Origin of the sequence: Sphingomonas rubra, assembly GCF_900115745.1 — a bacterium.
Classification (GTDB): Bacteria; Pseudomonadota; Alphaproteobacteria; order Sphingomonadales; family Sphingomonadaceae; genus Sphingomonas; species Sphingomonas rubra.
The window spans coordinates 55271-166645 of sequence record NZ_FOXP01000002.1 but is presented as its reverse complement, the minus strand read 5'-3'; the positions used below and the strand labels follow the sequence as shown (position 1 = coordinate 166645).

Genomic DNA, 111375 nt, shown 5'->3' with positions numbered 1-111375 from the left:
GTGCTGGAGGCGTCGACCCGCGCCTGCCCGCATTGCGAGGGCACAGGCCTGGTCCGCACTGCCTCGTCTGCCGGGCTGTCGGCGCTGCGCATGCTGGAGGAGGAGGCCGCACGCGGTCGCGGTTCGCTCCTCACGCTGCGCGCCAGCCAGGAAGCGACGATCTACGTCCTCAACCGCAAGCGCGCCGACATCGCCGAGGTCGAGGACCGTTACGGTGTGACGATCGAGGTGATCCCCGATCGCGAAGAGGAGGGCGCGCGCATGTCGGTGGAGGCGTCCGGCCCGCCGCCCGCCTACGCGCCAAAGATCGACGAGCTGGTGATCGACGAGGAAGAAGACGACTATATCGAGGAGGCCGAGCTCGACGAGGAGGTCGAGGAGGAGGCGGTCCCCGCCGCTCGTGCCCCGCGCGAGGAAGGTGACGGCGAGGGTCGCGGCAAGCGCCGCCGCCGTCGCCGCGGCCGCGGCCGTCGCGGCGAGAACGAGACGTCCGAGGGCGAGACGGGCGAGGCCGAGACGCCAGAGGCCGAGACGGCGGCTGCCGGCGACGAGCCGGGCGACGCCGAGGAGCCGTCCGACGAGGTCGAGTTCGTCGGCGAACCCGCCGCCACCGATAGCGACGAGGGCGGCGCGCGTCGCCGGCGGGGTCGGCGTGGTCGGCGTGGTGGTCGCCGCGGCGAGTCGGCGACCGATGCACCATCCGCCGAGCTCGACCGTGAGACAGCTGGCTCCGATGACGCGGAGCGCGAGGAAGCGGCGGATGCCGGCGACTCGGGCCCGGTGATCGATCCGATCGCCCTCCCTACCCCCGCGCCGGTCGAGCCGGCGGTGCAGCCCGACGAGGAAGCGCCGGCGCCCAAGACGCGCCGTCGTCCGCGAGCCCGTGCCGCCGCGCCGGAGGCGGCGGAAACGCCGGCCGCGACCGAGACGCCGGTTGAGCCCGCGCCCGCCGCGGCGGCCGCCGCCGAGGAGGAGCCCGCGCCGGCCAAGCCACGTCGCACGCGCCGCAAGGCCGCCGACGCCGTGGTCGAGGCGGCTCCCGCGGAGGAGGCCCCCAAGCCACGCCGCACGCGCCGCAAGGCACCGGCCGCCGACGCCGCGCCGGTCGAGGCCGAGCCGGCGATCGCCGCGATCGCGCCGGAGGCACCCGCCGACGTCGCGGTTGAGGAAGCGGCGCTGGGCGTGACGCAGGACGGCGCCGCCACCGCGGTGACCGACGATGCCGCCGAGCCGGCCGAGGGCGATGCCCCCCGCCGCGGCTGGTGGCAGCGCACCTTCGGCGCCTGATGCCGACGGGGCGGCTTCAGCGACGGTTCACCCGTACCGCCGCAGGAGCCGCCCTTTCTTCCGAGGATCGATCGACGCCCATGATCGAAGCCGCCGTTCCTACCCATTTGAACACCGGTTCGTTGCTGCGTTCGCGCGTCGGCGAAGGCGCGTCGGCGCTACGCTGTCATGCCGGGCTTGTCCCGGCGTCCGGAGCCATCGACGATGGCGTTGCTTGTCCTGTCACCCCGGATCAAGTCTGGAGTGACGCAGGTTTCCTGAGGATGAGGCGGCAGGCGGGCAACGGTCTGTCTTGCGACTGCGCGAGCGCTTCCAATCGGCCCTGCCTGGCAGACGCCGCATGAAACGCCTCCTCTCTTCCCTTCTCGCCATCAGCATGATTTGGGCTCCCGTCGCTCACGCGCAGGGTGGCCCCTCGATCCTGCGCGATGCCGAGACCGAGGCGATGTTCGCCGACATGTCCGCGGGCATCGTCAAGGCAGCCGGGCTCAATCCGCGCGACGTGCGCATCGTCCTCATCAACGATCCGTCGATCAACGCCTTCGTCGTCGCGGGGCAGGCGGTGTACATCCATTCCGGCCTGATTCAGGCGGCGGACAACGCCAACGAGGTGCAAGGCGTTATCGCGCACGAGGTCGGCCATATCGCCGACGGCCACGTCATCTCCGGCGAAGCGGCGATGAAGCCCGCCATGAAGATGACGCTGCTGTCGATGGTGCTGGGCCTGGCCGCCGTGGCGGCCGGCGCCGGCGCGGCCGGCATGGGCATCATGGGACTCGGTCAGTCGGCGGCGATGGGCAATTACCTCGCCTTCAACCGGGTGCAGGAATCGACCGCCGACGCCTCGGGGATGCGCTATCTCACCACCGCCGGCATATCGGGGCGTGGCATGCTCAGCTTCTTCAAGAAGCTCCAGCAGCAGGAATATCGCTATCGCGGCGAGATCGACCCGTTCATGCAGACCCACCCGTTGTCGGGCGAGCGCATTGCCAACCTGACCGCCGACATCCAGGCCGCCCCCTCTTTCGCCAACAAGTCCGACCCGGCGCTGGAGGAGCGGTTCAAGCGGGTCAAGGCGAAGCTCGCCGGCTACGTCCTGGCGCCCGAGGATACGCTGAAGCTCTATCCGGCGAGCGACCAGTCGATCTACGCGCATTACGCGCGCGCCTACGCCTATCACAAGGGGGGCTATCCCGACAAAGCCGATGCCGAGGCGGCGGCACTGGTCGTCGCCGACCCGCGCGATCCGTATTTCCAGGAGATCGTCGGCCAGATTCTACTGGAGGCGGGCAAGCCGCAGGCCGCGATCGGGCCGCTACGGGCGGCGACCAACGGCAGCCGCACCAACCCGCTGATCGCCACCACACTGGGCCACGCGCTGATCGCGACCGAGAACAAGGCCAATCTGCCCGAGGCGATCCGCGTGCTGCGCGTCGCCACGCAGCGCGACGACGACAATGTCTGGGCGTGGATGCAGCTCGGCACCGCCTATGAGCAGTCGGGCGACGAGGCACGTGCCGCGCTCGCCACCGCGGAACGAGCGAGCATGATGGGCGATCAGCGCACCGCCGTCGCCTCCGCACGTTACGCGCTCGCCAACATTCCCGCCAACACGCCCGACTGGATCCGCGCGCAGGACATCGCGATGACCTCCGGCGACGCGGTGGCGGACGCCAAGAAGAAGAAACGATGAAGAATTGGATATTGGCGGCCGTGGCGCTGGGCGGCGGCCTGACCGGCGCGGGCGCGATCTGGGCGGTGCGACCGCATGGTAACGGCGAGAACGTGCGCGCCTATCTGCTCGCCCATCCCGAGGTGATCCCGGAGGCGATGGCCCGGTTGCAGGAGCGCGAGGCGGGCCGGTCGGTTACGGCGAATCGCGCCGCGATTGAGACGCCGTTCGGCAACGCGGTTGCCGGCAACCCGCGCGGCGACGTCACGCTGGTCGAATATTACGACTATAATTGCGGTTTCTGCCGCGCCAGCCTGCCGATCATCCGTCGGCTGGTCGCGGACGACCCCAAGCTGCGCGTCGTCTTCCGCGAACTGCCGGTGCTGGCGCCGACCAGCCGCGATGCGGCGCGGATGAGTCTGCTCGCCGCGGCGCAGGGCAAGTTCGCGCGCTTCCATGAGGCGCTCTACGACAATGGTCGGGTGACGCCCGCCAGCATCGCCGCCGCCGCGCGCACGGCGGGCGTGGACACCAGCCGCCTGGCTGCCCTCACCCCGCGGATCGACGCGGAGATCGCGCGCAACCTGGAGGTGGCGGGCAAGCTGGGCATGAGCGGCACGCCGAGCTGGGTGGTCGGCGACCAGCTATTGTCCGGCGCGCTGCCGATCGAGGAGCTGAAACGCGCGATTGCCACGGCACGGTCGCGCTGATGAGCGACGATCTGCTCCGCATCGAGGGCGTGTCCAAGACGTACAAGGGCGGCGTGGTCGCGCTGCACCCCGTCGACCTAGCGATCCGCCGCGGTGAGATCTTCGCGCTGCTCGGCCCCAACGGTGCAGGCAAGACGACGCTGATCTCGATCGTCTGCGGCATCGTCGTGCCCTCGGCGGGTCGCATCCTGGTCGACGGCGAGGATGCGGTGGTGAACTACCGTCAGGTTCGCCGCCGCGTCGGGCTGGTGCCGCAGGAACTGTCGACCGACGCGTTCGAGAGCGTGCTCGCCACCGTCACCTTCTCGCGCCGGCTGTTCGGCCGATCGGGCCATTCCGCCTATATCGAGGAACTGCTCCGAGACCTGTCACTGTGGGACAAGCGCGACGCCAAGATCAAGGACCTGTCGGGCGGCATGAAGCGCCGCGTGCTGATCGCCAAGGCGCTGGCGCACGAACCCGACCTGCTGTTCCTCGACGAGCCCTCCGCCGGCGTCGACGTGTCACTGCGCCGCGACATGTGGAAGCTGGTCCATCGCCTGCGCGAGCGCGGCGTGACGATCATCCTGACCACGCATTATATCGAGGAAGCCGAGGAGATGGCCGACCGCGTGGGCGTGATCTCCCGCGGCAAGCTGCTGCTGGTCGACGACAAGGCGGCACTGATGAAGAAGCTCGGCAAGCGCGAGCTCGACCTGACGTTGGTCGAGCCGCTCGCGGCGGTGCCGACCGAACTCGCCGAGTGGCATCCCACGATCGAGAATGGCGGACATACCCTGCGCTACGTCTTCGACGCGACCGAAGAACGGACCGGCATTCCCTCGTTCCTGCGGCGGCTGGGCGAACTCGGCATCGCGTTCAAGGACCTGGAGACGTCGAAGTCGAGCCTGGAGGACATCTTCGTCGATCTGGTGGGAGACGCCAAATGAACCTGCATGGTATTTGGGCGATCTACCGCTTCGAGATGGCGCGGTTCGGGCGGACGATCTGGACCAGCCTGATGGTGCCCGTCATCACCACCTCGCTCTACTTCATCGTCTTCGGCTCGGCGATCGGCAGCCAGATGCAGCAGGTGTCGGATGTACCCTATGGCGCGTTCATCGTGCCGGGGCTGATGCTGCTGGCGATCTTCTCCGAATCGATCCTCAACGCCTCGCTCGGCATCTACATGCCCAAGTTCACCGGTACGATCTACGAGCTGTTGTCGGCGCCGTTGACGCCGCTGGAGACAGTGCTGGGCTATGTCGGCGCGGCGGCGACCAAGTCGGTGGCCATCGGATTGGTCATCCTCGCCACTGCCTATCTGTTCGTCGATCTGCCGATCGCCCATCCGCTCGCGATGATCGGTTATCTCGTGCTGGTGGCGGTCGCCTTCTGCCTGTTCGGCTTCGCGATCGGCATCTGGGCCAACGGGTTCGAGCAGTTGCAGGTTATCCCGCTTTTGGTGGTCACCCCCCTCACCTTCCTCGGCGGCGCCTTTTACTCGGTGCAGATCCTGCCCGAACCGTGGCGTACGGTGACGCTTTTCAATCCGGTCGTGTACCTCATCAACGGCTTTCGCTGGACCTTTTTCGGCACCGCCGATGTGGGCCTGGGCATCAGCCTGATCGTGACGATGGGCTTCACCGCGGCATGCCTGGCCTGGATCGGCTGGATCTTCAGCACCGGTTGGCGCCTGAAAAGCTGAGGGAGAACCGGACAGCAAAAAGGGCGCCACCCGAAGGTAGCACCCTTTCCCGAAAACCGCGTGAGCGGCGTTCGACTTAGTTGCTGTCGGCGTCGTCGTCGTTGTCGGCAACGATGATGATGCCCACGACCACGGCCGCAGCGGCCAGCGCCGCGACGATGAAGCCGCCGCCGCCGGCGAGGTTGTCGCCCTGCTTGGTCGACGCGGAAGCGCGGACGCTCTTGGCGACCGAGAGGCTGCTCGCGTCAGCGGCGTGCGCCGCGACGGGAACGATGGAAAGCGAAGCAACTGCAGCGCTCGTCATGATCTTCTTGAAAACGTTCATAACCGAACTCCCTTTCATAACCCGGGTTACGCGGGCGCCTCATCGCACAGCACAACAAAGACCGCAACCCTGCCACTTCCTTCCACCGATCGCGTGTTATTAGAGCAACAGCACGACCGGCGATGAGGCATCGCCACAATAGCCCGCCATCCGGAAGGTTCCCCTTCTTAGTCGCTGACGGCGGCGAGCGGAACCCCGCCGATCACGGCTGGTGGCGAGTTGCTGCCACTTTGGCGGCAATCGCGGTGACGCGGGCACGCCAACCGCGGTGCGTGCCGTCGCCGATCAGCTGCGACGAGGCCGGGCCGAATCGATTCCAGAACCGGATCGCGCCAGCCGGATCGTAACCGGCCGCGGCCATCAGCTCGACGCCGGTCAGGTCGGCCTCGTCCTCCGTCTCGCGCAGGCGGCGACCATTGGCACCGAAGCCGGCGAACAGCCCCTTGGATACGCGGTCGCGGCGGAGCGCGGCACGGTGGCCGAGGATGTTATGCGCGAGTTCGTGCGCGATGGGTGCCGCGAGTTCGTCGTCGTCGCGGGCGTACTCGGCGACGGCAGAGGAGATCGTCACGGTGCGCCCGTCCGCTTCCGCGTCGCGCTTGGCGGAAGGGACGAGCTGGACGAAGGAGGGACAGCCGAGATCGGCCGGCAGTTCGACGGGCACGCGACGCCCGGCACGCTCGACCACCAGCTGCGCGGGCGGCGAGGCGAGCGCCGCGGCGAGTCGGTCGTGGATCGCCTGGACACCGGCGAAGGTCGCCTTCCCGCCGGTCGCGGCGGGCAACGGGACGCCGTCGATCGTGACCAGCACGTCACCCGCGCGCAGGCCGACGCGCGCCGCGGCGCTGCCCGGCGTCACGGCGGCGATGGCGGGGCCACGGTCGAGATGGAACAGGCGACCGGCGATCGGTCGAAAGTCGCCGGCATATTGATCGGCGGCGTAGACGACGAGACCGGTCTGCGGGACCTGGACCGCGCAACGGGCGCGATTCGCGGTGAGGATACGCCAGGCGACGGTGGCGACCCGCGCGTCCCAGTCGCGCAGGAGGAGCAGTTGCGCGTCGGTATCGTCCCTGGCCGGCGTGGCGGACGGCGCGGCGCCCGCGAGCGCCGCGGCCGCTGCCAGCGCGGCGGCGGTGCGGAAAAGCCTCAGCGGGCGCCGCCGGGAGGAACGGCACCGGGGGGCATCGCGCCCGGGGGCATACCGGGCATGCCGCCCATCATCTGCTGGCGCTGCTGCATCTGCTGAACCACCGCCTCGGGCAGGAAGTCGAGCAGCTCGACGTCGAAGACCAGCGTGGAATTGGCGGGGATCGGGCCCTTCGCCTCGGCGCCGTAGCCGAGTTCGGGCTTCAGCCAGAAACGGTACTTCGCGCCCTTGGGCATCAGCTGGAGCGCTTCGGAGAAGCCCGGCACGACCGCCGAGACCGGCATCGGCACCGGCTGCTGCGACTTGTCGAAGGTGGTGCCGTTGAGCAGCTTGCCCTCGTAATTGACGAGCGCGACATCGCTGGTGGTCGGCTTGGGGCCGTTCGCCTGGCCGGGGGTCAGCACCTTGTACTGGAGCCCCGACGCGGTGGTGACGACGCCCTTGGCGCGGGCGTTGCGCGCCAGGAAGTCGTCGCCCTGGCGAGCGAGCGCGAAGGCGCTGACCAGCGCCAGCGCGATGCCGACCCAGAGATAGACGAGGTAGCTGCGCTTGACGGGACGCAGCGGCACGGCGGTGACGGTGGACATGATGGGCACTCGCTTGATCGGCGCCGGCCCGGCCGTCGCCACCGGTGGAACTATACCAACGTCGCCCATAGGGCGACGCGGGTGTTTACCGGGCGCCGTCGCGCTCGGCGCGCTTGCGGTCCATCTTGCGGGCGCGGCGGACGGCGGCAGCACGCTCGCGCGCACGCTTCTCCGACGGCTTCTCGTAGTGGCGGCGCAGCTTCATCTCGCGGTACACGCCCTCGCGCTGCAGCTTCTTCTTGAGCGCGCGGAGGGCCTGGTCGACGTTGTTCTCGCGGACGATGATCTGCATAAAATCCGGCTAAGCTCCAAAATACCGATGGCGGCCGGAGACACCCGTCTCGACCGTGCGTGGGCGCCCTTTACCAGCAGGCGGGTGCCATGGCAAGCGACGACGCCGCCGCTCACGGCGTTGCGCGACGGCAACACCGGCCATGGGAAAGGCGCTTTGTTGCGGCGGTGCAATGCAGACGATACCTGTCGTCATCACCATCGCCGCATGTCACCGCTGCCCGATAATCTGGACCCGGACATTTTGGAGCCGACCCGCCTCCTCATCGTCGACGACGATCCCGGCATTCGCGAGCTGACGGCCGCGTTCCTGGAAGGCCATGGCTATCACGTCGACGCGGTGGCGGACGGCACGGCGATGCGCGCGGCGCTGGCGCAGGAACTATACGCGCTGATCGTGCTGGACGTAATGATGCCGGGCGAGGACGGCCTGTCGATCCTGCGCTCGCTGGACCGGGCGACCGCACCCGCCGTCATCATCATGTCGGTGATCGGCGAGGAGGTCGACCGGATCGTGGGGCTGGAGATGGGCGCCGACGATTACGTCGCCAAGCCGGCCTCCCCGCGCGAGCTGCTGGCGCGGATCCGGTCGGTGTTGCGCCGGCAGGGCGAGCGGCCCGCCGCCACCTCCCCCCTTGCCCCGGCGATGCCGCCCGGCCGCCGCTTCCAGCGATTCGCCGGCTGGCGACTCGACCCGGCAGCGCGGCAGCTGTTCGATCCGGAGGAGGTGGTCATCAACCTGTCCGACGGCGAGTTCCGGCTGCTGATGACCTTTGTCGACCATCCCCGCCGGGTGCTGACGCGCGATTTCCTGCTGGACCATTCGCGAGGAAGCAATGCCGAGCATTTCGACCGCGCCATCGACGTGCAGGTCAGCCGGCTGCGGCGCAAGCTGGCGCGCGGTGACGGGCGCGGTGAGGGGCGGGCCGACGAGCTGATCCGCACCGTCCGCAACGAAGGCTATATGTTCACGGCCGATGTCGATCATCGCTGACCGGCGCGGCCGGGCGCCGTCGATCGCCTGGCCGATCTTCGCGCTGGTCGTCGCCTCCGTCATGGTCGCGGCGGCAACGATCTTCGCCGTCACCTTCAACGGGCCGCCGCCGCGCCGCACCGCGCAGTCGCCCGCGGTGGTGAGCGAGGCGCTGCGCACCGGTATGCCGCCGCGGACGCCCGGCCCCGAGCTGGCGGTGCGGACGACCGAGACGCCGCCGCGCCCCGATCGCGGTTTCCGCGCCGACCAGGCCGCGCGGCGCACGCTGGCGACGATGCTGGGCGTGCGCGAGGCCGACGTGGTCGCCTACACGATGCGGCCGATGCCGGAGGAGGAGGGCGCGTTCGGGCGCGACTTCGTGCTCGGCTGGCGGACCGGGGGGCAGTGGCGGATCGCACAAACGCCGCGGCCGTGGCTGGCGCCGTGGCACCTGACGACGTTGCTCGCCATGCTGATCGCGGTGGTGGCGCTGGCCGTGCCCGCCTGGTTCATCGCGCAGGCGATCTCGCGCCCGGTCCGCGCGGTGGCGCGCGCGGCGGAGCGGGCGCGGGCGGGTGCGGAGCTGCCGGCGCTGCCGACCGGCGGCGCGCGCGAGGTGCGGGCGCTGTCGACGGCGGTGGCGGCGATGCATGCGCGGCTGGCGGCGCACGCGGAGGGGCGCACGACGATGCTGGCGGCGATCGCGCACGACTTGGGCACCCCCCTCTCCCGACTGGCCTTCCGCGTCGAACAATTGCCCGAGCCCGCGCGCGAGCGCGCTGCCGCCGATATCACCGAGATGCGCGGCCTGATCGCCGCGGCGCTCTCCTTCGCGCGCGACGAGGCGGTGGGCGCGATGAGCCGGCTGGACCTCGGCAGCCTGTTGGAGAGCCTGGGCGACGACATGGCGGAGGCGGGCGCGGCGGTGACGGTGGCGCCGGGTGCGCGGGCGATCGTCCGCGGCGACCCGGTGGCGCTGCGCCGGCTGTTCGCCAACCTGCTCGGCAACGCCGTCCGCTACGGCGACCGCGCCGAGGTGAGCTGGCGCGTGGCGGGGGACCGGGTGACGGTGGTGATCGACGATCACGGGCCGGGCGTCGACCCGGCGGGGGTGGAGCGGTTGTTCGAGCCGTTCGTGCGCGGCGACCCGTCGCGCAACCGCGCGACCGGGGGCACAGGGCTGGGGCTCGCCATCGTCCGCTCGGTCGCGGCGCGGCACGACGGCGAGGCGGTGCTGGAGAACGGGCCGAGTGGCGGCCAGGCACGCGTGGTGCTGCCGATCGTGGGGTGAGCGGGTCGGTCGCTGCGGGAGATCCGCGCGATGCTTTGGTCCTGCTCTCTTTCATCTTCCCCGGCGACGGCCGGAGTCCAGTTGGGTGACGGTTCGAAATACCCGCGGAGGCTTCCCCCACTGGGCCCCGGCCTCCGCCGGGGAAGTGAATGGAGGTTCGCTAGGAGCTCCCTTGCAGAAGTGGATGGGCGCTCCGCCAGGGCGAGATGACGGGCGTCTTCTCCCCCGACACATGCGGTAACAATGAAACGGCGGATCGACACACGCCGGTGACCCGCGGGAAGCAGAAGCGGCTCCAGCCAGACAGGGAGCACGCCATGCACGACCAACACGATCACGGCCACGGGATGGCGGAGGACCTGCCGCTGCTCAGGGCGATGCTGGCCCGGCGACGGGCGTTGAAATGGTTCGCGGGCGCGGGCACCGCCGCGCTGGTCGCGGGCTGCGGCGGCGGCGAGAGCGAGGCGAGCAGTTCGGGCGTCACCACGGTGAGCGGCGCCACGCCGACGCCGACCGCCACGCCGACGCCCACCGCGACGCCGACGCCGACGCCGACCACCACCGGCGCCTGCATCGTCGATCCGACCGAGACGGCCGGCCCCTATCCGGGCGACGGCACCAACGCGGCGAGCGGATCGACCTCCAACGTGCTGACCGTGAGCGGCGTGGTCCGCTCCGACATCCGGTCGAGCTTCGTCTCGTCCACCACGGTGGCGGGCGGGGTCAAGGTCGTGCTGACGCTGACGCTGGTCGACGTCAACGCGACCTGCGCGCCGCTGGCCGGCTACGCCATCTACCTGTGGCATTGCGACCGGCAGGGACGCTACTCGCTCTACACCGCGGCGGCCGAGAGCTACCTGCGCGGCGTGCAGGTGACCGACGCCAATGGGCAGGTGACCTTCACCACGGTCTTCCCGGCCTGCTACGACGGACGCTGGCCGCACATGCATTTCGAAGTGTTCTCCAGCCTGTCGAACGCGCTGTCCGGCCGCTACTCGATCCTGACTTCGCAGCTGGCCATGCCCGCGGCGGCGTGCTTGGCGGTGTACGCGGACACGACCATCTACCCGTCGAGCGCCGGCCTGTTCTCGCGCGTGTCGCTGACGGCGGACGGCGTGTTCGGCGACAACACGGCAGCGCAGATCGCGCAGCAGACGCCCGCGCTCACCGGCTCGCCCGCGGCGGGCTACACCGCCACGGCCCTGATCGGCATCGCCCGCTGAGGCGATGCCCCCGAGACGGCGCGGCGCTTTCCCCCTGTCGCCGCGCCTGCCCCGCCGGTACTTCCCGGCCGGCAGGGCCCCTTTCCCAGCGCGGGACGGCGCGGCTAAGGGACGCGGCATGACCCCGCTCGTCCTCTACAACAGCCTGTCCCGATCGCTCGAGACGTTCGCGCCGATCGATCCCGCGGACGTGCGCGTCTACTCGTGCGGGCCGACCGTCTATCACTACGCGCATATCGGCAACCTGCGCGCCTATGTCTTCACCGATACGCTGGCGCGCGTGCTGACCTGGAAAGGCTGGCCGCTGACGCACGTCATCAACATCACCGACGTCGGCCACCTCACCTCCGACGCGGACGCCGGCGAGGACAAGATGGAGGCGCAGGCTCGCGCAACGGGGCAGGATATCTGGGCGATCGCCGCGCATTACACGGCCGAGTTCAAGCGCAACCTGACCGATCTGGGCATCCGGGCGCCCAGCCGTTTCCCGCTCGCCACCGATCACGTCCCCGGCATGATCGCCTGGGGCGAGGCGATCGAGGCGAAGCACTGCTACCGACTGGACGACGGGCTGTATTTCGACACGGCCAGCGTGCCCGATTACGGCCGGCTGGCGCGGTCGGCACAGGACGCCGAGGGAGGGCGCGAGGCGCGGATCGACGAGGTCGCGGGCAAGCGCCAGCCGGAGGATTTCGCGATCTGGCGCACCTCCGCGCCGGCCGAGAACCGGCAGATGGAATGGGACAGCCCGTGGGGTCGCGGGGCACCCGGCTGGCACCTGGAATGTTCGGTGATGAGCCGGCAATATCTGGGCGAGCGGTTCGACATCCATACCGGGGGCATCGACCACCGCGAGATCCATCATCCCAACGAGATCGCGCAGAACCAGGCGATGAGCGGCACGGCGGACACCGGCGCGACCTTCTGGATGCACAACAACTTCGTGGTGCAGCGGCATGAGAAGATGTCGAAATCGTCGGGCGAGTTCCTGCGGCTACAAAGGCTGGTCGACCGCGGCTTCCACCCCCTCGCCTATCGGCTGATGTGCCTGCAGGCGCATTACCGGTCGGAGATGGAGTTCTCCTGGGAAGGATTGGCGGCGGCGACGACGCGGCTGAAGCGGCTGGTGCAGACGGTGGAGGCATTGCGCGCGCGGCCCCCCGCGCCCTCGGCGGCGAGCGCGGCGGCGTATCTGGAGCGGCTCGACGCGGCGGTGTCGGACGACCTGGCGACCCCCCGCGCGTTGCCGGTGCTGGACGAGCTGCTGGCCGACAAGAAGGTGTCGGCCGGCGACCGGCTGGCGGCGCTGGCCGCGTTCGACGCGGTGCTGGGGCTCGGCCTGGCGACGCTGACGCGCGCCGACCTGCGGGTGCGACCGGAGGGGGCGGCGGTGACGGAGGAGGAGATCGCCGGCCGGCTGGCGGCGCGGCGGGAGGCCCGCGCGGCGAAGGACTTCGCCCGCTCCGACGCGATCCGCGACGAGCTGGCGGCGGCGGGGGTGGAGGTGATGGACGGCGATCCGCTTGCGTGGGACTGGCGCGTTACGACCTGACCCCCGTCATGCCGGGCTCGTCCCGGCATCCAGAGCCAAGCAGCGTCTCGCCCGTGATCCTGGATGCCGGGACGAGGCTCTCCTGAGCTTCGCCGAAGGGCCCGGCATGACGGCTCTTCTCACCCATGCCGCACCAGCGGCCGGCGCGAGCGGCGGCGGCCGTTCCAGACGAGCTGGCTTGCCGCGCCGAAGTTGAACACCGCGCTCATCAGCGCGCCGGCGATCCCCGCGAGCGGCCAGCTGCCCGATCCGACCAGCACCAGGTCGGCGACGCCGATATTGGCGAGGCCGCCGATCGAGCAGATCAGGCAGAACACCGCGTAGCCGACGACGAAACGGGCACCGCGCAGCCGCTGCGCGCGGTAGGTGACGGCATTGTTGATCGCGAAGTTCAGCGTCATCGCCGCGAACGCCGACGCGGTCTGTGCCGGGATGAACGCCGCCCCGCCCGCCGACAGGAGGCCGAGCACGAGGAGGTGCGCGGCCAGGCCGACGCCGCCGACCGCGCAGAACAGCACGAAGCGCGGCGGCACGAAGCCGCGGCTGAGCTTCTCGATCAGGAGGAACAGCAACTCGGCGGCGACCATGACGTCGAGCTTGCTCTCGCCGTGCTGCCGGCTGCGGAACACGTAGGGGAGTTCCACCACCACCAGCCGGCGCGGCGAGGAGGTAAGCACGTCGAGCAGGATCTTGTAGCCCTGCTGGGACAGGTCGTAGACGCAGGCGTGAAAGGCGTCGCGCTTGATCGCGAAGAAGCCGCTCATCGGATCGCTGACGCCGGCGCCGATCACCAGCGTCGCGCAGCGGGTGGCGACGCGGCTGATCCGTGCGCGGCCCGCGTCCCAGTCGCCGATGCCGCCCTCCCCCAAGTAGCGGCTGCCGATCACCAGGTCGGCCTCGTCCGCCTCCATCAACGCGAGCATGCGCGGCAGCAGCCGCTCGTCGTGCTGCATGTCGGCGTCGATCACCGCGACATGGTCCGCCTCCGCGGCGAGCGCGCCCTCGACCACGGCGGAGGCGAGGCCGCGGCGGCCGACGCGGCGGATGACGCGCACGGGCCAGCCCTCCGCCCGGAGCGCCGTCACCTCGGCGGCGGTGCCATCCGGGCTGTCGTCGTCGACCACGATCAGCTCCCACGCGACGTCGCCCACGCGGCGGCGACGGCGTGCGCGAGCGGACGGATGTTGGCCCGCTCGTTGTAGCTGGGGGCGACGATCGACAGTCGCGGCAACGGGCGCGACGGAGCGGGGGACGGGACCATGGCGCTAGCATCCCGATTGTCGCGGCCCCTGCCAAGCCGTCGCGTGGCGGGACGGCCGCGCACGCGCGGCTCGGTTGCCCGCCGGGGTGTTCGCGGGTATCCGCGCCGATGCCCGGACCAGGCCGGCGATGAAGGAAGAAGCATGCGCATTACGATGATCGGCTCGGGCTATGTGGGCCTCGTCTCGGGCGCGTGCTTCGCCGATTTCGGCCATGACGTGTGCTGCGTCGACAAGATGCAGGCCAAGATCGACGCGCTGCACGCCGGAAGGATGCCGATCTACGAGCCGGGGCTCGACAGCCTGGTCGCCGCCAACGTCGCGGCCGGGCGGCTGACCTTCACCACCGATCTGGCCCAGGGCGTCGCGGGGGCGGACGTGGTGTTCATCGCGGTCGGCACGCCGTCCCGGCGCGGCGACGGGCACGCCGACCTGAGCTACGTCTTCGCCGCCGCGCGCGAGATCGCCGAGGCGGCGACGGGGCCGCTGGTGGTGGTCACCAAGTCCACGGTGCCGGTCGGCACCGGCGACGAGGTGGAGCGGATCATGCGCGAGGCGCGGCCGGACCTGACGATCGCGGTCGTCTCCAACCCCGAATTCCTGCGCGAGGGCGCCGCGATCGGCGACTTCAAGCGCCCCGACCGGATCGTCATCGGGTCCGAGAACAGCAACGACGGCGCCCGCGCCCGCGCAGTGATGCGCGACGTGTACCGGCCGCTCTACCTGAACGAGTCGCCGATCCTGTTCACCGGCCGCCGCACCAGCGAGCTGACCAAATACGCCGCCAACGCGTTCCTGGCGACCAAGATCACCTTCATCAACGAGATCGCCGACCTGTGCGAGGCGGTGGGCGCCGACGTGAAGGACGTCAGCCGCGGCATCGGCCTGGACAACCGGATCGGCCGCAAGTTCCTCCATGCCGGGCCGGGCTATGGCGGCTCCTGCTTCCCCAAGGACACGCTGGCGCTGCTCAAGACCGCCGAGGATTTCGACTCGCCGATCCAGATCGTCGACGCGGTGGTGAAGGTGAACGAGGCGAGGAAGCGCAAGATGGGCCGCAAGGTGCTCGGCGCGCTGGGCGACGCCCCGCGCGGCAAGACGGTGGCGCTGCTCGGCCTCACCTTCAAGCCCAACACCGACGACATGCGCGACGCGCCGAGCCTGGCGGTGGCGCAGAGCCTCGCCGACGCGGGCGTGACGGTGCGCGCGCACGATCCCGAAGGGATGGAGGCGGCGCGCGGCCTGCTGCCCGACGCGGTCTTCACCGGCGACGCGTACGAGGCGGCAACCGGCGCCGACGCGGTGGCGATCGTGACCGAGTGGGACGCGTTCCGCGCGCTCGACCTCCAGCGGCTGAAGCAGGTGATGGCGGCGCCCGTGCTGGTCGACCTGCGCAACGTGTACGACCGCGCCGCGGTCGAGGCGGCCGGCTTCACCTACCACGCGGTCGGACGGTGACCCGGGCCGTCCTACCCGCCGTCGCGCGGCCGCTGCTGGAGGGCAGGCTGCCCGCGGGGCTGGAGGTCACCTGGTTCTCGACCCCGACGGAAGCGAAGGAGGGGATCGCCGAGGCGGACATCGCCTGGGTCGATATGCAGCCCACGCACTTGGTCGCCGAGGCGATCTGCGCGAGCGGGCCGCGGCTGACATGGGTGTCGACGCTCTATGCCGGGCTGGATGCCTTTCCGCTCGACCTGCTGCGATCGCGCGGCGTGACCGTGACCAACGGCGCCGGGATCAACGCGGTGGCGGTCGCCGAGTACGCGGTGATGGGCGTGCTCGCCGCGGCCAAGCGGTTCGACCAGGTGGTGCGCGCCTATGACCGGGCCGAGTGGCCCAAGGATGCGCCGGGCAAGACGGAGCTGGACGGCACCGCCGCGCTGATCGTCGGCCACGGCACGATCGGGCGGCTGATCGGCGAGCGGCTGGCGGCGTTCGGGGTGGCGGTGACCGCCGTTACGCGGTCTGGGCGCGACGGCACGCTGACGCCGGACGCATGGCGCGCGCGGCTGGACGCGTTCGACTGGGTGATCCTGGCCGCGCCCTCCACCGATGACACCAGGGCGCTGATCGGTGCGGCCGAGTTGGCGGCGATGAAGCCGTCCGCCTGGCTGATCAACATCGCGCGCGGCGACATGATTGACCAGGACGCGCTGGTCGCGGCACTGGAGACGGGCGGGATCGCGGGCGCGTTCCTGGACCCGACCGATCCCGAGCCGCTGCCCGCCGACCATCCCCTGTGGCGGACGCCGAACACGATGGTGACCATGCACCTGTCGGGGCGCAGCCAGACGAAGATGTTCCCGCGCGCGGCGGCCCTGTTCCTGGAGAATCTGGCTGCGTGGCAGGCCGGAGAGCCGATGCGCAACGTCGTCGATCTCGACGCGGGGTATTGAGGACCATGACATTGCCCTGACCCGTTCGTGCTGAGCGAAGTCGAAGCACAAGCTATAAGCGGCTCACTCGTTGCCTGCCCTTCGACTTCGCTCAGAGCGAACGGTGGTGGGACAATGTCATAGCACCCCACATCCTCGTGCCTTCCGAAACGCGGGAAGCTCCAGCTTTGCCGCCGCGAAGCAGGCGCGGGGTAGCGTCCGTCGCCGCTTTATCGCATGGAACGGCCGGAAAGGACCGATCATGGCCACGACCTGGGCACCCGACAGCTGGACCGCCGCCGAAGCGCGGCAGATGCCCGCCTACGACGACGCCGCCGAGCTGGCACGCACCACCGACACGCTGTCGCACTATCCGCCGCTGGTCTTCGCGGGCGAGGCGCGCAACCTGACGGCGGCGCTCGCCGAGGTGGCGGAGGGCCGCGCCTTCCTGCTCCAGGGCGGCGACTGTGCGGAAAGCTTCGCCGAGTTCCACCCGGACAACATCCGCGACACGTTCCGCGTCATCCTGCAGATGGCGGTGGTGCTGACCTACGCGTCGAAGCTGCCGGTGGTGAAGCTGGGGCGGATGGCGGGGCAGTTCGCCAAGCCACGCTCGACCCCGACCGAGACGGTGGAAGGCGTGGAGCTGCCGAGCTACCGCGGCGACAACGTCAACGACATCGCCTTCACGCCGGAGGCCAGGCGCCCCGATCCGCAGCGGCTGATCCGCGCCTATGCGCAGTCGGCGGCGACGCTCAACCTGCTGCGCGCCTTCGCGCAAGGCGGCTACGCCAATCTGCACCAGGTGCATCGCTGGACGCTCGACTCGCTCGGGCAGAGCTACTGGGCCAAGAAGTACCGCGAGACCGCCGACCGGATCGGCGAGGCGCTCGACTTCATGGCGGCGTGCGGGATCGATCCGGAGACGGTGCCGCAGCTCGCGCAGACGCATTTCTACACCAGCCACGAGGCGCTGCTGCTCCCTTACGAGCAGGCGATGACGCGGCGCGATTCGCTGACCGGCGGCTGGTACGACACGTCGGCGCATTTCCTGTGGATCGGCGATCGGACGCGCTTCGAGGGATCGGCGCACGTCGAGTTCCTGCGCGGGATCGGCAACCCGATCGGCGTGAAGTGCGGTCCGAGCCTGGAACCCGACGCGCTGCTGCGCATGCTCGACACGCTTAATCCCGGCCGCGTCGCCGGGCGGATGACGCTCATCACCCGTTACGGCTACGACAAGATTGAGGCGCATCTGCCCCGCCTGGTCCGCGCCGTCACCCGCGCCGGCCATCCGGTGGTGTGGAGCTGCGACCCGATGCACGGTAACACGATCAAGGCGGCGACCGGTTACAAGACGCGGCCGTTCGAGCGCATCCTGGCGGAGGTGCGCGGTTTCTTCGCGGTGCACCGCGCGGAAGGCACGCACGCCGGCGGCATCCACGCCGAGATGACCGGCCGCAACGTCACCGAATGCACCGGGGGCGCGGTCGACGTGACCGAGCAGAGCCTGGCCGATCGCTATCACACACACTGCGACCCGCGGCTCAACGCCGGGCAGAGCCTGGAACTGGCATTCCTGCTGGCCGAGATGCTCAACGAGGAAATGGCGGAGCGTCGGCGCGTCGCGGCGTGACGACCAGCGGGCGCGGCGAGTATTTCGCCGCGCCCGCTTGACGGGCCGGCGCTCCCCGGATAGACGCGCGCCTCCACCGGACGGCCCCTTCGTCTAGCGGTTAGGACGTCGCCCTCTCACGGCGAAAACACGAGTTCGATTCTCGTAGGGGTCACCAGATCGGAACCGGCCGCGGGATCGCCGCCGTTCGGGTGTTCCGCACCGGTCTGCTCGCCGCCCGCACCTGCCGACACATTGTGACGATCCCGCGCGTCGTTTCGGGCGGGCGCACCTCCGCTCGTCATTCCTTGTTCCCCATCGGTAACGGTTCACCCGACCATCGGCCGGCGACGATCGGCGCGGCAAGAAATTGATGCCGATCGGCACATCGTCGCGCCTGCACGCTCGCCCGGCATGACGTATGCGCGGTGCATGAGCGCCTCCCCTCCCCCACCCGTCGTGCCGACGTCCAGCGGCGACCTTCGCGGCCGGCGCCTCGCGGCCGTGCAGCATTTCGCCAGCGTTCCCTACGCGGCCCCTCCCGTCGGCGCGCGCCGCTTCGCCCCGCCGGAACCGGCACCGGCGTGGCAGGGGGTGCGCGACGCCACAGACTCGGGGCCGACCGCGCCGCAGCGCCTGCGTCCGGTGCCCGGCCTCGATATCGCGCCGCTGGTCGGCACCGGCTGGACACGCGGCGACGATTACCTGACGCTCGACGTGTGGCGCCCCGACGACGACCGCACCGGCCTGCCGGTCATGGTCTTCGTCCACGGCGGTGCCTTCGTGATCGGCAGCAAGGACGCGTCCGTGCAGGACGGCGCGACCTTCGCGCGCGACGGCGTGGTCTGCGTGTCGATCAACTATCGCCTGGGCATCGACGGTTTTCTACCGATTCCCGGCGTGCCGACCAATCTGGGCCTGCGCGACATCGTCGCCGCGCTGCAATGGGTCCGCGCCGAGATCGCGGCGTTCGGCGGCGACCCGGCCAACGTCACCGTGTTCGGCGAATCGGCCGGCGCGATGGCGATCGCCGATCTCGTCGTGTCGCCGCTCGCCGCCGGGCTGTTCCGGCGCGCGATCATCCAGAGCGGCCACGGCGCGATGACGCGCTCCGTCCCGATCGCGCGCCGGCTGGTCACCAAGCTCGCGAAGCTGCTCAAGATCGCGCCGAGCCGCGACGGCTTCGCCGCCGTGCCGACCGAGACGCTGCTCGACGCGGTGGAGAAGGTGTCGCTCCCCACCACCCGCATCGACCTGCGCGGCGAGGACGGGCGAGAGCCGGTGTTCGGCATCAGCCGCTTCGTCCCCGTCCACGGCGACGACGTGCTGCCGCTGCCGCCGCTGGACGCGCTCAAGTCGGGTGCGGGCAAGGACGTGGACGTGCTGATCGGCACCAACGCGGAGGAGATGAACCTCTACCTCGTTCCCTCCGGCGTCCGCGACAAGATCGGCCGCCTGCTCTCCTGGTTCGTGCTGCGCAAGTCGCAGCCGCGCGCCTGGGCGGTCCTGAAGGCGTACGGCGCGGGCCGCCGCCCGGCGGGCCACGCGCTGACCGACGCGCTGACCGACCTCGTCTTCCGCTGGCCCGCACGCCGCTTCGCCGAGGAGCATCAGGGCCGCACCCAGGTCTACGAGTTCGAGTGGCGCTCCCCCGCCTTCGCTGGCGAACTGGGCGCGGCGCACGCAGTGGAGAACGCGTTCGTGTTCGACACGCTCGCCACCGTCACCGGCCCGGAAGGATTGCTCGGCGAATCGCCGCCGCAGCAACTCGCCAGCCGCACGCACCGCCTGTGGATCGACTTCGCGCGCGACGGCTCCTTCCCGTCCAAACCGTTCGACCGCGACAGCCGGCAAGTCTATCGCATCGAGGCGGGCGAGGCCGCCTACGAAGCGCCGATGCCCGCTGCCCCCTTCCTTCCCTGAGGAACCGCCGATGTACGCGAACCGCCTGCGCCTCGACGGCCGCACCGCCTTCGTCACGGGCGGCGTCCAGGGGATCGGCTGGGCCTGCGCCGACGCGCTCGCCGAGTTCGGGGCTGCCGTCACGATCGCCGACCGCGACGAGGCGCTGCTCACGCGCGGCCTCGACGCGCTGCGCGCCAAGGGCCACGCGATCGACGGCCTCGTTCTCGACGTCACCGATCCCACCGCTGTCACCCAAGCCGCCGACGCGCGCGGCGGCGCCGACATCCTCGTCAACAACGCCGGCATCGCGCGCAGCGACACCCCGGCCGAGGAGGTCGCCGACGAGCATTGGCGGAACGTCCTCGACGTCAACCTGAACGGCACCTTCTGGTGCGCCCGCGCCTTCGGCCGCCACATGCTCGCCCGCGGCAAGGGAAGCATCGTCAATATCGGCTCCATGTCCGGCTTCATCGTCAACCGACCGCAGCCGCAGAGCTACTACAACGCCTCCAAGGCCGCCGTGCACCAGCTGACCCGCAGCCTCGCCGCCGAGTGGGCCGACCGCGGCGTGCGGGTGAACGCCGTCGCGCCGACCTATATCGCCACGCCGCTCAACGCCTTCGCCGACCAGGAAAGCGAGATGTACCGCCGCTGGATCGACGGCACGCCGCAGGCGCGACTCGGCGAGCCGGAGGAGGTCGCGTCGGTCGTCGCCTTCCTCGCGTCCGACGCGGCGAGCCTGATGACCGGCAGCATCGTGCTGGCCGATGGCGGCTATTCGTGCTGGTAGGTCAACGTCGAGAGCCGATCGGCAAAGTCGAGCAACCTTTCGGATAGGTCAGATCGGGCGCATACCTATCCGAAAGGTGGACGACACGATCCGCCGGCTATCGGAAGAGGATCACCATGCGTCGACCGCTGCTCGCCCTGACCACCGCCATCACGCTCATCGCCCCCGCCTATGCCGGTGCGCAGACGCTGCCCACGCAAGGCGCGCACACCTCCAACCAAGGTACGCCGGCGGACCCGCAGACCGATACGGCGGCCGAGAACGACCCCGCCGCCTCCGACATCGTCGTGACGGCCCGCCGCCGCGAGGAGCGGCTGCAGGACGTGCCGATTGCCGTCACCGCCATCTCCGGCGACGCGATCAAGCAGCAGCAGCTCGTCCTCGTCCGCGATGTCGCCGCCTACACGCCCGGCCTCAACATCAACTCCGACTCGGTCGGCCGCGCGTTCGTCTCGATCCGCGGCATCGGCACCACGCTGATCGACACGGTGCAGCCGGGCGTCGGCATCTTCATCGACGGCATCTACCAGCCCAACACCACTTTCCTCAATTCGCCGCTGGTCGACGTCGCCCGCGTCGAGGTGCTACGCGGCCCGCAGGGCACGCTGTTCGGCAACAACACGCTGGGCGGCGCGATCAACGTCGTCACCCGCCAGCCCTCGAACGAGTGGGAGGGCCGGATCGACGGCGCGCTCGCCAGCGGCGACAATTATCGCTCGCTGTCGGGCAGCGTATCGGGCCCGATCGTGGAGGACGTGCTCCAGTTCCGCGTCGGCGGCGCCTATCACAAGGAAGACGGGTTCCAGCGCAACCTGCTGGCCGGCGGCGACCAGAACCCGCTGGAGACCAAGAGCGTCAACGGCACGCTCCGCTTCCTGCCGACCAGCTGGGCCCGCTTCACGCTCAACGGCGGTTACGACCGCGTGGCCGGCGGCGCGACGCCCTATTTCAACGTCCGCGGCCCGCGCGACTACACGCTCGACGGCAGCACCAACCAGCGCAGCCTCGCGACGATCGATTACTACGCCGCCAATCTGAAGGGCGAGTTCGACGTCGACAGCCTGAACACCACGATCACCGCGATCGGCGCCTACAACCAGTCCGACACGCGCAGTGAGGGCGACGGCGACTACAGCCAGCTCGACTTCTTACGCGTCACATCGGAGCGCACGCTCAAGACCCGCACCGGCGAGGTTCGTTTCGACACCAAATGGAGCGACAATTTCTCCACGCTGATTGGCGGCTTCTACGCCCGATCGACCACCGATACGTCGGGCACGAACACGATCGTCCCCGCCAATCTGACCGTGCCGCTCGCTGCCACCGCGGAGAACGAGAACGTCGCCGCCTTCGCGACCGGCTTCCTCAACTTCGGCGACGGCCTCGATCTGGCGGTCGGCATCCGCTACGACCATCAGAAGCTCGACGCCTCCACCGCCGGGCTCGACGCCGCCTACAAGGCGAACGAGTGGCAGCCGCGCGCCACGCTGACCAAGCGCTGGACGCCCGAGTTCATGACCTATGCCTCGGTCGCACGCGGCGTGCGCGGCGGCGGCCAGAACGGCCCCGGCGCGCCCAACCTCACCTATCGCGGCGACAGCGTCTGGACCTACGAGGTCGGCTCCAAGGCGAGCGCGCTGAACGGGCGCCTCACCGCCAACGTCGCCGCCTTCTACAACGACTACAAGAACTTCATCGGCGCCAACGCGCTCGCCCCGTCCACCATCCGCAATCCCGCCACCGGTCAGCCGGTCGGCTTCGTCGCGATCAACCTCAACTCGGGCGACGTCGAGAGCTACGGCGCCGAGGCGGAACTGTCGTTCAACATCAACAAGCTGTGGCGCGTCTACGCGAACGCCACGCTGCTCCACGCGCGCGTCACCGATCCCAGCCAGTTCCAGGCGATCACCGGCTACGCCTATCCGGGCAACCGCATCCTGTTCGTGCCCGACGCCAATTACGCGGTCGGCACCAACGTCCGCCTGCCCTTCCACCAGGACCAGGCGTTCGTGTTCGACGCCAACCTGATCGGCAAGGGCGACCGCACCGGCGGCTCGCTCGACGCGGCCTCGGTGCCGGTCCTCGAAGCCTATCACCTCGTCAACGCCTCGCTGACGTGGCAGGGCGGCCCGCTCGAAGTAGGCGCGTTCGCGACCAACCTGTTCAACGAGAAATATATCGAGACCTATCTCGACCTCTCGCTGCTCCGCCGCGCCGGCCTGCCCGCACCGCTCGTCTCCAACCTCGCGATCCAGACGCCGCGCCGCCGCGTCGGCATCCGCGGCACCGTGCGGTTCTGACATGATGCACGTGACGCCGCCCACCCGGCCGCCGCTCGACGAAGGCTTCGTCGCGTCGCTCCGCCAGCGTTTCGGCGACGCGCTGGCGCTGGGCGAGGGCATCCGCCGCCAGCACGGCACCAGCGAGGCGCATTTCGCCGAGGCGCTGCCCGACGCGGTCGTCTTCGCCGCCTCGACCGAGGAAGTGGCCGACTGCGTCCGCCTCTGCGTCGCGGCGGGCGTCGCCATCGTCCCCTTCGGCGCGGGCACCTCGATCGAGGGCAACGCGCTGCCGGTCAATGGCGGCGTCAGCATCAACCTGGCCCGCATGGACGCGATCCTCGCCGTCAACGCCGAGGATTTCGACTGCACGGTGCAGGCCGGCTGCCGCCGCGAGGAACTGAACGCGCATCTGCGCGACACCGGCCTGTTCTTCCCGATCGATCCCGGCGCCAACGCCACGATCGGCGGCATGGCCTCGACCCGCGCCAGCGGCACCAACGCCGTCCGCTACGGCACGATGCGCGAGGCGGTGCTGTCGCTGACCGTGGTCACCGCCGACGGCAAGGTCATCCGCACCGCCACCCGCGCGCGCAAATCGGCCGCCGGCTACGACCTCACCCGCCTGTTCGTCGGGTCGGAGGGCACGCTGGGCATCATCACCGAAGTGACGTTGCGGCTCCACCCGATCCCCGAGCAGATCATGTCGGCGGTCTGCGGCTTCGACAGCTTGCAGGGCGCGGTCGACACCGTCGTCCAGTCGATCCAGTGCGGCGTGCCGCTCGCCCGCGTCGAGATCCTCGACGACCGCCAGATGGCGGCGGTCAACGCCTGGTCGAAGCTCACCTACCCCGAGGTGACGACGCTGTTCTTCGAGTTCCACGGCTCCCCCGCCGGCGTCGCCGAGCAGGTCGAAACGGTGGCGGCGCTCGCCGAGGCTAACGGCGGCGGCGAGTTCGCCTGGTCCAACCAGCCCGAGGAGCGCGCCAAGCTCTGGAAGGCGCGGCACGAAGCCTATTACGCCGCGGTCAACGTCCGCCCCGGCGCGGTCGGCTGGACCACGGACGTGTGCGTGCCGATCAGCCGCCTGCCCGAGTGCATCCTCCAGACCCGCGCCGACATCGACGCAGGGTCGGTCCCCGCCTCGATCCTGGGCCACGTCGGCGACGGCAATTTCCACGTCATCTTCTCGATCGATCCCGCCCGGCCGCACGAATTCGAGGAGGTCGAGGCGATCAACCGCCGCCTGGTCGAGCGCGCGATCGCGATGGACGGCACCTGCACCGGCGAACACGGCATCGGCATCGGCAAGCAGGACTGGCTGGTCGCCGAGCTCGGTGACGCGGTCGACACGATGCGCGTGCTGAAACGCGCGCTCGACCCGCAGAACCTGATGAATCCGGGCAAGATCTTCAGTCTGTGACGCATTCGGCCTGCGTCCCGCCGCCCCCGTCACCTCAGGCTTGTCCCGGGGTCCAGGACCAAGCAGCGCTGTCGCTTGCGGCTCTGGATGCCGGGACGAGCCCGGCATGACGAAGGACTGCTGCAAAACCCCCGCCGTCGCCAAGTAGCATCCACCGCACCGGGAGGTCGATCATGACCCGCCACACCACCACGCCCCGCACCCTCCCCTCGCTCCTCGCGCTCACGCTGGCGATGGCGATCGGCTTCACGATGATGGCGTCATTCGGCACCGTGCAGGAGGGCGCCAAGGCCGAACTGGGCCTCAGCGACGCGGTGCTCGGCGTCATCCAGGGGGTCAGTGCCGCGCTGGCGCTGGTCGTCTTCTCGATCCCCGTCGGCCTGCTCGTCGACCGGTTTAAACGTACCCGCCTGCTCGTCGCGCTGGCGCTGGTCTGGACGCTGGGCACGGCGATGACCGCGGTGGCGACCGGCCCCGTGATGCTGTTCGTCGCGCGGGTGCTGGCCGCCACCGGCACCACCGGCGCGCTCACCGCCGCGCTGTCGCTCACCGCCGACCTGTGCCCGCCGGAGCGGCGCGGGCGGGCGATGCTGCTCGTCAACCTCGGCAAGATGGCGGGCCTCGGTGCGGCCTTCGGGATCGGCGGCTGGCTGTACGGCCAGATCGCCGCCGGCGGGATGCCCGTGGTCGGCGGCATGGCGCCGTGGCGCGGCACGCACGCGGTGCTCGCCGCCATCGGTGCGGTCGCCATCCTGCCGCTGTTCCTGCTGCGCGAACCCGCCCGGCAGGAGGTCGCCGCGACCACCCACGCGCCGTTTCGCGTGCTCGCCGCCGAACTCTGGTCGCGCCGCGCGTTCCTCGCGCCGCTCTTCGTGGGCCAGGTCGCGGTGGTGATGGCGGACAATGCCGCGCTCGTCTGGGCCGCGCCCGTCCTGTCCCGCCACTACGGCCTCCAGCCCGGCGATTTCGCCGGCTGGATGGGCACGCTCGTCTTCGGGAGCGGCCTGATCGGCACGTTGCTCGGCGGATTCACTGCCGATTGGGGGCAGAAGAGCCATATCCGCGGCGGCCTGCTGCTCGGCGCGGTCGTCGCCGCCACGGTCGGCGTTCCCGCCGCGCTGTTCCCGATCGCGCCCAGCGTCACCTGGTTCGCGGTCGCCTTCGGCACATTGTCGCTCTGCGGCGCGATTACCGGGCTCGTCACCTCCGTCGCGCTCACCGTCCTCATCCCCAACGAGCTGCGCGGCCTGTGCATCGGCGCGTTCATCGCCTTTGCCGGGCTGATCGGCTTCGGCATCGCCCCCTCGCTCGTCACCGCGATCAGCAGCCTGCTCGGCGGTGAGGGGCATCTCGGCCCTGCGCTGGCGATGGTCGGCGTGGTCACCGGCACGCTGTCGGTCGGCGGCTTCCTGCTCGCGATGCGCCGCGCGCCCTTGTCGGCCATTGACGAACCTATCTGAAAGGTTCATCAAGTCGCCAAGAGGAGAGGATCGATGACGTCCAAGCAACGGATCGACGTGTCGCCCGAAATGCTGTCCTTCGTCGGCCCCGGCCCGATCGTCTGCGACGATGCGCCCGCCGACACGGTCAATCTCCGCTTCGACCTCGACGCCGGCGCACCGACGCTGGGGCTGGGCGGCACGCTCGCCGACGCGACCGACGCGACGATCGTCCTTGCGGTGAAGGCCGATGCGTGCCGCCGCATCTTCGGCTTCGTGCCGGCGTCGCCCGGTTGCTGGCACCTCCCCGCCGACCTCGCCCACCTCGCCGTCGCGATCCGCGACTGTCCCCTGCCCGGACCCGCCTGCGCCACGCTCCGCCTCGCCAAGAGCATCGAACTGCTCTGCGCGACCTTCGAGACGCTGGCGCGGGAGACGCTGATCTCCGCGGACCGCGCCGGCGCCCTGTCGGAGCGCGACGCCGCCCGCCTCGCCGCCGCCCGCCGCCTCGTCGACGAGCGCTGGCAGGAGAAGCTGACGCTCGACGGCATCGCCCGCGCCTGCGGCCTCAACCGCGCCAAGCTGACCCGCGGCTTCCGCCAGGCGTTCGGCTCGACGGTCGCCGACGCGATCGCCCAGCGCCGGCTGCAGGGCGCGCACAGCCTGCTGCTCGCCACCGACCTGCCGGTCTCGTCGATCGGATACCAGTGCGGCTACAGCAACAACGCCAGCTTCACCCGCGCCTTCTCCCGCCGCTACGGCGTCGCGCCGACCCGGCTGCGCGCGGGCGGAGCCGCCGCGTGAAGAGCGCCGCCCGGATCGACGACGGCGGCTCGCTCGTCGACCTCGCGGTACGCCGCGTGCGCGATCACATCCGTGACTGCGACCTCAAGGTGGGCGACACGCTGCCCGGCGAAGGCCAGTTCGCGACGGAACTGGGCGTCAGCCGCGCCGTGATGCGCGAGGCGTTCGGCGCGCTCGCCGCACTGCGCCTGATCGACGTCGCCAATGGTCGCCGCGCGCGGGTGGGGGCGATCGACGGATCGGTGATGGGCACGTCGCTCGACCACGCGGTCGCCACCGCGCAGGTCTCGGTCGCCGAGGTGTGGGAAGTGCGCCGCACGCTGGAACTGCGCACGGCCGAGCTCGCCGCCCGCCATCGCAGCGACGACGACGCCGCCGCGATCACCGCCGCCGCCGCCGCGATGGCGAACGCCGCGGACATCGGCGAGGTCACCCACCACGACATCGTCTTCCACCAGGCCATCGCGCGGGCGAGCGGCAACATGCTCTTCCTCCAGATCGTCCGCTCGTTCGAGCCGTTGATGACGGTTGCCGTTCCTCTGGCATGGCGGACCCGCGCGGCCGAGATAGCCCGATCGGAAGTGCTGCAACGTCACCACGACATCGCCACATCGATCGCCGATCGCGACGCCGACGGCGCAGCGGCATTGATGGTGGCGCATTTCGACGAGTCGATCGGCAGCGTTCTCTAGGACGGATCGACGTTCAACGCTTCGCCTCATCATTCACCCGGGCGAAGGCCGGGGTCCAGCTGGCAGACGCGAACGGTCGGTCGTTGCGCCACTTCCACGACCTTCCTGACTGGACCCCGGCCTTCGCCCGGGTGGGATGATGGAGCGAAAAACTCTTCTACGCTCCATGGTGCCCCGCCGAAAGACGCGACACCCACCCAAGTATATCATTGCAGGCTTGCCGATTATCCCAAATACCGACCTCATGCCTACACTTAAGCAATTATCTTACCTTCCTGTTAACCACGAAAGAGTGACGCGCCTACTGCATTAACCTTCAACCGTCATTGATTTGCCACCTTGGCGACAGCATTTCGTCGCCGACACATCGAGGACGGGCAATGCGGAAACTTTTTCGGATCGGTCTGGCGGTCACGACCATGGCGGCGGCACTTCCCGCGCAGGCGGCTACGTTCGTGTTCAATACAGTGAATTCGGGCAGGTCTTCGGGCTCCGACATCGGCAATTCCTTCACCTACGCGACGAGGGCGAACGACGGCAGCGTCGTCAACATGAAGGTGACCGGCTGGTCGGTGGCCACCGACTATTCGGTCATGCCGGGCACGGTTCACTCGTGGAACGCCGACGGGCTCGGCATCTATCAGCAGGGTGAGAAGGACGCGGGCAATCTTCACCAGATCGACAACGTCAACGGGTGGGAGTTCGCCCTTCTCCAGTTCGATCGGGCGGTGACGCTCACCTCCGGCGTGCTCAACCCGTTCAAGCTGACCGATCTCGGCTATTCGGACAGCGACGCCTTCATCAGCAACGCGACGCTGTCGGGCGCGTGGGACCAGAACCTGACCGGCAGGACCTTCGGCAGCCTGCTGCCGACGTTTCGCGACAACGGCGTCAACACCGACAACACGACGTTCAAGAGCAATCTCCAGACCTTCAACATGCCGGCGGGGGCGGCGGGCAACGTCTGGATCGTCGGCGGCTCCTATTTCGGGCCAGACGACCGCAACGACGCCTTCAAGCTGGCCCAAATCAGCGGCAGCACGCCGGGTGCGGTGCCGGAGCCTGCCAGCTGGATGATGATGATCGTCGGCTTCGGCGCGATCGGCGCCGCGATACGCCGGCGCCGGAGCAAGGTCGCGACCACCCCCGATCTCGCCTGATCGCCCGCGCAGCAAGGTGAACCGCGTTCGAAGGCCATCGTCCGGGCGGCCCGTCGCCGCCGCCTCCGACGTGGTCGGCATGACCCCCGTGGAGGTGCTCGCGGCGAGCGGCCGGCGACGGCCGTGATGGCGGCCGCGCCAACGACCGCCATCATCGATTGCGAAGGGATGATCGGTGAGCAGTGAGCGATGGGGATATGCTCTGGCTCGGGGTGAGGGGTAGCGTCGCCTCGGCGACGCGATCCGGCCGATTGCCTTTGCTTCTTCACGCCGGCCTCGTGCCTCAATTGTACAGTGCCGACGGCAAGGGCATCTCGTTGGCGCTGGCGGCGACGCGATCCTGTCGTCAGAGGTGGGCCAGCGTCCGGGCCAAGTCGCTCTGCCGGAACGGTTTGGCGAGGCGCGGCAGGCTGGCCGAGATGCCCTTGCCGTCGGCATAGCCCGACACGACCAGCACGCGCGTCTGCGGGTTGCGCGCGCGGATCGTGGTCGCCAGCTCGGTTCCGGTCATGCCGGGCATCAGATGGTCGGTGACGAGCACGTCGATCGGCTCGCCATCGGCGAACAGGCGCAGCGCCTCCTCGCCCGACCGCGCCTCGATCACACGGTAACCCAGCTCGCCCATCATGTGGGCGGTGCTCTGGCGGACCAGATCCTCGTCGTCGACCACCATCGCGGTGCCGCGACCGACCGCGTCGATCTCCAGCGGCGCCTCCGCCGCTTCAGGCCTGGCGGCGGTGACGGGCAGCCACAGGTGCATTGCGGTCCCCTCGCCCACGATGCTGTCGATCCGGAGCGCCCCGCCCAACTGCGCGGCGAGCCCGTGCACCATCGACAGGCCGAGGCCCGTGCCCTGGCCGATCCCCTTGGTGGTGAAGAACGGTTCGATCGCCTTGGCGATCGTCTCCGCGCTCATGCCGGTGCCGGTATCGACGACGCTGAGGTCCACGTACGCGCCCGCACGCAGGCCGGCGACGTCATCGTCGCCGATGTCGCGGCGATGCACGCCGATGGTCAGCTCGCCACCCTCCGCCATCGCGTCACGCGCGTTCACCGTCAGGTTGAGCAGCGCCATCTCGACCTGGTTGGCGTCGGCCTTGGCGAAGGGCAGGTCGTCGCCGATGTCCAGGCGCACGCCGATCCGCGGTCCGCAGGTGCTGACGATCAGGTCGGAGAGGTCGGTGACCAGCGCGCCGATGTCGACCGCCGTCGCTTGCAGCGGCTGCCGGCGGGCAAAGGCGAGCAGGCGCTGCACCAGTGTCCGTGCACGCTCCGCCGATTGCGCCGCGCCCTCGATCAGGCGCCGGTCGCGATCGCTCCCCAGCCCGCGGCGCTGGAGCAGGTCGAGGCTGCCGACGATCGGGGTCAGCAGGTTGTTGAAGTCGTGCGCGACGCCGCCGGTCAGCTGGCCCATCGCCTCCAGCTTCTGCGACTGGCGTAGCGCCTCCTGCGCGGTCTCCAGCGCTTCCGTGCGCTCGGCGACGCGCTGCTCCAGCGTCTCGTTCAGGCCGCGCAGCCGCTCCTCGCTGCGCCGCAGCGACTGTTCCATCCGGCGCCGCTCGGACACGTCGTTGAACAGCACCGCGACGTGGTCGCTGCCCGCCTGGCCGACCTTGAACGCGTAGACCTCGTACCAGATGTCGCCGAGCGCCTCGGCATGTTCCTCGAAGCGGACATGCTCGCCGCTGCGGGCGACCTTGCCGTAAATCTCGAACCATCGCTGCTCGTGCTCGGGCACCAGCGACCGCATCGATCGGCCCACCGCGTCGATCAACCCGGTTTGGCGCTCGAAGGCGGGGTTCGCCTCGACGAACACGTAATCGACCGGCGCGCCGTTCGCGTCGAATACCATCTCGATGATGCAGAAGCCCGAATCGATCGACTCGAACAGCGATCGGTACTTGTCGGCACCGCGGTGCAGCTCCTCCAGCCGCGCCCGCGCCTCGTACTGGCGCCGCCGCCCGCGCAACGCCGATCGGGCCAGGCTGATGAGCGTCGTCGGGTGGAAGGGGCGTTCCAGGAAGGTGACGTTGCCCAGAATATCCAGGAAACGCTTGGCGGCCGGATTGCGCTCGATGCCGCCGCCCTTGCGGGTCAGCAGCACGAAGGGGAAGTCGGACCATTCGGGCTGCGCCTCCAGCCACTGCACCAGCGGCTGAAGGTTGTCCGCGTGCATTCCCTCCTCGGTCAGCAGCGCGAAGCCGGCCCCTTGCGCCAGTTCGCCGACCAGCTCGGGCAGCGAGCCGCACACCGTCGCGCGCAGCCCTGCCTCCGTCAGCATCGCCGCCGCGATCGCCGCATCGCGGCCGTGCGGCGCCAGGATGATCGCGCGCTCGGAGAGGTGGGGGATCACGCCCCCTCGTCGTCCGGCAACAGGCCGGACCGCTCCGCCCTGCCCGACAGCGTGGGCACGCCGCGCAGCACGCCCTGGAAGCCGGCCAGCGGCTCGCCCAGCCGGATGCCTTTGCCGCCGATGCGGTACTCGCGGATCGTGTCCTCATGCGCGCCGGTGCGCTTCTTGATGATCGAGATCGCGCGGCGGACCCGGCCCGACGCCTCGAAATAGCGCAGCAGCACCACCGTGTCGGCCAGGTAGGTGACGTCGACCGGCGCCTTCATGTCGCCGACCAGCCCGTGCTGCGCCACGGTCAGGAAGGTCGTTGCCCCCTGCCGGTTTAGATACTGGAGCAGCTCGTGCATGTGCAGGATCAGCGCGTTCTCTTCCGGCATCGCCGCCTGATACCCATTCAGGCTGTCGATGATGATGGTGCGCACGCCGTGCCGCTCGACGCAGGTCCGCACCCGCTGCGAGAACTCGCCGGGCGACAGTTCGGCCGCGTCGACCTGCTCGACGATCAGGTTGCCGCCGTCGACCATCGCCTGCATGTCGATGTCTACGCCCCGCGCGCGGTTGAACAGGAGGCCGATCTCCTCGTCGAACACGAACATCGCGGCCCGCTCGCCCCGCGCCACCGCGGCGGCGGCGAAGGTCAGCGTCAGCAGCGACTTGCCGGTGCCCGCGGGGCCGAGCACGAGCACGCTCGACCCGCGCTCGATCCCACCACCGAGCAGCGCGTCGAGCTGGGCCGATTCGCTCCTGACGATGTCGCGGGCGTAGTCGGTGCGATGCTCGGCGGATACCAGCCGCGGGAAGACGCGAACGCCGCCGGTATCGATCACGAAATCGTGGAAGCCGCCGCGGAACCGCCGCCCCCGATACTTGATGATCCGGAGCCGCCGCCGCTCCGGCCCGTATTCGGGCGACAGCTCCTCCAACCGGATGACGCCGTGGGCAACGCTGTGCACCGTCTTGTCGAGCGTGTCGGCGGTGAGGTCGTCGAGCATCAGGACGGTCGCCTTCTGCGTCGAGAAATAATGCTTCAGCGCCAGAATCTGCCGGCGATAGCGCAGCGACGATTGCGCCAGCAGCCGGATCTCCGACAGGCTGTCGAGCACGACGCGATCGGGCTTCACCCGCTCGAACGCCGCAAAGATGCGCCGCGTCGTCTCGCCCAGCTCCAGGTCGGAGGAGTAGAGCAGGCTCTGCTGCTGCTCCTCGTCGAGCAGGCTCTCCGGCGGCACCAGCTCGAAAACGTCGATGCCGGCGAGGTCCCAGCCATGCGACGCGGCGCCCTCGCGCATCTCCTCCTCCGTCTCGGACAGGGTGACGTAGAGGCACGTCTCTCCCTGCGCGATCCCTTCCATCAGGAACTGGGTGGCGATCGTCGTCTTGCCGGTGCCGGGACTGCCCTCGAGCAGAAAGGCGCGCCCGCGCGTCAGGCCGCCGGCGAGGATATCGTTCAGGCCGGAAACACCGGTCAGCGCCAGTTCTGTTCGGGTGGTGGTCACGCGACGTCCTCGCCTCGAAAGATCGCGGAAGTCCCGCCCGCTGCACGCGTACTTCGCCCACCCGCTCCCGCGCAAGCGGTCGTGTCTTGCCAGATCAGCCCCGCCGGCTCCTCGATCGCGACGCGGTTGGATCGAGCTCGTCGCGAGCCCGTATCGAGAGAAGCGCTCCACCTCGATCGGGCGTAGTCGGGGAAGGGTGAGGGTGACCGGGCCGGTTCACGAGACCAGCCTGTGCGATCGTGACATCTCCTCACCACGCCGTAACGCGGCCGGAACAACCCCGCCGATGGCCCGTTCGCCCATGATGCAGTCGCTTTCCCTGCCCCGGACCACCTGCACGCCCGCGACCCGCCCCCGCGTCGAACCCCATCAATGCGGGGATTGAGGTCGGCGCGCGTTCGCGTGCTGCTGCGCCGCCACGGACCCACCGCCCCTATCTGGCGGCGGCGGACCGCGATTCTCGGCGGCGCGGTGTTGATCGGGCTCGTCGCCCTCGCCTTCGCCGCCGCCGCGGATCGCGCCGGGGAGGCGTTCGCGGAACTGGCGGCACGCTGGTGGTGGGCGCCGCTGCTGCTGACGCCGCTCGGCTTCGCGGCCATCGCGGCGATCACCGCGCGCGTCGCGCCGATGGCACGGGGCTCCGGCATTCCGCAGGTGATGGCCGCGACGCGCGATCCCGATCACGCAATGGGCGGACTGGTGTCGGCACGCACCGTGCTGGTCAAGCTCGGCCTGACCGTCGGCACGCTGCTGGTCGGCGCGTCGACGGGGCGCGAAGGACCGACGGTGCAGGTCGCCGCCTCGATCATGGGCTACGCGCATCGGCTGCTGTCCATTCCCGTACGCGCCTCGGTATTCGTGGCCGGCGGTGCCGCCGGCGTCGCCGCCGCGTTCAACACGCCGCTCGCCGGCGTGGCGTTCGCGATCGAGGAACTGGCCGCCGCCTACGAGCAGCGGATGACCCTGCTGGTGATGACGGCGGTGCTGATCGCCGGCATGGTCAGCCTCGGCCTGTCGGGCGACTACGTCTATTTCGGTGTCATGGGCCAGACGCTGAGCGTCGGCGAGACGCTGATCGCCGCACCCGTCGCGGGCGTGGTCGGCGGCCTGGCCGGTGCGGGCTTCTCGCGCGCGGTGATCGGCGTCGGCCGCGCCTCGTGGCGGCCGCTGGCGCGGGTGCGCGCGCGGCCGGCGCTGTTCGCAGGATTGCTGGGGCTGATCGTCGCCACGGTCGGCGTCGCCACCGGCCTCACCTGGGGCACCGGATACGACGCGGCGCGCGGCATCATCACCGGTGGCGACGTGCCCGTGTGGTTCGGCGCGGCCAAGTTCGCGACGACGCTGGCGACTGCCGTGTCGGGGATGCCGGGCGGCATCTTCGCGCCGTCGCTGTCGGTCGGCGCGGGGCTGGGCGCGATGCTGCGCGACGTGTTTCCGGGCTACCCGCCCGGCGCGGTGGTGCTGCTCGGCATGGTCGCCTATTTCACCGGCGTGGTGCGCGCGCCGCTCACCGCCGTCATCATCATCGCCGAGACCACCGCCAGCCGCGGGCTGATGATGCCCCTGCTCGCCGCCGCACTGATCGCCGACATGGTGGCGCAGGCCGCATGCAAGGAACGCCTGTACCACACGTTGTCGCGCGGCTTCCTGCCCGATCGCGCCGCCGGAACCGTGGAGCCGGCGAAGGGCTGATCGACGCGCGCATCGAGTTGCGCCGGCCCCGCGACACTGGCAAGGCGCCCGGCACGATGGGGGACGCAAGCACGACTGGCGAACGCGCGCGGCTGGACGCGCTGCACGCGCTGGAGATCCTGGACACGCCGGCTGATCCGGCGTTCGACGATCTGGTCGGGCTTGCCGCGCAGCTCTGCGACGCGCCGACCGCGCTCGTCAGCCTGGTCGACGCCGACCGGCAATGGTTCAAGGCGCGTGTCGGCTTTCCCCTGCCGGAAACCGGTCTCGACCGCTCCGTCTGCTGTTTGGTGGTCGACGCCGGCGAGCTGCTCGTCATCCCCGATCTCGCCGCCGATCCGCGCACCGCGGCCAACCCGCTGGTCACCGGCGAGCCCGGCATCCGCTTCTACGCCGGCGCGCCGCTGATCGGACCGGCGGGACACGTGCTCGGCGCGCTGTGCGTGATCGACGGCGTCGCGCGTCCGGGCGGCCTCGATCCCGCGCAGCGCGGCGCCCTCGCTTCGCTGGCGCGTCTCGCCGCCGAGTTGATCGAGGTGCGCTGGCGCGCGAGCGCCCACACCCGCTCGGCCGAGGCGAGTTCGGCCGCGGATGCGCAGTGGCACGAGCTGTTCCAACAGCTGCACGAAGGCTTCATCATCGCCACCGCGCTGCGCGACGGGAACGGCGACGTGTTCGACTGGCGCTACGATCAGGTCAACAAGGCCTGGTCCGAGCTGGTCGGCATCGACGGCGAGGCCGTGATCGGCCGCACCATCCGAGAGATCCTGCCGGGGATCGAGAGCGACTGGATCGCCCTGGCACGGGTGGTGGACACGCGCGACACCGCGCGCTTCACCCGGCAGGTCGGCACGCTGCGCCGCTGGTACGACGGCAAGGCGCACGCGATCGGCGCCGACCGATTCGCCATCATCTTCGTGGAGGTGACGGAGCGCGTCGAGGCGGAGGAGCGGCAGCGCGCGCTGCTGGAGGTGGGCGACGTGCTGCGCGACTGCACCTCCGTGTCCGACATGACGCGCCAGGCCGCGGAGATCGTCGGCAGGGCGCTGCACGCGTCGCGCGCCGCCTACGGCATCGTCGACGCGGACGGCGGGTTGATCGACATCGAGCCCGACTGGACGGCCACCGAAATCCCCTCCATCGCCGGTCGGCACCGGTTCGACGATTACGGCTTGCTGCGCGGCGACCTGCCCGAGGGCGAGCCGCTGGTCATCGACGACGTCGACGCCGACCCGCGCACCGCGGCGCGCGCGGCGATGCTGCACGACATCGCCGTCCGCGCGATCGTCAACATGACCGTGCGCGACCGCGATCGGCTGGTGGGCATGTTCATCGTCCACGACGCCGCGCCGCGCCGCTGGACCAAGGACGAACTCGCCTTCATCCGCAACGTCGCCGACCGGCTGGAGGTGGGCATCGCGCGGCTGCGCGGGCAGGAGCAGCAGGCCCTGCTCAACGCGGAGATCTCGCACCGGCTGAAGAACTCGCTGGCGATGGTGCAGGCGATCGCCAACCGCACGCTGAAGGGGGTGACCGATCCCGACCGGCTGGACTCCTTCCAGGGGCGCCTGCGCGCGCTCGGCACCGCGCACGACGTGCTGCTCGGCCGCAGCCTGCGCTCCGCCGAGATCGCGGAGGTGATCGATCGCGCGATGGACGGCGCGGGCGCGGCCGGGCGCTACGCGATCAGCGGTCCCGCGACCCGGTTCGGCGCGCGGGCGACGCTCTCCACCTCGCTGCTGATCCACGAACTCGCCACCAACGCGATGAAATACGGGTCACTGTCGACCACCGGCTTGGTCGAGATCGTCTGGCACTACCGTGACGGGGGTGACGGTACGCTGACGCTGGACTGGATCGAGCGCGGCGGCCCGCCCGTCGTCGCACCCACCCGCACGGGCTTCGGTTCGCGCCTGGTTTCGCTGGGACTGGTCGGAACGGGCGGCGCCGACCTCCGTTATTCACCGGAGGGGTTCAGCGCGCGCTTCACCGCGACCAAGGAGCTTCTCGAACAATCGTGACCGATACGTCTCCCCCTCCGCCCTCGGCGGTCGTCCTCATCGTCGAGGACGAGCCGCTGCAACGGCTCGACATGCTCGACATGGTCGCGGAGGCCGGCTTCGCGGCGGTGGAGGCGTGCGATGCCGACCATGCCGTCGCCATCCTAGAGAAGCGTGCCGACATCCGCATCGTGTTCACCGACATCGACATGCCAGGATCGATGGACGGCCTCCGCCTCGCCGCCTGCGTGCGTGATCGCTGGCCACCGATCGAGATCATCATCACCAGTTCGGGGCGAAAGCCAAAGCTGTCGGACATCCCCGCCCGCGCAGTGTTCCTGCCCAAGCCGATCGACTTCAAGCGGGCGATCGACACCATGCACGTCTTGTTCGACGAGGCGGCCCGCGACGTGCGCTGACGGCCAGGGCGTCGGACCACGCCGATCGTCAGCGGTCGAGGATCACCGTCTTGGCGACGACGGCCCGCAGCGGCGTTCCTTCCGGGATCACCGCGCTCTTGCCGGTGAACAGCGGTGCTACCAGCAGCATGCCGAGGATCGCGCCCGGTTGCACGCCGCCATGCTCCCCCTCGGCCCCTGCCAGCCGCACGGTGCGCCCGTCCAGCGTCAGGTACAGCGGACGTATCTCCAGCCGTCCCGCCATCCCCATCGCACCCTTGGCTCGCGCCTCGGCGACCTGGCCGGTGGCGGCCGTTCCCTTGGGCACCGCAACGACGTCGCCGACCCGCACGTCCTCCGCCGTGCGGAGCGCGACCAGATCACCCTTCACCTGCGTCTTGCTGGACAAAGGCTGCGCCGTGACGAGGCGCACGGACGTGCCCGCCGGGATCGTCACCGGCGAGGCCGCCGCGGCGGTGCTCACGACGAGCGACGCCACCGCGCCGAGCGCGACGAACCGCCGCATCACGGAGCGCCGACCGCCGCGGCCGTCACCCGCCGCGGCCGTCCGCTCGCGAGGTTCAGCACTACGTCCTCGCCGACGAAGCCCGCCACGATCTCCCCCGCCTTGATCTTGGCGTTGTTGCCGCGGTGGAACAGGCCGGCCAGGCCGGCGAACAGGACCGCCACACCGGCCGAGCCCGCGCCCGTGCCCTTGGCGGACATCGCGCCTTCCAGCGGAATGTCGACGTCGCCGAGCTGCACCCGCACCAGCTTCGCCGTCATCCGGCCCGACTTGCCGAGGCCACCCGCGTCGGTCGCCGAGACGACCTGCCCGAAGGCGGGCGTGCCGACCGGCACCACCGTCCGGCCGTCCACCTGGATCGCGCGGTTGACGCGGAACCTGATCGGATCGCCGGGCTTCGCCTTGTCGGTGTTGACCTCGGCGATCGCCATCAGCTCGACCGGCGTGTCCTGCGCCAAGGTGACCTGCCCGCCCGGCATCACCGGCGGCGAGCCCGATTGCGCGACGGCGAGCGCCAGCGCGACCCAGTGAAACGGCATCCTTCATCCCTCCCCGTCCGCGCGAGACTGCCCAGCCCCGATCGCCGACGCAAGCCTGTTGCGAAGACACGTATGCTGCGGCACTCTCGCCCTGCCGGCGACACGACCGGCATACAGGGAGGAAAACATGATCCGTTCGGCCGTATCGGTCGCGCTCGCCCTGGCGGTGGCGGCGACGCCCGCGCTCGCCAAGGACAAGCCGGCCAAGACCTACGCGATGGTCAACCCGGACGTCGGCGTGCCGGTGTTCCCGCACGACATCACCGACCGCCCCTATACCGTGATCGGCGAGATCAAGGCGGGCGTGCGCAAGGCCACCGTATTCAGCAAGGAAGCCTCGCAGAAGAAGATCTACGGCGAGCTGTGGGAACGCGCCGAGAAGATGAACGCCGACGCCGTCATCAACGCCAAATACGGCGACAGCCACGTGTCGGCTCTGAGCTGGGGCAAGACCAACGCCACGGGCACCGCGATCCGCTTCAACGACCGGGCAGCGATGCCCACGCCTGCCAATTGACGCGCGAGCGGCCCGTGGCGCGGCCCGCGTCACGGGCCGTTCCCCGGCGAGAGGAACGGCGAGCCTGTATCTACCCCTCGCTGCGCGCGACCTGGAAGCCGGCGAACGACTGGCTGACCGGCATGATCTCCAGCCGGTTGACGTTGAGGTGCGGCGGCAGCGTCGCGATCCACAGCACGGTATCGGCGATGTCCTGCGCCGTCATCGGCTGCGCCCCGCCGTAGAGCTTGTCCGACGCGGCCGCATCGCCGCCGGTGCGGACCAGCGTGAACTCGGTTTCCACCATGCCGGGGTCGATCGCGCTGACGCGCACGCCCGTGCCGTGCAGGTCGGAGCGGAGGTTGAGCGTGAACTGCTGCACGAACGCCTTGGTGGCGCCGTACACGTTGCCGCCCGGATAGGGATAGGTCCCCGCCACCGACGCCATGTTGACGATCGCGCCCCGGCGCTCGATCAAGCCCGGCAGCAGCGCGTGGGTGATCGCGACGAGCGCGGTGACGTTGGTGTCGATCATCGTGCGCCACTGGTCGAGATCGGCGGACTGCGCCGGCCCGGTGCCGAGCGCCAGCCCGGCATTGTTGACCAGCAGGTCGATGCGGCGGAACCGGTCCGGCAACGCGTCCAGCGCGGCGCGCGTCGCGCCTACGTCGCGCACGTCGAACGCCGCCGCGTGCACCCCCTGCCCCAGCTCACCCGCCAGCGCCGCCAGCCGGTCGGCGCGGCGGCCGGTCGCGATCACCTGCCAGCCCGCCCCGGCCAGCGCGCGCACCGTCGCCTCGCCGATGCCAGAGGTCGCCCCCGTCACGATCGCCGTCTTCATCGCCTTCTCCTTTGATGTCCGAGCCGCAACACCGGAAGGTCGATCGCGGTTGCCCCGATCGCGCGCTCGTCCGTTGACGCTCCATGGCATTGTTCTTCACCGCCGACACCCATTTCGGCGACCATCGCACCATCAACATCCAGGGCCGCGCCTTTGCCGGCACCGCCGAGATGGACGCGGTCCTGATCGAACGCTGGAATGCCGTCGTCGGCCCCGACGACGAGGTCTGGCACCTGGGCGACGTGGCGCGTCGGCCGGGCGACGTCGCCGGCCTGCTGTCGCGGCTGCACGGCACCAAGCACCTGCTGCGCGGCAACAACGATCCTGACGCCACCGCCGCCGCCCCCGGCTGGGCGAGCGTCGGCCACTATGCGGAACTCGCGGTGGACGGTCGCAGCCTCGTCCTGTGCCACTATCCGTTCCGCAGCTGGAACGGGCAGCACCGCGGCGCCATCGACCTGCACGGCCACAGCCACGGCCGGCTGAAGCCGATGCCGCGACAGTACGACGTCGGCGTCGACGTCCACGGCTACGCGCCCGTGACGCTTGCCCAGTTACTCGCCGGGGGAAAGTAACGAACTGCTTTCACCCGGTTGAGGACATTGGACGGTTGCGGCAGCGCTGCTAAAAAGCAGTCGTAGCAGGAGAGCCCGTATGAACTCGGCAAAGATACTGATTGCAGCCATCGTTGTACTGGCAATGGCCAATCGGGCGAACGCGGCTCCAAGCTGCGAACGGGTTAGTGGAACCGTGCATTCTGAAATTCAATCGCGACTTAGTATGCGCGCAATCGACATCTTAATGTTAGCGAAATCACCGAAATGGGCCAGTAGTCGAGAGTTGGCACGGCTGGTTGATAGGTCTGTATCCGTCAATAGCGGGGTAGGTCATGTTGGTATCCCACTACCGCCCGGCCTGTCGTCGCTGCATTTCCTTGCCCAAAGCATTGATGCCTCAGACTATAGGTACGAAGGCTGGAAATACATGGACGGCCCTTTTGATGCCTGCGCGCGACAAATCGTCTCTGTGGAGTTTTTTGACAAACGATCAGGGCGAAGCTGGCCGTTAAGTTTTGAGTTTGAGAATGGCCGAGTAGAAGCGGTAAAAACTTGGGAACGGGCTATAATTTCAGGTCCGCTTCCAAGCGTTGCGAGCTTGGACCAGAAGGGCAACTAACTACCACTCTCGACCTTTCGGTAGCGGGCTGAAAGCGGACGCGCTCAAAGCACCGCTTCGCGGCAATCATCGGCGGTAAGTTCGTTCGCCGACCACCGCCGGTTCCCTCTCTGTCGAGAGCCGTCGCGGCGTTGCCACTCCGCCGCGCGTGCTCTAGCCTCGCCTGCATGACCGACAGCGCCGTGCCGCCCGCCAGTTTCACCGATCCCGCCGCACCGCGCCGCTCCCGCACCGGGTGGCGGATCGTCCGCGCGGCGTGGCGGTTGCTGGTGGGGGTGAAGGATGCGCTGGTGTTGCTTGCGCTGTTGCTGTTCTTCGGCGTGCTGTTCGCGGCGCTGAACAGCCGGCCGGGCGTCCGTCCGCTCGGCGAGGGCGCGCTGCTGCTCGATCTGGACGGCACGCTGGTCGAACAGCCGGCGGAGCCCGCCGCCTTCGCCGCGCTGTCGGGCCAGCCCGTGGCGCGCGAGTTCCGCCTGCGCGACGTGGTCCGCGCGATCAACGACGCGCGGACCGACGCGCGCGTCAAGGCGATCGTGCTCGACCTGGACAAGTTCGGCGGCGGCTACCCGGCCGCGATCGGCGAGGTCGCGGACGCGCTCTACGCCGTCCGGCGCAGCGGCAAGCCCGTGCTCGCCTACGCCACCGCCTATACCGATTCCGGCTACCGCCTCGCCGCGGCGGCGAGCGAGGTGTGGATCGACCCGCTCGGCGGCGCGCTGTTCACCGGCCCCGGCGGCACCCAGCTCTACTACAAGGGGCTGATCGACCGGCTCGGCGTCAACGCGCACGTCTATCGCGTCGGCCGCTACAAGTCGTTTGTGGAGCCGTTCACCCGTACCGACCAGAGCCCGGACGCGCGCGCCGCCGCCGCCGCGCTCTCCGGCCAGCTGCTCGACCAGTGGCAGGGCGGCGTCGCGCGGATGCGGCCCAAGGCGCAGGTCGCCCGCTACCTGGCCGCGCCGCAGACGGCGGTGCTCGCCGCCGGCGGCGACGTGGCGCGCGCCAATCTCGCGACCGGCCTGGTCGACCGGCTGGGCGACCGCATCGCCTTCGGCAAGCGCGTCGCGCAGCTGGCGGGCGCGGAGCCGGGCAAGCCCGCCGGCAGCTTCCGCACCATCCGCTACAACGCCTGGCTGCGCGCGCACCCGCTGCCGACGGCAGGCCATATCGGCGTGCTCACCGTCGCGGGCGACATCGTCGACGGCGAGGCGGGCCCTGGCACCGCCGCGGGGGACACGGTCGCCAAGGCGATGCTCGACGGCCTCGCCACCCGCAACCTGAAGGCGGTGGTGGTGCGCGTCGATTCGCCCGGCGGATCGGTGCTCGCGTCCGAGCGCATCCGCCAGTCGGTGCTGGAGGCCAAGCGCCGCGGCCTGCCCGTAGTGGTGTCGATGGGCGGCGTCGCCGCGTCGGGCGGCTACTGGGTCTCCACCCCCGGCGACGTGATCTTCGCGGAACCGGCGACGATCACCGGATCGATCGGCATCTTCGGCATCCTGCCGACGTTCGAGAACACGCTGGCCAAGATCGGCGTCACCAGCGACGGGGTTCGTACCACGCCCTTGTCCGGCCAGCCGGACGTGTTCGCCGGCACCACGCCGGTGCTCGACGCGATCCTGCAGGCGGGGATCGAGAACGGCTATCGCCAGTTCATCGCCCGCGTTGCGCAGGCGCGCCGCATGACGCCCGCGCGCGTCGACCAGATCGGCCAGGGTCGCGTCTGGGACGGGGGCACCGCGCGCCAGCTCGGCCTGGTCGACCGGTTCGGCTCACTGTCCGACGCGGTGGCGGAGGCCGCGCGCCTCGCCAAGATCGATCCGAAAACCGCGGTGCCGGTGTATCTGGAAAAGGAGCCCGGCTGGGCAGCGCAGCTCGCCGCCTCCTTTGCCGAGCAGAACGACGACGATGCTCGTGGCGGCGACGCCTTCGCGCGCGTCGCGGCCGATCGCCGGGCGCTGCTCGGCCGCGCGCTGGGCGACGTCCGGCGGCTCGCCATGGGCGGATCGGTCCAGGCGCGCTGCCTGGAATGCGCGGGCCTCGGCCCCGTCGCGGCGAGGGGCGGCGACGGGCGCCTGCTCGACCTGCTGCTCGCGCGGATCGGCTGGTAGGGGTTTAGAGAGTGTCTGGAAATTGGCGAAAGAGCCAATTCCATGCGGCACCGGCCCTCTCCCCCGCCCGGCCACCGATCAGGATACCGTGTGGGTGGCCAGGCGGGGGAGACCGAAATGCGCGTTCAGCGCACTTCCAAACGAACTCTCAGTCCTCTGCCGGATAGGCGGGCAGCGCCAGCTTCCACCGCATCGCGGCGGCACGCAAGCAGAAGCCGGCGGCCGCCGCGATCAGTGCTGCCGGCAACGCGGCGACGCCCAGCGCCGTCATCACGACGTAGCTGCCCGAGGCGAGCGCGGCGGCGGTGACGTACAGCTCCGGCCGCATCAGGATCGACGGCTCGCCTGCCAGCACGTCGCGGACGATGCCGCCGACGCAGGCGGTGACCACGCCCATCAGCGCCGCGGGCACCGGCGGCACGCCGTAGCGCAGCGCCTTGGCCGCGCCGTAGACGGCGTAGGCGGCGAGACCGACCGCGTCGAACCAGTCGAGGGCCGCACCCCGCCACCAGCGCGCCGGGCTGGCCCAGATGATCGCCGCCATGCCCAGGCACAGCGCCGCGACGTGGGGATCGCGGACCCAGAATACCGGCGCGCCGATCAGCAGGTCGCGCACCGTGCCGCCGCCGACGCCGGTCACCAGCGCGAAGAAGGCGAGCGTCACCGGCGTCTGCCCGCGCCGCGCCGCCGCCAGCGCGCCCGATGCCGCGAACACGCTCAACCCCGCATAATCCAGCCACGGCGCAGCGATGGGCAACATGGCGACGGGTAACGACATCGGCCGTCCGTAGCGGCCGGACGCGCACGGGTGAACAGCTGAACAGGAGATAACGGCACGTTGTTCTGGGTTCATGCAACTGCCTCCAAGGCGGCACGTTACGCTTCCGGTACTTTATGAGGGAGTGAAGTAATGCGTAAGATGATGCTCGCGCTGGGTTGTGCCGCGATGGTCGCGCCGTCGCTGATGGTCACCGTGACGCCCGCCGACGCGCAGCGCCGGTACAAGTATCGCGAGTGGCGCGACGATCGCGGCCGCCTGCGCTGCCGCAAGCCGAACGGCACCACCGGCCTGATCGTCGGCGGCGTCGGCGGCGCCTTGCTCGGCCGCACCATCGACACGCGCGGCGACCGGACGCTCGGCACGCTGGGCGGTGCTGCCGCGGGTGCCCTGCTCGGCCGCGAAGTCGATCGCGGCACCAGCCAGCGCCGCTGCCGCTGATTGCGTAATCGATGACGAAATGGGCGTCGCGAGGTCTGCTCGCGGCGCCCTTTTTCTTGGGAGCGGCAAGTGTCCGGGCGATGAACGGGATGTAGTTTCCGGTTCACGCAACTTGATCGCCGGCCAGGTTGTTGGATCGTTACTTCATCGGGAGAGCAATGATGCGTACCGCTATTCTATCCGCCGCGATGTTCGCGACGCTCGCCGCCGCCGCACCGGCCGCCGCGCAGGACACGCGCCGCGAGGCCAATCGGGAATATCGTGACGACGTCCGCGACGCCCGCCGCGATTATCGGCGCGACGTTCGCGACGCCGACGACCGGGGCGACGTGCGCGATGCCCGCCGCGATTACCGACAGGACGTCCGCGATGCGCGGCGCGAGCGTCGCGACGACCTGCGCGACATCCGCGGCGACCGGGACTGGCGCCGTTATCGCGACTATGACTACAACCGGTTCGAGCCGGGGCAGCGCACCTATTACGCCGATCGCTACTACCGTGACGGTCGCTATTATCAGCAGCGCAGCCTGGGCCGCGACGACCGCATCTATCGCGGCGGCAACGGCCGCTATTACTGCCGCCGCAACGACGGCACCACCGGCCTGGTGGTCGGCGGCCTCGCCGGCGGTGCACTCGGCAGCGTCATCGCCAACGGGCGTTCCAGCCTACTCGGTGCGCTGATCGGTGCCGGTGGCGGTGCGCTGCTCGGCCGGTCGATCGATCGCGGCAACGTGCGCTGCCGCTGAAGTGACGCGGGCCGGCGGGGATCGCCGCCGGCCCGCTCGGCTCAGATGATGCCGCCGCCGAGCATCAGCCGCAGCGCGAAGATCACGATCAGCACGAGGTTCAGGTTGCGCCCGCCATTGGTGGACGACATCGCCCCCACCGCCGCGCCGACGATGCCGATCGGGATGACCAGCCAGTTCAGCCAGCCGAGCAGCGGAAAAAAGGCGACCAGGCCTAAGGCGAGGGTGACCAGACCGATGACGATCGAGATGATATTGAGCATGGCCCCAACATGGCGACCGATCTGGGTCACGGCAACCGGCCCGGCGCTCGCCTAGGGCGGATCGACATTCAACGCTTCACCTCATCATCCACCCCGGCGAAGGCCGGGGTCCAGCGGGGAGACGCGAACGATCGGTCGTCGCACCTCTTCCACGACCTTCCCGACTGGACCCCGGCCTTCGCCGGGGTGGAAAAATGCCGGATGTCGATCCGTCCTAGCCGCTCGCGAGCGCCGTTTGCGGCCGTGCGTGCGAACGGCTACGGCGACGGTCATGAACCTTCTCCTCGTGATGACGGGCGGCGCGCTCGGCGCGGGCGCGCGGCACCTCAGCGGCCGCGCGACGCTCGCGCTGTTCGGCCCCGGCCTGCCCGTCGGCACGCTCGCGGTGAATCTCGTCGGCGGGCTGCTGATGGGCGTGCTCGCCGGCCTGCTCGCGCGATCGGTGACGGGCGAGCCGTGGCGGCTGTTCCTGGGCGTCGGCGTGCTCGGCGGGTTCACCACCTTCTCCGCCTTCTCGCTCGACACGGTGATGCTTGCCGAGCGGGGGCAGCCGCTGCTCGCGCTCGGCTACGTCCTGGTCTCCGTCGCCGGATCGATCGCGGCGCTGGTCGCGGGCCTGTCGCTAGCGAGGGCCGCGGCATGAGCGCGCCCACCCCCTCGAGCGACGTCCGCCAGTTCCAGGTCGGCTACGACGACGACGGCATCCGGCTGGACCGCTGGTTCAAGCGCCACCTGCCGGAGACGAGCTTCACCACCGTTGCCAAATGGGCGCGCACCGGCCAGCTGCGCGTCGACGGCGCGCGCGCGACCCCCGGCGACCGCATCGCCGCCGGCCAGACGCTGCGCGTGCCTCCTGCCGAGCCCGCCCCGGCCGAGACCGCGCGCCCGGCGAAGCAGCGCACGCCACTGACCGACGACGAGCGCGCCTTCGCGCGCGAGATGGTGATCCACCGCGATCCCCAGGCCTTTGTGCTCAACAAGCCCCCCGGCCTCGCCACGCAAGGGGGCACCAAGACGACGGCGCACGTCGACGGCCTGCTGGACGGGCTGGTCGACGATGAGGAAGGGCGGCCCAAGCTGGTCCACCGGCTGGACAAGGACACGTCGGGCGCGCTGCTGGTCGCGCGCACGGCGCGGTCGGCCGCGTTCTTCGCCAAGGCATTCTCCGGCCGCACCGCGCGCAAAGTCTACTGGGCGCTGGTCGTCGGCGTTCCCTCGATCGACGATGGCACGATCGACCTGCCGATCGGCAAGCAGCCGGGCACCGGTGGCGAGAAGATGCACGTTGACGAGGAGAATGGCAGCCCCGCGCGCAGCCGATACCGCGTGATCGAGCGCGCCGGCAACCGCGCCGCCTGGGTGGAGCTGCAGCCCTTCACCGGCCGCACCCACCAGTTGCGCGTCCACATGGCGGCGATCGGCCACCCGATCGTCGGCGACGGCAAATATGGCGGCCCCGCCGCGTTCCTGACCGGCGGGATCAGCCGCAAGATGCACCTGCACGCGCGCCGCATCCGCGTCGACCATCCCGATGGCGGCCGCATCGACGTGACCGCCGAACTGCCGACGCACATCGCCGAGAGCCTGGCGAGCCTCGGCTTCGACCAGGCGGCGGGCGACGCGCTGGAACTGCCCGAGGAGAAGGGCCCGCCGCCCAAGTCCGTGCTGAAGCAGCGCGCCAAGGCGCACGCCAAGTCGGTCAGGAAGGAGCGCAAGGGCGAGCGGCGCAGTCGCGGCGGCGACAAGCCGCCTCGCCGCTGATGCATCCCGATCCCGCGTTTCGCCAGGATGCCGCCGACGCGCTCGACCGGGCGGCGGCGATCGGCTTCGCGCACGTGATGGCCGCCACGCCCGCCGGTCCGATGGTGGTGCACGCCCCGGTGACGCGCCACACCGCGGCGCTGCGTTTCCACGTGTCGCGCGCCAATCGCCTGGCACCGCATCTCGCCGACGCGGCGGTGCTGGTCAGCGTCGCGGGCGCGGACGGCTATATCAGCCCCAACTGGTACGAGCGGCCGGGCGATCAGGTCCCGACCTGGAACTACGTGGCGATCGAGATCGACGGCATCGCTCGCCATTGCGACGAGGCGGCGCTGGTCGAGCAGCTCGATGCCCTGGCTGCGATGCACGAGCCGCGCGTCAACCCGTCGCGCCCGTGGACGCGCGCCAAGATGGACGACGCGCTGTTCCGGCGCATGCTGGGCGGCATCGTCGGGTTCGAGGTGGAGGTCACCGCGGTCCGGTCCACCGCCAAGCTCAGCCAGAACAAGACGGCCGCCGACCGGGCGGGGGTGGTCGCCGGGCTGCGCGCCGCCGGCATGCCGGCGCTCGCCGCGGCGATGGAGATCGGCGCATGAGGCTCGCCATGTTCGACTGCGACGGCACGCTGGTCGACGGCCAGGCGAACATCTGCCGCGCGATGGACGCGACCTTCAATCGTGCCGGCCTCAGCCCGCCTACCCGCGAGGCGACGCGCCGCATCGTCGGGCTCAGCCTGCCCGAGGCGATGCGCGTGCTCGCCCCCAGTGCCGATCACGATCGGCTCGCCGCCGAGTACCGCATCGTCTATCGCGCGATGCGCGAGGACGACCGGCTGGACGACGAGCCGCTGTTCGACGGCGTCGCGGAGGCGATCGAGCAGCTCGCCGAGGCGGGCTGGACGCTGGGGATCGCCACCGGCAAGTCGGACCGCGGCCTCGCCCACGTCCTCGCGCGCCACGGCCTGACGCACCGCTTCGCCACGCTCCAGACCGCCGACCGGCATCCGTCCAAGCCGCACCCGGCGATGCTGCTGGCGGGGATGGCGGCGGTCGGCGCGGCGCCCCATCTGACGGCGATGATCGGCGACACCAGCTACGACATGGCGATGGCGCACGGCGCGGGCGTCCGCGCCGTGGGCGTCGCCTGGGGCTATCACGAGGCGGACGAACTGCGCGCGGCGGGGGCCGACATGGTGGCGGACCACGCGCGCGACCTGATGGGGCTGCTCGCGTGACGGTGCCGACGTCCGTCGCGCGGCGCCGCTGGCTGGCGCTGGTCGGCACCCGGCTGGCAGGGGTAGCGGGCGCGATGCTGGGCCTGGTCCTTGCCGCGCGAGCGACGACGATCGGGCCCAAGCTGCTCGGCATCGCCATCGTCCTGGCGGCACTCGTCATCATCGCCGTCGTGCCGGCGAGCCTCGCGCATCGCTGGCGGAGCCCCGAATGAAGCGTTTCTGGACCGACGTCGCCGTGGACGCGCGCGGCATCCGCCTGGACGACCGCCCCGTCCGCACGCCCGGCCGCGTGCCGCTGACCGCTCCCACCGACGCGCTCGCCCGGGCGATCGCGGACGAGTGGCGCGGCGTCGGCGACACGCTCGATCCGCGCGCCATGCCGCTCACCGGCCTCGCCAACGCCGCGATCGACCGGATCGCGGCCGATCCCGCGCCGTTCGCCGAGGGGCTGGCGCGCTACGGCGAGAGCGACCTGCTCTGCTACCGCGCCGCGGAGCCGGCGGAGCTGGTCGCCCGCCAGGCCGCCGCCTGGGACCCGCCGCTCGCCTGGGCGCGCCATCGCTACGACGTGCACCTGGAGGTGACGACCGGCATCCTCCACCGCGCGCAGCCGCCCGCGACGATCGCGCGACTGGCCGACGCGGTGTCGGCGTACGATGCGTGGCACCTCGCGGCCCTGTCGCCGCTCGTCACCATCACCGGCTCGCTCGTCCTCGCGCTGGCGTTGGCCGAGTGTGCGATCACGCCCGACGACGCCTGGACGGCCGCCGAACTCGACGCGGACTGGCAGGCGGAACGCTGGGGCGAGGACGCGCTCGCCGCCGAGGCGCGCGCCGCACGGCGGCGCGAGTACGACGCGGCGCTGCGTTTCCTGACGGCCTTGTAGCGCCTGTCAGCCCCTCACCGCATCGCCACCGTCGCACCCGGCTTCAGCAGGTCCAGCACCACCGCGGTCGTCGCGATCGCGCCGGTGACGATCGCCGGTTCCGGCGACACCCTGAACTGGGGCGAGTGGTGCGAGGCGATCGCCGGGCCGCCGTTCCTGGCCGCGTCGAGCGCCGCCTGCGGCGTGCCGCCGACGGAAAAGTAGTAACCTTTTACCCCGGTGTCCGGCTGGACCAGATAGGCGAAGTCCTCCGCGCCCATGCCTTTCTGCCGGAACGGCGCCACCCTGTCCGTGCCGAGCGCCCCTGCCAGCACCGCGTTGAGCCGGCGGGCGGTCTGCGCGTCGTTGATGGTGGTCGGCGTGCCCTCGCTGACCGTCACCACCGGCATCTTGTCCGCCGGCATGCCGTTCAGCTCGCCGACGCCGCGCGCGACGCGCTTGATGCCGGCGAGCAGTTCCGCCCGCTCGGCCTCGCTGTTGGCGCGCACCGTCACCTGCAGCTTGGCCGCGTCGGAAATGATGTTGTGCTTCAGCCCGGCATGGAACGAGCCGACGGTGATGACGCCCGGCTCCAGCGGCATCCGCTCGCGGCTGATGAGCCCTTGCAGCGCGATGACGAGCTGCGACGCCATATAGACCGGGTCCTTGCCCTGGTGCGGCGAGGCGCCGTGCGCGCCGATGCCGGGCACGATGATGTCGACGGAGTCGGACGAGGAATATTGGATGCCCTCCGCCGCCGAGACGGTGCCCGCCGCCCGCTCGGCATCGACGTGGAAGGCGACGGCGTAATCGGGCTTTGGGAAGCGGGTGTAGAGCCCGTCGGCGATCATCGCCTTTGCGCCGCCGACCCGCTCCTCGGCGGGCTGGACGACGAACACGACCGTGCCCTTCCACCGGTCCTTCAGCCGCGCGAGCTGCCGCGCGGTCTCGACCAGCGCGGTGATGTGAGTGTCGTGGCCGCAGGCGTGCATGACGGGCGCCTCGATGCCGTCCACGCCCACCTGTCGCGCCTTGGAGGCGTTGGCGAGACCCGACTTCTCCTCGACCGGCAGGCCGTCCATGTCGGCGCGGATCAGCACCGTCGGGCCGGCGCCGTTCTTCAGCACGCCGACCACGCCAGTGCCGCCGACCTTGGGCGTGACCACTATGCCGGGCACCGCCTTCAGCTCGGCCGCCATGCGGGCGCCGGTCTTCTCCTCCTTAAAGGAGAGTTCCGGATTGCGGTGGAAGTAATCCCACAATTTGCCGAGGTCGCGGTCGTAGTCGGCGCGGACGGCGTCGGCGTAATCGGGCTCGGCCAGCGCGGGCGTGGCGGCGAGCAGCAACGGGACGGCGAGCAGGTTGCGCATGGTGTTCTCCCCTTTTTTCGGGGAGCTTAGCGAGCCTCGTCGACCTCGTCACCCTGGGCTCCAGGACCAAGCAGCGTCATCGCTCGTGGCCCTGGATGCCGGGACGGGCCCGGCATGACGAAGCTCAGCCTACGAACGCCCGCTCGATGACGAAGCTGCCGGGATTGGCGTTGGAGCCCTCGACGAAGCCCTGCTCCTCCAGCGACTTGGCGAAGTCGCGGATCATCTCGGTCGATCCGCACAGCATCACCCGGTCGGTCTCCGGGTCGAGCGCCGCGGCGCCGTCGATGCCGGTGAACAGGCTGGCATCCTCGATCATCGCGCCGAGCCGCTTGCCGTTGCGAAACGCCTCGCGCGTCACCGTCGGCACATAGTGGAACTGCGCGCCGGCCTCGTCGGCGACCAGCGGGTCCTCGGCCAGCCGCGCCTCCATCTCGTCGTGATAGGCCAGGTCGCTGACCCGCCGCACCGAGTGCGCCACGACGACGCGGTCATAGGCGTTGTACACGTCGGGATCGCGCATCAGGCTGAGGAACGGCGCCAGCCCCGTGCCGGTCGACAGCATGAACAGCCGCTTGCCCGGCAGCAGCGCGTCGAGCACCAGCGTGCCGGTCGGCTTCTTGCCCATATACAGCTCGTCGCCCGGCTCGATCAGCTGGAGCCGGCTCGTCAGCGGCCCGTCCTGCACCTTGATCGACAGGAACTCCAATTCCTCCGCATAGTGCGGGCTGGCGATCGAGTAGGCGCGCATCAGCGGCTTCTTGTCTCCGGGCAGGCCGATCATCACGAACTCGCCCGAGCGGAAGCGGAAGCTCGCCGGCCGCTCGACCGCGAACGAGAACAGGTGCTCGTTCCAGTGGCGGACCCACAGCACCTTGGCATTGAGAAAGGCGGGGTTCTCAGGGATCAGCGCGGGCGCGCGGGTATCGGTCATCGGGGTTCCGGTGCTCTTTGCGAACGCCGCGCAATATGGGGCGGGGCGGAGAGGGTCAACATAGCGCTTCTTCGCCGCCCCTCTCCCCGTCATGCCGGGCTCGTCCCGGCATCCAGAGCCAAGCAGCGCCATCGCTCGTTACCCTGGATGCCGGGACGAGCCCGGCATGACGGCAAGGAGGGTGACGAGCGCCCTCCCCGCTCCCATATTCTCCGCGATGGCCATTCAGATCCGCACCAGCCTCGCCGAGCCCGAGACCGACGAGAATTTCGTCCCACACCGCCCCAACCGCCCGACCAAGGTCGAGGGCGGCAAGCGGTTCGAGCTGGTGAGCGACTACAGCCCCTCCGGTGACCAGCCGACGGCGATCCGGGAACTGGTCGACACCGCGCTGGCCGGCGAGAAGGACCAAGTGCTGCTCGGCGTCACCGGCTCGGGCAAGACCTTCACCATGGCCAAGACGATCGAGGCGCTGCAACGCCCCGCGCTGATCCTCGCGCCGAACAAGATCCTGGCGGCGCAGCTCTACGGCGAGTTCAAGTCGTTCTTCCCGAACAATGCGGTCGAGTATTTCGTCAGCTACTACGATTACTACCAGCCCGAGGCGTACGTGCCGCGATCGGACACGTATATCGAGAAGGAATCGTCGATCAACGAGTCGATCGACCGGATGCGTCACTCGGCCACCCGGTCGCTGCTGGAGCGCGACGACGTCATCATCGTCGCGTCGGTGTCGTGCCTCTACGGCATCGGCTCGGTCGAGACCTACTCGGCGATGATCTTCGACCTGAAGAAGGGGCAGTCCGCCGACCAGCGCGAAATCGTGCGCAAGCTTGTGGCACTCCAGTACAAGCGCAACGACGCGGCATTCCAGCGCGGCAATTTCCGCGTCAAGGGCGACAATCTCGAACTCTTCCCGTCGCACTACGAGGATTCGGCCTGGCGCATCTCGTTCTTCGGCGACGAGATCGAGCAGATCGTCGAGTTCGATCCGCTGACCGGCGAGAAGGTGGCGTCGCTCAACAGCATCCGCATCTACGCCAACTCGCACTATGTCACGCCCGGCCCGACGATGAAGCAGGCGGCCGAGGCGATCCGCCACGAACTGTCCGAGCGGCTGAAGGAGCTGGAGGCAGAGGGCAAGCTGATCGAGTATCAGCGGCTGGAACAGCGGACCAATTTCGATCTGGAGATGATCGCCGCGACCGGATCGTGCAACGGTATCGAGAACTACAGCCGCTTCCTGACCGGCCGCCTGCCGGGCGAGCCGCCGCCGACGTTGTTCGAATATCTGCCCGAGAACGCGCTGCTGTTCGTCGACGAGAGCCACCAGACGATCGGCCAGATCAACGGCATGTCGCGCGGCGACCACCGCCGCAAGATCACGCTGGCCGAGTACGGTTTCCGCCTGCCCTCCGCGATCGACAATCGTCCCTTACGCTTCAACGAGTGGGACGCGATGCGCCCGCAGACGGTGTGCGTGTCCGCCACGCCGGGCCCGTGGGAGATGGAGCAGGCCGGCGGCGTCTTCGCCGAGCAGGTGATCCGCCCCACCGGGCTGATCGACCCGCCGATCGAGATCAAGCCGGTCGAGGAGCAGGTGCAGGACCTGATCCAGGAGTGCAGGAAGACCACCGATCTCGGCTACCGCACGCTCGTCACCACGCTGACCAAGCGGATGGCGGAGGACCTGACCGAATATATGCACGAGGCGGGGATCAAGGTCCGCTACATGCACTCGGACGTCGAGACGCTGGAACGGATCGAGCTGATCCGCGACTTGCGGCTGGGCGTGTACGACGTGCTGATCGGCATCAACCTGCTGCGCGAGGGACTCGACATTCCCGAGTGCGGGCTGGTCGCGATCCTCGACGCGGACAAGGAGGGCTTCCTCCGCTCGGAAACCTCGCTGATCCAGACGATTGGCCGCGCCGCGCGCAACGTCGACGGCCGCGTCATCCTCTACGCCGACCGCATCACCGGATCGATGGAGCGCGCGATGAACGAGACGGCGCGCCGCCGCGAAAAGCAGGAAGCGTACAATACCGAGCACGGCATCACGCCGACGACGATCCGCCGCAACATCGGCGACATCATCGCCCACGTCTCGCAGGGCGATCAGGTGACGGTGCCGATCGACGAGGATCGGCCGCACATGGTCGGCCACAATCTGCGCGCATACATCGAGGATCTGGAGAAGCAGATGCGCAAGGCCGCCGCCGACCTGGAGTTCGAGACCGCGGGTCGCCTGCGCGACGAGATCCGCCAGTTGGAGAATGAGGAACTGGGCCTGCCTGCGCACGAGCAGAAGGCGCCGATCATGGGTCGCAGCAACGAGGGCAAGCCGGGAACGCGCAAGACGCGGTACGGGAAAGAGTCGAAGATGCGCATGGGCGGACGGCGCGGGGGGCGCTGACCCGCTCGCGGCCCCGGGGGTGGTCCGGCGCGGGTGGTTGCCCGCGCCGGGGACGATCAGTCCTTCAATCCGGCCGGCACCTGGCCGCCATTCTTCTCCAACTCGCGCATCACTGCCTTGTGGAGCCAGATGTTCATCTCGGCCGATCCATCCTTGGCGCCGGTATAGCCGAGTTCGGTCGCCAGTTCCTTGCGATTGGCCAGCGACGAATCGAGGTCGAGCAGCTTCATCAGGTCGACGATGGAGGTGCGCCAGTTGAGATCGGGATTGCCCTTGGCATCGGCGATGCGGATCAACACCGCTTCGACATCGACCGGCTGCGCGGGCGCGGCCGGAGCGGCGGGCGCCAATCGTGCCGCGGGGGTGGGCGCGGGTGCCGCGGCGATGGTGGTCGGATGCGGCGCCGGGGCGGGTGCCGCCGGAGCCTCCTGCTTCTTGCCGCCGAACTGGCCGCCGAGCGGCCCGTGCTCGCCGAAGATGGCGGACTTGATCTTGCCGAAAATGCTCATGTCGTTCGCTCCTGCCGGGGTCAGCCGTTCGCCAGATTCTCAGGTCCGGCACCGTAGTAGCTCGCCACGCGATCGGCATAGGCTTGGTCGAAGACCGGCGCGTTGTTGGCCCAGCTCGGCCCGCCTTCCAGCAATCGACGATCAAGGGTGATGACGTAGACGTCGCGGACGGGATCGAACTGCAGCAGTGCGAACGGTACCGGGTAGAAGCTGCGTCCCATGCCCAGGAACCCGCCGAGCGACAGCACCGCGTGGGTCGCCCGGCCCGATCCCTTGTGCACCATGAAGGCGTAGACCTCCCCCACGCCGTCGCCGTCGCGGCTCTCCACCTTCAACGCGTGGGCGACGTTCGCCTGGGTCAGCAACTGGGTCGGGATCGGTTCGGCCATCGTATTTCTCCTCGTTGCCGACCGAACAGGCAAGCCGCGCCGCGGGTTCCGCCCGCATGGTCGCAGCGCGGGTTGAGGCAGCCGGGCGCATCCGGTAGCGCCGCCGCCATGCGCGTCCTGCCCGTTCTTTCCGTCCTCCTCGTCCTCGCTGCGGTCACCGGCTGCATTCCCCAGCGCCCCGCGCCGCCGCCGACGGTCGCCGCGCCGCCGGTGATCGTCGCCGCGCCCCCGCCGGCGCCGCCCGCCGCCGACTGGCGCGACCGGCCGTTCACTCCCGGCACCTGGACCTACCGCCAGGACGCGCGCGGCAGCATCGCGCTGTTCGGCCAGGCGGGACAGGACGCCGCGGCGACGCTGCGCTGCGACCGTGGCGCGCGCCTGCTCTACCTGTCGCGGACGGGCAGCGTCGCGGCGCCACTGACGATCCGCACCACCAGCACCACGCGCACCGCCGCGGTGCAGCCGACCGGCGGCACCCCGCCCTACGTCGCGCTGGCGCTCGCCGCGCGCGATCCGCTGCTCGACGCGATGGCGTTCAGCCGCGGCCGGTTCACGCTGGAGCAGGCCGGCACGCGTCCGCTGGTCCTGCCCGCCTGGGCGGAGATCGGCCGGGTGATCGAGGATTGCCGCGCCTGATCGCGCGGGGACTGCGGGCGCGGGATGCTCGGCCAAAAACCCCCGCAGAACAAGCCTTGTTTCTCGTGCAGTGGCGGCACACATTACGGTTGCGGCCAGCCATGGTCGCGTTGCTCATCAACAAGCGAAAGGAGGTGATCCGATGTCTCATGGTTCAGCAGTGAGTTCGGTTCGGTTCGTTCGGGAGGCGCGCCGCTGATCCACCGGTCCTCGCCGGGGAGTATCCTCTCCCAGTCAACGGCGTGGATCACAGGTGACGCGGTCTCATGGTCTCCCGGGCTGGAGCTCTCCGGCCGCTGACCATGTCTGGGGGTTGTCGAACTGCCGGGAGGCGTTCGGCAACCTCTTTTCATATCTGGTGTAAAAGTTGGCGATGCCGACCGTCCCACACGTATGCGGCCGGCACCGCCACGTTCGACATAGCCTATTTTGAGCGCCTGCTTCGGCGAGCAATCGAAGGGCGCCGCCATCCCGACGTTTGGCCTCTTATACCAAATTTCGATCAGGCTTGGTCGCCCTCACCCTTCCGCAGCTGCGCTGCTCCCTCCCTCTCCCGACGGGAGAGGAACAAGAGACCGAAGGCGGTGATCGACCTAAACCTTCACAGAAACGACCGCGCCCGGCTCAGCACCGCGCTGCACACCCGCGTCTTGATCTGTCCCCGCAAGCCGTCGAGCGAGAGCGCCTGTCCGCCCCCGGTCTGCACCTGCCCCGCCTGCCCGGCCGCGAAGCCGGGGGAGGTGGCGACGCCTTGGCGTCCGGTCAGCCGCTCCAGGATCGACTGGGCGGCGGATGACTGCGGCTGCGACGTGGCCGTCCCGCGCGCCGGCGTCGCAGGAGCAACGCCCGCGGCACCGAGCAGGTTGTTCTTGAGGCAATAGCCGAGCAGCCCGGCCGCGTTGCCCGCGCCGACCGATGCGATGTTGGGCAGGCCGCCGCCCAGCAACCCGCCCAGCCCACCGAGCCCGCTCGACGGCGCACTCGTCTGCGCGGAGGCACCGGCGGCGAGACCCGCGACGGCGATGGCGGCGATGACGGATCTGAACATGGCGATACTCCTGCAACTCCCGCCACCAACGGCGGGGCGCATCGCCCGTTCCCCCATGTCAGGCCGGCTGGAGGAGCCCTTCGCCGGCGCGCGCGATCTTCTCGCGCCAGACCAGCGGCGCCAGTTGGTGGACGTTCTGCCCCTCCGCGTCGACCGCGACCGTGACGGGGAAGTCGGCGACCTCAAACTCGTAGATCGCCTCCATGCCCAGATCCTCGAAGCCGACGACCCGGCTGCCCTTGATCGCGCGCGCGACGAGGTACGCCGCGCCGCCCACCGCCATCAGATAGGCCGATCCCGCCTCGGCGATCGCCTCGGTCGCCGCCGGCCCGCGCTCCGCCTTGCCGACCATCGCCAGCAGGCCCTGATCCAGCATCATGCGCGTGAACTTGTCCATCCGCGTCGCGGTGGTCGGCCCGGCCGGACCCACCACTTCCTCGCCCACCGGATCGACCGGCCCGACATAATAGATCACGCGACCCCAGAAATCGACGGGCAGCGGCTCGCCGGCGTCGAGCATGTCCTTGATCCGCTTGTGTGCGGCGTCGCGTCCGGTCAGCATCTTGCCGTTGAGCAGCAGGCGGTCACCGTGCTTCCACGACCGCACCACCTCCGGCGTCAGCGTGTCGAGGTCGACGCGGATCGCCGCCTTGTCTGGTTTCCAGTCGACCTGCGGCCATTCGGCCAGCTTCGGCGCCTCCAGATAGACCGGCCCCGATCCGTCGAGCGTGAAATGCGCGTGGCGCGTGGCGGCGCAGTTGGGGATCATCGCGACCGGCTTGGACGCAGCGTGCGTCGGCCAGTCGAGGATCTTGACGTCGAGCACCGTCGACAACCCGCCCAATCCCTGCGCGCCGATGCCGAGCGCGTTGACCTTGTCCATCAGCTCGATGCGCAAGCTCTCGATGTCGTTGCGGGGCCCGCGTGCGCGCAACTGCCCCATGTCGATCGCACCCATCAGCGACTGCTTGGCGAGCAGCATCGCCTTCTCGGCGGTGCCGCCGATGCCGATGCCCAGCATGCCGGGCGGGCACCAGCCGGCACCCATCTGCGGGATCATCTCCAGCACCCAGTCGACGATCGAGTCGCTGGGGTTCATCATCTTGAACTTCGACTTGTTCTCCGACCCGCCGCCCTTGGCCGCGACGTCGACCGACACGGTGTTGCCCGGCACCATCTCGACGTGGAGGACCGACGGCGTGTTGTCGCGGGTGTTGCGCCGCGTGAAGGCGGGGTCGGCCAGGATGGAGGCGCGCAGCCGGTTCTCGGGATGGAGATAGGCGCGGCGCACGCCCTCGTCGACGACCTCCTGCAGGGATCGGTCGCCGGTCAGACGGCATTCCTGCCCCCAGCGCACGAACACGGTGACGATGCCGGTATCCTGGCAGATCGGCCGGTGCCCTTCCGCGCACATCCGGCTGTTGGTGAGGATCTGCGCGATCGCGTCCTTGGCGGCGGGCGACTGTTCCGCCTCGTACGCTTCGCCCAGCGCGCGGATGTAATCCATCGGGTGATAGTAGCTGATGAACTGGAGCGCGTCGGCGACGCTCTCGATCAGGTCGGTATCGCGGATGTCGGTCATGATTCCCGCTCATGCGACAGCGCGCGCGCGGAGGCAAATGCAGGGCGCCGCGCCGCCGGCCGGAAGGCTCGGCACCAACAATTTAATTCGCGTTCGCGCCCTGTTCCCTTGCGTTTCGCGGAAGCGGCGGGGAACCACGCGTCGTGCGCGGCAGGCGACCGGGAGCGACCGGATCGGGCCGCCAGCGGCCGATTAATCGCTTGCCCCCGCCGCCGCTTTCTCACAATTTGTAGCGGTAAGGGATCGGGCCGGACCCCATAGCTGGTGTGATCGTTGACGGCGGGAGCGAAGGGCGGCAGCGACGCCGCGCCCTACCCCCGGCGACATGGACACCGTTTGTTCTGCGCCGATCTCGCGATCGGTGGTAGGATGTCGGGCCGGCCGATTCGAACGGACAGAGAACAAGGAGTGGCGTGATGGATTTCCGGGACGATCGCAGCGGCGGCGCGACCGACACGATCGAGGTGCCGACCGCGCCCTCGTCCAGGCCGCAGCCGATGGACAGCAAGTCGGTGGCGCCGCAGCCCTACACGCTCGACGTCGACCACAGCCGCGACACGCTGCTGACCGACTTCGGCAAGGAGACGCTGCGCGACCGCTACCTGCTGCCCGGTGAATCCTACCAGGACCTGTTCGTCCGCGTCGCCAGCGCCTACGCCGACGATCAGGCGCACGCCCAGCGCATCTACGAGTATATCAGTCGCCTGTGGTTCATGCCCGCCACGCCCGTGCTGTCGAACGGCGGTACGGGCCGCGGCCTGCCGATCAGCTGCTATCTCAACTCGGTGCCCGACAGCCTCAGCGGCATCGTCGACACCTGGAACGAGAATGTCTGGCTCGCGAGCCGCGGCGGCGGCATCGGCACCTACTGGGGCAACGTCCGCGGCATCGGCGAGCCCGTCGGCCTGAACGGCAAGACCAGCGGCATCATTCCGTTCGTGCGGGTGATGGATTCGCTCACTCTCGCCATCTCGCAAGGATCGCTGCGTCGCGGCTCGGCCGCCTGCTACCTCGACATCTCGCACCCGGAGATCGAGGAGTTCCTGGAGATCCGGAAGCCCTCGGGCGACTTCAACCGCAAGGCGCTCAACCTCCACCACGGCGTCCTCATCCCCGACGCGTTCATGGAGGCCGTCCGCGACGGCGCCGAGTGGACGCTGCGCAGCCCCAAGGACCAGGCCGCCCGCGGCACCGTCGACGCGCGCGCGCTGTTCCAGAAGCTGGTCGAGACCCGCCTCGCGACCGGTGAGCCGTACATCGTGTTCGCCGACCACGTGAACTCGACCATGCCCAAGCACCACCGCGACCTGGGGCTGAAGGTGTCGACCTCCAACCTCTGCTCGGAGATCACGCTGCCCACCGGCCGCGACCATCTCGGCAACGACCGCACCGCCGTTTGCTGCCTGTCCTCGCTCAACCTGGAGACGTGGGATCAGTGGAAGGACGACAAGCTGTTCGTCGAGGACGTGATGCGCTTCCTCGACAATGTGTTGCAGGATTATATCGACCGCCACGAGCCCGGCATGGAGCGTGCCGCCTACTCCGCGGGCCGCGAACGGTCGGTCGGCCTGGGCGTGATGGGCTTCCATAGCTTCCTCCAGGCGCGTGGGCTCGCCTTCGAGGGCGCGATGGCCAAGTCGTGGAACCTCAAGATCTTCAAGCAGATCAACGCGCAGGTGAACGAGGCGTCGATGCAGCTCGCGGTCGAGCGGGGCCCCTGCCCCGATGCCGCCGACATGGGCGTGATGGAGCGGTTCAGCTGCAAGATGGCGATCGCGCCGACCGCGTCGATCAGCATCATCTGCGGCGGCACCAGCGCGTGCATCGAGCCGATCCCGGCCAACATCTACACGCACAAGACGCTGTCGGGCAGCTTCTCCGTCAAGAACCCGTATCTGGAAAAGCTGCTCAACGAGAAGTCGAAGAACACCGAGGCGGTGTGGAACTCGATGCTCGAGAATGGCGGCTCGGTCCAGCACCTCGATTTCCTCAGCCAGGAGGAGAAGGACTGCTACAAGACCAGCTTCGAGATCGACCAGCGCTGGCTGCTTGAGCTCGCCGGCGATCGCACGCCGTACATCGACCAGGCGCAGTCGCTGAACCTGTTCATCCCGGCGGACGTGGAGAAATGGGACCTGCTGATGCTCCACTTCCGCGCGTGGGAGCTGGGTATCAAGTCGCTCTATTACCTCCGCTCCAAGTCGGTGCAGCGCGCCGGCTTCGCGGGCGCGGAGGGCCAGAGCGGCGTTGAGGCGGACAACACGATCGCCGTGCCAAAATTCTCGATCGGCGAGACGACGGATTACGACGAGTGCCTGGCCTGTCAGTGAGGTGAGCGAGAACTGTCCTCACCCTTCCCACTGCCTTTGGCAGCGGGCGCCTTCCCTCTCCCGACGGGAGAGGGAGGGAGCGGCGTAGCCGCGGAAGGGTGAGGGCAGTATGTGGCTTTATGCGAAACAGCCGATCGGCACGGTCACCCGGGCTCGCCAACTCCGCCGGGAGGCGAGCGAGCCCGAGCGTCGGCTACTCCGCGCGCTGAGGGAGGCATTTCCATCGCTGAAGTGGCGCCATCAAACGCCGATAGGTCTGTTCTACGCCGATCTCCTCTGCTTCTGCGAGAAGCTCGTCATCGAGGTCGACGGCGACACCCACGCCGCTCGCGAACAACAAGACGCTGCCCGCACCCGCTTTTTCGAACAGCAAGGTTATCGCGTGATCCGCTTCGCCAACACCGACGTCATGCAGAACCTGGAAGGCGCCCTGACACAAATCTCCTTCTCCCTCCGAGAGAAGGAAGGGGCCCGCACGGCAAGGCCGTGTGGGAAGGATGAGGCCGACGCGAAAAAGGGCAGCGCCGCATGACCAGCACTGCCCTCACCCTTCCGCCGCGATGCGGCTCCCTCCCTCTCCCGATGGGAGAGGGAAAAGAGTCACTCGTCCTCTTCGAGGAACTGCGTGTTCGCGCCCGTGGAGCTCAGCCGCACCTTGCCGTCCTCGATGTCCGCCACCAGGCCGACCGAGATGTAATGGTGCTTGCCGCCCTGCCCGTCCTCGGTCTGCGGGCTGTCGTTCTTGGTCAGCTTGATGCGGTCGCCCTGCACGTGGTCGACGGTGCCGACATGGGTGCCGTCGGCAGCGATGACTTCGGCGTGCTCCTGGATCTGGCTGATATCGACCATGGTCATTCTCCTTTGATGAGGTCGCGTGCCGAACGAGCCGAGCGGAGAATGGATGCATGACATACCCCGTAGCCGTGATGTACGTCGTCGCCAGCCTGCTGACCCTTGCCGGCATCGTCATGCTGCTGCGGTTGCGCCGACCCGCCATTTCGGAGCGTAGGACCTACGCCTACCGCATGGTCGGCATCATGCTCGCCTCCGCCGGCATCGTCCTTCTCATGTCCGCCACCGCGATGTGGCGGTGGTCCACCGATCTCTAAGCCTTCACCGGAGTAATCCCATGTCCCTTCTCGAAGCCCGTAAGCAGTACAAGCCGTTCGAATACCCCTGGGCGTTCGAATTCTGGAAGCGCCAGCAGCAGCTCCACTGGCTGCCCGAGGAGGTGCCGCTGGGCGAGGACTGCCGCGACTGGGCGCAGAAGCTGTCCGATCACGAGCGCAACCTGCTGACGCAGATCTTCCGCTTCTTCACCCAGGCCGACGTCGAGGTGCAGGACTGCTACCACGAGAAATACGGCCGCGTGTTCAAGCCGACCGAGATCAAGATGATGCTGACCGCGTTCAGCAACATGGAGACGGTCCACATCGCCGCCTACAGTCACCTGCTCGACACGATCGGCATGCCCGAGAGCGAGTATGGTGCCTTCCTCGAATATGCCGAGATGAAGGACAAGCATGATTACATGCAGAACTTCGGCGTCGATTCGGACGAGGATATCGCGCGCACGCTTGCGATGTTCGGCGGCTTCACCGAGGGCGTGCAGCTGTTCGCGTCGTTCGCGATGTTGATGAACTTTCCGCGCTTCAACAAGATGAAGGGCATGGGCCAGATCGTCACCTGGTCGATCCGCGACGAGAGCCTGCACTGCGAGGGCATCATCAAGATGTTCCACGCCTTCTGCCAGGAGCGCGGCTGCCTGACCAAGGCGGTGAAGGACGACATCGCCGACGTGTGCCAGACGACGATCCGGCTGGAGGACAATTTCATCGACCTGGCGTTCGAGATGGGCCCGGTCGAGGGGATGAAGCCCAAGGAGATCAAGAAGTACATCCGCTACATCGCCGACTGGCGGATGGGGCAGCTGGGCCTGAAGCCGATCTACATGATCGACGAGCATCCCCTGCCCTGGCTCGCCCCGATGCTGAACGGCGTGGAGCACGCCAACTTCTTCGAGCAGCGCGCGACGGAATATTCCAAGGCCGCGACCAAGGGCCAGTGGAACGACGTGTGGGACTCGTTCGACAAGCGCCAGAAGGCGAAGGCGGCGGTGCCCGCGGCGAACGAGGATCTGGAGCTGGAGGGCGACATGTTCTCGCGCGCCGGGGTCGCAGCGGAGTAAGGCGCGCCAGGTGGCGGGTTGGCGTCGGCCAACCCGCACCGGTCGACTTTGCCTATACCAAACCGCACCATCCGCGTCGCTGCCCACCGTCGTAGCGGCGCGCCAGCCCTTCCCGCACCAGCTGCTCGCCCAGCGACACGCCGTCCCGCGTCACCACCGCCAGGCGGCGGCCGTATCGGTCGTGGCCGCGCTTGTAGGGCTCCAGCGTCACCGGCCCTTCGTTGAGCAGCGCGCGCATCCGCTCGGTCGCGCGCTCGCCGGCCCGCGCCTCGCGGGCGCAGCGTGGCGGATGGGTCTCGGGCGTGTCGATGTCGGCGATGCGGATCTTCTCGCCGTTCAGCCGAAACGTATCGCCGTCGACCACGCAGTCGCCGACCACGCCACGTCCGCAGCGGCCGAAGCGCGTGGTCACGACGTCGGCCGTGCCGCGTGCCGCGTCGTTCGCGCCGAGCATCGCGCCGACGAGTTCGGACAGTTTCCCGATCGGCGGCAACCCGATCTCGCCCGCCGGCCAGGTCACCCGACCCGCGCGCGGCAGCTCCACCGTGACGCCGGCGGGCAGCAGCGTGTGCCAGTCCGTTCCCCGCAGCGACGGCAGTGCCAGGCCCAGCATGATCCCCAGCATGGCGATCCGCAGCTGCGCGACCACGCCCGCACCGCCGCGCCGCCGTCCGCGAATCGGCGCGCCGCCGGACACTGCTCGTGCGAAATCAAGCACATACTCCATGGCCTGGCTTGGGCATGGAAAGCTGAACAAGCGGTTAGCGGCACGGGGCGGGAGATCAGATCGCGAACGACTCGGCGCTTAGGTCCGCCAGCCGCACCGCCATCGGCCCATCACCGAACCCGCCGCACCGGCGCGTGGAAGTCGGGGTCCTTGCCGGCGATCCAGCGCAGGAAGCGGGCGATGTCGGGATGGGCACGCAGCACCGCCGGGTCGGCATAGGCGCGCGCCAGGTCGGCATTGGGCAGCGTGGCGTGGATGGTGCGGTGGCAGATCGGATGGACGGGCGCGGTGATCCGCCCGCCCTCGCTCTTGGGCACCAGATGATGCCATTCCACCCGCGCGCCCAGCGGCCGTTCGCATAACGCGCATGTCCGAGGAGACGCCGCCCGTTCGGCAAGTGCGGCCGCCGCGGCCAGCCCTGCCTTGCGCTTAACCCTGCCCGTCATCCTGCCGATATGGGGAGGAAACACCGGGATCGAAGGCCCGGCATGGTCGAAGGGCGGCGATCGGGCCGATCGCCGCCCCCTTCATCACGGCTTCAGCGCCACGTCGTCCTGATCGTTCAGTTCGTCGTCGTCGATCGATCCGTCGTCCAGTTCGTCCTGCACGTCATCCTCGTCCATGTCGTCCTCGTCCATGGTCACGCTGGCGTCGGCCTCGCCGACCTCCTCGGAGTCCATGTCGAGGTCGTCGATATTCTCGTCCTCGTCGTCCTCGTCGCCCAGATCGGGGTCAAGGTCGGTCAGCACCACGCCGTCGGTCGGGCCGTTGCGCGTCGCCTCCAGGATCTCGGCGCGCTGGCTCTCGTCATAGCCTTCCTCGTCGTAGCCGTCGTCGCCACTACCCATGCCGGGTATCTGATGTCCGCCCATGTCACTCTCCTTGGTCCAGCACGCGAACGGTGCGGGGGAGGCGCGGGTTCCGTCAGGCGCCGAACAGCCGCCCGCGCTCCGTCCAGGCGATCGCGCCGAGCGACAGCAGGCCGACTACCAGGAAGCCCGCGATCATCGGCACGGTGCTGCCGTCGAACGCCTGGCCAATGACGGCGCCGATCGCCACGCCCGCGGTGATGCTGGCGAACCCCTGCACGCTGGAGGCGATGCCGGCGACCCCGCCCATATTCTCCATCGCCATGGCCGAGAAGTTGGAGGTGGCGAGGCCGAAGCTCGCCATGGTCAGCGCCTGCAACACCGCGAACACGACCAGCGAGTCCATCCCCCACCACGCCGCCGCCAGGTGAGTGCCCGCCAGCACCACCATCGCCAGCACCGCGCCGTGCGCGATCTTGCGCGTGCCCACCCGCATCACGAAGCGCGCGTTGGCGAGGTTCGCCGCCGCCATCGTCGCCGCGGTGGCGGCGAAGACGACCGCGAGCAGCCCCGGCCGGTCGAATACGTCGAACATGATTTGCTGCACCGAGTTGAGATACCCGTACAGCCCGCCCATCAGCATCGTCGCCGCCAGCGTGTATCCGACCGCCTGCCGGTCGCGCAGCACCACACCCCAGCCGGCGGCGATCCGGCGCGGGTGGATCGGCAGCGCGTCCTCCGGCGCCAGCGTCTCGGGCAGGCGCAGCGCGATCCACACCCACAGCGCCGCGCCGGTGCCCGCGATCACCCAGAAGATCGCGCGCCAGTCGCCGACCAGCAGCACCAGCTGCCCCACGCTCGGCGCGACAACGGGCACCACCATGAACACCATGAACGCGATCGACATGACACGCGCCATCGCCCGGCCATGGTAACAGTCGCGCACCAGCGCCACCGTGCCGATCCGCGTCGCCGCCACCGTTGCGCCGCCGGCGATCCGCGCCGCGATCAGCAGCGTGAAGCTGCCCGCCAGCGCCGCCGCCGCATTGGCGACGACGTAGCCCGCGATCGCCCATAGCAGCACCCGCCGCCGCCCGAACCGGTCGACCAGCGGCCCGTGGATCAGGTGCGCGACGCCGAACCCGCCCAGGAAGGCGGAGACGACGAACTGGCGGCTGTTCTCGTCGGCGACGCCCAGCGCCTCGCCGATCGCCGGCAGCGCGGGCAGCATCGCGTCGGTGCCGAGCGCGCCCAGCGCCATCAGCGACGCGACCAGCGCCACGAACTCCGCGAAGCCGGTCGGCGCGCCGCGCATCGCGGGCGCCTGGTGATCCTGTGCTGTCATGATGCCGCCCATGTAGGCGGCACGCCGCCGGCCGGTAACCCCGCCTATCGCCTTTCCGACGAACGGGTTATGACGTCGCCATCCAAGAGGACCATGTGATGCTCGATACGCCCGCGGCCCAGGTGCCGACTCTCAGCCTCGCCGACCAGGCCCGCGACCCGGACGGGTTCGCGCGCGATTTCGGCAGCTCCTTCCAGCGCTACGGCTTCGCGATCGTCGCCGATCACGGCGTGCCGCAGGACCTGATCGACCGCGCCTGGGCCGAGACGGCCGAGCTGTTCGCCCTGCCCGAGGACGAGAAGCGCGGCTACCACCGCGAAGGCGCCGGCGGTGCGCGCGGCTATACCCCGTTCAAGACCGAGATCGCCAAGGACGCGCGCCACGTCGACCTGAAGGAATTCTGGCACGTCGGCCGCGAGCTGCCGGAAGGCCACCGCTACGCCGACACGATGGCGCCCAACATCTGGCCGGCGCGCCCCGCGGGCTTTCGCGACACGTTCGTCGAGCTGTTCGCCGCCTTCGACGCCGCCGGCGACAAGCTGCTGTCGGCGATCGCGCGCTATCTCGGCCTCGCGCCGGACTGGTTCGTGCCCGCCGTGAAGGACGGCAACAGCGTGCTGCGCCTGCTCCACTACCCGCCGATCCCCGCCGATGCGGAGGGTGTCCGCGCCGGGGCGCACGAGGACATCAACCTCATCACCCTGCTGCTCGGCGCGGAGGAAGCGGGGCTGGAGCTGCTCGACCGGGACGGCCGCTGGCTGTCGATCAAGCCGCCCGAAGGCGCGATGGTGGTCAATGTCGGCGACATGCTGCAGCGGCTGACCAACCACGTCCTGCCCTCGACCACGCACCGCGTCGTCAATCCTCCGCCGGAGCGCCGCGGGCATTCGCGCTACTCGATGCCCTTCTTCCTCCACCCGGCGCCCGATTTCCTGATCGAGACGCTGCCGGGCACGGTCACGGCGGACAATCCGGACCGCTACCCGACCCCGATCACCGCGCACGATTACCTGTACGAGCGGCTGGTCGAGATCGGCCTCATCAAGAAATAGGACGGTTGATGCACAACGGCAATCTCACCCTCGACCGATCCGGTCGGTTCGACGGCATGGTCAACGGATCGCTGACCGTCGCGGCAGGCTGCCGGGTCGAGATGGCGGGCATGGTCAACGGTGCGCTGGTGGTCGAGCGCGACGCCCACGTCGTCGTCAGCGGCATGGTCAACGGCGCCACCATAAACCGGGGTGGTCACGTCGACGTGACGGGACTGGTCGGCGACTGACAGAACAGCCCGCCGACGCCGTCACGCCGCCGCCCGGTCAGGCGGCGGCGAAGTCGAGACCGATGTCGACGGCGGGGGCCGATTGCGTCAGCCGGCCGACGCTGACGAAGGTGACGCCGGTCTCGGCGATGGCGCGGATGGTGTCGAGGCGGACGCCGCCCGATGCCTCGGTCGGCACGCGGCCGGCGACCTGGGCGACGGCGGCGCGCAGCTGGTCCGGCGTCATGTTGTCGAGCAGGAGGTGCGTCGCGCCCGCGTCGAGGGCGGGGGCGATCTGATCCAGATGGTCGACCTCGACGATGATCGAGGCGATGCCGGCGGCCACCGCGCGGCGCACCGCCTCCCCCACGCCGCCGGCGACCGCGACGTGGTTGTCCTTTATCATCGCCGCGTCCCACAGGCCCATGCGGTGATTGCGCGCGCCGCCCATGCGCGTGGCGTATTTCTCCAGCAGGCGCAGACCGGGGATGGTCTTGCGCGTGTCGAGCAGCGTCGCACCGGTGCCGCGGATCGCCTCGGCATAGGTCGCGGTCATCGTGGCCACGCCCGACAGGTGCTGCACGGTGTTGAGCGCGGACCGTTCGGCGGTGAGCAGCGCACGCGCGTTGCCGGCGATCCGCATCAGCACCGTGCCGGCGGGAATACGGTCGCCGTCCTCTGCCAGTCGCTCGACCGCGGCGTCGGGATCGAGCGCGGTGAAGAAGGCGGCGGCGAGGTCCAAGCCGGCGACGACCAGTTCCTCACGCGCGGCCATCGTGCCGCTGAAGCGCGCGTCGGCGGGGATCACCGCGGCGGCGGTGATGTCACCCGCGTCCCCCATATCCTCCGCCAGCGTCGCGGCGACGAAGGCGGCGACGTCGAAGCTCTCGGGCAGCGCCATCAGTCGCCGGTCACGCGTGCGGGGCCGAGGTCGCCCTGGCCGACGGTACCGCTCGCCATCGCCAGCATCGCGTCGAGGCTCTTCTTGGCGCACAGGCGGAGGCCCTCCTCGATCTCGATGCGGGGTTCGAGATCGCGCAGCGCGACGTAGAGCTTCTCCATCGTGTTGAGCGCCATGTACGGGCAGATATTGCAGTTGCAGTTGCCGTCGGCACCGGGCGCACCGATGAAGTGCTTGCCCGGCATCGCCTTTTCCATCTGGTGGATGATGTGCGGCTCGGTCGCGACGATCAGCGTGTCGCCGGGCATGGCGCCGGCATATTCGAGGATGCCGCGGGTCGAGCCGACATAATCGGCGTGGTCCAGGATCACCGCGGGACATTCGGGATGGGCGGCGATCGGCGCGGCGGGGTGCTGGGCGCGCAGCTTGAGCAGCTCGGTCTCCGAGAAGGCCTCGTGGACGATGCACACGCCCGGCCACAGCAGCATGTCGCGCCCGGTCTTGCGCGCGAGATAGCCGCCGAGGTTGCGGTCGGGGCCGAAGATGATCTTCTGGTCGGCCGGCAGCTTGGCCAGGATCGCCTCCGCCGAGGAGGAGGTGACGATGATGTCCGACAGCCCTTTCACCTCGGCCGAGCAGTTGATGTAGGTCAGCGCGATGTGATCGGGATGTTGCGCGCGAAAGGCGGCGAACTGCTCGGGCGGGCAGCTGTCCTCCAACGAGCAGCCGGCGTCCATGTCGGGCAGCACCACCGTCTTGTGCGGGCTGAGGATCTTGGCGGTCTCCGCCATGAAGCGCACGCCGCAGAAGGCGATCACGTCGGCGTCGGTCGCCTGCGCCTTGCGGCTGAGATCGAGGCTGTCGCCCACGAAGTCGGCGATGTCCTGCAATTCGGGTTTTTGATAATAATGCGCCAGGATCACCGCATTCTTCTCGCGGCGCAGGCGGTAGATCTCGGCGCGGATGTCGACGCCGGAGAAGTTGGTCGGTTGTTCCATGACGCGCAGATGGACCGCGCGTGAAACGGGATCAAGGGCCGTGCCTGCCTCTACCCTCCACGGACAGGAGGTGAGGACGACCCGCTAGTTGCGGTTTCCGAGCACCTGCTCAAGCGAGCGGGACACGTCCCATCGCTCGGTAGAGGGCGTGCCCTCGTCGGCGAAGCGCACCTCCACCCTAGCATCGACGCCGGCGGCGCGGAGCGGCAGGGCGAAACTGCGCTCCACCGCGCGTCGCGTCGCGTCGCGAGCAAGGCGGATCATCGCGGGCGCGCGGGCCTGGCGCAGCAGCTCGGCCTGACCCGCCTGGCGGTTGGCAGCATCGAGCCGGTCCTCGGCATCGGTGAAGGTTGTCAGCACGCCGCCGGTGCCGTACTCGCGGATCTGCGTCAGGTCGATCTGCGGTCCGTCCACCTCGACGGGCGGCAGGCGTACCGACAGCGTCTTCGATCCCGCGTCCCACGCCACGTCGCGCGCCGTCAGCTTGGCGAGATCGACCTGATAATTCACGCCGCCGGGCATGATGAGCGTCTTCTGCGTGGTGAAGCCCAGTTGCGATTGGCGGCTGGTGGTGACCGACACGAAACGCGCCGCGAAGGCGGACAGGCGGTTCTGCTCGCGCAGACCCTCCAGGCTGGCGCTCGCCACGGTGACGGGGTCGGGCGTCAACCGGCTGGCGACGTAGCGCTGCACGCCCCACAGGCCGATCAGGACCGCGAGCAGCAGGATGACGACCACCCCCGCCGCCTTGGCGAGGAACGGGCCCGTGCCGCCGCCGCGCTGCTGCCCCGCTTCCGTCACGCCGCGATCCGCCATGCCGTTCCTTTCCCGGCCACCAGGCCGCGTCGTTCCAGGTCGATGAGATGGGCCAGCACCGATCGCTCGGCCGCGCCGCGCAGCCGCGGGTCGATGCCGACGTACATCCGCTCGACCAGCCCGGCCGCGCCGCGCGCGTCCTCGCGCAACAGGCGCAGGATCTGTCCCTCGCGCTGCTTGCGATGGCCCAGCATGCCACGCACCAGGCGACGGGGATTGTCGACGGGCTCGCCGTGGCCGGGATAATAGACGCGGTCCTCGCGGGCGAGCAGCTTCTCCAGACTGGCCATGTACGCGCCCATATCGCCGTCGGGTGGCGAGACGACGCTGGTCGCCCAGCCCATGACATGGTCGCCGGAGAACAGCGCGCCGATTTCGGCCAGCGCGAAGGCGAGGTGGTTGGAGGTATGGCCGGGGGTCGCGAGCACGGCGAGGGTCCAGCCCTGCCCCGCCACCACGTCGCCCTCGGCGAGCACCCGGTCGGGCGCGTAGTCGGCATCGAACGCGGCGTCGATCCGGCCGTCCTCGCCGCTCGCGTGGAACGGCGCGGCGCCGACGATCGGCGCGCCCGTCAGCTCGGCGAGCGGGCGCGAGGCGGGGCTGTGGTCGCGGTGGTGGTGGGTGACCAGGATGGCGACTACCGGCCGGCCGGCGATGGCGGCGAGCAGCGCGTCGAGGTGTTCCGGCTGGTCGGGACCGGGATCGATCACCGCCAGGTCGGCCGTGCCGACCAGATAGCTCTGCGTGCCGGTATGGGTGTAGGCGGACGCGTTGGGCGCGAGGATGCTGGTGACGAGCGGCTCGCGCGCCATCGGGATGCCGGTCGGGAGCGCTGCCATTACCGCCCAGATGGCGCCTTCGCCGGCACGACGCAAGCCGCCCGCCCTCGGGACAGAGGACGGGCGGCCCGCCGAAGCGCCCGGGGTTTCCAGTTCCGGCGCTCCTGCTCCCGATCGGTGGGCGGCGTGGTGCCGCTCATCGATCAGTCCCGCGAAGAGAGTTCGGCCTGTGCCTTGTCGAGCCCGGCGAGCGCGTCGCGGCGCTGCTCGTCCGACAGGTTGCGGTCGGCGGCGATGCTGGCGCGGGCGGACTGGATGCCGCGATAGGCGCTCTGGCGCGCGTCGCGGGCGATCAGTTGCGCCATTGCCGCCTGCATGCGGGCGCTGCCGGCGGCCTCACGGGCACGGGCGGCCCCCTCGGTCGCCACCTTGTCGATGCGGTTGCGGCAGATGATCGTCACGCGTCGACCGTTCTCCTCGCGGTGGAGGACGAAGCGCTTCGCATCGCCGTCGGTGCCGTCGACGCAGGAGCGGCTGACGACCTGTCCCGGCGACATCATCGCGAGGGGCATGTGCTGGCCCGGGTGGAAACGAAGGACCTTGCCGCCCTTTGTCGTGACCACCGTCGTTCCGTCGGCGTGGAGCACGGCCGGTGGCAGCGGTGGCATGGGCGGCAGGGGATTGGCGGCGACGTAGGCGTCTGCTTCCGCGCCCTCGTAGGTTCGCGTCTCGCCGTTCTTGGTGACGGTGACGCGCTTCGTCGTGGTCGTCTGCTTGCCCGGTTTGGCGGGAGCGGCCGGCGTGGGCGGAGCGGCCGGCGTCTCCGGAGTGTACGGCGTCTCCGGAGTGTAAGGCGTCTCGGGAGTATAGGGTGTTTCCGGCGTTTCAGGCACGGCTGGTGCCACCTGCGCGGCGAGGTCGACGCCGACCGCGTCGCCGATCCGGGTCGACACGGCGGCGGCGGCGCGGGTGCCCGAGGCGGTGAGGCCGAGGCCGGTCGCGACCAGCGCGGCGACGGCGGTGGTGCCGGCGGCGAGGCGACGGCGCGAGGGGCGGGTACGGGTCAGCATCCTCATTCTCCCTTTCAGGTCGGCGATGGTGTGGAGGTGGCATGCCGCCGAGACGTGGCCGCCGTGCGCCGCCTTCAGGATGGCGCAGGCGTAGATATGCGCGTCGGTGCGGCTGCGGCCGGCGAGCACGCGCGCGTCGTTGGCGAGCTCCTGGTCGCAGCGGAAGGCGCGAAAGGCGTGCCAGGCGAGCGGGTTGAACCAGTGCAGCGCCAGCACGCCGAGCGCCGCCCAGTTCGACAACAGGTCGCGGGCGCGGTGATGGCCGAGTTCGTGGAGCAGTGCGAAGGCGCGCTCGTCGGCGTCGTAGCGTTCGGCGAAGTCGCGCGGGAAAGCGACGAAACGCGGCCGCAGGCCGAAGGCGAGCGGGCCGGTGGCCGCCGCGCTCTCGATCACGCGGATGCCGTCGACCTCGTCGACGAGCCGTGCGCCGCGCAGCAGGCCCGCGCAGAAGCGCCGATGGTTGGCGACGTGGAACAGGAAGAAGGCGAACGTACCCATGACCCAGAGGGCGAGCGCGACCGTGCCCCAGGGCAGGCCAGCGTCGACCGGCGGCGCCGTGCCCTCGACCGGGACGATGAACACGCCCACCGCCTCGCCCGCGGCGGCGATCGGCATCGCCACCTGCTCGCGCCATTCACCCGGCAGCGGCGGCAGCAGCAGCCGGAGCGCCGGCAGCGCCCACAAGGCATAGGCGACCTGCGGGCCGAAGGCACGGCGGACGGGCACGCGCACCAGCAGCACTGCCGCCATCAGCAGGGCGGAGGCGACCAGCGCCTCGACCAGCCAGCCGAGCACCGACGGCGCGATCACGATTTCAGCTCCCGCAGCAACGCCTCGATCTCGGCGATGTCGGCGGCGGACAGTTCGTCGCGCTCGGCGAGGTGGGCGACCAGCGGGGTCAGTTTGCCGCCGAACAGCCGGTCGATCAGCCGCCGCGACTCGCCCGTGACGTAATCGCCGCGCGCGACCAGCGGGCGGTAAAGATAGCGGCGGCCGTCCGCCTCATGCGCGATCGCGTTCTTCGACAAGAGGCGGCCGAGCAGCGTCTTGACGGTGTTGGCGCTCCAGCCCCGCGCCGGATCGACGCGGTCGGATACGTCTTGCGCCGTCAACGGCGCCTCGTCCCACAGCACCTCCATGACGGCATGCTCGGCATCGCTGATGCGTTCGGCCACGACTCGCCTCCTCCTTGACTACGAACGTAATCGTACTGATTACGAATGTAGTCAAGGGTTCGTCGTGCCCGGCTTGTCCGGCATCCAGAATTACGAGCGATGGCGCTGCTTTGCTCTGGATGCCGGGACGAGCCCGGCATGACGAAAGGATGTCGGCACCTTTTACACTCGTCGACTGCTACCGTCGGCCGTTAACCGTCGAAATGTACCGCAATCTGCGATCGGAGGGATATGGCACAACACCTGCTACCTCTTCGGCAGCGAAGCGTCAGCGCTTTCAGCAGGGTGGATCGGACGCTCGCAACCGTCTCGCGCCGATCCACCCGCACCCGCCGTCAGGCGGCGGGCTTCTCGGCCCCGAACAGCTCGGCCAGTTCGCCGCTCTCGTACATTTCCATCATGATATCGGACCCGCCGACGAATTCACCCTCGACGTAGAGCTGCGGGATCGTCGGCCAGTCGGAATAGGCCTTAATGCCCTGGCGGATGCCCTGGTCCTGGAGCACGTCGACGCTCTCGAACTCGGCGCCGAGATGATTGAGGATGGCGACCGCGCGGCTGGAGAAGCCGCACTGGGGAAAGAGCGGGCTGCCCTTCATGAACAGCACGGCCTTGTTGTTCTTCACCACCGCGTCGATGCGGGCATGGGGATCGTCGGTCATCGATATCGTCCTTCAGGAAGCGGATGTGGTCAGTTGCAGGGCGTGCAGCTCGCCGCCCATGCGCCCGCCGAGCGCGGCGTAGACGGCGCGAGTCTGGGCGACGCGGCTGAGCCCCGCGAAGCTGGGCGCGACCACGCGGGCGGCGTAATGGTCTCCGTCACCGGCCAGGTCGGTGATCTCCACCACGGCGTCGGGGATGGCGGCGCGGATCAGCGCGGCGATGTCGTCGGCGAGCATCGGCATGGATCAGGCAGCCTCGATCAGCTGGCGGCGCGCCTCGACCTCGGCGACGTCGAGCGCGCGGCGCACCTCGCCCTCGTCCACGTCGAGACCGGCGGCGGTGATGTCGCCGACGACCTTGCGGACCACATCGTCGTCGCCGGCCTGCTCGAAATCGGCCTGGACGACGGCGGTGGCGTAGGCATCCGCCTCGGCGGGGGTCAGGTCCATGCGGGCCGCGGCCCACTGGCCGAGCAGCCGGTTGCGGCGCGCGGTGACGCGGAACGCCATCTCCTCATCGCGGGCGTGCTTGGTCTCGAACGCGCGCTGGCGATCGTCGAAGGTGGTCATGCTCGGCTCCCCGCTATATCCACGGGAGATAGGCGGCACGGGGGGCGCGCGCAACGGCGCCCTGAGCCCTACAGCCCCTCGCCCCCGACCCATTGCGCGTGGGACAGCCGGCGCGCCAGGTCCCAGGCCTGGCGACGGATGTCGGGCACGGCGACGACCTCCCACAACCCGCCGCGCGTCATCGGGCCGATGCACGACAACCGGTCGTCGGCCACGCCGTCGGCGGCGATCACCCGCGCCTCCGCGTCGACCTCGATGCCGAGGCGCAACGGATCGGGGCGGATGCGCCCCTCGCCGACCAGGCGGGCGAGCAGCGGGTCGTCGGTGCGGGTCAGGTCGCCCTGCGGCCCGGTGCAGTTGACGATGCGCGCGACACGCATCGCCTCCACTCCATCGGCATGGCGGGGACGCCAGCGGAGGCACACGCCCTCCCCGTCCGGCACGGCGGCGGCGACCTTGCCCGCGACGAAGCGGAGCCGACCGGTGGCGACCATGGCGTCGATCCGCTCGGCGACGGCGGGCGCGAGGCGGTGGCGGTGAACGTCCCAGAAGGGGCGCAGGTGGCGGAGGAATCGCGAACGCTCCTCGGCACTGCTCGCCGCCCACAGCCGCTGCGTCATCGGCCGGAACCGGTCCACCGCGGCGCGCCAGCCATGCTCGGCGGAGCGCTCGCGGACCTGGCGGAGCACCCAGGACAGCGATACGCCCGGCAGATCGGTCTCGCCCGCGGGCGGCGGCAGGCCGTCCCGGTGGCGGCGCGGGCGCAGGCCGCGGCGGGACAGCGCGACGACGCGACCGCGGAACCCGGCCGCGTCGAGCTGCAACGCCACGTCGATCGCAGTCAGGCCGGTGCCGAGCAGGACGATCGTGTCGTCGTCACCCAGCCCGTCACCCGGTCGCGCGCGCCACGGATCGTCGAGATAGCGATCGCCCGGCAGCCCGGCCGGGTCGATGCCCGGCGGGGTATGCGGGGGCAGGTTGCCGGTGGCGAGGACGACGCGCATTGCCGCCACGCGCCGCCCGTCATCGAGGCGGACACCGTCCGCGTCGATCGCGGCGACGTCGCCCTCCACCAGCGTCAGCCGGTCGTCGCGAACGGCCTGCAACGTCTCGGCGAGATAGCTGCCATAGACCTGGCGGGGAACGAAGCTGGTCGCCTCTCCCCGCGCGCCCAGCCAGCGGACGAAATGGCCGGGATCGTCGGGAAAGGCGCTCATCCCGGCGGCGCGGACGTTGAGCAGGTGGCCGGGCTCCGTCGCGCTGTAGGCGACGCCGCGCGCGAACCGATCGGCGTCGCGCTCGACCATGGTCGGGCGAGGACCGCCGAAGCGCAGCAGGTTGATGGCCAGCAGCGTGCCCGAGAAGCCGCCGCCGACGATCACGATATGGTCGGTCATGGCGGCGGGGTAGCGTGAGCGGCGGGATTTGTCGCCCACCTCGCCCTCACACTATCCCCCTACCCCTCCTTCGTCACCCCGGACTTGATCCGGGGTCCATGGCTCGGCAGGCGCGCGGCTGGAGGCTCCTGCCGGCGCGCTCGCGGATGGATGGACCCCGGATCAAGTCCGGGGTGACGGTGTGGGTGGGGCACGTCTTCAGCCTACCTCCACCACCAGCTTGCCGATCGCGCCGCGGGCGGCCATCTTGGCGATCGCGTCGCCGCCGCGGTCCAGCGGAAAGGTCTCGGTCACGCGCGGTGCGATCCTGCCTTGTTCCCACAAGCGGAAGAGGTGATCCATGTGCGCGGCGTTGGCTTGGGGGTCGCGCGCGGCGAAGGCGCCCCAGAAGACGCCGCAGACGTCGCAGCTCTTGAGCAGCGTGAGGTTCAGCGGCAGTTTCGGAATGCCCGCCGGAAAGCCGACGACGAGGTAGCGCCCCTCCCAGCCGATCGATCGCAGCGCCGGCTCGGCATAGTCGCCGCCGACCGGATCGTAGATCACGTCGAAGCCGCCCTTGCCGCCCGCCGCCTTGAACTGCTCGGCCAGTGCCTTGGACTGGTCCTTGTCGAAGGGCGCGCGGCCGTAGACGATCGTCTCGTCGGCGCCCGCCGCGGTCGCCGCCGCCGCCTTCTCGTCCGACGACACCGCCGCGACGACGCGCGCGCCGAACGCCTTGCCGAGCTCGATCGCCGCCAAGCCGACGCCGCCGGCCGCGCCGAGGATCAGGAGCGACTGGCCCTCCTTCAGGTGGCCGCGGTCGAGCAGGGCGTGGATGGTGGTGCCGTAGGTGAGGATCAGCGACGCCCCCTCGGCGAAGCTGCGGCCCTGCGGCAACGCGTACAGGCGCGCCGGATCGACCGCGACCTTCTCGACCAGCCCGCCATGGCCGATCATGCCGATCACCCGGTCACCGACCGACCAGCCGGTGACGCCCTCTCCCACCGACTCGATCGTGCCGGCGATCTCGCCGCCGGGGGCGAAGGGACGCGGCGGCTTGAACTGGTATCTGTCCTCGATGATGAGGACGTCGGGGTAGTTGATCGCGCACGCCTTAACCGCCACCACGACCTGGCCGGCGGCCGGGATCGGGTCCGGCCGCTCGGTCAGTTCCAGTGTTTCAGGTCCGCCGGGAGCCTGCGACAGCAATGCCTTCATAACGGCGTCTTCCCTCTACCCAGGGGCGCGCCACCGATGCCGCGCCTTCGAAATTCGAAATCTGGGTATCCTGTGCCAGCGTCAGGCCGACCTCGTCCAGCCCTTCCATCAGGCAGCGGCGGCGGAACGGGTCCAGTTCGAAGGGGAAACGGTCCTGATAGGCGGTGGTGACGGTCATCGTCTCCAGGTCGACGGTGATCTCGGCATCGGCGGCGGCGACCAGCAGCCGGTCGATCGCCGGCTGCGGCAGGACGACGGGGACGATGCCGTTCTTGAACGCGTTGCCGGAGAAGATGTCGGAGAAGCTGGGCGCGATCACCGCGCGCACGCCCATGTCGGCGAGCGCCCAGGCGGCGTGCTCCCGGCTCGATCCGCAGCCGAAATTGTCGCCGGCGATCAGGATGGGGGAGCCGGCGTAGCGCGGGTCGTCGAACAGGTTGCCCGGTTGCGCGCGCACCGTCTCGAACGCGCCTTTTCCCAGGCCCGAGCGCTTGATGGTCTTGAGCCAGTGGGCGGGGATGATGACGTCGGTATCGACGTTCTTCGCGCCCCAGGGATAGGCGGTGCCGGCGACGGTGGTGACGGGCGTCATGATACGGACCTCTTCGTCGTGGCGGGCTCGTCCTGGCACCCGGAGCCACGAACGATGCGCTGCTTGGCTCTGGATGCCGGGGCGAGCCCGGCAGGACGATTATGGCTTGATGGTCTTCACCGCCGGTCGCGCGACGCTGCCGCTGTACGCCGCGAAGCCGCTGACCAGCGCGCCCGCGACCAGCAATACCAACACCTTCCTCATGATTCCGCTCCCATCAGGTCTCTCACGTCACTCAATCGCCCGGTCACCGCCGCCGCCGCCGCCATGGCGGGCGAGACGAGATGCGTCCGCGCGCCCGGCCCCTGCCGGCCGACGAAATTGCGGTTGCTGGTCGAGGCGCAGCGCTCGCCCGGCGGCACCTTGTCAGGATTCATCGCCAGGCACATCGAGCAACCGGGCTCGCGCCACTCGAACCCGGCGCCGGTGAACACCCGGTCGAGCCCCTCGGCCTCCGCCTGCCGCTTGACCAGGCCGGAGCCGGGCACCACCATCGCCCGCACGCCGTCGGCGACGCGGCGGCCACCGACGACGGAGGCGGCGGCGCGCAGATCCTCGATCCGGCCGTTGGTGCAGCTGCCGATGAACACGTGCTCCACCGACACGTCCTGCATGCGGGTGCCGGGGGCCAGCCCCATGTAATCGAGCGACTTGCGCGCGGCGACGCGCTTGGCCGGGTCGGCGAAACCGTCCGGATCGGGCACGGTGCCGGTGATCGGCACCACGTCCTCCGGGCTCGTTCCCCAGGTCAGCGAAGGCGCGATGTCCGCCGCGTCGATCACCACGCTGCGGTCGTAGGCCGCGCCCGCGTCGGTCGGCAGCGTCCGCCACCAGGCGACCGCGCGGTCCCAGTCGGCGCCGGCCGGCGCCATCGGCCGGTTCTTCAGATAGGCGAAGGTCGTCTCGTCGGGCGCGACCAGCCCGGCGCGCGCCCCGCCCTCGATCGACATGTTGGCGATCGTCAGCCGCCCCTCGACCGACATGGCACGGATCACCTCGCCCGTATATTCGACGACGTAGCCGGTGCCGCCCGCCGCGCCGATCCGGCCGATGATGGCCAGGATCACGTCCTTGGGACTGACGCCGAAGCCGAGCGTGCCGTCGACACGGATCTCCATCGTCCTGGACTGTTTCAGCAGCAACGTCTGCGTGGCGAGCACGTGCTCGACCTCGCTGGTGCCGATCCCGAAGGCGAGGGCGCCGAGGGCGCCGTGGGCGGAGGTGTGGCTGTCGCCGCAAACCAGGGTGGTGCCGGGCAGCGTGAAACCGAGTTCGGGACCGACGACGTGGACGATGCCCTGCTCGGCCGCGGTCGCGTCGATATAGTCGATGCCGAACGCGGCGGTGTTGGCGCGCAGCGCGTCGAGCTGTGCCGCGCTCTCCGCGTCGGCGATCGGCAGCAGGCGGCCGTCGGCGTCCAGCCGCGGCGTGGTCGGCAGATTGTGGTCGGGCACCGCCAGCGTCAGTTCCGGCCGGCGGACGCGGCGACCGGCGGCACGCAGCGCCTCGAACGCCTGCGGGCTCGTCACCTCGTGGACGAGATGGCGATCGATGTAGAGGAGGCAGGTGCCGTCGTCGCGACGATCGACGACGTGCGCGTTCCAGATCTTCTCGTACAGGGTTAACGGCCTGGCCATGCCCTGCCCTAGCCGATCCGCTGCGGCGCAACAACATGGCGTGGATCGTTGCACCCACGCAACCTTTTACGCGCTTTCGGATCGAGGGCCGAGAGCCTATCTGTGAAGCGATGGCCACCGCCCACTCTTCCTCCACCGCCTGGCGGGCTCGCCCTGCGCAGGGCGCCACCGGGCTGACGCTCGCGGCGCTGGTCTGTGCCGGCTGGATCACGCTGCACGTCGCGGGGATGGTGCTGGTTCCGGTACGCTGGGCGACGCTGCCGCTAGTGCTCGCCATGGCGGCGGTGCAGTGCTGGCTGTCGGTGGGGCTGTTCATCGTCGCGCACGACGCGATGCACGGCTCGCTCGCGCCCGGCCGACCGCGTCTCAACGCGGCGATCGGCGCGACGCTGCTGTTCCTCTACGCAGGGTTCGCCTGGGCGCGGATGCGGGACGCGCATTTCGAGCACCACCGCGCGCCGGGCAGCCGCGACGATCCGGACTTCGACGCCGACCACCCCAGCGACGGCCTGCGCTGGTACGCGACCTTCCTCAGCCGTTACTTCGGCTGGCCCTCGGGGCTCTACGTCTGCACCGTGGTGACGGCGTACTGGCTGCTCGGCGTGCCGCTGCTCAACATCCTGCTGCTCTACGGACTGCCGGCCATCGCCTCGTCGGTGCAGCTCTTCTATTTCGGCACCTATCGCCCGCACCGGCACGACGAGACGGTATTCGACGACACCCACAACGCCCGGTCGGAGGGGTGGGGAAGCTGGCTCAGCCTCGTCACCTGCTTCCATTTCGGCTATCATCACGAACATCATCTCGACCCGGCCGTGCCCTGGTGGCGCCTGCCCGCCGCGCGCCGCGCGCGGGCGACGCCGTCACCGGGCCGCCTGGAGGAAGCCGCGACATGACCCTCCTCGACAAGATCGCCACCGTCCTGCTCGCCGTCGGCGGCATGGAATTGTTCGCCTGGTCGATGCACAAATACGTGATGCACGGCTGGGGCTGGGCCTGGCACCGCGACCATCACGAGCCGCATCACAACGTGCTGGAGCGTAACGACCTGTTCGCCGTCGTGTTCGGCAGCATCGTCGTGGCGCTGTTCATCATCGGCTACTACTGGTCAGAACGGCTGTGGTGGGCGGCGATGGGCATCACCGTCTACGGCGCGATCTACGCCTTCATCCACGACGGCCTGGTCCACCAGCGTCTGTTCAAATGGACGCCCAAGCACGGCTACGCCAAGCGGCTGGTCCAGGCGCACCGGCTGCACCACGCGACGATCGGCAAGGAAGGCGGCGTCTCGTTCGGCTTCGTCGTCGCCCGCGACCCGGCGCGGCTGAAGGCGGAGCTGAAGCGTCAGCGCGAGGCCGGCACCGCGGTGGTCCGGCCGGCGTCGGTGGACTGAGGCGCTGCGGTAGACGCCTGCGTTTCTGCGAACGCAGGAACACGGCGACGCCGCCTGCCGGTCAGGCGGCGTCGTAGGCGGCGGTGGTCTTCGCGGCGACCTCGTCGGCGGTGACGCCCGGCGCGCACTCGATCAGGCGGAAGCGGGATGCGTGATCCGGCCGCTGGAACACCGCCAGGTCGGTGACGATCATGTCGACCACGTTCTTGCCCGTCAGCGGCAGCGAGCATTGCGACAGGAACTTGGGATCGCCGTTCTTGGACGTGTGCTCCATCACCACGATGATCCGCTTGACGCCGGCGACCAAGTCCATCGCGCCGCCCATGCCTTTTATCATCTTGCCCGGGATCATCCAGTTGGCGATGTCGCCGCCTTCCGACACCTCCATCGCGCCGAGCACGGTCAGGTCGATGTGCCCGCCGCGGATCATCGCGAAACTCTGCTCGGAGCCGAAATAGACGGATTGCGGCAGCTCGCTGATCGTCTGCTTGCCGGCGTTGATGAGATCGGGATCGACCTCGTCGTCGTACGGGAACGGGCCGATGCCGAGCATGCCGTTCTCCGACTGGAGCGTCACCGTCATGCCGTCGGGGATGTTGTTGGCCACCAGCGTCGGGATGCCGATGCCGAGATTGACGTAGTAACCGTCGCGCAGCTCCTTCGCGGCGCGCGCCGCCATGCCGTTACGGTCCCAGGGCATCAGTTGATCCTCTTCATGGTTCGGGCGCCCAGGCGCTGTCGGCGGGAAAGACCTCGTCCAGGCGACCTTTCAGCGCGGTGCCGTAGACGGGGTTGGGAAGGACGAACCAGCCCGCGCCCCACAGCCGCGCGATCGCGGGGGCGTCGGCCGCGGCGCGGCGCTGCGGCGGGGTCAGGCCGGCGTTGAACAGGTCGGAGAAGTCGCCGAGCTGGTCGCCGGCCATCGCGACGACGCAGTAGCGGGCGGCGATGGCGGCGCGGCGCGAGTCCTTGGCCGAGCCGGTGGCCTGGTCGGAGAGGAACAGCGTCTCGCCGACTCGAGCGGGACCGAGGCCGAGGCGGTCGAGCATCGCGACCGTCGCGACGGCGTTCTCGGCGGACCGGTTGCTGTTGAAGACGACGGTGATACCGCTCGCGCGAAGGGCGCGGATCGCGTCGACCGCGCCGGGGACGGCGCGGGCGGTGGTGCCGCCGGTGATCTCGTACGCCCGCCAGCGCGCCTGCTCGTAGGGGCGGCCCGCGGCGGCGTCGCGCTCGAACCCGAGGTTGAGCGCCACCGTCTCGTCGACGTCGAACACGGCGGCGAGCGGCTTAGCGCCGCAGGGGACGAAGCGGGGGGCGGCGAGCGTGGAGCCCTGTACCAGGACGACGCTGTCGCGCGGACGGCGGCGGGCCGCGGTCGCGCCCTGCCCGGCGATGGCGCGCCACGCCTGGCGGCTGATCGCGTCGGCCTCACCCGAGCCGTAGAGATACTGCATACCCGCCGGGACGCCCTCGACGACCACGGGCGCGGTGATCGTGCGGGGTTGCTGCACGGTGACGGGCGCGACGGCGACGCAGCCGGTGAGGGCGAGCATGCCGCCGACGATCGTCACCCCGGATTTGATCCGGGGTCCATGCTTTCGCAAGAGCGGAAGGCGTTGCTTGCGCGGCACGATGGACCCCGGATCAAGTCCGGGGTGACGAAGGGGGAGTGCAATGGTTTCCCCACCTTCGCGGATCGAGGGCACTCGGCGGCCCATCGCCTTATGCCCCCACCTCGGACCCCGCGGCGGCCGCACTCGCGCCCGGCCGCTCGCGCACGGTGCGGAACTCGATCTTCTTGTCGTAGGGCGCGCCCAGGATCATCCGCTTCACGTAGATGCCGGGCAAGTGGACCTGGTCGGGGTCGAGCGTCCCCACCGGCACGATCTCCTCCACCTCCGCGACGCACACCCGGCCGGAGGTGGCCATCGGCTGGTTGAAGTTGCGCGCGGTCTTGCGGAACTGGAGGTTGCCCGCCTCGTCCGCGCGCCAGCCCTTGATGATCGACAGGTCGGCGCGCAGCCCGCGTTCCAGGATATACTCCTCGCCGTCGAACTCCTTGACCTCCTTGCCCTCGGCCACCTGGGTGCCGACGCCGGTCTTGGTATAGAAGCCGGGGATGCCGGCGCCGCCCGCGCGGCAGCGCTCCGCCAGCGTTCCCTGCGGGCAGAACTCGACCTCCAGCTCGCCCGACAGATACTGGCGCTCGAACTCCTTGTTCTCGCCGACATAGGAGGAGATCATCTTGGCGATCTGGCGCGTGCGCAGCAGCTTGCCCAGTCCCTCGCCGTCGATGCCGGCGTTGTTGGAGGCGACCGTCAGGCCGGTCGTGCCCGCGTCGCGGATCGCATCGATCAGCCGCTCGGGAATACCACACAGGCCGAAGCCGCCCGCGCAGATCGTCATGCCGTCGTGGAGCAGCCCTTCCAGCGCCGCCGCCGCGTTCGGGTAAAGCTTCTGCATCGCAACCCTCTCCGTTTCGCGGCCGTCGATACGGCGGTTCGCCCGTTCGGCCAAGACCCGGCGACACGGGTTGCGACAGCTTCGTCACGCGCGCGCAATACGGTCGACACGATCGGGCGCGTAAACGCGGGGGCACAGGGGCAGCGATGGAGTGACCACCATGACCGCCGAGTTCCAGTATTTCGCCGACCGCGCCTTGCAGGAGGCGGTGCGCGCGATCGACGCCAAGCCGGGCGCGCCGCGCCGCGCCCACGAGGAACTCGCCCGCGCCTATTCCCGGCGGGTGATCGACGCGCTGGGCAACGAGACGGCTAGTTGCGGCGTTCTTGTTTCGCAAAGGAGAACAACGTGACCGACGAACCGCACATGGACGAGACCCGGCCCGACCAGACCGTTCCGACCGACGACCGCCCCGAGCCGACGGGTTTCGGCGATTTGCCGTTGCAGCCGACCGGATCGGGGGTGGCGGACGAGCAGATGGCGTTCGAGCAGCGGGAATCGGGCACGCCGCCGGAAGGGACCGCCGGGCATGGCAACACGGGCGTGATGACCCCGCCGGTTCCGGGCGGCCAGCCGCCGGTCGGCGCAACCGACCAGCGCGACACCCGCAACACGGAGTTCTGAAGCGCCGTCGTCATGCCGGGACGCGCCCGGCATGACGACCTTGTTGCCATGGGTCGCCCGTTCCGCTAACGGCGCCTCCAAGTCCGGGCTCGCCCGGGCTCCGTCCGAGACAGCAGGGGCCGGTTTCCGGCTTAATCTTCCTGCCGAGACGGGGACAGAGATCCATCCGCCGTGTTTCCATGCGGCCGATCCCCTTCCCCATCGCTGGACAAACCCGGTGTGCTGTCGCCCGCCGGGAGTAACCGAGCGCGTTTTCCGGAACGCGCTCAGAATGTGGAGAATGGCATGGATCGTGCTCAAAAGGCCGCGGCCGTCGCCGAACTGAACCGCACCTTCAACGAGGTCGGCGTGGTGGTCGTCACCCGCAACCTCGGCATGACGGTCGCGCAGTCCACGGACTTGCGCAACAAGATGCGGGCAGCCGGCGCGGCCTACAAGGTCTCGAAGAACAAGCTTGCCAGGATCGCACTGGACGGCACCGACTACGGCTCGATCGGCGACATGCTGACCGGCCCGGTCGCGCTCGCCACCTCGACCGACCCGGTCGCGGCCGCCAAGGTGGCCGTCGACTTCGCGAAGACGAACGACAAGTTCGAAATCGTGGGCGGGGCGATGGGCTCGACGGCCCTCGACCTCGCGGGCGTTCAGGCTCTCGCCACGCTGCCGTCGCTCGACGAGCTGCGGGCGAAGATCGTCGGCCTCATCGTGGCGCCCGCCACGAAGATCGCCACGATCGCGCAGGCCCCGGCGGCGCAGATCGCGCGCGTGCTCTCCGCCCACGCGGAGAAGGAGGCGGCGTAACGCCGTTTTCGTCCAAAGCATCCTGGTTTCATCTGAACTTTGGGGGCGTCGTCCCCCGCATGGAGAATACACATGGCAGACCTGAACACGCTGGTTGACCAGCTGAGCGCCCTCACCGTCCTCGAGGCCGCCGAGCTCTCGAAGATGCTCGAAGAGAAGTGGGGCGTCTCGGCCGCCGCGGCCGTCGCGGCTCCCGCCGCCGGTGGTGGTGGTGCCGCCGCTCCCGCCGCCGAGGAGCAGACCGAGTTCGACGTGATCCTGACCGGCGACGGCGGCAAGAAGATCAACGTCATCAAGGAGGTCCGCGCGATCACCGGTCTCGGCCTGACCGAGGCGAAGGCTCTCGTCGAGGGCGCGCCCAAGGCCGTCAAGGAAGGCGTGAACAAGGACGAGGCCGCGAAGCTGAAGGCTCAGCTCGAGGCTGCCGGCGCGACCGTCGACGTCAAGTAAGCCGCCGTGCGGGAGACGGGCTAGCGCAAGCGCTAGTCCGCACCCGCACAAGGCCGGCCGGCGGGCTCTGCCCGTTCGACGTCATGGGATTTATTCCCATGACGGCTTGGCTGAAAAGAAGGGCGGCTTCCCACACGCGGGGAGCCGCCCTTCTTCTTTACGGCCCCGGCGCTCGTCGCCCTGGATGCCGGGACGAGCCCGGCATGACGAAGTTGGCGGCCTACCCCCGCCGCACCACCGCCGGCCCGTGTTCCCGCGCCGCGACCGCCGTGTATGCCCGATCGGGCACGTCCAGCCAGAACGGCGCGAGCTTGGCCGAGTCGACCCGCTCCGCCCCGATCGCGAAGCCTTGCGCCACCTGCGTTCCGTCGTCGGCGCGCACGTCGGCGGTGAGCACCGGCACGAACATCGGCCGCCCCGCGGCGGTGAGCGTCCGCATCGCCTCACGCGGCACCGCCGCGACGACGCGCAAGGTCCGCCGTTCTCCCGGCGCGAGATCGAACACAGGCGCGACCGGCCGCCCCATCGGCTGGGCGAGGAACTCGGCCACGTCCGCTTCCTGTTCGGCATGCGCGCCCAGCAGGCCGGCGCGAACCCGCAGGCCGGACACCGGGACCGCGCCCTCATTGGCGACGGTCAACTCACCCTCCGCCGTCGCACTCAGCATGTTGAAGCCGACACGCGTCGGGCGAAAGCGCAAGGCCAGCGGGGTGGAGATGGCCGCCGGAGCCAGAAAGGCGGGCGGCCCGACCGCGACCGTATCGTCGGGAACGGCGGCGACCTCGATCTCCTCGTCCTCGGGCGTCCGCTGACGACGCGCGAGCCACAATCCGATCGCACCGATCAGCAGCACGCCCGCGCCGAGCATCCAGAACCAGGTGCGCGATCCACCGTTATCGCGATCGTCGGTGGTCGGCAGCGGCGAGGCGATCACCGCGGGCGGCACCGCACTGACGCTCGGTTGCGGCGACGGTGCGGCGGAGGGGGTCGGAACGGGGGTCGGCGCTGGCGCGGCGGATGGGATCGGAACAGGGGTCGGCGACGGCGCCACGGTCGGTCGCGGGGATGGACGCGCGGCCGGCGTCTCGACCGCGCGCGGCGTCGACGTCGGCTCGGGCGACGGCAGGACGATCGGTACCGACGGCGCGAGGATCGGCTCCGGCACAGGCGTGGGTGTCGCAGTGGGTGTCGGCGCGACTGGCGGCACCTCCTGGGCGGCGAGCGGAACGGCAGGCAGGACGAGCGTCGCGAGAAGACGCGGTGGGAAGCGGTACATCGCCACCCGCGCGGCACCAGAACCTCGTTCCCCGCAAGCGGCGCTGCGACGAAGTGCGGCACGACGGCGACGAGCCGTTCACCCCGGATCGCTGCCCGAGCGCTTCGGTTGACGACCCCCGGCACGCCGCCTATATCGCGACCCTTGCCACAGCTCCCGGGAACCGACGCGCCGTCGCGCAGCGCATCGATAGAATGGGGAACTGCCGGTTCCGGACGCTATCAAGCCGACGCACCCGTTGCGATCGGCTTTTTGCCGTCCGATCTTTTGCGCCCGATATTCCTGCTGACTCTTCCGAGGGCATAAGACTTTATGGCGACCAAGGCGATCGACGGCGCGACAGCGCGGCGCGAGCACAAGGGCGGCACCGCCAAGCGGCGCATCCGCAAGGTATTCGGCAACATCCACGAAGTCGTGCAGATGCCGAACCTGATCGAGGTGCAGCGCGAGAGCTACGAGCAGTTCCTGCGCTCGGACAAGAGCACCGGCCACGTGTCCGGCCTGGAGAAGACGCTGCGCAGCGTGTTCCCGATCCAGGATTTCGCCGGCACCGCCTATCTCGACTTCGACGATTACGTGCTGGAGCCGCCGAAGTTCGACGTGGAGGAGTGCCGCCAGCGCGGCATCACCTACGCCGCGCCGATGCGCGTGACGCTGCGCCTGACCGCGTTCGAGGTTGATCCGGATACCGAGGCCAAGTCGGTCATCGATATCAAGGAGCAGGACGTTTACATGGGCGACATGCCGCTCATGACCGAGAACGGCACCTTCTTCATCAACGGCACCGAGCGCGTCATCGTGTCGCAGATGCACCGCAGCCCCGGCGTGCTGTTCGACCATGATCGCGGCAAGACGCACGCGTCGGGCAAGTACCTGTTCGCGGCGCGGGTGATCCCGTATCGCGGCTCGTGGCTCGACTTCGAGTTCGACGCCAAGGACATCGTCAACGTCCGCATCGACCGCAAGCGCAAGCTGCCGGTGACGGCGCTGCTGTTCGCGCTGGGGATGACCAGCGAGGACATCCTGTCGCACTTCTACAACCGCGTCAGCTACGTGCGCGGCCAGGGCGGCTGGGTGATCCCCTTCGCGGCGGAGAACTGGCGCGGCGTGAAGCCGCTGTTCGACATCGTCGACGCCAAGTCGGGCGAGGTGGTGTTCGCCGCCCAGCAGAAGATCAGCCCCCGCGCCGCCAACAAGGCGGCCAAGGACGGCCTTGCCGAGCTGCTGATCCCGACCGAGGAAATCTACGGCCGCTACTCCGCCTTCGACCTCATCAACGAGGCGACGGGCGAAATCTACGTCGAGGCGGGTGACGAGATCGGGCCGGACAATCTGGAGAAGCTGGACCAGGCGGGCATCACCGAGGTCGAGCTGCTCGACATCGACCATGTCTCGACCGGCCCGTGGATCCGCAACACGCTGAAGGCGGACAAGGCCGAGGAGCGCGAGCAGGCGCTGTCGGACATCTACCGTGTGATGCGCCCCGGCGAGCCGCCGACGCTGGAGACCGCCGAGTCGCTGTTCGCCGGCCTGTTCTTCGATCCCGACCGCTACGACCTGTCGGCGGTCGGCCGCGTTAAGCTCAACATGCGCCTCGACCTCGATGCCGAGGACACGGTGACGACGCTGCGCACCGAGGATATCCTCGCCGTCATCAAGACCCTGGTCGACCTGAAGGACGGCAAGGGCGAGATCGACGACATCGACAATCTCGGCAACCGTCGTGTGCGCTCGGTGGGCGAGCTGCTGGAGAACCAGTATCGCGTCGGCCTGCTGCGCATGGAGCGCGCGGTGAAGGAGCGCATGTCGTCGGTCGACGTGTCCACCGTGATGCCGAACGACCTCATCAATGCCAAGCCGGCGGTCGCCGCGGTGCGCGAGTTCTTCGGCTCGTCGCAGCTGTCGCAGTTCATGGACCAGACCAACCCGCTGTCCGAAGTGACGCACAAGCGTCGCGTCTCGGCGCTCGGGCCGGGCGGCCTGACCCGCGAGCGCGCGGGCTTCGAGGTGCGCGACGTTCACCCGACGCATTACGGCCGCATCTGCCCGATCGAGACGCCGGAAGGCCCGAACATCGGCCTCATCAACTCGCTGGCGTCGTTCAGCCGGGTGAACAAGTACGGCTTCATCGAGACGCCGTACCGCAAGATCATCGACGGCAAGGTGACCAACGACGTCGTCTACCTGTCGGCGATGGAGGAGGCCAAGCACACGATCGCGCAGGCCTCGGCCGAGCTGGACGAGAGCGGCGCGTTCACCGACGATCTGGTCTCGGCACGTCAGGCGGGCGAGTTCCTGATGGCGCTGCCCGACACCATCACGCTGATGGACGTCAGCCCCAAGCAGCTGGTGTCGGTCGCCGCGTCGCTGATCCCGTTCCTGGAGAACGACGACGCCAACCGCGCGCTGATGGGCTCGAACATGCAGCGCCAGGCGGTGCCGCTGGTCCGGGCCGAGGCGCCGTTCGTCGGCACCGGCATGGAAGAAACGGTGGCGCGCGATTCGGGCGCGGCGATCTCGGCCAAGCGCGCCGGCATCGTCGACCAGGTCGACGCCAGCCGTATCGTGATCCGCGCCACGGGTGACGTCGATGCGGGGAAGTCGGGCGTCGACATCTACACGCTGATGAAGTTCCAGCGTTCGAACCAGTCGACCTGCATCAACCAGCGTCCGCTGGTGAAGGTGGGCGACGTGGTGATGGCGGGCGACGTGCTCGCCGACGGCCCGTCGACGGAGTTCGGCGAGCTGGCGCTGGGCCGCAACGCGCTCGTCGCGTTCATGCCGTGGAACGGCTACAACTACGAGGACTCGATCCTCATCTCCGAGCGGATCGTGAAGGACGACGTGTTCACGTCGATCCATATCGACGAGTTCGAGGTGATGGCCCGCGACACCAAGCTGGGGCCGGAGGACATCACCCGCGACATCCCCAATGTCGGCGAGGAGGCGCTGCGCAACCTCGACGAGGCGGGCATCGTCTATATCGGCGCCGAGGTGGAGCCGGGCGACATCCTGGTCGGCAAGATCACGCCCAAGGGCGAAAGCCCGATGACGCCGGAGGAGAAGCTGCTCCGCGCCATCTTCGGCGAGAAGGCATCCGACGTGCGCGACACGTCGCTGCGCCTGCCGCCGGGCGTGTCGGGGACGATCGTCGACGTGCGCGTGTTCAATCGCCACGGCATCGACAAGGACGAGCGCGCGATGGCGATCGAGCGCGAGGAGATCGAGCGCCTGAAGAAGGACTCGGACGACGAGCGCGCGATCCTCAACCGGGCGACCTGGAGCCGCCTGCGCGAGATGCTGCTCGACCAGACCGCGACGGCGGTGCCGAAGGGCGGGCCGAAGAAGGGCGCCGTCATCGACATGGCGACGCTCGACTCGGTCGACCGTCACGAATGGTGGAAGTTCGCGGTCGCCGACGACAAGGTCCAGGGCGATCTGGAGGCGGTGAAGCAGCAGTATGACGATGCCGCCGGCCTGATCCGCGCGAAGTTCGAGGATCGCCGCGAGAAGCTGGAGCGGGGCGACGAGCTGCCGCCGGGCGTGCTCAAGATGGTCAAGGTGTTCGTGGCGGTGAAGCGCAAGCTGCAGCCGGGCGACAAGATGGCCGGCCGTCACGGCAACAAGGGCGTCATCAGCCGCATCCTGCCGCAGGAGGACATGCCCTTCCTCGCGGACGGAACGCCGGTCGACCTGGTGCTCAACCCGCTGGGCGTGCCGAGCCGCATGAACGTCGGCCAGATCTTCGAGACGCACCTCGGCTGGGCCGCGCGCGGCCTCGGCCAACAGATCGCGCATCAGCTGGAGGAATGGCGCGAGGCCAATCCGGACGCCAAGGCGGGCGCGATGCCCGACGCGGTCAAGGATCGCCTGAAGGAAGTCTATGGCGAGCATTACGTCGACGATATCGAGGCCCGCGACGGCCAGGAGATCGTCGAGCTGGCCGAGAATTTGCGCGGCGGCGTGCCGATGGGCACGCCGGTGTTCGACGGCGCGGTCGAGGCGGACGTGGCGGCGATGCTGGAACTGGCCGGGCTCGACGTGTCGGGTCAGTCGGACCTGTTCGACGGACGCACCGGCGACAAGTTCGACCGCAAGGTGACGGTGGGCATCATCTACATGCTGAAGCTGCACCACTTGGTCGACGACAAGATCCACGCCCGGTCGATCGGCCCCTACTCGCTCGTCACCCAGCAGCCGCTGGGCGGCAAGGCGCAGTTCGGCGGCCAGCGCTTCGGCGAGATGGAGGTCTGGGCGCTCCAGGCCTACGGCGCGGCGTATACCTTGCAGGAGATGCTGACGGTGAAGTCGGACGACGTGGTCGGCCGCACCAAGGTCTACGAGGCGATCGTCAAGGGCGACGACACGTTCGAGGCCGGCATCCCGGAGAGCTTCAACGTGCTCGTCAAGGAAATGCGCTCGCTGGGCCTCAACGTCGATCTCAAGAACGCCGAAGAGGCGTCCGAGGACGACGACGGCGTGGCGCTGGCCGCGGAGTAACCTGTGCCTCCCTCTCCCGGCGGGAGAGGGAGGGAGGCGCACAGCGCCGGAAGGGTGAGGACAGGTAACTGCCCTGCCCTCACCTTCCCACCAGCTTCGCTGGCGGGTCCCTTCCTCTCCCGGTGGGAGAGGATAAAGAGATTTAGAGGACAGTCATGAACGAACTGACCAACTTCGCCAATCCGGTCGCCAAGCCGGAGACCTTCGACCAGATCCAGATTGGCATCGCGTCCCCGGACAAGATCCGGTCCTGGTCATTCGGCGAGATCAAGAAGCCCGAGACGATCAACTATCGCACGTTCAAGCCCGAGCGTGACGGCCTGTTCTGCGCGCGCATCTTCGGTCCGATCAAGGATTACGAGTGCCTGTGCGGCAAGTACAAGCGCATGAAGTACAAGGGCATCGTCTGCGAGAAGTGCGGCGTCGAGGTTACCGTCTCCAAGGTCCGCCGCGAGCGGATGGGCCATATCGAACTGGCTGCACCGGTCGCGCACATCTGGTTCCTGAAGTCGCTGCCGAGCCGCATCGGCCTGCTGCTCGACATGCAGCTGAAGCAGCTCGAGCGCGTGCTGTACTTCGAGGCGTACATCGTCATCGAGCCGGGCCTGACCCCGCTGGAGAAATACTCGCTCCTGACCGAGGACGAGCTGCTCGACGCGCAGGACCAGTATGGCGAGGACGCCTTCTCGGCCGGGATCGGCGCCGAGGCCGTGCGCATCATGCTGGAGAACCTCGACCTCGAGGGCGAGAAGCGTGACCTGCTCGAAGAGCTGGCGACGACCAAGTCGGAGCTGAAGCCCAAGAAGATCATCAAGCGCCTGAAGGTCGTCGAGTCGTTCCTCGAGTCGGGCAACCGGCCCGAGTGGATGATCCTCGAAGTCGTGCCGGTCATCCCGCCCGAGCTGCGCCCGCTGGTGCCGCTGGACGGCGGACGCTTCGCGACGTCGGACCTCAACGACCTGTACCGCCGCGTCATCAACCGCAACAACCGCCTCAAGCGGCTGATGGAACTGCGCGCGCCGGACATCATCGTCCGCAACGAGAAGCGCATGTTGCAGGAAGCGGTCGACGCGCTGTTCGACAATGGCCGTCGCGGTCGGACGATCACGGGCGCCAACAAGCGTCCGCTCAAGTCGCTGTCCGACATGCTGAAGGGCAAGCAGGGCCGCTTCCGCCAGAACCTGCTCGGCAAGCGCGTCGACTATTCGGGCCGCTCGGTCATCGTGACGGGTCCGGAGCTGAAGCTGCACCAGTGCGGCCTGCCGAAGAAGATGGCGCTCGAGCTGTTCAAGCCGTTCATCTACGCGCGTCTCGACGCCAAGGGTCTGTCGATGACCCTGAAGCAGGCTAAGAAGTGGGTCGAGAAGGAGCGCAAGGAAGTCTGGGACATCCTGGACGAGGTGATCCGCGAGCATCCGGTGATGCTGAACCGCGCGCCGACGCTCCACCGCCTCGGCATCCAGGCGTTCGAGCCGGTGCTGATCGAGGGCAAGGCCATCCAGCTCCACCCGCTGGTCTGCTCGGCGTTCAACGCCGACTTCGACGGCGACCAGATGGCCGTCCACGTGCCGCTGAGCCTGGAAGCGCAGCTGGAGGCGCGCGTGCTGATGATGTCGACCAACAACATCCTCAGCCCCGCCAACGGCAAGCCGATCATCGTGCCGTCGCAGGACATGGTGCTGGGCCTCTACTACCTCTCGATGATGAAGGAGGGAGAGCCCGGCGAGGGCATGGTGCTGGCCGACATGGAGGAGGTGCACCAGGCGCTGTTCGCCGGATCGGTGACGCTGCACACCAAGATCACCAGCCGCGTGCCCCAGACCGACGAGAGCGGCAACCAGTACCTCAAGCGCTTCGAGACGACGCCGGGCCGCATGCTGCTCGGCGAGACGCTGCCGAAATCGTCCAAGGTGCCGTTCGAGACCGTCAACCGCCTCCTCACCAAGAAGGACGTCGGCGACGTGATCGACGAGGTCTATCGCCACACCGGCCAGAAGGAGACGGTGCTGTTCGCCGACGCCATCATGGCGCTGGGCTTCCGCCACGCGTTCCGCGCTGGCATCTCGTTCGGCAAGGACGACATGATCATCGCGCCGGACAAGGACAAGCTGGTCGACGAGACGCGCGACCAGGTGAAGGACTTCGAGCAGCAGTATCAGGACGGCCTGATCACCCAGCAGGAGAAGTACAACAAGGTGATCGACGCCTGGAGCCGCTGCGGCGACCAGGTCGCGAACTCGATGATGAACGAGATCAAGGCTGTCCGTCACTATGAAGACGGCCCCAACAAGGGCCGCGAGAAGGACATCAACTCGATCTACATGATGGCGCACTCGGGTGCCCGCGGTAGCCAGGCGCAGATCAAGCAGCTCGCCGGCATGCGCGGGCTGATGGCCAAGCCGTCGGGCGAGATCATCGAGACGCCGATCATCTCGAACTTCAAGGAAGGCCTGACCGTCCTCGAATACTTCAACTCCACCCACGGCGCCCGCAAGGGCCTCGCGGACACGGCGTTGAAGACGGCCAACTCGGGCTACCTCACCCGTCGCCTCGTCGACGTGTCGCAGGATTGCGTCATCGTCGAGGAGGATTGCGGCACGGAGCGCGCGCTGGAGATGAAGGCGATCGTGCAGGGCGGCTCGACCATCGCGTCGCTCGGCGAGCGCATCCTCGGCCGGACGACGATGGAGGACGTGGTCGATCCGAAGACGGGCGAGATCGCCATCCCGACGGGCACCCTGCTCGACGAGGCGATGGTCGCGCAGATCGAGGCGATCGGCGTGCAGGGGATGAAAATCCGCTCGCCGCTGATCTGCGAGTCGAAGATCGGCGTCTGCGGCAAATGCTACGGGCGCGACCTCGCCCGCGGCACGCCGGTCAACATCGGTGAGGCGGTCGGCGTAATCGCGGCGCAGTCGATCGGCGAGCCGGGCACGCAGCTGACGATGCGCACCTTCCACATCGGTGGTGCGGCGCAGCTCAACGAGCAGTCCAACCTGGAGGCGCCGGTCGACGGCACCGCCCAGTTCAAGGACCTGCGCCTGATCGTCGACCAGCGTGGCCGCCGCGTGGTGCTCAGCCGCTCGGGCGAGATCGTGATCGTCGACATGGACGGCCGCGAGCTCTCGTCGCACCGCATCCCCTACGGCGCGTACGTGGCGTTCGACGACGGCCACATGCTGTCGAAGGGCGACCGGATGGCGGAGTGGGACCCGTTCACCATGCCGGTTATCACGGAAACCGGCGGTATCGTGAAGTACCAGGACCTGATCGAGGGCAAGACGCTCACCGAGCAGACCGACGAGGCGACGGGCATCGCCCAGCGCGTCGTGATCGAGTACCGCACGACCACCAAGTCGAAGGAGGACCTCCGCCCCCGCCTGACCCTGACCGGATCGGACGAGAGCGAGGCCGCCCGCTACATGCTGGCGTCGGGCGCGGTGCTGTCGGTCGACGACAATGCCGAGGTGCAGGCGGGCGACGTGCTGGCGCGTGTCAGCCGCGAGTCGGCCAAGACGCGCGACATCACCGGCGGTCTGCCGCGCGTGGCCGAGTTGTTCGAGGCGCGCGTCCCCAAGGAGGCGGCGGTCATCGCCAAGGTCTCCGGCCGGGTCGTGTTCGGCAAGGACTATAAGGCCAAGCGCAAGATCGGTATCCAGCCGGAGGACGGCGGCGATGTGGTCGAGTACCTCGTGCCCAAGTCCAAGGTCATCGACGTGCAGGAAGGCGACTATGTCAAGCGCGGCGATAACCTGATCGGCGGCTCGCCCGATCCGCACGACATCCTGGAGACGATGGGGATCGAGCCGCTGGCCGAGTATCTCGTGTCGGAAATCCAGGAAGTCTATCGCCTCCAGGGCGTGAAGATCAACGACAAGCACATCGAGACGATCGTCCGTCAGATGCTGCAGAAGGTCGAGATCACCGACGGCGGCGACACCACGCTGCTGAAGGGCGAGCAGGTCGATCGCGAGGAGATGGACGCGATCAACGCCAAGCTGGAGAAGAACCAGACGGCGGCGCAGGGCAAGCCCATCCTGCTCGGCATCACCAAGGCGTCGCTGCAGACCCGCAGCTTCATCTCGGCGGCGTCGTTCCAGGAGACCACCCGCGTCCTCACCGAGGCGGCGGTCCAGGGCAAGCAGGACACGCTGATGGGCCTGAAGGAGAACGTGATCGTCGGCCGGCTGATCCCGGCGGGCACCGGCGCGGGCATGAACCGCCTGCGTGTCGCAGCCACCAGCCGCGACGTGGCGCTCCGCGCGCAGCAGCGCGCGCTGTCGGCGGCGATCGTCGCGCCGATCTCGGCGGCGGAGCAGAAGGCGGCCGAGGATGCGCGCTCCCCCCGCGACGACACCGGCACCGGTGACGACGCGCTGGCCGAGGTCGTGACCTCGGGCACGGGCACCGATGCGGATGCCGGCGAGTATCTGAACGACTGATCGTTCAGCCGGGTCGATGAAGGAGCCGCCGTCCGAGATGCCGGGCGGCGGCTTTTTCGTGTCGCGATCGCTGGTGGGCTATCGCACGATGCCGCTCAACTCTTCTCGGTCAGGCCGCCAGCGCCTCGATCGCCGCCGCCTCCTCGTCACCGTCGTCGAGCAAAGCGCCCTTTTCTCTCACGTGATCGCGGTACACACCGGCCCGCAATTGCATATCGCCTCGGGCGCAATCCTTCAGCAGTTCGGATAGCGCGACGGGGTTGGTCTTGAACGTGGCGGTTATCGCATAGGTCGTAAGCGGCACGCCGCTTAGTAGCTGGTCTCCACCGTCTCGCTGATCGAGTGTTTCGGTTCGTCGCTCTGCGTCCGCGACAGAGTCTCGAACTGGTCGCCGTGGACGCGGAGCTCGTTGAACCCCGGCGGGCTGTTGCGGGTGCGGACGGAGAGCGTGCCCGCGCCGATCATCCGGATCATCCGGCCCGATCGGTGGACGGGCACGTCGAACGGATCGTGGACGTGGCCGGACAATACCGCGTGCGCGCCCGCCGCGGCGAGCTCGCTCAGCGCCTCTTCGCCCCGCCACGTCTTGGCAGTGCCCTTGGTCCCGGCCTCGATCAGGGGATGATGCGCGGCGACGAAGATCAGATTGCCCTTGGGTGCGTCGGCGATCAGCTGCAGCGCGCGGGCGAGCGAGGCGCGGCCCACATAGCCCTTGGACCAGTTCATCCGCCACTGCGCGCGCGCGATCGTCTTCAGCGGCACCACGGTGACGCCGGGCAGCTCCAGCGGCCGCTCGATCATCCGCTCGATCGCGGCGTAGCGGGTGTAGGGCGCGATGAAGCGGCGGATCGGGTCCCAGTAATAGGGAATGTCGTGGTTGCCGATCTCCACCGTCACCGGCGCGGCGAGGCTTTTCAGCCAGGCGCCGCCCGCCTCGAACTCGCGGGTGCGGGCGCGCATCGTCAGGTCGCCGGTCATGATGACGGCGTCGGGCTTCTCCATCTCGACCCGCTCGGCGAACCAGGCGATCGCCGCCTTGTCCTCCTTGCCGAAATGAACGTCGCTGACGTGGAAGAGCTTGGCCATGCGTTCGCCCTTCTCCATCAATCCCGCCAGCGTCAACCCATTCAGGGCAGGTCGGAAAGCGCCCGCGGCTCGTGCATCGGGCAGCCATTGTACCGGCCCCGGTAATCGGCCGAGAATTTGTACGGATCGTTGCGCGCGCGGTTGACGTTGCCGAGCGGGCGGTGCGCGGCGAGCCCGTGCCAGATGTTGTAAGACAGCGCGTCGTCGACCTTGTCGGACGCCTGATGTTCCCAGCTGATCTGGTGCGGCACCGTCAGCGTCGCGACGGTGACGTAAGGACTGTCCTTCTCGCTCCACTCCTGCGTCGGGTCCTCGACCGGCATGTCGTCCAGGTCGCGGTTGAGCTGGACCTGGAACTCCCAGGTGCCGCCCTGGCTCTGGATCACCTCGTTCACCACCTCGCGCAAGGCGTCCGGCCGGTCGGTCGTGTCGACGGTGTCGCCGGTCAGCTCGGTCATCGTCTTCGACACGGGTTTCAGCGCGAATTTGGCGATGTAGTCGCCGAAGCGGAACGGCGTCTGCGAGTAATAGGTCTCGCCCAACGGATGGACGTTGGGCGCGCCGCCCATCTGCGACAGCTTGGACGATTCCATGCCCAGTGCGACCAGCGGCGCGTTGAGTGCCTGGAGCACGCCGGACAGCAGCTTCTTGCCGCCCTCCGCCTTGTCGGTGGTCGACGCGAGCAGTTTCAGGTTCTTGCCGAACGCCTCGGCCGTCGGCGCCGCGAAGACGGGGCCGTTGACCAGGATGAAGTCTTGAGTGACGTCGCCCTCCGCGCCCGGAAGCCGCTCACCCTCGACACCGATCACCTTGATCGCGAAACCGCGCGGGACCGAGATCGAATCGTCGAGGATGTCGCCGGGATTGGTAGAGATGCGGACAATCGTCTCATACTCGCCGGCCCGCGCGAACAGCCCTTGCGCCAGTTCCGCCGGCAAGTCGCCATGGACGGTGAAGGTTCCCTTGGCGATGCCGTGCGCCTTGGCATGAACCGAGCGGACGGCGTGCTGATAGTCTTCCGAAGTGGTGTCGAGGATCTGCTTGAACGAATGTTCCAGATCCTGGATCACCTCGCCCTCGTTGGGCTTCACATCCTCCACTGACGGGTCGAAGCGGACGGGTGCCTTGGTCGCCATGCAGGTGATGCTCCTTGTATCTTCACCGCTTAACCACCCGGTCGGCGCCTCGTTCCGGCGATCGGGATGATCGCGGCAAGCTCACCGTACGCGCACCCCGCCCTTCACCACCGCCGCGGGCCGCTCGAGCAGCCGCACGTCGCGGGTCGGATCGCCGTCCACCGCGACGAGATCGCCCCAGCGGCCGACCGCGACCCGGCCGACATCATCGCGCCCCAGCGCCTCGGCCGCGTTCGTCGTCGCCGACCGGATCGCCTCCACCGGCGTCATCCCCCATTGGACCATCTTGGCGAACTGGAGCGCGTTCTGCCCGGCGGGGAAGACCGCGCCGTTGTCGGTGCCGAACACCATCTTCACGCCCGCCGCGTGCGCCGCGCGGAACGTCTCGCGCTGCTTGCGGCCGATCTGCCGCTCCTTCTCCAGGCTCTCCGGGTGGACGCCGTTCTTCGCACCCTCGGCCAGGATGTAATCATCGTCGTACACGTCCATCGAGAACCAGGCGCCGTGCTCCTTCGCCAGCTTGAACGAGCCCGCATCGGCGAGGCTGGCATGCTCGATCGTGTCGATGCCGGCGCGCAGCGCGTCGTCGATCCCCGCCTTGCCGTGGGCGTGCGCGGCGACCTTCATGCCCAGCAGATGCGCCTCGTCGGCGACCGCCTTCATCTCGTCCAGGCTCATCTGCTGCGCGCCCGGCGCGTCGCGCTTCGACAGGACGCCGCCGGTGGCGCAGATCTTGATGACCTCGGCCCCGTATTTCCGCTGTGTGCGGACGAGGCGGCGATAGCCGTCGGGGCCGTCGGCGACGGACGGATTGGGCACGCTTGCGAACCTGGGCGGCAGCCCCTCGGTGCCGTCGCAGTGGCCGCCGGTCGAGCCGAGCGCGTAGCCCGCGGGCACGATCCGCGGCCCGACGATCCAGCCGCCGTCGACCGCCTGTTTCAGGCCGACATCGTTGTAATCCTCCGAGTCGACGTTGCGGACGGTGGTGAATCCCGCCTCCAGCATCTTGCGCGCGTTGCCGACGCCGACCGCCTGCCAGAAGCTGTCGGTGTAATCGAGCCGCTTGTAGCCGCCGATCGTGGCGTCCGCGTCCAGGTGGACGTGCATGTCGATCAGGCCGGGGAGCAACGTCTTGCCCGGCAGGTCAATGCGGCGCGCGTCCGGCGGGGTGGCGGGCTTGGCCTGCCCGCGCACGGCGACCGCGACGATGCGGCCATCGGTGATGACGATCATGGGGTCGTCCAGCGTGCGGCCCGCGGCGGGATCGACGAGGTGGGCGGCGGTCACGACCACGGTGTCGGCGTGGGCGGGAGTGGCGACGGCGAGTGCCAAGGCGAGCGCCGCCGTCGAAATCCGTATCGTCATGCCACCCACTCCGTTCGTGCTGAGGAGGCGCTGAGCGAAGTCGAAGCGCCGTCTCGAAGCACATGCCCTTCGAGACGAGCCTTCGACAAGCTCAGTCTCTCCTCAGGGCGAACGAAGTGGCGGAGAAGACAAATACCGGAACGCCAACTCCTGCAACCGCGCGACCTCCTCGATCGCAACCGGCCCCGTCCATCCACCGGCATAGCCCGTCGCCGCGGCGTGGCTCGTCCACCAGCCCTGCCCCGGCAGCGCGTCGCTCGCGCGCACCACCAGCACGGCGAGGTCCGGCTCGCCCGCCGCCGCCGCGTCGTCGTCGATCCGCGTCAGCGTGCGGCACAGCGCGCGCATCTTCGGGCGGGTGAAACCGATCCCCAGCCGCCCGAGCAGCCCGGCATAGCTGACCGCATGGCCCGCGCGCGCCGCATCGATCAGCAGCGCACGAACGCGGGCCGCGTCGCCGATGAGCGACGCCTCAGATGTGGATCGCGCGGCCGTAAGCGCCCAGCACGCTCTCGTGCATCATCTCGCTCAGCGTCGGATGCGCGAACACCGTCTCCATCAGCTCGGCCTCGGTCGTCTCCAACTGGCGCGCGATAACGTAGCCCTGGATCAGCTCGGTCACCTCCGCGCCGATCATGTGCGCGCCGAGCAGTTCGCCCGTCTTGGCGTCGAACACCGTCTTCACGAAGCCCTCCGCCTCGCCCAGCGCGATCGCCTTGCCGTTGCCGATGAAGGGGAACTTGCCGACCTTCACCTCATGGCCCGCTTCCTTGGCCTTGGCCTCGGTCAGCCCGACGCTCGCCACCTGCGGGCGCGAGTAGGTGCAGCCGGGAATGTTCCACACCTCGAACGGGTGCGGCTCCTCGCCGGCGATTTTTTCGACGCAGACGATGCCCTCGTGGCTGGCCTTGTGCGCCAGCCAGGGCGCGCCCGTCACGTCGCCGATCGCGTACACGCCCTCGACGTTGGTGCGACCGAAGCCGTCGACCTTGATCTGCCCGCGTTCCGTCTCGACGCCCAGCGCCTCCAGCCCGATCTCCTCGGTGTTGGGGATGATGCCGATCGCGACGACGACGTGGCTGTACTCCTCGGCGGTGACCTTGCCGTCCTTGCCCTTGATCGACGCCTTCACGCCATCCTTGCCCACGTCGATCTTCTCGACGCCCGCGCCGGTGACGATCCTGATTCCCTGCTTGGTCAGCTGCTTTTCCATGAAGGCGCTGACCTCCTCGTCCTCGACCGGCAGGATGCGCGGCAGCATCTCGACGATCGTCACCTCGGCGCCCATGTCGTTGTAGAAGCTGGCGAACTCCACGCCGATCGCGCCCGATCCGATGACCAGCAGCTTGGTCGGCATCTCCTTCGGCACCATTGCGTGGCGATAGGTCCAGATGCGATTCCCGTCCGCCTTGGCGAAGGGCAGGTCGCGCGCGCGCGCGCCGGTGGCGATCAGGATGTGCTTGGCGGAGAGTTCGACCGTCTCGTCGCCGCGCTTGACGCTGAGCTTGCCCTTGCCGGTCAGCGCGCCGACACCCTCGTGCACCGCGACCTTGTGCTTCTTCATCAGGCCCTTGACGCCCGCGTTGAGCTGACCGGCCACCTTGCGGCTGCGATCGACGATCGCGCCCAGGTCGAAGCCGACATTGTCCGCCTTCAACCCGTAATCCTTGGCGTGCGTCATGTAATGGTAGACTTCCGACGTGCGCAGCAGCGCCTTGGTCGGGATGCATCCCCAGTTGAGGCAGATCCCGCCCAACCGCTCGCGCTCGACGATCGCCACCTTCATGCCCAGCTGCGACGCGCGGATCGCCGCGACGTAGCCGCCAGGCCCGGAGCCGAGAATGATGAGGTCGTAGGTGTCAGCCATGGATCGTTCCCGATGGTGGGGGTGCCGCCTCGGCGACATGCGTTGATGACAATGCCGGCACGGTGCGCGGCTGGCGGTTCTCGTCGGTGGCGACGAAGACGAAGCGCGCCTGCGTCACCTTGCACGCGTCCTCGACGTGACGGGCTCGGCGCCACGCCTCGACCTCGATCGTCATGGAGGTGCGGCCGACCGCGATCAGCGTCGCGTAGACCGACACCTCGTCGCCGACCAGCACGGGCGCGTGGAACTTCATCGCGTCGCACGCGATCGTCACCGCGCGGCCCTTGGCATGGCGCGACGCGACGGAGCCCGCCGCCAAGTCCATCTGGCCCATCAGCCAGCCGCCGAAGATGTCGCCATACGGATTGGCGTCGCCCGGCATGGCGGTGACGCGGATCGTCGGCGCGGTGTCGGGCAGCCGATCCGTCATGACCGCGCCCGATCGGCGCGTACCGCGCGGGCGAGTGGCCCCACCCCCATCACGATCGTCGCCAGCATGGCGGCGAGCCCGCACCAGCGGATCACGTCGCGGCCCAGCGGATAGGCCCACATGGCGAGCTTCGTCATCACCCACGCCGCGGCGAGCCCCGCGACGATGAAGAACAGCTCGGTCAGCGCCCGCCTTCCCATGCCGATACCCCGTCCCGGCCTCAGGCGAGCATGCCCAGCGGGCGCTCGACCAGCTCGCGGAACGCCTTCATCAGCTGCGCGCCGTCCGCCCCATCGATCGCGCGGTGGTCGAAGCTGCCGGTCGCCGACATCACCGTCGCGACGCCCAGCTCGTCGCCGTTCACGACCGGGCGCTTCTCACCCGCGCCGACCGCCAGGATCATGCCCTGGGGCGGGTTGATGACCGCGTCGAACTGGGTGATGCCGAACATGCCCATGTTGCTGATCGAGGCGGTGCCGCCCTGATATTCCTCTGGCTTCAGCTTGTTGTCGCGTGCGCGGGCGGCGAGGTCCTTCATCGCGGTTGAGATGGACGACAGCGAGCGGCTGTCCGCTTCCTTGATGATCGGCGTGATGAGCCCCGACGGCGTCGACACCGCGACCGAGATGTCGGCGCGCGCGAAGGTAATCAGCTGATCCGGCGTGAACATCACGTTGCACGCCGGCACCTGCACCAGTGCGACGCCCAGCGCCTTCACCAGCATGTCGTTGACCGACAGTTTGACGCCGCGGCCCTCGAGCGACTGGTTGAGCTCGGCCCGCAGCTTCAACAGCGCGTCGAGGCGCACGTCCACCGTCAGGTAGATGTGCGGCACCTGCTGCTTCGACTCGGTCAGGCGGCGCGCGATCGTCTTGCGGACGTTCGACAGCTTGGTCGCCTCGTGCGGCACGTCGGGGATCGCCGCCGGCTTGGCGGCCGGCGCCGGTGCGACGGGCGGCGACGCGGCTTCGGCCTTGGCAGGAGCCGCGGCATCCGGAGCCTTGGCTCCGCTCGGCACCGCGCCCGCGCCCTCGACGTCCGCCTTGACGATGCGGCCGTTGGGCCCGGAGCCGCTGACGGCGGCGAGGTCCACGCCCTTCTCCGCCGCGATCCGCCGCGCGAGCGGGCTTGCCTTCACGCGCGAACCGTCGCCGCCGCTCGGCGTGGCCGGCGTCGGTTCGGCACCGGCGTTGTCGGGCCGGCCGTGATCCTCGGCACTCGCCTCGGTCCGCTCCACCTTCTCGCCCTCGTTGCCCTTGGCGTTGGGATCGCTTGGATCGGGGCGGCCCTTGAACTCGGGATCGGTCGGTTGCGGCGTGTCCGACTTCGTCGGTCGGGGCGTGTCCGACTTCGCCGACGTCTCGACGGAGGAAGCATCCTCGCCTTCCTCCGCCAGGATCGCGATGGCGGCGCCGACCTTCACGTTGTCGGTCCCCTCGGGCACCAGGATCTTGGCGATGATGCCCTCGTCGACCGCCTCGAACTCCATGGTCGCCTTGTCGGTCTCGATCTCGGCCATGATGTCGCCGGACTTCACCTGGTCGCCCTCCTTGACCAGCCATTTGGCGAGCGTGCCCTCCTCCATGGTCGGCGACAGCGCGGGCATCTTGATCTCGATCGACATGGAAGGTCCCTATAAGTCTCGGCCGGGCGGCGTTCCGTAGCGGCACGTTCTCTCGTCCCCATGCGCGCCCCGGTCAACCCTTGCGCGGGGCATCGGCACGCGTCACACCATCGTCATGCGCATCTATCTGGTGGTGATCGACGACAGCCCGGAAGCGGAGATCGCGCTGCGCTTCGCCGCGCGCCGCGCGGTCAAGACCGGCGGCGGCGTCGAGATCCTGGCGCTGCTGCCACCGCAGGAGTTCATCGCGTTCGGGGGCGTGCAGGCGACGATCGAGGCGGAGGAGCGGCAGCGCGCCGAGGGGCTGGTCGCCGCCGCCGCAGGCACGCTGATCGCCGAATCGGGACTGCGCCCGACGCTGCGGATCAAGGACGGGGACGGCCCCAGGGTGATCCGCGATACCATCACCGCCAATCCGGACATCGCCGCGCTGGTGCTCGGCGCCGCGGCCAGCGGGGCACCCGGCGCGCTGGTGACGCACTTCACCGGTGCCGACGCGGGCGCGCTGTCCGTCCCGGTGATGATCGTGCCGGGCTCGCTGACGCGCGAGGAGATCGACCGGCTGAGCTGAGGGCGCCGCGCCGCCGTCACCGAGGCCGCTTCGGCACCTCGCTGGTGGTGGTCACCACCGAACCGCGCGCGCCGACATAGCCGTCGCTCGCCGTGACCGTCGTGACGCCCGGCGCGGGTTTCGCGCGGCCGGCTCGCGCGGGGCGGTCGGCCCGGTGCCAGTCGATCCCGTCGACCGTGTCGTACACCGTACCGTCTCCGTCGATCAGCACCGCGTCGTCATAGTAGCGCGACCAGTAAGCGCCGCCGGGCGGCGGGGCGAGCGCATAGTCCGCCCAGTTGCCGACCGCGAAGTCCGGCTGCCCCCAATAAGGCGGCAGCGCCTGACCCGGACGGAGCGGGCGGTAACCGTCCCAGCCGCCCGGCGCGTTCCAGCCGCCGACCCAGCGGCCCTCGCGCTGGGGCCAGGAACGGACGACACCCTCTCGCGATCGCCGAGTACCAGCCGACCGCGCACCATCACCGCGACCGTCGCGCTGTGCCTCGGCCGCGTCGCCGGCCGCCAGCACCATGACCAGTCCGGCGATCAGAAGCGTCCGCATCCCGTTTCCTTCCCCTTGGCGCGCGACCACGCTGTCCCGATCAGAGCCGCCGGGCGAGCAGCGCCGCGATCGCCTCGCACCCGTGCGCGTCCTCGGCATCGAACCGCGCCGGCACCGGGCTGTCGAGATCGATCACGCCCAGCACCGCCCCGTCGCGGACGATCGGGACCACCAGTTCGGACCGGCTCGCCGCGTCGCAGGCGATATGGCCGGGAAAGGCGTGTACGTCGTCGACCCGCTGCGTGCTCGCCGACGCCGCTGCCGCGCCGCAGACGCCGCGGCCGAACGGGATGCGGATGCACGCCGCCTTGCCCTGAAACGGCCCCAGCACCAGCTCGTCGCCGACCGTGCGGTAGAAGCCGGCCCAGTTCAGGTCGGGCAGGTACTGCCACAGCAGCGCCGCGGCGTTGGCCATGTTGGCGACCGCGTCGGGCTCGTCCGCGGTCACCGCCTCCGTCGCCTTCAGCAGGTCGCGGTACAGCGCCGCCTTGGAACCGGCGTCCACGTCGAATTCGTACATCAGTCCATCCTTATCCGGCCGCGCCCCGCCTTGACCTGGGATCGGCCCTTCTTCTCGTCCACCCGCCGCGCCTTGGCCGCGCGGCTCGGCTTGGTCTTCACCCGCCGCGCCTCGCGCTCCTCCGCCTTGGCGAGCAGTTCGGCCAGCCGCTCGCGCGCGTCCGCCCTGTTCGCCTCCTGCGTCCGGTAGCGCCGGGCGGTCAGCACCAGCGTCCCGCCCGCGGTCAGCCGGCTGCCCGCGAACAGCTTCAGCCTTCGATAGGTCTCCGGATGCAGCCCCAGCCGGTACACGTCGCAGCGCAACTGGCACGCGGTCGCCACCTTGTTGACGTTCTGCCCGCCCGGCCCCGTCGCCGCGAGGAACCGCTCGTCGAGCGCGTCCTCCGGCACCGCGATCATTGGGCGAGTTCCGCCCAGGTGCCGAACCGTTCGGGCAACGGCGCCTCGCCGCGGATCGGCTCCTTGCCCGGTCGCGGCACCACCAGCTCGGCGGCATGGAGCAGCATGCCCTGTCCTGAGCCTGTCGAAGGGCCCGGGCCCGAACCTGCCGAAGGACCACCCGCATCGCCACGGCCGTAAACCGGGTCGCCGACGACGGCCGCGCCCAGCCCGCTCGCCGCGTGGACGCGGATCTGGTGGGTGCGCCCGGTCTGCGGCCGGAACTCGACCAGCGTCTGCCCGTCTCGCGCCCCGATCGCGCGCCATGCCGTCCGCGCCGCCTTGCCGCGCGTGTCGGGCACGATCCGCCATCCCGCCTCGGCGGTGCTGGTCTTGCCCAGCGCCAGCTCGACCGCCCCCTCGCCCTCGACCAAGCCGTCGAGCACCGCCAGGTAGCGCTTCTCCACCAGTCCCTGCTCGAACGCCTGCTGGAAGCGCGCGCCCGCCTTGGGATTGCGCGCGAGCAACAGGCAGCCGCTGGTGTCGCGATCGAGCCGGTGCACCGCCACGGGCCAGCGCTGGAAGCCGAAGCGCAGGCTTTCCAGGTGATTCTCCAGGCTCAACGAGCCGTCGCGAGGGCGGTCGACCGGCAGCCCGGCGGGCTTGTCGATCACCAGGGCCTCGCCGTCGAGGAACAGAACGCGGTCGCCGTGCATGGCGGCTCCTTGCCACCGGGGAGCCGCGCATGCCAGAGGCACCGGCGATGCTCGCGCTTCTTCTCGCCCAGGCGCCCCTTCTCGCCCAAGTGGCAATCCCTGCCGCGACCGACGGTCGCGTGCTCGGCCATTATCCCTATGGCGACGTCGCGCCGGGCGAGCTGGTCGACGCGCCCGACGGCTTCGGCCTGCACGGATGCCGCGTCCGGGCGGAGGTGCTGCCCGACCTGCAGCGTCTGCTCGCCGCCGCCGCGGCCGCACTCGGCCCCGGCGCGCTGCGTGGCCTGTCCTGCCACCGATCGGTCGAGCGGCAGCGCGGCGTGTTCGCCGGCGGCGGCCAGGGATCGAGCGAGGACCGCGCCATTTCCGTCGCGCCCGCCGGGCACAGCGAGCACACCACCGGCTACGCGATCGACTTCGCCGTGCGCCCCTCGCCCAACTGCCCCGACATCGAGGCGTGCATGGCGGTGACGCCGCAGGCGCGCTGGCTCCACGCCAACGCGCCCCGCTTCGGCTTCGAACTGAGCTTCCCGCCCGGCAACGCGCAGGGCGTCAAGTGGGAGCCGTGGCACTGGCGCTGGGTCGGCGTCACCGCCGCCGCGCCGGGAGCCGCCAGGGCGCGCTTCACCTTCGCCAAGGCACGCGCGGCGTTCCCGGCCGATCCCGGCATTACCCCGCCACTCGTCATCGTCCTGACCGGCCAGCCCGACCCACCGGTACGACCCGCGCCGCCCCCGGAAAAGAAGCGCCGGCGCCGATAACCCATCATGCCGGGCCCGTCCCGGCATCCAGAGCCACGCACGCCCGGCCACTTGGCTCTGGAACGGGATGACGAGATGTTGACCCATCACCGTTCGCCCTGAGCGACGTCGAAGGCAGGCGGCGAGCGGGCGGTTTGTGGCCGGTGCTTCGACGTCGCTCAGCACGAACGGGTCGGAGATGTCATCCGACTCTATGCAAAACGCCTTCGAGGCACGTCCTTCTCCGTCACCCCGGGCTTGTTCCGGGGTGACGAAGGAATGTCGCCAAGGCCTAGCACGAGGCCCGCGGAACGATGGCGGTGGAGCTTATCCGAACAGCTTGCCCGCCATCTCCGCGATCCGCTTGCCCTGGTAGCGCGCACCGGCGAGCTCCTCGGCGTGCGGCTGACGGCTGCCGTCGCCGTCGGCGATCGTGGTGGCGCCGTAGGGCGATCCACCGCGCACCTCGGCCACGCCCATCTGGCCCTGGAACCCGTAATCCAGGCCGACGATCGACAGGCCATGGTGGAGCAGGTTGGTGATGATGGAGAACAGCGTCGTCTCCTGCCCGCCATGCTGGCTGGCGGTGGAGGTGAACGCCCCGCCGACCTTGCCGACCAGCGCCCCCTTCGCCCACAGCCCGCCGGTGGTGTCCCAGAACTGCGCCATCTGCGCGGGCATCCGCCCGTAACGGGTCGGCGCGCCGACGATGATCGCGTCGTACTGCGTCAGCGCGTCGGGGCTCTCGATCACGGGGTGCGCGGTGTCGGTCTTGAAATGGGCGGCCTTCACCACCTCGTCCGGCGCCGTCTCGGCCACGCGGCGCACGTCGACCTCCGCCCCGCCGGCCCGCGCACCCTCGGCCACGGCGTCGGCCATCTGCTCGATATGGCCGTAAGAGGAGTAATAGAGCACCAGTATTTTGGTCATGAGAATACCTTTCGATCGATCATTTGCCCCGGCGAAGGCCGGGGTCTCTCAGCAACGGGCAGATCCAAGTCTGCGGGGTAACGCCTGAGCCTGCCGACGATTCAGGCCGCGTCGACCAGCACGATCTCGGCATCCTCGAGCGCTTCGATCGTCACCGTGCGGCCGCCGGGGATCGCCGCGCCGTCGCGGGCGTCGATCCGCTCACCGTCGACCAGCAGCGCACCGGTGGCGGGCACCAGATAGGCGTGGCGCCCCGCCCCCACCCGGTGCTCGACCCGCTCGCCCGCGGCCAGCGTTGCCGCCAGCACGCGCGCCTCGGCACGGATCGGCAGTGCCTCCGCGTCCTCGGCGAACCCGCTCGCCAGCACGGTCAGCCTGCCCGAGCGTTCGCCCTTGGGGAACGGCTTCGCTCCCCAGCTCGGCTCGCCGCCGCGCCGGGTCGGCTCGATCCAGATCTGGAACAGCGTCGTCGGCTCCGCCTCGACATTATACTCGGCGTGGCGGACGCCCGATCCGGCGCTCATCACCTGCACGTCGCCGGCGGCGGTGCGGCCCTGGTTGCCCATCGAATCCTGGTGCGTGATCGCGCCGCTGCGGACATAGGTGATGATCTCCATGTCGCGGTGCGGATGAGGCGGAAAGCCGCTGTTCGGCGCGATCACGTCGTCGTTCCACACGCGGATCGCGCCCCAGCCCATCCGCGCCGGATCGTGATAGCCACCGAACGAGAAATGATGCCGCGCGTCCAGCCAGCCATGATCGGCGTGACCCAGCGTATCGAAACCGCGCCGCTCGACGGCGCTCCTGAGGTCGGTCATCGAAGAGAACTCCTTGCTTGTCGCCAAGATGAGGAGCGCCGATCATCGCGTAAATGGAAACGATAGAAAATGGTTGTTTCCGGAAAGCGTGTTCACGGCTTTGTCGGCGCGACGCTGGATGCCGAGTCTTCCTATGCCGGTCGCGCCTTCAACGCCGCCATGCGCGGCGGCAGGGCCGCGCGGATGGCGCGGCGCTCGTCGGCGGGCTTGGCGCTCCAGTTCATGATCTCGGGGATGGTGCGACCGCAGCCCAGGCACCAGCCGGTGGCCGGGTCGATCTGGCAGATGTTGACGCAGGGGCTGGCGACGCTCGCTGGCTCCGGCGCAACCAGTTCGATCATCCGCGTGCGGACAGCGCGACGTGGAGGAAATCAGGCACCGGGCCGTTCCAGCCCGCGTCGACCGCCTCCTCGCGGCGCGGCGGACGCGCAGCGGCGCGTGGCTCGGGCCGCTCGGTGCGTGGCTCCGACCGCTCGGCACGTGGCTGGGGCCGCTCGGCGCGTGGCGAGCGCTCGCGCCGCGGCAGGCGCGCCGATTCCTCGCGGGCCTCGTCGCGCGGGGCGCGCTCGGGCTCGGCGGGCGCAGCCAGCCGAGCGATCTTCTGCCCGGTCAGCTTCTCGATATTGTCGATGTTCTCCGCGTCCTCGGGGCCCACCATCGTGTAGGCGGTGCCGGTCGCGCCCGCGCGTCCGGTGCGGCCGATGCGGTGGACGTAATCGTCCGGATGCCAGGGCGCATCGAAATTGAACACGGTGGACACGCCCTTGATGTCCAGCCCGCGCGCCGCGACGTCGGACGCGACCAGGATGGTGACGTGACCGTCCTTGAACAGGTCCAGCTCGGCGATGCGCTGCGCCTGTTCCATGTCGCCGTGGATCTCGCCCGACTTGAAGCCGTGCTGCTTCAGCGACTTGTTGAGCTCGCGCACCGTGGTCTTGCGGTTGCAGAAGATGATCGCGTTGGTCACCTCGGGCTGTTCCAGCAATTCCCGCAAGCGCCGCCGCTTGTCGTGGCCGCCGCCCGACACCGGCACCAGCCATTGGGTGATGTTGGTGTTGGTGGACGCGGGCCGCGCCACCTCGATCCGCTTGGGATTGTCGAGGAACTTGTCCGCCAGCTTCTTGATCGGCGGCGGCATGGTGGCGGAAAAGAGCAGTGTCTGGCGCTGTTTGGGCAGCTTGGTGCAGATTTCCTCGATATCGGGGATGAACCCCATGTCGAGCATCCGGTCCGCCTCGTCGATGACCAGCATCGAGCAGCCGGTGAGCAGGATCTTGCCCCGCCCGAACAGGTCCATCAGTCGGCCCGGCGTCGCGATCAGCACGTCGACGCCCTTCTCCAGCGCCGCGATCTGGTCGCCCATCTGCACGCCGCCGATCAGCAGGGCCATGGAGAGGTTGCTGTTGGCGCCGTATTTCTCGAAATTCTCGGCGACCTGCGCGGCCAGCTCGCGCGTCGGCTCCAGGATCAGGCTGCGCGGCATGCGCGCGCGGCTGCGGCCATGGGCGAGGATGTCGATCATCGGCAGCACGAAGCTCGCCGTCTTGCCCGTCCCCGTCTGCGCGATGCCGATGATGTCGCGCATCATCAGCACGGGCGGGATCGCCGCCGCCTGGATCGGCGTCGGCTCCGAATAGCCGGCGTCGGTCACCGCCTGGAGGAGTTCGTTGGAAAGGCCGAGATCGGCGAAGGGCATGCAGTTGTCCGGATCAGGGCGCGAGGAAACCCACGCCGGCATCCCGCGCGCTCGCGTAACCGGCGCGAAAAGTCAAGGCAAAGGGGGTGCTGGCGCCGCGCGAAGCCCTATCGCCGCTGGGTCAGCAACCGGAAACGATCGATCGCGCACGCCGCGCCGGATCGGATGCGGATCACGTCGCGATCGGCGCACAGCATGCCGTCGCTGCCCGGCCGCACGTAGAAGCCGGAATAGAAGCCCGCCGAGCGGCACTCGCCCTCCAGCCGCGCGCGGATGCGGCGCCCGTCGCTCATCAACAGGTCGACCGAGGCGGGCGCGGCGATGGTCGCGGCGCTGACCTCCGTCAATTTCAGGCAGCGCGGCGCCTTTCGCTCCCGCCAGCGGACGGGCGAGGCGGGGCCCGCCTCGGTACGCGGCACCCGGATCACGACCCGTTCGTGGATCGTCCAGCGCTGGACCACGCCGCCCGGCATGATCGCCATCATCGCCGGGACCAGCGTGGACAGGATGAGAAGAAAGGAGGGCGCCATGATGCTGGACCGGGATGTAGCGGCCATGATTGAACGATGCATGAACTCCCTCTAGCGATCACCGGCATGTCGCCCGCCCAGAACGCCATGCTCGCCGACCTGCGCGCGGTTCTGCCGCCCCCCGCGATCGTCACCGATCGCGCGCTGATCGCGCCGTGGGAGGTCGACTGGCGGCGGCGCTTCGCCGGCACCGCGCCGGCGCTGCTCGCGCCCGCGACGACCGCGGAGGTGCAGGCGATCGTCCGCGCCGCCGCGCGTCACCGCGTGCCGCTGGTCGCGCAAGGGGGCAACAGCTCCATGGTCGGCGGCGCCACCCCGCCCGCCGACGGCGGCGTGCTGCTGCTGTCGCTCCGCCGGCTGGACGCCGTGCGCCGGATCGACGCGGAGGCCGGGCTCGCCATGGTGGAGGCGGGCGTGGTGCTGCAACGGCTGCACGAGGCGGCCCTCGACCGCGGTGTCCGCTTTCCGTTGACGCTGGGCGCGCGCGGTAACGCCACCGTGGGCGGCCTCGTCTCCACCAACGCGGGCGGCACGCAGGTGCTGCGCTTCGGCACCATGCGCGGGCTGACGCTGGGGGTGGAGGCGGTGCTCGCCGACGGTTCGGTGCACGACGGGCTGCAGGCGCTGCCCAAGGACAATCGCGGCTACGACCTGGACCAGTTGCTGATTGGCGCGGAGGGGACGCTGGGCATCGTCACCGCCGCGACGCTCAGGCTGGTGCCCGCGGCGGGATCGCGCACGGTGGCCTGGGCGGGGGTGGCCGACCCGGCGGCGGGGCTGGCGCTGCTGCGCCGCTTCCAGCGCGCGACCGACGCGGTGGAGAGTTTCGAGATCATCCCCGCCGGCACCCTCGCCGCCGCGCTGGCGCACCTGCCGGGCGCGCGCCCTCCCCTCGCCGGCGCGCACGCCTGGCACCTGCTGATCGAGGCGACCGCGCCGACCGGGGCCGAGCCGCCGACCGCTACGATCGAGCAGGTGCTCGCCGTCGCGATCGACGACGGCCTGGTCGCCGACGCGACGATCGCGGCGAGCGAGGCGCAGGCGGAGGCGTTCTGGGCGCTCCGCCACGCCCTGTCGGATGCCGAGCGCGCCCGCGGCCCCGCCGCCCAGCACGACATCGCCGTGCCGGTCGCCGCGATGCCGCGCTTCATGGAGGAAGCCGCCGCGGCGTGCGAGGCGCGCTTTCCCGGCACCCGCGCGTCGGGCTTCGGCCATCTCGGCGACGGCAACATCCACTTCCACGTCCGCGCGCCCGCGGGAGCCGATCCCGCCCGCTGGTACGCCGAGCAGGCGCCCGCGATCAGCGGCTTCGTCCATGATCTGGTGACGGCGGCCGGCGGCACCATCTCGGCCGAGCACGGCATCGGGCAGATGAAGGCGGGCGAACTCGCGCGGCTGCTGCCGCCCGGCGACCTCGCCGCGATGCGCGCGATCAAGCACGCGCTGGACCCGCTCGGCCTCTTCAACCCGGGCAAGCTGCTTGCGCCGGTTTCCACCGCGGCATAGGACCGCGGCAACGTTCCACCTGGAGTTCCCGATCCATGGCCAGCGCGCCGCAACTGCCGCTCTTCTACAACGGTCTCGAGCCGCTCTCCAGCGAGGCGCATACGGGCTATCGCATCCGCCAGATGGACTCGGCGCCCTTCCTGGTCGGCCAGCACGCCATCCCGGTGACCACCGACGAGTTTCCGCTGGTCCAGCGCCACATGCCCATCGTCTTCTCGGTCGGCGACGACGCCATCCCGCTCGCGCTGATGGGCCTGAACGAGGGCGTCAACGTGTTCGTCGGCGACGACGGCAAGCTGACGGAGGCGAACATCTACGTCCCCGCCTATGTCCGCCGCTACCCGTTCATGCTGGCCAAGCTGCGCCCGGACGCGGACGAGCTGTCGCTCTGCTTCGACCCGACCAGCGATGCGATCGGCGCGTTCGACGAGGGCGAACCGTTGTTCGAGGGTAAGGAGCCCAGCCAGGCGACCAAGGACATCCTCGGCTTCAACGAGACGTTCGAGCAGGCCGGCCAGCGCACCCAGAACTTCATGCGTGAACTGCGCGAGCAGGGCCTGCTGATGGACGGCGAGGTATCGATCCAGCCGGAGGGCGCCGACCAGCCCTTCGTCTATCGCGGCTTCCAGATGGTCAACGAGCAGAAACTGGCCGACCTGCGCGGCGACCAGCTGCGCAAGATGAGCCAGTCGGGCATGCTGCCGCTGCTCTACGCCCACCTGTTCTCGCTGTCGCTGATGCGCGACGTGTTCGCGCGCCAGGTGCAGCAGGGCAAGACGCCGCCGGCGCAGCTGGGGTAAACCGGCCGTCCCGGTCGGGCCACTCCGCCCCGGCGACGGCCGGGGTCCAGTTGAGGGACAATCGCGGTAGATCGAGACCGCTTTCCCACCTGGGCCCCGGCCTCCGCCGGGGTGACGACGAGGGCAAGCGGCCCGCCTTCGTCCGAATGAAGGGGGTATTGCGCGGCAAACCCGGCTATGTGCGGAATGGAACCGCACCAGGGGAGCCGAACGATGGACGCCAGGACCGAACCCGCCGCGCGCTACTCGCGCGTCGCCATGTGGTTTCATTGGACCATCGCCGCGCTGGTGATCGTCAACCTGGTCATCGGCATCTTCCACGATGCACTGGGCGGCATGTCGATCCACAAGGCGATCGGGTTGACCGTGCTGGCGCTGACGGCGGGTCGCGTCGCCTGGCGGATCGCGCATCGGCCGCCGCCGCTCCCCGCGCACACGCCGGCATGGGAACGCGGTGCCGCGCACGCGACGCACTGGGCGCTGTACCTGCTGATGATCGCCATGCCGGTGACCGGCTGGCTGATGGTGTCGGGCGGGGCGACCCGCCGGCCGCTGACCTGGTTCGGGCTGTTCGACCTGCCCTATCTGCCGGTCGGCGAGGCGGCGGGCGGGTTCGGCCACGACGCGCAC

The 111375-nt window shown here is 69.5% G+C and carries 115 protein-coding genes and 1 tRNA gene (2 of these 116 only partly in view); 57 read left to right on the top strand and 59 right to left on the bottom strand.

What is annotated here, in order from left to right:
* From BM145_RS03270 to BM145_RS03250, 5 genes are all read left to right on the top strand, one after another.
* Window positions 1-1287, top strand: the final stretch of a protein-coding gene (locus tag BM145_RS03270) for an Rne/Rng family ribonuclease (protein ID WP_245739038.1). Its footprint begins 1413 nt before the window's first position; only the last 1287 of its 2700 coding nucleotides appear in the window; its start codon lies beyond the left edge, outside the window; it ends in the stop codon at window positions 1285-1287.
* A 340-nt stretch (window positions 1288-1627) separates the two neighbouring features.
* Complete coding sequence (locus BM145_RS03265) at window positions 1628-2980, top strand: M48 family metalloprotease (RefSeq protein WP_093331239.1); 1353 nt, start codon at window positions 1628-1630, stop codon at window positions 2978-2980.
* Entirely contained in the window at window positions 2977-3669 is a 693-nt protein-coding gene (locus BM145_RS03260) for a DsbA family protein (RefSeq protein WP_093331237.1), read from the top strand. The genes BM145_RS03265 and BM145_RS03260 overlap by 4 nt, the downstream gene beginning before the upstream one ends.
* Complete coding sequence (locus tag BM145_RS03255) at window positions 3669-4598, top strand: ABC transporter ATP-binding protein (protein WP_093331235.1); 930 nt, start codon at window positions 3669-3671, stop codon at window positions 4596-4598. Before BM145_RS03260 ends, BM145_RS03255 begins: the two co-directional genes overlap by 1 nt.
* Complete coding sequence (locus BM145_RS03250) at window positions 4595-5356, top strand: ABC transporter permease (protein ID WP_093331233.1); 762 nt, start codon at window positions 4595-4597, stop codon at window positions 5354-5356. Before BM145_RS03255 ends, BM145_RS03250 begins: the two co-directional genes overlap by 4 nt.
* A gap of 76 nt (window positions 5357-5432) precedes the next feature.
* On the opposite strand, the gene BM145_RS03245 is transcribed toward BM145_RS03250, so the two are convergent.
* The 4 genes from BM145_RS03245 to rpsU form a co-directional block, all read right to left on the bottom strand.
* The gene (locus BM145_RS03245; RefSeq protein ID WP_245739036.1) at window positions 5433-5699 is read right to left on the bottom strand and encodes a hypothetical protein; all 267 of its coding nucleotides are present in this window, start codon (window positions 5697-5699) and stop codon (window positions 5433-5435) included.
* Window positions 5700-5883: 184 nt separating this feature from the next.
* Complete coding sequence (locus BM145_RS03240; protein WP_342741794.1) at window positions 5884-6576, bottom strand: M48 family metallopeptidase; 693 nt, start codon at window positions 6574-6576, stop codon at window positions 5884-5886.
* A gap of 254 nt (window positions 6577-6830) precedes the next feature.
* A complete protein-coding gene (locus tag BM145_RS03235) occupies window positions 6831-7418 on the bottom strand; it encodes an FKBP-type peptidyl-prolyl cis-trans isomerase (protein WP_093331758.1) in 588 nt (195 codons plus the stop codon).
* A gap of 85 nt (window positions 7419-7503) precedes the next feature.
* Complete coding sequence (gene rpsU / locus BM145_RS03230) at window positions 7504-7710, bottom strand: 30S ribosomal protein S21 (RefSeq protein ID WP_093331226.1); 207 nt, start codon at window positions 7708-7710, stop codon at window positions 7504-7506.
* A 207-nt stretch (window positions 7711-7917) separates the two neighbouring features.
* Here rpsU and BM145_RS03225 point away from each other — a divergent pair, with 207 nt between their 5' ends.
* The 4 genes from BM145_RS03225 to cysS all read left to right on the top strand — a co-directional run bounded on the left by BM145_RS03225 (window position 7918) and on the right by cysS (window position 12748).
* Window positions 7918-8703 (top strand): response regulator, encoded by a 786-nt coding sequence (locus tag BM145_RS03225; RefSeq protein WP_093331224.1) that lies wholly within the window; start codon window positions 7918-7920, stop codon window positions 8701-8703.
* Window positions 8687-9973 (top strand): sensor histidine kinase, encoded by a 1287-nt coding sequence (locus BM145_RS16505; protein WP_093331222.1) that lies wholly within the window; start codon window positions 8687-8689, stop codon window positions 9971-9973. Before BM145_RS03225 ends, BM145_RS16505 begins: the two co-directional genes overlap by 17 nt.
* A gap of 317 nt (window positions 9974-10290) precedes the next feature.
* Window positions 10291-11196 carry a dioxygenase family protein gene (locus BM145_RS03215; RefSeq protein ID WP_093331219.1) on the top strand — a complete coding sequence of 302 codons (906 nt, stop codon included), beginning with the start codon at window positions 10291-10293 and terminating at the stop codon, window positions 11194-11196.
* A 118-nt stretch (window positions 11197-11314) separates the two neighbouring features.
* Complete coding sequence (cysS, locus tag BM145_RS03210; RefSeq protein WP_093331216.1) at window positions 11315-12748, top strand: cysteine--tRNA ligase; 1434 nt, start codon at window positions 11315-11317, stop codon at window positions 12746-12748.
* A 119-nt stretch (window positions 12749-12867) separates the two neighbouring features.
* Here the strand turns inward: cysS and BM145_RS03205 are convergent, their stop codons facing one another.
* Together BM145_RS03205 and BM145_RS16500 are read right to left on the bottom strand one after the other, a co-directional pair.
* On the bottom strand, window positions 12868-13899 hold the full coding sequence (locus tag BM145_RS03205) for a glycosyltransferase (protein ID WP_245739034.1): 1032 nt from the start codon (window positions 13897-13899) through the stop codon (window positions 12868-12870).
* Window positions 13875-14009 (bottom strand): hypothetical protein, encoded by a 135-nt coding sequence (locus tag BM145_RS16500; protein WP_281244341.1) that lies wholly within the window; start codon window positions 14007-14009, stop codon window positions 13875-13877. The genes BM145_RS03205 and BM145_RS16500 overlap by 25 nt, the downstream gene beginning before the upstream one ends.
* A 142-nt stretch (window positions 14010-14151) precedes the next feature.
* On the opposite strand from BM145_RS16500, the gene BM145_RS03200 reads away from it, so the two are divergent.
* The 12 genes from BM145_RS03200 to BM145_RS03145 all read left to right on the top strand — a co-directional run bounded on the left by BM145_RS03200 (window position 14152) and on the right by BM145_RS03145 (window position 28489).
* On the top strand, window positions 14152-15465 hold the full coding sequence (locus BM145_RS03200) for a UDP-glucose dehydrogenase family protein (protein WP_093331214.1): 1314 nt from the start codon (window positions 14152-14154) through the stop codon (window positions 15463-15465).
* A complete protein-coding gene (locus tag BM145_RS03195; RefSeq protein WP_093331211.1) occupies window positions 15462-16403 on the top strand; it encodes a D-2-hydroxyacid dehydrogenase in 942 nt (313 codons plus the stop codon). The genes BM145_RS03200 and BM145_RS03195 overlap by 4 nt, the downstream gene beginning before the upstream one ends.
* A gap of 241 nt (window positions 16404-16644) precedes the next feature.
* Window positions 16645-18018 carry a class II 3-deoxy-7-phosphoheptulonate synthase gene (locus tag BM145_RS03190; protein WP_093331209.1) on the top strand — a complete coding sequence of 458 codons (1374 nt, stop codon included), beginning with the start codon at window positions 16645-16647 and terminating at the stop codon, window positions 18016-18018.
* 82 nt (window positions 18019-18100) lie between these two features.
* Window positions 18101-18175 (top strand) — tRNA-Glu (locus tag BM145_RS03185).
* A gap of 254 nt (window positions 18176-18429) precedes the next feature.
* Window positions 18430-19920: a carboxylesterase/lipase family protein gene (locus BM145_RS03180; protein WP_093331756.1), complete on the top strand. Its 1491-nt coding sequence runs from the start codon at window positions 18430-18432 to the stop codon at window positions 19918-19920.
* A 10-nt stretch (window positions 19921-19930) separates the two neighbouring features.
* Complete coding sequence (locus tag BM145_RS03175) at window positions 19931-20692, top strand: SDR family NAD(P)-dependent oxidoreductase (protein ID WP_093331207.1); 762 nt, start codon at window positions 19931-19933, stop codon at window positions 20690-20692.
* A 116-nt stretch (window positions 20693-20808) separates the two neighbouring features.
* Window positions 20809-22992, top strand: coding sequence for a TonB-dependent receptor (locus tag BM145_RS03170; RefSeq protein ID WP_093331206.1), 2184 nt, complete (start codon window positions 20809-20811; stop codon window positions 22990-22992).
* A gap of 4 nt (window positions 22993-22996) precedes the next feature.
* Window positions 22997-24394 carry an FAD-binding oxidoreductase gene (locus tag BM145_RS03165; RefSeq protein ID WP_425441080.1) on the top strand — a complete coding sequence of 466 codons (1398 nt, stop codon included), beginning with the start codon at window positions 22997-22999 and terminating at the stop codon, window positions 24392-24394.
* A gap of 173 nt (window positions 24395-24567) precedes the next feature.
* Window positions 24568-25854, top strand: a complete 1287-nt coding sequence (locus BM145_RS03160) for an MFS transporter (RefSeq protein WP_093331201.1) — start codon at window positions 24568-24570, stop codon at window positions 25852-25854.
* A 33-nt stretch (window positions 25855-25887) separates the two neighbouring features.
* Window positions 25888-26637, top strand: a complete 750-nt coding sequence (locus BM145_RS03155) for a helix-turn-helix domain-containing protein (RefSeq protein WP_093331199.1) — start codon at window positions 25888-25890, stop codon at window positions 26635-26637.
* Complete coding sequence (locus BM145_RS03150; protein WP_093331197.1) at window positions 26634-27329, top strand: FadR/GntR family transcriptional regulator; 696 nt, start codon at window positions 26634-26636, stop codon at window positions 27327-27329. The genes BM145_RS03155 and BM145_RS03150 overlap by 4 nt, the downstream gene beginning before the upstream one ends.
* Before the next feature lie 380 nt (window positions 27330-27709).
* Complete coding sequence (locus BM145_RS03145) at window positions 27710-28489, top strand: PEPxxWA-CTERM sorting domain-containing protein (protein WP_093331194.1); 780 nt, start codon at window positions 27710-27712, stop codon at window positions 28487-28489.
* Window positions 28490-28835: 346 nt separating this feature from the next.
* Here BM145_RS03145 and BM145_RS03140 read toward each other — a convergent pair whose 3' ends face one another.
* Window positions 28836-30842, bottom strand: coding sequence for a hybrid sensor histidine kinase/response regulator (locus BM145_RS03140; RefSeq protein WP_093331192.1), 2007 nt, complete (start codon window positions 30840-30842; stop codon window positions 28836-28838).
* Window positions 30839-32338 (bottom strand): ATPase domain-containing protein, encoded by a 1500-nt coding sequence (locus BM145_RS03135; protein ID WP_093331191.1) that lies wholly within the window; start codon window positions 32336-32338, stop codon window positions 30839-30841. Before BM145_RS03135 ends, BM145_RS03140 begins: the two co-directional genes overlap by 4 nt.
* 372 nt (window positions 32339-32710) lie before the next feature.
* On the opposite strand from BM145_RS03135, the gene BM145_RS03130 reads away from it, so the two are divergent.
* Genes BM145_RS03130 through BM145_RS03120 form a run of 3 tightly spaced genes read left to right on the top strand, consistent with a single transcriptional unit; the run spans window position 32711 to window position 36449 of the window.
* Entirely contained in the window at window positions 32711-34030 is a 1320-nt protein-coding gene (locus tag BM145_RS03130) for a chloride channel protein (protein WP_093331188.1), read from the top strand.
* A 56-nt stretch (window positions 34031-34086) separates the two neighbouring features.
* Window positions 34087-36051 (top strand): GAF domain-containing protein, encoded by a 1965-nt coding sequence (locus tag BM145_RS03125; RefSeq protein WP_093331753.1) that lies wholly within the window; start codon window positions 34087-34089, stop codon window positions 36049-36051.
* Window positions 36048-36449: a response regulator gene (locus tag BM145_RS03120; protein ID WP_245739030.1), complete on the top strand. Its 402-nt coding sequence runs from the start codon at window positions 36048-36050 to the stop codon at window positions 36447-36449. The genes BM145_RS03125 and BM145_RS03120 overlap by 4 nt, the downstream gene beginning before the upstream one ends.
* Window positions 36450-36477: 28 nt before the next feature.
* On the opposite strand, the gene BM145_RS03115 is transcribed toward BM145_RS03120, so the two are convergent.
* Entirely contained in the window at window positions 36478-36954 is a 477-nt protein-coding gene (locus BM145_RS03115; RefSeq protein WP_093331187.1) for a hypothetical protein, read from the bottom strand.
* Window positions 36954-37493, bottom strand: coding sequence for a hypothetical protein (locus tag BM145_RS03110; protein WP_093331184.1), 540 nt, complete (start codon window positions 37491-37493; stop codon window positions 36954-36956). Before BM145_RS03110 ends, BM145_RS03115 begins: the two co-directional genes overlap by 1 nt.
* 127 nt (window positions 37494-37620) lie before the next feature.
* Here BM145_RS03110 and BM145_RS03105 point away from each other — a divergent pair, with 127 nt between their 5' ends.
* On the top strand, window positions 37621-38010 hold the full coding sequence (locus BM145_RS03105) for a heavy metal-binding domain-containing protein (RefSeq protein ID WP_093331182.1): 390 nt from the start codon (window positions 37621-37623) through the stop codon (window positions 38008-38010).
* 70 nt (window positions 38011-38080) lie between these two features.
* Here the strand turns inward: BM145_RS03105 and BM145_RS03100 are convergent, their stop codons facing one another.
* Complete coding sequence (locus tag BM145_RS03100; protein WP_093331180.1) at window positions 38081-38830, bottom strand: SDR family NAD(P)-dependent oxidoreductase; 750 nt, start codon at window positions 38828-38830, stop codon at window positions 38081-38083.
* An 83-nt stretch (window positions 38831-38913) separates the two neighbouring features.
* Here BM145_RS03100 and BM145_RS03095 point away from each other — a divergent pair, with 83 nt between their 5' ends.
* From BM145_RS03095 to sppA, 3 genes are all read left to right on the top strand, one after another.
* Window positions 38914-39405 (top strand): metallophosphoesterase, encoded by a 492-nt coding sequence (locus tag BM145_RS03095; protein WP_093331177.1) that lies wholly within the window; start codon window positions 38914-38916, stop codon window positions 39403-39405.
* A 79-nt stretch (window positions 39406-39484) separates the two neighbouring features.
* Window positions 39485-40006: a hypothetical protein gene (locus BM145_RS15565; protein ID WP_143090089.1), complete on the top strand. Its 522-nt coding sequence runs from the start codon at window positions 39485-39487 to the stop codon at window positions 40004-40006.
* A 167-nt stretch (window positions 40007-40173) separates the two neighbouring features.
* Window positions 40174-42114, top strand: coding sequence for a signal peptide peptidase SppA (gene sppA / locus BM145_RS03090; protein WP_093331175.1), 1941 nt, complete (start codon window positions 40174-40176; stop codon window positions 42112-42114).
* Between the two features lie 148 nt (window positions 42115-42262).
* Here sppA and BM145_RS03085 read toward each other — a convergent pair whose 3' ends face one another.
* The gene (locus BM145_RS03085; RefSeq protein ID WP_245739028.1) at window positions 42263-42874 is read right to left on the bottom strand and encodes a trimeric intracellular cation channel family protein; all 612 of its coding nucleotides are present in this window, start codon (window positions 42872-42874) and stop codon (window positions 42263-42265) included.
* 162 nt (window positions 42875-43036) lie between these two features.
* On the opposite strand from BM145_RS03085, the gene BM145_RS03080 reads away from it, so the two are divergent.
* Window positions 43037-43333: a glycine zipper 2TM domain-containing protein gene (locus BM145_RS03080; protein ID WP_245739065.1), complete on the top strand. Its 297-nt coding sequence runs from the start codon at window positions 43037-43039 to the stop codon at window positions 43331-43333.
* 161 nt (window positions 43334-43494) lie between these two features.
* The gene (locus tag BM145_RS03075; RefSeq protein WP_093331748.1) at window positions 43495-44079 is read left to right on the top strand and encodes a glycine zipper 2TM domain-containing protein; all 585 of its coding nucleotides are present in this window, start codon (window positions 43495-43497) and stop codon (window positions 44077-44079) included.
* A 41-nt stretch (window positions 44080-44120) separates the two neighbouring features.
* Here BM145_RS03075 and BM145_RS03070 read toward each other — a convergent pair whose 3' ends face one another.
* Window positions 44121-44342, bottom strand: coding sequence for a hypothetical protein (locus BM145_RS03070; RefSeq protein WP_093331168.1), 222 nt, complete (start codon window positions 44340-44342; stop codon window positions 44121-44123).
* 271 nt (window positions 44343-44613) lie between these two features.
* On the opposite strand from BM145_RS03070, the gene crcB reads away from it, so the two are divergent.
* The 6 genes from crcB to BM145_RS03040 are packed head-to-tail and all read left to right on the top strand — an operon-like array spanning window position 44614 to window position 48223.
* Complete coding sequence (gene crcB, locus BM145_RS03065) at window positions 44614-44985, top strand: fluoride efflux transporter CrcB (protein ID WP_177200070.1); 372 nt, start codon at window positions 44614-44616, stop codon at window positions 44983-44985.
* On the top strand, window positions 44982-46103 hold the full coding sequence (locus BM145_RS03060) for an RluA family pseudouridine synthase (RefSeq protein WP_093331165.1): 1122 nt from the start codon (window positions 44982-44984) through the stop codon (window positions 46101-46103). Before crcB ends, BM145_RS03060 begins: the two co-directional genes overlap by 4 nt.
* Window positions 46103-46699 (top strand): FMN-binding negative transcriptional regulator, encoded by a 597-nt coding sequence (locus BM145_RS03055; RefSeq protein ID WP_093331162.1) that lies wholly within the window; start codon window positions 46103-46105, stop codon window positions 46697-46699. Before BM145_RS03060 ends, BM145_RS03055 begins: the two co-directional genes overlap by 1 nt.
* Window positions 46696-47337 (top strand): HAD-IA family hydrolase, encoded by a 642-nt coding sequence (locus BM145_RS03050; protein WP_093331160.1) that lies wholly within the window; start codon window positions 46696-46698, stop codon window positions 47335-47337. Before BM145_RS03055 ends, BM145_RS03050 begins: the two co-directional genes overlap by 4 nt.
* Window positions 47334-47549, top strand: coding sequence for a hypothetical protein (locus tag BM145_RS03045; protein WP_093331157.1), 216 nt, complete (start codon window positions 47334-47336; stop codon window positions 47547-47549). The genes BM145_RS03050 and BM145_RS03045 overlap by 4 nt, the downstream gene beginning before the upstream one ends.
* Window positions 47546-48223 carry an ATP12 family chaperone protein gene (locus tag BM145_RS03040; RefSeq protein ID WP_093331155.1) on the top strand — a complete coding sequence of 226 codons (678 nt, stop codon included), beginning with the start codon at window positions 47546-47548 and terminating at the stop codon, window positions 48221-48223. Before BM145_RS03045 ends, BM145_RS03040 begins: the two co-directional genes overlap by 4 nt.
* Before the next feature lie 14 nt (window positions 48224-48237).
* Here BM145_RS03040 and BM145_RS03035 read toward each other — a convergent pair whose 3' ends face one another.
* Together BM145_RS03035 and BM145_RS03030 are read right to left on the bottom strand one after the other, a co-directional pair.
* Window positions 48238-49572 (bottom strand): amidohydrolase, encoded by a 1335-nt coding sequence (locus BM145_RS03035; RefSeq protein ID WP_093331152.1) that lies wholly within the window; start codon window positions 49570-49572, stop codon window positions 48238-48240.
* Window positions 49573-49696: 124 nt separating this feature from the next.
* Entirely contained in the window at window positions 49697-50506 is an 810-nt protein-coding gene (locus BM145_RS03030) for a ferredoxin--NADP reductase (RefSeq protein WP_093331150.1), read from the bottom strand.
* A gap of 217 nt (window positions 50507-50723) precedes the next feature.
* Between BM145_RS03030 and uvrB the strand changes: the two genes are divergently transcribed.
* Entirely contained in the window at window positions 50724-52922 is a 2199-nt protein-coding gene (gene uvrB / locus BM145_RS03025) for an excinuclease ABC subunit UvrB (RefSeq protein WP_093331146.1), read from the top strand.
* Window positions 52923-52978: 56 nt separating this feature from the next.
* On the opposite strand, the gene BM145_RS03020 is transcribed toward uvrB, so the two are convergent.
* Window positions 52979-53431: a DUF3597 domain-containing protein gene (locus BM145_RS03020; protein WP_093331144.1), complete on the bottom strand. Its 453-nt coding sequence runs from the start codon at window positions 53429-53431 to the stop codon at window positions 52979-52981.
* Window positions 53432-53451: 20 nt separating this feature from the next.
* Window positions 53452-53820 carry a PRC-barrel domain-containing protein gene (locus tag BM145_RS03015; RefSeq protein WP_093331142.1) on the bottom strand — a complete coding sequence of 123 codons (369 nt, stop codon included), beginning with the start codon at window positions 53818-53820 and terminating at the stop codon, window positions 53452-53454.
* Between the two features lie 108 nt (window positions 53821-53928).
* On the opposite strand from BM145_RS03015, the gene BM145_RS03010 reads away from it, so the two are divergent.
* Window positions 53929-54456: a hypothetical protein gene (locus BM145_RS03010; protein WP_093331140.1), complete on the top strand. Its 528-nt coding sequence runs from the start codon at window positions 53929-53931 to the stop codon at window positions 54454-54456.
* Window positions 54457-55057: 601 nt separating this feature from the next.
* On the opposite strand, the gene BM145_RS03005 is transcribed toward BM145_RS03010, so the two are convergent.
* Window positions 55058-55504, bottom strand: a complete 447-nt coding sequence (locus tag BM145_RS03005) for a DUF2501 domain-containing protein (RefSeq protein WP_177200069.1) — start codon at window positions 55502-55504, stop codon at window positions 55058-55060.
* A gap of 58 nt (window positions 55505-55562) precedes the next feature.
* Complete coding sequence (locus BM145_RS03000; protein ID WP_093331136.1) at window positions 55563-57086, bottom strand: fumarate hydratase; 1524 nt, start codon at window positions 57084-57086, stop codon at window positions 55563-55565.
* Window positions 57087-57502: 416 nt separating this feature from the next.
* Here BM145_RS03000 and BM145_RS02995 point away from each other — a divergent pair, with 416 nt between their 5' ends.
* A complete protein-coding gene (locus tag BM145_RS02995) occupies window positions 57503-59416 on the top strand; it encodes a ribonucleoside-diphosphate reductase subunit alpha (RefSeq protein ID WP_093331133.1) in 1914 nt (637 codons plus the stop codon).
* Between the two features lie 109 nt (window positions 59417-59525).
* Window positions 59526-59948, top strand: coding sequence for an endonuclease domain-containing protein (locus BM145_RS02990; protein WP_093331131.1), 423 nt, complete (start codon window positions 59526-59528; stop codon window positions 59946-59948).
* A gap of 68 nt (window positions 59949-60016) precedes the next feature.
* On the opposite strand, the gene BM145_RS02985 is transcribed toward BM145_RS02990, so the two are convergent.
* Window positions 60017-60265, bottom strand: a complete 249-nt coding sequence (locus BM145_RS02985; protein ID WP_093331743.1) for a DUF2171 domain-containing protein — start codon at window positions 60263-60265, stop codon at window positions 60017-60019.
* 56 nt (window positions 60266-60321) lie between these two features.
* Between BM145_RS02985 and BM145_RS02980 the strand changes: the two genes are divergently transcribed.
* Together BM145_RS02980 and BM145_RS02975 are read left to right on the top strand one after the other, a co-directional pair.
* Complete coding sequence (locus BM145_RS02980) at window positions 60322-60525, top strand: hypothetical protein (RefSeq protein WP_093331129.1); 204 nt, start codon at window positions 60322-60324, stop codon at window positions 60523-60525.
* 20 nt (window positions 60526-60545) lie between these two features.
* Window positions 60546-61604 (top strand): ribonucleotide-diphosphate reductase subunit beta, encoded by a 1059-nt coding sequence (locus tag BM145_RS02975; protein WP_093331126.1) that lies wholly within the window; start codon window positions 60546-60548, stop codon window positions 61602-61604.
* A 52-nt stretch (window positions 61605-61656) separates the two neighbouring features.
* Here the strand turns inward: BM145_RS02975 and BM145_RS16305 are convergent, their stop codons facing one another.
* The 4 genes from BM145_RS16305 to BM145_RS02955 form a co-directional block, all read right to left on the bottom strand.
* A complete protein-coding gene (locus tag BM145_RS16305; protein WP_245739026.1) occupies window positions 61657-62331 on the bottom strand; it encodes a thermonuclease family protein in 675 nt (224 codons plus the stop codon).
* Window positions 62332-62441: 110 nt separating this feature from the next.
* Window positions 62442-62777: an HNH endonuclease gene (locus tag BM145_RS02965; RefSeq protein WP_245739024.1), complete on the bottom strand. Its 336-nt coding sequence runs from the start codon at window positions 62775-62777 to the stop codon at window positions 62442-62444.
* An 84-nt stretch (window positions 62778-62861) separates the two neighbouring features.
* Window positions 62862-63203, bottom strand: a complete 342-nt coding sequence (locus BM145_RS02960) for a DNA primase (protein ID WP_093331123.1) — start codon at window positions 63201-63203, stop codon at window positions 62862-62864.
* Between the two features lie 52 nt (window positions 63204-63255).
* Window positions 63256-64485 (bottom strand): MFS transporter, encoded by a 1230-nt coding sequence (locus tag BM145_RS02955; RefSeq protein ID WP_093331733.1) that lies wholly within the window; start codon window positions 64483-64485, stop codon window positions 63256-63258.
* 98 nt (window positions 64486-64583) lie between these two features.
* On the opposite strand from BM145_RS02955, the gene BM145_RS02950 reads away from it, so the two are divergent.
* Together BM145_RS02950 and BM145_RS02945 are read left to right on the top strand one after the other, a co-directional pair.
* Entirely contained in the window at window positions 64584-65537 is a 954-nt protein-coding gene (locus tag BM145_RS02950; protein ID WP_093331121.1) for an isopenicillin N synthase family dioxygenase, read from the top strand.
* A gap of 8 nt (window positions 65538-65545) precedes the next feature.
* On the top strand, window positions 65546-65767 hold the full coding sequence (locus BM145_RS02945; protein WP_093331119.1) for a hypothetical protein: 222 nt from the start codon (window positions 65546-65548) through the stop codon (window positions 65765-65767).
* Window positions 65768-65804: 37 nt separating this feature from the next.
* On the opposite strand, the gene nadC is transcribed toward BM145_RS02945, so the two are convergent.
* The 13 genes from nadC to leuC all read right to left on the bottom strand — a co-directional run bounded on the left by nadC (window position 65805) and on the right by leuC (window position 77540).
* Window positions 65805-66647 carry a carboxylating nicotinate-nucleotide diphosphorylase gene (nadC, locus tag BM145_RS02940; RefSeq protein WP_093331117.1) on the bottom strand — a complete coding sequence of 281 codons (843 nt, stop codon included), beginning with the start codon at window positions 66645-66647 and terminating at the stop codon, window positions 65805-65807.
* Entirely contained in the window at window positions 66647-67645 is a 999-nt protein-coding gene (gene nadA / locus BM145_RS02935; RefSeq protein ID WP_093331115.1) for a quinolinate synthase NadA, read from the bottom strand. The genes nadC and nadA overlap by 1 nt, the downstream gene beginning before the upstream one ends.
* An 84-nt stretch (window positions 67646-67729) precedes the next feature.
* Window positions 67730-68461, bottom strand: coding sequence for a DUF4230 domain-containing protein (locus tag BM145_RS02930; RefSeq protein WP_093331112.1), 732 nt, complete (start codon window positions 68459-68461; stop codon window positions 67730-67732).
* Window positions 68443-69300, bottom strand: a complete 858-nt coding sequence (locus tag BM145_RS02925) for an MBL fold metallo-hydrolase (RefSeq protein WP_093331110.1) — start codon at window positions 69298-69300, stop codon at window positions 68443-68445. The genes BM145_RS02930 and BM145_RS02925 overlap by 19 nt, the downstream gene beginning before the upstream one ends.
* Before the next feature lie 143 nt (window positions 69301-69443).
* Complete coding sequence (locus BM145_RS02920) at window positions 69444-71120, bottom strand: M56 family metallopeptidase (protein WP_245739022.1); 1677 nt, start codon at window positions 71118-71120, stop codon at window positions 69444-69446.
* Entirely contained in the window at window positions 71117-71485 is a 369-nt protein-coding gene (locus BM145_RS02915) for a BlaI/MecI/CopY family transcriptional regulator (protein ID WP_093331107.1), read from the bottom strand. Before BM145_RS02915 ends, BM145_RS02920 begins: the two co-directional genes overlap by 4 nt.
* Before the next feature lie 335 nt (window positions 71486-71820).
* Entirely contained in the window at window positions 71821-72147 is a 327-nt protein-coding gene (grxD, locus tag BM145_RS02910; RefSeq protein ID WP_093331101.1) for a Grx4 family monothiol glutaredoxin, read from the bottom strand.
* Between the two features lie 12 nt (window positions 72148-72159).
* Window positions 72160-72390: a BolA/IbaG family iron-sulfur metabolism protein gene (locus BM145_RS02905; RefSeq protein ID WP_093331098.1), complete on the bottom strand. Its 231-nt coding sequence runs from the start codon at window positions 72388-72390 to the stop codon at window positions 72160-72162.
* 3 nt (window positions 72391-72393) lie between these two features.
* A complete protein-coding gene (locus tag BM145_RS02900; RefSeq protein WP_093331095.1) occupies window positions 72394-72717 on the bottom strand; it encodes a DUF1476 domain-containing protein in 324 nt (107 codons plus the stop codon).
* Between the two features lie 68 nt (window positions 72718-72785).
* A complete protein-coding gene (locus BM145_RS02895; protein WP_093331728.1) occupies window positions 72786-74114 on the bottom strand; it encodes an FAD/NAD(P)-binding protein in 1329 nt (442 codons plus the stop codon).
* Between the two features lie 198 nt (window positions 74115-74312).
* Complete coding sequence (locus tag BM145_RS02890; RefSeq protein WP_177200068.1) at window positions 74313-75311, bottom strand: NADPH:quinone oxidoreductase family protein; 999 nt, start codon at window positions 75309-75311, stop codon at window positions 74313-74315.
* Window positions 75274-75903, bottom strand: coding sequence for a 3-isopropylmalate dehydratase small subunit (leuD, locus tag BM145_RS02885; RefSeq protein ID WP_093331092.1), 630 nt, complete (start codon window positions 75901-75903; stop codon window positions 75274-75276). Before leuD ends, BM145_RS02890 begins: the two co-directional genes overlap by 38 nt.
* A gap of 200 nt (window positions 75904-76103) precedes the next feature.
* Window positions 76104-77540 (bottom strand): 3-isopropylmalate dehydratase large subunit, encoded by a 1437-nt coding sequence (gene leuC / locus BM145_RS02880; protein WP_093331090.1) that lies wholly within the window; start codon window positions 77538-77540, stop codon window positions 76104-76106.
* A gap of 110 nt (window positions 77541-77650) precedes the next feature.
* On the opposite strand from leuC, the gene BM145_RS02875 reads away from it, so the two are divergent.
* Window positions 77651-78436 carry a fatty acid desaturase gene (locus BM145_RS02875; RefSeq protein WP_093331087.1) on the top strand — a complete coding sequence of 262 codons (786 nt, stop codon included), beginning with the start codon at window positions 77651-77653 and terminating at the stop codon, window positions 78434-78436.
* Complete coding sequence (locus tag BM145_RS02870; RefSeq protein WP_093331723.1) at window positions 78433-78933, top strand: sterol desaturase family protein; 501 nt, start codon at window positions 78433-78435, stop codon at window positions 78931-78933. Before BM145_RS02875 ends, BM145_RS02870 begins: the two co-directional genes overlap by 4 nt.
* A gap of 61 nt (window positions 78934-78994) precedes the next feature.
* Here the strand turns inward: BM145_RS02870 and BM145_RS02865 are convergent, their stop codons facing one another.
* The 3 genes from BM145_RS02865 to BM145_RS02855 all read right to left on the bottom strand — a co-directional run bounded on the left by BM145_RS02865 (window position 78995) and on the right by BM145_RS02855 (window position 81399).
* Window positions 78995-79633, bottom strand: a complete 639-nt coding sequence (locus tag BM145_RS02865) for a 3-oxoacid CoA-transferase subunit B (protein WP_093331084.1) — start codon at window positions 79631-79633, stop codon at window positions 78995-78997.
* A gap of 13 nt (window positions 79634-79646) precedes the next feature.
* Window positions 79647-80489, bottom strand: a complete 843-nt coding sequence (locus BM145_RS02860; RefSeq protein ID WP_093331721.1) for an HAD family acid phosphatase — start codon at window positions 80487-80489, stop codon at window positions 79647-79649.
* 169 nt (window positions 80490-80658) lie between these two features.
* Window positions 80659-81399 (bottom strand): CoA transferase subunit A, encoded by a 741-nt coding sequence (locus BM145_RS02855; protein ID WP_093331080.1) that lies wholly within the window; start codon window positions 81397-81399, stop codon window positions 80659-80661.
* A gap of 160 nt (window positions 81400-81559) precedes the next feature.
* On the opposite strand from BM145_RS02855, the gene BM145_RS02850 reads away from it, so the two are divergent.
* The 4 genes from BM145_RS02850 (at window position 81560) to rplL (ending at window position 83274) form a co-directional block, all read left to right on the top strand.
* Window positions 81560-81751 carry a hypothetical protein gene (locus BM145_RS02850; protein WP_093331077.1) on the top strand — a complete coding sequence of 64 codons (192 nt, stop codon included), beginning with the start codon at window positions 81560-81562 and terminating at the stop codon, window positions 81749-81751.
* The gene (locus BM145_RS02845; protein ID WP_093331075.1) at window positions 81748-82023 is read left to right on the top strand and encodes a hypothetical protein; all 276 of its coding nucleotides are present in this window, start codon (window positions 81748-81750) and stop codon (window positions 82021-82023) included. The genes BM145_RS02850 and BM145_RS02845 overlap by 4 nt, the downstream gene beginning before the upstream one ends.
* 285 nt (window positions 82024-82308) lie before the next feature.
* Entirely contained in the window at window positions 82309-82824 is a 516-nt protein-coding gene (rplJ, locus tag BM145_RS02840; RefSeq protein WP_093331072.1) for a 50S ribosomal protein L10, read from the top strand.
* Window positions 82825-82896: 72 nt separating this feature from the next.
* Window positions 82897-83274: a 50S ribosomal protein L7/L12 gene (gene rplL, locus BM145_RS02835; protein ID WP_093331070.1), complete on the top strand. Its 378-nt coding sequence runs from the start codon at window positions 82897-82899 to the stop codon at window positions 83272-83274.
* Between the two features lie 220 nt (window positions 83275-83494).
* Here rplL and BM145_RS02830 read toward each other — a convergent pair whose 3' ends face one another.
* Window positions 83495-84550: a hypothetical protein gene (locus BM145_RS02830; protein WP_143090088.1), complete on the bottom strand. Its 1056-nt coding sequence runs from the start codon at window positions 84548-84550 to the stop codon at window positions 83495-83497.
* A gap of 312 nt (window positions 84551-84862) precedes the next feature.
* Here BM145_RS02830 and rpoB point away from each other — a divergent pair, with 312 nt between their 5' ends.
* Window positions 84863-89050: a DNA-directed RNA polymerase subunit beta gene (gene rpoB, locus BM145_RS02825; RefSeq protein WP_093331065.1), complete on the top strand. Its 4188-nt coding sequence runs from the start codon at window positions 84863-84865 to the stop codon at window positions 89048-89050.
* 155 nt (window positions 89051-89205) lie between these two features.
* Window positions 89206-93492, top strand: coding sequence for a DNA-directed RNA polymerase subunit beta' (gene rpoC / locus BM145_RS02820; protein ID WP_093331063.1), 4287 nt, complete (start codon window positions 89206-89208; stop codon window positions 93490-93492).
* Window positions 93493-93601: 109 nt separating this feature from the next.
* On the opposite strand, the gene BM145_RS02815 is transcribed toward rpoC, so the two are convergent.
* The 9 genes from BM145_RS02815 to BM145_RS02775 all read right to left on the bottom strand — a co-directional run bounded on the left by BM145_RS02815 (window position 93602) and on the right by BM145_RS02775 (window position 101000).
* Complete coding sequence (locus BM145_RS02815; protein WP_093331060.1) at window positions 93602-93796, bottom strand: hypothetical protein; 195 nt, start codon at window positions 93794-93796, stop codon at window positions 93602-93604.
* A 5-nt stretch (window positions 93797-93801) separates the two neighbouring features.
* Entirely contained in the window at window positions 93802-94578 is a 777-nt protein-coding gene (locus BM145_RS02810; RefSeq protein ID WP_093331718.1) for a metallophosphoesterase family protein, read from the bottom strand.
* A gap of 41 nt (window positions 94579-94619) precedes the next feature.
* Window positions 94620-95714, bottom strand: coding sequence for a catalase family protein (locus tag BM145_RS02805; protein ID WP_093331058.1), 1095 nt, complete (start codon window positions 95712-95714; stop codon window positions 94620-94622).
* A gap of 81 nt (window positions 95715-95795) precedes the next feature.
* Window positions 95796-97079: a Xaa-Pro dipeptidase gene (locus BM145_RS02800; RefSeq protein WP_093331055.1), complete on the bottom strand. Its 1284-nt coding sequence runs from the start codon at window positions 97077-97079 to the stop codon at window positions 95796-95798.
* 102 nt (window positions 97080-97181) lie between these two features.
* Window positions 97182-97427 carry a hypothetical protein gene (locus BM145_RS02795; protein ID WP_342741791.1) on the bottom strand — a complete coding sequence of 82 codons (246 nt, stop codon included), beginning with the start codon at window positions 97425-97427 and terminating at the stop codon, window positions 97182-97184.
* A gap of 124 nt (window positions 97428-97551) precedes the next feature.
* Window positions 97552-98946 (bottom strand): dihydrolipoyl dehydrogenase, encoded by a 1395-nt coding sequence (gene lpdA, locus BM145_RS02790; RefSeq protein WP_093331050.1) that lies wholly within the window; start codon window positions 98944-98946, stop codon window positions 97552-97554.
* Window positions 98939-99376: an acyl-CoA thioesterase gene (locus BM145_RS02785; protein WP_093331048.1), complete on the bottom strand. Its 438-nt coding sequence runs from the start codon at window positions 99374-99376 to the stop codon at window positions 98939-98941. Before BM145_RS02785 ends, lpdA begins: the two co-directional genes overlap by 8 nt.
* Complete coding sequence (locus BM145_RS02780) at window positions 99373-99576, bottom strand: hypothetical protein (RefSeq protein ID WP_093331045.1); 204 nt, start codon at window positions 99574-99576, stop codon at window positions 99373-99375. Before BM145_RS02780 ends, BM145_RS02785 begins: the two co-directional genes overlap by 4 nt.
* Window positions 99577-99596: 20 nt before the next feature.
* A complete protein-coding gene (locus BM145_RS02775; RefSeq protein ID WP_093331043.1) occupies window positions 99597-101000 on the bottom strand; it encodes a pyruvate dehydrogenase complex dihydrolipoamide acetyltransferase in 1404 nt (467 codons plus the stop codon).
* A gap of 115 nt (window positions 101001-101115) precedes the next feature.
* Here BM145_RS02775 and BM145_RS02770 point away from each other — a divergent pair, with 115 nt between their 5' ends.
* Window positions 101116-101571, top strand: coding sequence for a universal stress protein (locus BM145_RS02770; RefSeq protein ID WP_093331041.1), 456 nt, complete (start codon window positions 101116-101118; stop codon window positions 101569-101571).
* Window positions 101572-101587: 16 nt separating this feature from the next.
* Here the strand turns inward: BM145_RS02770 and BM145_RS02765 are convergent, their stop codons facing one another.
* From BM145_RS02765 to BM145_RS02750, 4 genes are read right to left on the bottom strand one after another with little or no spacing between them, the layout of a single operon-like run.
* Window positions 101588-102112, bottom strand: coding sequence for an RcnB family protein (locus tag BM145_RS02765; RefSeq protein ID WP_177200067.1), 525 nt, complete (start codon window positions 102110-102112; stop codon window positions 101588-101590).
* Window positions 102113-102152: 40 nt separating this feature from the next.
* Entirely contained in the window at window positions 102153-102632 is a 480-nt protein-coding gene (locus BM145_RS02760) for a GAF domain-containing protein (RefSeq protein ID WP_093331034.1), read from the bottom strand.
* Window positions 102632-103030: an alternative ribosome rescue aminoacyl-tRNA hydrolase ArfB gene (arfB, locus tag BM145_RS02755; protein ID WP_093331032.1), complete on the bottom strand. Its 399-nt coding sequence runs from the start codon at window positions 103028-103030 to the stop codon at window positions 102632-102634. Before arfB ends, BM145_RS02760 begins: the two co-directional genes overlap by 1 nt.
* A complete protein-coding gene (locus tag BM145_RS02750) occupies window positions 103027-103725 on the bottom strand; it encodes an RluA family pseudouridine synthase (RefSeq protein WP_093331030.1) in 699 nt (232 codons plus the stop codon). Before BM145_RS02750 ends, arfB begins: the two co-directional genes overlap by 4 nt.
* A 29-nt stretch (window positions 103726-103754) precedes the next feature.
* On the opposite strand from BM145_RS02750, the gene BM145_RS02745 reads away from it, so the two are divergent.
* The gene (locus tag BM145_RS02745) at window positions 103755-104486 is read left to right on the top strand and encodes a M15 family metallopeptidase (protein WP_093331029.1); all 732 of its coding nucleotides are present in this window, start codon (window positions 103755-103757) and stop codon (window positions 104484-104486) included.
* 306 nt (window positions 104487-104792) lie between these two features.
* Here BM145_RS02745 and wrbA read toward each other — a convergent pair whose 3' ends face one another.
* From wrbA to BM145_RS02720, 5 genes are all read right to left on the bottom strand, one after another.
* Entirely contained in the window at window positions 104793-105395 is a 603-nt protein-coding gene (gene wrbA, locus BM145_RS02740; RefSeq protein WP_093331026.1) for an NAD(P)H:quinone oxidoreductase, read from the bottom strand.
* Window positions 105396-105496: 101 nt separating this feature from the next.
* Window positions 105497-106213 carry a pirin family protein gene (locus tag BM145_RS02735; RefSeq protein WP_093331025.1) on the bottom strand — a complete coding sequence of 239 codons (717 nt, stop codon included), beginning with the start codon at window positions 106211-106213 and terminating at the stop codon, window positions 105497-105499.
* 131 nt (window positions 106214-106344) lie between these two features.
* On the bottom strand, window positions 106345-106554 hold the full coding sequence (locus tag BM145_RS02730; protein WP_093331023.1) for a DUF1289 domain-containing protein: 210 nt from the start codon (window positions 106552-106554) through the stop codon (window positions 106345-106347).
* A complete protein-coding gene (locus tag BM145_RS02725; protein WP_093331021.1) occupies window positions 106551-107909 on the bottom strand; it encodes a DEAD/DEAH box helicase in 1359 nt (452 codons plus the stop codon). The genes BM145_RS02730 and BM145_RS02725 overlap by 4 nt, the downstream gene beginning before the upstream one ends.
* Window positions 107910-108016: 107 nt before the next feature.
* The gene (locus BM145_RS02720; protein WP_245739019.1) at window positions 108017-108466 is read right to left on the bottom strand and encodes a hypothetical protein; all 450 of its coding nucleotides are present in this window, start codon (window positions 108464-108466) and stop codon (window positions 108017-108019) included.
* Between the two features lie 9 nt (window positions 108467-108475).
* Here BM145_RS02720 and BM145_RS02715 point away from each other — a divergent pair, with 9 nt between their 5' ends.
* The 3 genes from BM145_RS02715 to BM145_RS02705 all read left to right on the top strand — a co-directional run.
* Complete coding sequence (locus BM145_RS02715) at window positions 108476-109945, top strand: FAD-binding oxidoreductase (RefSeq protein ID WP_425441076.1); 1470 nt, start codon at window positions 108476-108478, stop codon at window positions 109943-109945.
* A gap of 35 nt (window positions 109946-109980) precedes the next feature.
* Window positions 109981-110745: a SapC family protein gene (locus BM145_RS02710; protein WP_093331014.1), complete on the top strand. Its 765-nt coding sequence runs from the start codon at window positions 109981-109983 to the stop codon at window positions 110743-110745.
* Window positions 110746-110958: 213 nt separating this feature from the next.
* Window positions 110959-111375, top strand: the 5' portion of a protein-coding gene (locus BM145_RS02705) for a cytochrome b (RefSeq protein WP_093331011.1). It continues 120 nt past the right edge of the window; 417 of the gene's 537 nt are visible here — the first part of the coding sequence; its start codon is at window positions 110959-110961; the stop codon falls past the right edge of the window.

Coding starts and splice junctions, on each gene's coding strand:
- BM145_RS03250 (WP_093331233.1), top strand. CDS start 4,595: ATGAACCTGCATGGTATTTGGGCGATCTACCGCTTCGAGATGGCGCGG.
- rpoC (WP_093331063.1), top strand. CDS start 89,206: ATGAACGAACTGACCAACTTCGCCAATCCGGTCGCCAAGCCGGAGACC.
- crcB (WP_177200070.1), top strand. CDS start 44,614: ATGAACCTTCTCCTCGTGATGACGGGCGGCGCGCTCGGCGCGGGCGCG.
- BM145_RS02850 (WP_093331077.1), top strand. CDS start 81,560: ATGACCGCCGAGTTCCAGTATTTCGCCGACCGCGCCTTGCAGGAGGCG.
- rpoB (WP_093331065.1), top strand. CDS start 84,863: ATGGCGACCAAGGCGATCGACGGCGCGACAGCGCGGCGCGAGCACAAG.
- rplJ (WP_093331072.1), top strand. CDS start 82,309: ATGGATCGTGCTCAAAAGGCCGCGGCCGTCGCCGAACTGAACCGCACC.
- BM145_RS02905 (WP_093331098.1), bottom strand. CDS start 72,390: ATGCCGATGCTCGCCGACGACATCGCCGCGCTGATCCGCGCCGCCATC.
- BM145_RS02870 (WP_093331723.1), top strand. CDS start 78,433: ATGACCCTCCTCGACAAGATCGCCACCGTCCTGCTCGCCGTCGGCGGC.
- BM145_RS02785 (WP_093331048.1), bottom strand. CDS start 99,376: ATGACGGATCGGCTGCCCGACACCGCGCCGACGATCCGCGTCACCGCC.
- rpsU (WP_093331226.1), bottom strand. CDS start 7,710: ATGCAGATCATCGTCCGCGAGAACAACGTCGACCAGGCCCTCCGCGCG.
- cysS (WP_093331216.1), top strand. CDS start 11,315: ATGACCCCGCTCGTCCTCTACAACAGCCTGTCCCGATCGCTCGAGACG.
- BM145_RS02855 (WP_093331080.1), bottom strand. CDS start 81,399: ATGCAGAAGCTTTACCCGAACGCGGCGGCGGCGCTGGAAGGGCTGCTC.
- BM145_RS02780 (WP_093331045.1), bottom strand. CDS start 99,576: ATGGGAAGGCGGGCGCTGACCGAGCTGTTCTTCATCGTCGCGGGGCTC.
- rplL (WP_093331070.1), top strand. CDS start 82,897: ATGGCAGACCTGAACACGCTGGTTGACCAGCTGAGCGCCCTCACCGTC.
- arfB (WP_093331032.1), bottom strand. CDS start 103,030: ATGATCGCGGTGCCGGAGGACGCGCTCGACGAGCGGTTCCTCGCGGCG.
- BM145_RS02830 (WP_143090088.1), bottom strand. CDS start 84,550: ATGTACCGCTTCCCACCGCGTCTTCTCGCGACGCTCGTCCTGCCTGCC.
- BM145_RS02810 (WP_093331718.1), bottom strand. CDS start 94,578: ATGGCCAAGCTCTTCCACGTCAGCGACGTTCATTTCGGCAAGGAGGAC.
- BM145_RS02955 (WP_093331733.1), bottom strand. CDS start 64,485: ATGACAGCACAGGATCACCAGGCGCCCGCGATGCGCGGCGCGCCGACC.
- BM145_RS02805 (WP_093331058.1), bottom strand. CDS start 95,714: ATGGCGACCAAGGCACCCGTCCGCTTCGACCCGTCAGTGGAGGATGTG.
- BM145_RS03155 (WP_093331199.1), top strand. CDS start 25,888: ATGACGTCCAAGCAACGGATCGACGTGTCGCCCGAAATGCTGTCCTTC.
- BM145_RS03130 (WP_093331188.1), top strand. CDS start 32,711: ATGCGGGGATTGAGGTCGGCGCGCGTTCGCGTGCTGCTGCGCCGCCAC.
- BM145_RS02865 (WP_093331084.1), bottom strand. CDS start 79,633: ATGCCCTGGGACCGTAACGGCATGGCGGCGCGCGCCGCGAAGGAGCTG.
- BM145_RS03260 (WP_093331237.1), top strand. CDS start 2,977: ATGAAGAATTGGATATTGGCGGCCGTGGCGCTGGGCGGCGGCCTGACC.
- leuD (WP_093331092.1), bottom strand. CDS start 75,903: ATGACGCCCGTCACCACCGTCGCCGGCACCGCCTATCCCTGGGGCGCG.
- BM145_RS02960 (WP_093331123.1), bottom strand. CDS start 63,203: ATGGGCGGACATCAGATACCCGGCATGGGTAGTGGCGACGACGGCTAC.
- BM145_RS02730 (WP_093331023.1), bottom strand. CDS start 106,554: ATGATCGAACTGGTTGCGCCGGAGCCAGCGAGCGTCGCCAGCCCCTGC.
- BM145_RS02795 (WP_342741791.1), bottom strand. CDS start 97,427: ATGCGCGCGCTGTGCCGCACGCTGACGCGGATCGACGACGACGCGGCG.
- BM145_RS02765 (WP_177200067.1), bottom strand. CDS start 102,112: ATGCGGACGCTTCTGATCGCCGGACTGGTCATGGTGCTGGCGGCCGGC.
- BM145_RS02710 (WP_093331014.1), top strand. CDS start 109,981: ATGGCCAGCGCGCCGCAACTGCCGCTCTTCTACAACGGTCTCGAGCCG.
- BM145_RS03000 (WP_093331136.1), bottom strand. CDS start 57,086: ATGACCGACATCCGCGATACCGACCTGATCGAGAGCGTCGCCGACGCG.
- BM145_RS03110 (WP_093331184.1), bottom strand. CDS start 37,493: ATGCCGTTTCACTGGGTCGCGCTGGCGCTCGCCGTCGCGCAATCGGGC.
- BM145_RS03060 (WP_093331165.1), top strand. CDS start 44,982: ATGAGCGCGCCCACCCCCTCGAGCGACGTCCGCCAGTTCCAGGTCGGC.
- BM145_RS02890 (WP_177200068.1), bottom strand. CDS start 75,311: ATGAAGGCATTGCTGTCGCAGGCTCCCGGCGGACCTGAAACACTGGAA.
- BM145_RS03040 (WP_093331155.1), top strand. CDS start 47,546: ATGAAGCGTTTCTGGACCGACGTCGCCGTGGACGCGCGCGGCATCCGC.
- BM145_RS03010 (WP_093331140.1), top strand. CDS start 53,929: ATGCGCGTCCTGCCCGTTCTTTCCGTCCTCCTCGTCCTCGCTGCGGTC.
- BM145_RS03190 (WP_093331209.1), top strand. CDS start 16,645: ATGGCCACGACCTGGGCACCCGACAGCTGGACCGCCGCCGAAGCGCGG.
- BM145_RS15565 (WP_143090089.1), top strand. CDS start 39,485: ATGAACTCGGCAAAGATACTGATTGCAGCCATCGTTGTACTGGCAATG.
- BM145_RS03100 (WP_093331180.1), bottom strand. CDS start 38,830: ATGAAGACGGCGATCGTGACGGGGGCGACCTCTGGCATCGGCGAGGCG.
- BM145_RS03055 (WP_093331162.1), top strand. CDS start 46,103: ATGCATCCCGATCCCGCGTTTCGCCAGGATGCCGCCGACGCGCTCGAC.
- nadC (WP_093331117.1), bottom strand. CDS start 66,647: ATGGCGCTGCCCGAGAGCTTCGACGTCGCCGCCTTCGTCGCCGCGACG.
- BM145_RS03180 (WP_093331756.1), top strand. CDS start 18,430: ATGAGCGCCTCCCCTCCCCCACCCGTCGTGCCGACGTCCAGCGGCGAC.
- BM145_RS02770 (WP_093331041.1), top strand. CDS start 101,116: ATGCGCATCTATCTGGTGGTGATCGACGACAGCCCGGAAGCGGAGATC.
- BM145_RS03125 (WP_093331753.1), top strand. CDS start 34,087: ATGGGGGACGCAAGCACGACTGGCGAACGCGCGCGGCTGGACGCGCTG.
- BM145_RS02900 (WP_093331095.1), bottom strand. CDS start 72,717: ATGACCACCTTCGACGATCGCCAGCGCGCGTTCGAGACCAAGCACGCC.
- uvrB (WP_093331146.1), top strand. CDS start 50,724: ATGGCCATTCAGATCCGCACCAGCCTCGCCGAGCCCGAGACCGACGAG.
- sppA (WP_093331175.1), top strand. CDS start 40,174: ATGACCGACAGCGCCGTGCCGCCCGCCAGTTTCACCGATCCCGCCGCA.
- BM145_RS02945 (WP_093331119.1), top strand. CDS start 65,546: ATGCACAACGGCAATCTCACCCTCGACCGATCCGGTCGGTTCGACGGC.
- BM145_RS03080 (WP_245739065.1), top strand. CDS start 43,037: ATGCTCGCGCTGGGTTGTGCCGCGATGGTCGCGCCGTCGCTGATGGTC.
- BM145_RS03265 (WP_093331239.1), top strand. CDS start 1,628: ATGAAACGCCTCCTCTCTTCCCTTCTCGCCATCAGCATGATTTGGGCT.
- BM145_RS03005 (WP_177200069.1), bottom strand. CDS start 55,504: ATGTTCAGATCCGTCATCGCCGCCATCGCCGTCGCGGGTCTCGCCGCC.
- BM145_RS03245 (WP_245739036.1), bottom strand. CDS start 5,699: ATGAAAGGGAGTTCGGTTATGAACGTTTTCAAGAAGATCATGACGAGC.
- leuC (WP_093331090.1), bottom strand. CDS start 77,540: ATGGCCAGGCCGTTAACCCTGTACGAGAAGATCTGGAACGCGCACGTC.
- BM145_RS03015 (WP_093331142.1), bottom strand. CDS start 53,820: ATGGCCGAACCGATCCCGACCCAGTTGCTGACCCAGGCGAACGTCGCC.
- BM145_RS16505 (WP_093331222.1), top strand. CDS start 8,687: ATGTCGATCATCGCTGACCGGCGCGGCCGGGCGCCGTCGATCGCCTGG.
- nadA (WP_093331115.1), bottom strand. CDS start 67,645: ATGGAACAACCGACCAACTTCTCCGGCGTCGACATCCGCGCCGAGATC.
- BM145_RS03020 (WP_093331144.1), bottom strand. CDS start 53,431: ATGAGCATTTTCGGCAAGATCAAGTCCGCCATCTTCGGCGAGCACGGG.
- BM145_RS02950 (WP_093331121.1), top strand. CDS start 64,584: ATGCTCGATACGCCCGCGGCCCAGGTGCCGACTCTCAGCCTCGCCGAC.
- BM145_RS03255 (WP_093331235.1), top strand. CDS start 3,669: ATGAGCGACGATCTGCTCCGCATCGAGGGCGTGTCCAAGACGTACAAG.
- grxD (WP_093331101.1), bottom strand. CDS start 72,147: ATGACCGACGATCCCCATGCCCGCATCGACGCGGTGGTGAAGAACAAC.
- BM145_RS02975 (WP_093331126.1), top strand. CDS start 60,546: ATGTCCCTTCTCGAAGCCCGTAAGCAGTACAAGCCGTTCGAATACCCC.
- BM145_RS02980 (WP_093331129.1), top strand. CDS start 60,322: ATGACATACCCCGTAGCCGTGATGTACGTCGTCGCCAGCCTGCTGACC.
- BM145_RS03235 (WP_093331758.1), bottom strand. CDS start 7,418: ATGTCCACCGTCACCGCCGTGCCGCTGCGTCCCGTCAAGCGCAGCTAC.
- BM145_RS02925 (WP_093331110.1), bottom strand. CDS start 69,300: ATGGCAGCGCTCCCGACCGGCATCCCGATGGCGCGCGAGCCGCTCGTC.
- BM145_RS03070 (WP_093331168.1), bottom strand. CDS start 44,342: ATGCTCAATATCATCTCGATCGTCATCGGTCTGGTCACCCTCGCCTTA.
- BM145_RS03095 (WP_093331177.1), top strand. CDS start 38,914: ATGGCATTGTTCTTCACCGCCGACACCCATTTCGGCGACCATCGCACC.
- BM145_RS03085 (WP_245739028.1), bottom strand. CDS start 42,874: ATGTTGCCCATCGCTGCGCCGTGGCTGGATTATGCGGGGTTGAGCGTG.
- BM145_RS02760 (WP_093331034.1), bottom strand. CDS start 102,632: ATGTACGAATTCGACGTGGACGCCGGTTCCAAGGCGGCGCTGTACCGC.
- BM145_RS03175 (WP_093331207.1), top strand. CDS start 19,931: ATGTACGCGAACCGCCTGCGCCTCGACGGCCGCACCGCCTTCGTCACG.
- BM145_RS02750 (WP_093331030.1), bottom strand. CDS start 103,725: ATGCACGGCGACCGCGTTCTGTTCCTCGACGGCGAGGCCCTGGTGATC.
- BM145_RS16305 (WP_245739026.1), bottom strand. CDS start 62,331: ATGGAGTATGTGCTTGATTTCGCACGAGCAGTGTCCGGCGGCGCGCCG.
- BM145_RS03105 (WP_093331182.1), top strand. CDS start 37,621: ATGATCCGTTCGGCCGTATCGGTCGCGCTCGCCCTGGCGGTGGCGGCG.
- BM145_RS02985 (WP_093331743.1), bottom strand. CDS start 60,265: ATGGTCGATATCAGCCAGATCCAGGAGCACGCCGAAGTCATCGCTGCC.
- BM145_RS02895 (WP_093331728.1), bottom strand. CDS start 74,114: ATGACCGACCATATCGTGATCGTCGGCGGCGGCTTCTCGGGCACGCTG.
- BM145_RS03165 (WP_425441080.1), top strand. CDS start 22,997: ATGCACGTGACGCCGCCCACCCGGCCGCCGCTCGACGAAGGCTTCGTC.
- BM145_RS03200 (WP_093331214.1), top strand. CDS start 14,152: ATGCGCATTACGATGATCGGCTCGGGCTATGTGGGCCTCGTCTCGGGC.
- BM145_RS02930 (WP_093331112.1), bottom strand. CDS start 68,461: ATGGCGGATCGCGGCGTGACGGAAGCGGGGCAGCAGCGCGGCGGCGGC.
- BM145_RS03225 (WP_093331224.1), top strand. CDS start 7,918: ATGTCACCGCTGCCCGATAATCTGGACCCGGACATTTTGGAGCCGACC.
- wrbA (WP_093331026.1), bottom strand. CDS start 105,395: ATGACCAAAATACTGGTGCTCTATTACTCCTCTTACGGCCATATCGAG.
- BM145_RS03170 (WP_093331206.1), top strand. CDS start 20,809: ATGCGTCGACCGCTGCTCGCCCTGACCACCGCCATCACGCTCATCGCC.
- BM145_RS16500 (WP_281244341.1), bottom strand. CDS start 14,009: ATGGTCCCGTCCCCCGCTCCGTCGCGCCCGTTGCCGCGACTGTCGATC.
- BM145_RS03215 (WP_093331219.1), top strand. CDS start 10,291: ATGCACGACCAACACGATCACGGCCACGGGATGGCGGAGGACCTGCCG.
- BM145_RS02990 (WP_093331131.1), top strand. CDS start 59,526: ATGTGGCTTTATGCGAAACAGCCGATCGGCACGGTCACCCGGGCTCGC.
- BM145_RS03115 (WP_093331187.1), bottom strand. CDS start 36,954: ATGCGGCGGTTCGTCGCGCTCGGCGCGGTGGCGTCGCTCGTCGTGAGC.
- lpdA (WP_093331050.1), bottom strand. CDS start 98,946: ATGGCTGACACCTACGACCTCATCATTCTCGGCTCCGGGCCTGGCGGC.
- BM145_RS02725 (WP_093331021.1), bottom strand. CDS start 107,909: ATGCCCTTCGCCGATCTCGGCCTTTCCAACGAACTCCTCCAGGCGGTG.
- BM145_RS02745 (WP_093331029.1), top strand. CDS start 103,755: ATGCCAGAGGCACCGGCGATGCTCGCGCTTCTTCTCGCCCAGGCGCCC.
- BM145_RS02735 (WP_093331025.1), bottom strand. CDS start 106,213: ATGACCGACCTCAGGAGCGCCGTCGAGCGGCGCGGTTTCGATACGCTG.
- BM145_RS02965 (WP_245739024.1), bottom strand. CDS start 62,777: ATGACGGGCAGGGTTAAGCGCAAGGCAGGGCTGGCCGCGGCGGCCGCA.
- BM145_RS03030 (WP_093331150.1), bottom strand. CDS start 50,506: ATGACCGATACCCGCGCGCCCGCGCTGATCCCTGAGAACCCCGCCTTT.
- BM145_RS02995 (WP_093331133.1), top strand. CDS start 57,503: ATGGATTTCCGGGACGATCGCAGCGGCGGCGCGACCGACACGATCGAG.
- BM145_RS02800 (WP_093331055.1), bottom strand. CDS start 97,079: ATGACGATACGGATTTCGACGGCGGCGCTCGCCTTGGCACTCGCCGTC.
- BM145_RS03050 (WP_093331160.1), top strand. CDS start 46,696: ATGAGGCTCGCCATGTTCGACTGCGACGGCACGCTGGTCGACGGCCAG.
- BM145_RS02860 (WP_093331721.1), bottom strand. CDS start 80,489: ATGCTCGCCCTCACCGGCTGCGTCGCCGTCGCGCCCGTCACCGTGCAG.
- BM145_RS02720 (WP_245739019.1), bottom strand. CDS start 108,466: ATGGCCGCTACATCCCGGTCCAGCATCATGGCGCCCTCCTTTCTTCTC.
- BM145_RS03160 (WP_093331201.1), top strand. CDS start 24,568: ATGACCCGCCACACCACCACGCCCCGCACCCTCCCCTCGCTCCTCGCG.
- BM145_RS02875 (WP_093331087.1), top strand. CDS start 77,651: ATGGCCACCGCCCACTCTTCCTCCACCGCCTGGCGGGCTCGCCCTGCG.
- BM145_RS03075 (WP_093331748.1), top strand. CDS start 43,495: ATGCGTACCGCTATTCTATCCGCCGCGATGTTCGCGACGCTCGCCGCC.
- BM145_RS02715 (WP_425441076.1), top strand. CDS start 108,476: ATGCATGAACTCCCTCTAGCGATCACCGGCATGTCGCCCGCCCAGAAC.
- BM145_RS03035 (WP_093331152.1), bottom strand. CDS start 49,572: ATGCGCAACCTGCTCGCCGTCCCGTTGCTGCTCGCCGCCACGCCCGCG.
- BM145_RS02775 (WP_093331043.1), bottom strand. CDS start 101,000: ATGTCGATCGAGATCAAGATGCCCGCGCTGTCGCCGACCATGGAGGAG.
- BM145_RS03145 (WP_093331194.1), top strand. CDS start 27,710: ATGCGGAAACTTTTTCGGATCGGTCTGGCGGTCACGACCATGGCGGCG.